126 protein-coding genes (1 of these 126 running past the window's edge) are annotated in these 115343 nt (G+C 32.2%); 19 read left to right on the top strand and 107 right to left on the bottom strand.

Annotated features, from left to right (window positions below):
* Nucleotides 1-313, top strand: partial view of a hypothetical protein gene (locus DB313_RS05170; RefSeq protein WP_120104811.1) — the 3' portion only. 563 nt of this gene lie to the left of the window's left edge; the window shows 313 of its 876 coding nt (coding positions 564-876); its start codon lies beyond the left edge, outside the window; the stop codon is at nucleotides 311-313.
* A gap of 195 nt (nucleotides 314-508) precedes the next feature.
* Here the strand turns inward: DB313_RS05170 and DB313_RS06375 are convergent, their stop codons facing one another.
* On the bottom strand, nucleotides 509-1036 hold the full coding sequence (locus tag DB313_RS06375) for a collagen-like domain-containing protein (RefSeq protein WP_152031116.1): 528 nt from the start codon (nucleotides 1034-1036) through the stop codon (nucleotides 509-511).
* Between the two features lie 309 nt (nucleotides 1037-1345).
* On the opposite strand from DB313_RS06375, the gene guaA reads away from it, so the two are divergent.
* The 3 genes from guaA (at nucleotide 1346) to DB313_RS05150 (ending at nucleotide 4375) form a co-directional block, all read left to right on the top strand.
* Nucleotides 1346-2881, top strand: coding sequence for a glutamine-hydrolyzing GMP synthase (guaA, locus tag DB313_RS05160; protein WP_174220873.1), 1536 nt, complete (start codon nucleotides 1346-1348; stop codon nucleotides 2879-2881).
* A gap of 19 nt (nucleotides 2882-2900) precedes the next feature.
* Complete coding sequence (locus tag DB313_RS05155) at nucleotides 2901-4010, top strand: IMP dehydrogenase (protein WP_120104808.1); 1110 nt, start codon at nucleotides 2901-2903, stop codon at nucleotides 4008-4010.
* A gap of 101 nt (nucleotides 4011-4111) precedes the next feature.
* Nucleotides 4112-4375, top strand: a complete 264-nt coding sequence (locus tag DB313_RS05150; RefSeq protein ID WP_120104807.1) for a hypothetical protein — start codon at nucleotides 4112-4114, stop codon at nucleotides 4373-4375.
* Between the two features lie 100 nt (nucleotides 4376-4475).
* Here the strand turns inward: DB313_RS05150 and DB313_RS06520 are convergent, their stop codons facing one another.
* The 19 genes from DB313_RS06520 to thyX form a co-directional block, all read right to left on the bottom strand.
* Complete coding sequence (locus tag DB313_RS06520; protein ID WP_193927152.1) at nucleotides 4476-5522, bottom strand: hypothetical protein; 1047 nt, start codon at nucleotides 5520-5522, stop codon at nucleotides 4476-4478.
* Between the two features lie 213 nt (nucleotides 5523-5735).
* Nucleotides 5736-6743, bottom strand: coding sequence for a hypothetical protein (locus DB313_RS05140; protein ID WP_120104806.1), 1008 nt, complete (start codon nucleotides 6741-6743; stop codon nucleotides 5736-5738).
* A 261-nt stretch (nucleotides 6744-7004) separates the two neighbouring features.
* A complete protein-coding gene (locus DB313_RS05135) occupies nucleotides 7005-8930 on the bottom strand; it encodes an autotransporter outer membrane beta-barrel domain-containing protein (protein ID WP_120104805.1) in 1926 nt (641 codons plus the stop codon).
* A 297-nt stretch (nucleotides 8931-9227) separates the two neighbouring features.
* The gene (locus tag DB313_RS05130) at nucleotides 9228-10208 is read right to left on the bottom strand and encodes a hypothetical protein (protein ID WP_120104804.1); all 981 of its coding nucleotides are present in this window, start codon (nucleotides 10206-10208) and stop codon (nucleotides 9228-9230) included.
* Nucleotides 10209-10387: 179 nt separating this feature from the next.
* A complete protein-coding gene (locus DB313_RS05125) occupies nucleotides 10388-11230 on the bottom strand; it encodes a hypothetical protein (protein ID WP_120104803.1) in 843 nt (280 codons plus the stop codon).
* Between the two features lie 244 nt (nucleotides 11231-11474).
* A complete protein-coding gene (locus DB313_RS05120; RefSeq protein ID WP_120104802.1) occupies nucleotides 11475-12332 on the bottom strand; it encodes a hypothetical protein in 858 nt (285 codons plus the stop codon).
* Between the two features lie 224 nt (nucleotides 12333-12556).
* Nucleotides 12557-13495: a hypothetical protein gene (locus tag DB313_RS05115; RefSeq protein WP_120104801.1), complete on the bottom strand. Its 939-nt coding sequence runs from the start codon at nucleotides 13493-13495 to the stop codon at nucleotides 12557-12559.
* 248 nt (nucleotides 13496-13743) lie between these two features.
* Entirely contained in the window at nucleotides 13744-14595 is an 852-nt protein-coding gene (locus tag DB313_RS05110) for a hypothetical protein (RefSeq protein ID WP_120104800.1), read from the bottom strand.
* Nucleotides 14596-14871: 276 nt separating this feature from the next.
* Entirely contained in the window at nucleotides 14872-16284 is a 1413-nt protein-coding gene (locus tag DB313_RS05105) for a hypothetical protein (protein WP_161555024.1), read from the bottom strand.
* 129 nt (nucleotides 16285-16413) lie between these two features.
* On the bottom strand, nucleotides 16414-16917 hold the full coding sequence (locus DB313_RS05100; protein WP_120104798.1) for a hypothetical protein: 504 nt from the start codon (nucleotides 16915-16917) through the stop codon (nucleotides 16414-16416).
* A gap of 215 nt (nucleotides 16918-17132) precedes the next feature.
* Nucleotides 17133-17969 (bottom strand): hypothetical protein, encoded by an 837-nt coding sequence (locus DB313_RS05095; RefSeq protein ID WP_120104797.1) that lies wholly within the window; start codon nucleotides 17967-17969, stop codon nucleotides 17133-17135.
* 78 nt (nucleotides 17970-18047) lie between these two features.
* A complete protein-coding gene (locus tag DB313_RS05090) occupies nucleotides 18048-18902 on the bottom strand; it encodes a hypothetical protein (RefSeq protein ID WP_120104796.1) in 855 nt (284 codons plus the stop codon).
* Nucleotides 18903-19092: 190 nt separating this feature from the next.
* Complete coding sequence (locus DB313_RS05085) at nucleotides 19093-19863, bottom strand: hypothetical protein (RefSeq protein WP_120104795.1); 771 nt, start codon at nucleotides 19861-19863, stop codon at nucleotides 19093-19095.
* Between the two features lie 202 nt (nucleotides 19864-20065).
* Entirely contained in the window at nucleotides 20066-20815 is a 750-nt protein-coding gene (locus DB313_RS05080) for a hypothetical protein (protein WP_120104794.1), read from the bottom strand.
* 205 nt (nucleotides 20816-21020) lie between these two features.
* Complete coding sequence (locus DB313_RS05075; RefSeq protein WP_120104793.1) at nucleotides 21021-21782, bottom strand: hypothetical protein; 762 nt, start codon at nucleotides 21780-21782, stop codon at nucleotides 21021-21023.
* A gap of 223 nt (nucleotides 21783-22005) precedes the next feature.
* On the bottom strand, nucleotides 22006-22980 hold the full coding sequence (gene nrdF, locus DB313_RS05070) for a class 1b ribonucleoside-diphosphate reductase subunit beta (RefSeq protein ID WP_120104792.1): 975 nt from the start codon (nucleotides 22978-22980) through the stop codon (nucleotides 22006-22008).
* A 9-nt stretch (nucleotides 22981-22989) separates the two neighbouring features.
* Nucleotides 22990-25065, bottom strand: a complete 2076-nt coding sequence (gene nrdE, locus DB313_RS05065; RefSeq protein ID WP_120104791.1) for a class 1b ribonucleoside-diphosphate reductase subunit alpha — start codon at nucleotides 25063-25065, stop codon at nucleotides 22990-22992.
* A complete protein-coding gene (gene nrdI / locus DB313_RS05060; protein WP_238614540.1) occupies nucleotides 25043-25405 on the bottom strand; it encodes a class Ib ribonucleoside-diphosphate reductase assembly flavoprotein NrdI in 363 nt (120 codons plus the stop codon). Before nrdI ends, nrdE begins: the two co-directional genes overlap by 23 nt.
* Nucleotides 25406-25437: 32 nt before the next feature.
* A complete protein-coding gene (thyX, locus tag DB313_RS05055) occupies nucleotides 25438-26256 on the bottom strand; it encodes an FAD-dependent thymidylate synthase (RefSeq protein WP_120104789.1) in 819 nt (272 codons plus the stop codon).
* Between the two features lie 383 nt (nucleotides 26257-26639).
* On the opposite strand from thyX, the gene DB313_RS05050 reads away from it, so the two are divergent.
* The 6 genes from DB313_RS05050 to DB313_RS05025 all read left to right on the top strand — a co-directional run bounded on the left by DB313_RS05050 (nucleotide 26640) and on the right by DB313_RS05025 (nucleotide 32409).
* Nucleotides 26640-27518 carry a hypothetical protein gene (locus DB313_RS05050; protein ID WP_120104788.1) on the top strand — a complete coding sequence of 293 codons (879 nt, stop codon included), beginning with the start codon at nucleotides 26640-26642 and terminating at the stop codon, nucleotides 27516-27518.
* 198 nt (nucleotides 27519-27716) lie between these two features.
* Nucleotides 27717-28592 carry a hypothetical protein gene (locus DB313_RS05045; protein WP_120104787.1) on the top strand — a complete coding sequence of 292 codons (876 nt, stop codon included), beginning with the start codon at nucleotides 27717-27719 and terminating at the stop codon, nucleotides 28590-28592.
* 181 nt (nucleotides 28593-28773) lie between these two features.
* Nucleotides 28774-29619 carry a hypothetical protein gene (locus DB313_RS05040; protein WP_120104786.1) on the top strand — a complete coding sequence of 282 codons (846 nt, stop codon included), beginning with the start codon at nucleotides 28774-28776 and terminating at the stop codon, nucleotides 29617-29619.
* A 204-nt stretch (nucleotides 29620-29823) separates the two neighbouring features.
* Complete coding sequence (locus DB313_RS05035; protein WP_120104785.1) at nucleotides 29824-30558, top strand: hypothetical protein; 735 nt, start codon at nucleotides 29824-29826, stop codon at nucleotides 30556-30558.
* 189 nt (nucleotides 30559-30747) lie between these two features.
* Entirely contained in the window at nucleotides 30748-31494 is a 747-nt protein-coding gene (locus DB313_RS05030) for a hypothetical protein (protein ID WP_120104784.1), read from the top strand.
* Nucleotides 31495-31746: 252 nt separating this feature from the next.
* Nucleotides 31747-32409: a hypothetical protein gene (locus tag DB313_RS05025; RefSeq protein WP_120104783.1), complete on the top strand. Its 663-nt coding sequence runs from the start codon at nucleotides 31747-31749 to the stop codon at nucleotides 32407-32409.
* Between the two features lie 120 nt (nucleotides 32410-32529).
* On the opposite strand, the gene DB313_RS05020 is transcribed toward DB313_RS05025, so the two are convergent.
* From DB313_RS05020 to DB313_RS04990, 7 genes are all read right to left on the bottom strand, one after another.
* The gene (locus DB313_RS05020; RefSeq protein ID WP_120104782.1) at nucleotides 32530-33528 is read right to left on the bottom strand and encodes a hypothetical protein; all 999 of its coding nucleotides are present in this window, start codon (nucleotides 33526-33528) and stop codon (nucleotides 32530-32532) included.
* 152 nt (nucleotides 33529-33680) lie between these two features.
* Nucleotides 33681-34760, bottom strand: a complete 1080-nt coding sequence (locus DB313_RS05015) for a hypothetical protein (RefSeq protein WP_120104781.1) — start codon at nucleotides 34758-34760, stop codon at nucleotides 33681-33683.
* A 165-nt stretch (nucleotides 34761-34925) separates the two neighbouring features.
* On the bottom strand, nucleotides 34926-36002 hold the full coding sequence (locus DB313_RS05010) for a hypothetical protein (RefSeq protein ID WP_120104780.1): 1077 nt from the start codon (nucleotides 36000-36002) through the stop codon (nucleotides 34926-34928).
* A 213-nt stretch (nucleotides 36003-36215) separates the two neighbouring features.
* Complete coding sequence (locus DB313_RS05005; RefSeq protein WP_120104779.1) at nucleotides 36216-37262, bottom strand: hypothetical protein; 1047 nt, start codon at nucleotides 37260-37262, stop codon at nucleotides 36216-36218.
* A gap of 205 nt (nucleotides 37263-37467) precedes the next feature.
* Nucleotides 37468-38547 (bottom strand): hypothetical protein, encoded by a 1080-nt coding sequence (locus DB313_RS05000; RefSeq protein WP_120104778.1) that lies wholly within the window; start codon nucleotides 38545-38547, stop codon nucleotides 37468-37470.
* A gap of 262 nt (nucleotides 38548-38809) precedes the next feature.
* Nucleotides 38810-39880: a hypothetical protein gene (locus DB313_RS04995; RefSeq protein WP_120104777.1), complete on the bottom strand. Its 1071-nt coding sequence runs from the start codon at nucleotides 39878-39880 to the stop codon at nucleotides 38810-38812.
* Between the two features lie 172 nt (nucleotides 39881-40052).
* Nucleotides 40053-40643 carry a BTA121 domain-containing protein surface lipoprotein gene (locus DB313_RS04990; RefSeq protein WP_120104776.1) on the bottom strand — a complete coding sequence of 197 codons (591 nt, stop codon included), beginning with the start codon at nucleotides 40641-40643 and terminating at the stop codon, nucleotides 40053-40055.
* A 207-nt stretch (nucleotides 40644-40850) separates the two neighbouring features.
* Here DB313_RS04990 and DB313_RS06555 point away from each other — a divergent pair, with 207 nt between their 5' ends.
* On the top strand, nucleotides 40851-40976 hold the full coding sequence (locus DB313_RS06555; protein WP_274542542.1) for a hypothetical protein: 126 nt from the start codon (nucleotides 40851-40853) through the stop codon (nucleotides 40974-40976).
* Nucleotides 40977-41522: 546 nt separating this feature from the next.
* On the opposite strand, the gene DB313_RS04985 is transcribed toward DB313_RS06555, so the two are convergent.
* Nucleotides 41523-42293, bottom strand: coding sequence for a hypothetical protein (locus DB313_RS04985; RefSeq protein ID WP_120104775.1), 771 nt, complete (start codon nucleotides 42291-42293; stop codon nucleotides 41523-41525).
* Nucleotides 42294-42557: 264 nt separating this feature from the next.
* Complete coding sequence (locus DB313_RS06450) at nucleotides 42558-43187, bottom strand: hypothetical protein (protein ID WP_161555023.1); 630 nt, start codon at nucleotides 43185-43187, stop codon at nucleotides 42558-42560.
* On the opposite strand from DB313_RS06450, the gene DB313_RS06445 reads away from it, so the two are divergent.
* Nucleotides 43169-43759, top strand: a complete 591-nt coding sequence (locus DB313_RS06445; protein ID WP_161555022.1) for a hypothetical protein — start codon at nucleotides 43169-43171, stop codon at nucleotides 43757-43759. The genes DB313_RS06450 and DB313_RS06445 overlap by 19 nt on opposite strands.
* Nucleotides 43760-44023: 264 nt before the next feature.
* Here the strand turns inward: DB313_RS06445 and DB313_RS04965 are convergent, their stop codons facing one another.
* The 15 genes from DB313_RS04965 to DB313_RS04895 all read right to left on the bottom strand — a co-directional run bounded on the left by DB313_RS04965 (nucleotide 44024) and on the right by DB313_RS04895 (nucleotide 60570).
* Nucleotides 44024-44779, bottom strand: a complete 756-nt coding sequence (locus DB313_RS04965) for a hypothetical protein (RefSeq protein WP_120104773.1) — start codon at nucleotides 44777-44779, stop codon at nucleotides 44024-44026.
* Nucleotides 44780-45005: 226 nt separating this feature from the next.
* Nucleotides 45006-45968 carry a hypothetical protein gene (locus DB313_RS04960; protein ID WP_120104772.1) on the bottom strand — a complete coding sequence of 321 codons (963 nt, stop codon included), beginning with the start codon at nucleotides 45966-45968 and terminating at the stop codon, nucleotides 45006-45008.
* A gap of 327 nt (nucleotides 45969-46295) precedes the next feature.
* Entirely contained in the window at nucleotides 46296-47252 is a 957-nt protein-coding gene (locus DB313_RS04955) for a hypothetical protein (RefSeq protein WP_152031115.1), read from the bottom strand.
* A gap of 208 nt (nucleotides 47253-47460) precedes the next feature.
* Entirely contained in the window at nucleotides 47461-48444 is a 984-nt protein-coding gene (locus tag DB313_RS04950; RefSeq protein WP_120104770.1) for a hypothetical protein, read from the bottom strand.
* Nucleotides 48445-48660: 216 nt separating this feature from the next.
* Nucleotides 48661-49635 (bottom strand): hypothetical protein, encoded by a 975-nt coding sequence (locus DB313_RS04945; RefSeq protein WP_120104769.1) that lies wholly within the window; start codon nucleotides 49633-49635, stop codon nucleotides 48661-48663.
* 60 nt (nucleotides 49636-49695) lie between these two features.
* On the bottom strand, nucleotides 49696-50712 hold the full coding sequence (locus tag DB313_RS04940) for a hypothetical protein (protein ID WP_120104768.1): 1017 nt from the start codon (nucleotides 50710-50712) through the stop codon (nucleotides 49696-49698).
* A 59-nt stretch (nucleotides 50713-50771) separates the two neighbouring features.
* A complete protein-coding gene (locus tag DB313_RS04935) occupies nucleotides 50772-51677 on the bottom strand; it encodes a hypothetical protein (protein WP_120104767.1) in 906 nt (301 codons plus the stop codon).
* A gap of 56 nt (nucleotides 51678-51733) precedes the next feature.
* Nucleotides 51734-52678 (bottom strand): hypothetical protein, encoded by a 945-nt coding sequence (locus DB313_RS04930; protein ID WP_120104766.1) that lies wholly within the window; start codon nucleotides 52676-52678, stop codon nucleotides 51734-51736.
* A gap of 59 nt (nucleotides 52679-52737) precedes the next feature.
* Nucleotides 52738-53709 carry a hypothetical protein gene (locus DB313_RS04925; RefSeq protein ID WP_120104765.1) on the bottom strand — a complete coding sequence of 324 codons (972 nt, stop codon included), beginning with the start codon at nucleotides 53707-53709 and terminating at the stop codon, nucleotides 52738-52740.
* Between the two features lie 148 nt (nucleotides 53710-53857).
* Nucleotides 53858-54802, bottom strand: coding sequence for a hypothetical protein (locus DB313_RS04920; RefSeq protein ID WP_120104764.1), 945 nt, complete (start codon nucleotides 54800-54802; stop codon nucleotides 53858-53860).
* Nucleotides 54803-55022: 220 nt separating this feature from the next.
* Nucleotides 55023-56069, bottom strand: coding sequence for a hypothetical protein (locus DB313_RS04915; RefSeq protein WP_120104763.1), 1047 nt, complete (start codon nucleotides 56067-56069; stop codon nucleotides 55023-55025).
* 229 nt (nucleotides 56070-56298) lie between these two features.
* Nucleotides 56299-57240, bottom strand: a complete 942-nt coding sequence (locus DB313_RS04910; RefSeq protein WP_120104762.1) for a hypothetical protein — start codon at nucleotides 57238-57240, stop codon at nucleotides 56299-56301.
* Between the two features lie 95 nt (nucleotides 57241-57335).
* The gene (locus DB313_RS04905; RefSeq protein ID WP_120104761.1) at nucleotides 57336-58244 is read right to left on the bottom strand and encodes a hypothetical protein; all 909 of its coding nucleotides are present in this window, start codon (nucleotides 58242-58244) and stop codon (nucleotides 57336-57338) included.
* Between the two features lie 386 nt (nucleotides 58245-58630).
* Nucleotides 58631-59035 carry a hypothetical protein gene (locus DB313_RS04900; protein WP_120104760.1) on the bottom strand — a complete coding sequence of 135 codons (405 nt, stop codon included), beginning with the start codon at nucleotides 59033-59035 and terminating at the stop codon, nucleotides 58631-58633.
* 149 nt (nucleotides 59036-59184) lie between these two features.
* Entirely contained in the window at nucleotides 59185-60570 is a 1386-nt protein-coding gene (locus tag DB313_RS04895; RefSeq protein WP_120104759.1) for a hypothetical protein, read from the bottom strand.
* 373 nt (nucleotides 60571-60943) lie between these two features.
* Between DB313_RS04895 and DB313_RS04890 the strand changes: the two genes are divergently transcribed.
* The 4 genes from DB313_RS04890 to DB313_RS04875 all read left to right on the top strand — a co-directional run bounded on the left by DB313_RS04890 (nucleotide 60944) and on the right by DB313_RS04875 (nucleotide 63159).
* A complete protein-coding gene (locus tag DB313_RS04890) occupies nucleotides 60944-61855 on the top strand; it encodes a hypothetical protein (RefSeq protein WP_120104758.1) in 912 nt (303 codons plus the stop codon).
* Between the two features lie 169 nt (nucleotides 61856-62024).
* On the top strand, nucleotides 62025-62219 hold the full coding sequence (locus DB313_RS04885; protein WP_120104757.1) for a hypothetical protein: 195 nt from the start codon (nucleotides 62025-62027) through the stop codon (nucleotides 62217-62219).
* A 108-nt stretch (nucleotides 62220-62327) separates the two neighbouring features.
* Entirely contained in the window at nucleotides 62328-62636 is a 309-nt protein-coding gene (locus DB313_RS04880; protein WP_120104756.1) for a hypothetical protein, read from the top strand.
* Between the two features lie 148 nt (nucleotides 62637-62784).
* Nucleotides 62785-63159, top strand: coding sequence for a hypothetical protein (locus tag DB313_RS04875; RefSeq protein WP_120104755.1), 375 nt, complete (start codon nucleotides 62785-62787; stop codon nucleotides 63157-63159).
* A 101-nt stretch (nucleotides 63160-63260) separates the two neighbouring features.
* On the opposite strand, the gene DB313_RS04870 is transcribed toward DB313_RS04875, so the two are convergent.
* The 33 genes from DB313_RS04870 to DB313_RS04710 form a co-directional block, all read right to left on the bottom strand.
* Nucleotides 63261-63881, bottom strand: coding sequence for a DUF777 family protein (locus tag DB313_RS04870; protein ID WP_120104754.1), 621 nt, complete (start codon nucleotides 63879-63881; stop codon nucleotides 63261-63263).
* Nucleotides 63874-64806: a DUF693 family protein gene (locus DB313_RS04865; RefSeq protein WP_120104753.1), complete on the bottom strand. Its 933-nt coding sequence runs from the start codon at nucleotides 64804-64806 to the stop codon at nucleotides 63874-63876. Before DB313_RS04865 ends, DB313_RS04870 begins: the two co-directional genes overlap by 8 nt.
* 49 nt (nucleotides 64807-64855) lie before the next feature.
* Nucleotides 64856-66070, bottom strand: a complete 1215-nt coding sequence (locus tag DB313_RS04860; RefSeq protein WP_120104752.1) for a hypothetical protein — start codon at nucleotides 66068-66070, stop codon at nucleotides 64856-64858.
* A 21-nt stretch (nucleotides 66071-66091) separates the two neighbouring features.
* Nucleotides 66092-66661: a DUF792 family protein gene (locus tag DB313_RS04855; protein WP_120104751.1), complete on the bottom strand. Its 570-nt coding sequence runs from the start codon at nucleotides 66659-66661 to the stop codon at nucleotides 66092-66094.
* Nucleotides 66662-66669: 8 nt separating this feature from the next.
* Entirely contained in the window at nucleotides 66670-68079 is a 1410-nt protein-coding gene (locus DB313_RS04850; RefSeq protein WP_120104750.1) for a hypothetical protein, read from the bottom strand.
* A gap of 19 nt (nucleotides 68080-68098) precedes the next feature.
* Nucleotides 68099-68299 (bottom strand): DUF1322 family protein, encoded by a 201-nt coding sequence (locus DB313_RS04845; RefSeq protein ID WP_120104749.1) that lies wholly within the window; start codon nucleotides 68297-68299, stop codon nucleotides 68099-68101.
* A gap of 48 nt (nucleotides 68300-68347) precedes the next feature.
* Nucleotides 68348-68761: a DUF1473 family protein gene (locus DB313_RS04840; RefSeq protein ID WP_120104748.1), complete on the bottom strand. Its 414-nt coding sequence runs from the start codon at nucleotides 68759-68761 to the stop codon at nucleotides 68348-68350.
* Complete coding sequence (locus DB313_RS04835; protein WP_120104747.1) at nucleotides 68762-69181, bottom strand: DUF1463 family protein; 420 nt, start codon at nucleotides 69179-69181, stop codon at nucleotides 68762-68764.
* On the bottom strand, nucleotides 69181-70257 hold the full coding sequence (locus DB313_RS04830) for a DUF787 family protein (protein ID WP_120104746.1): 1077 nt from the start codon (nucleotides 70255-70257) through the stop codon (nucleotides 69181-69183). Before DB313_RS04830 ends, DB313_RS04835 begins: the two co-directional genes overlap by 1 nt.
* A gap of 39 nt (nucleotides 70258-70296) precedes the next feature.
* Entirely contained in the window at nucleotides 70297-70836 is a 540-nt protein-coding gene (locus tag DB313_RS04825) for a DUF764 family protein (protein WP_120104745.1), read from the bottom strand.
* Nucleotides 70837-70868: 32 nt separating this feature from the next.
* Nucleotides 70869-71243, bottom strand: a complete 375-nt coding sequence (locus tag DB313_RS04820) for a DUF1506 family protein (RefSeq protein ID WP_120104744.1) — start codon at nucleotides 71241-71243, stop codon at nucleotides 70869-70871.
* On the bottom strand, nucleotides 71243-71647 hold the full coding sequence (locus DB313_RS04815) for a DUF3890 domain-containing protein (RefSeq protein WP_120104743.1): 405 nt from the start codon (nucleotides 71645-71647) through the stop codon (nucleotides 71243-71245). The genes DB313_RS04820 and DB313_RS04815 overlap by 1 nt, the downstream gene beginning before the upstream one ends.
* A 2-nt stretch (nucleotides 71648-71649) precedes the next feature.
* Entirely contained in the window at nucleotides 71650-72576 is a 927-nt protein-coding gene (locus tag DB313_RS04810) for a hypothetical protein (protein ID WP_120104742.1), read from the bottom strand.
* Nucleotides 72577-72594: 18 nt separating this feature from the next.
* Nucleotides 72595-73206: a DUF228 domain-containing protein gene (locus DB313_RS04805; protein WP_120104741.1), complete on the bottom strand. Its 612-nt coding sequence runs from the start codon at nucleotides 73204-73206 to the stop codon at nucleotides 72595-72597.
* Between the two features lie 55 nt (nucleotides 73207-73261).
* Nucleotides 73262-73771, bottom strand: a complete 510-nt coding sequence (locus DB313_RS04800) for a DUF1357 family protein (protein WP_238614539.1) — start codon at nucleotides 73769-73771, stop codon at nucleotides 73262-73264.
* A gap of 9 nt (nucleotides 73772-73780) precedes the next feature.
* The gene (locus DB313_RS04795) at nucleotides 73781-74977 is read right to left on the bottom strand and encodes an anti-CBASS protein Acb1 family protein (protein WP_120104740.1); all 1197 of its coding nucleotides are present in this window, start codon (nucleotides 74975-74977) and stop codon (nucleotides 73781-73783) included.
* Nucleotides 74978-75615: 638 nt separating this feature from the next.
* Nucleotides 75616-76086, bottom strand: coding sequence for an Mlp family lipoprotein (locus DB313_RS04790; RefSeq protein WP_120104739.1), 471 nt, complete (start codon nucleotides 76084-76086; stop codon nucleotides 75616-75618).
* A 54-nt stretch (nucleotides 76087-76140) separates the two neighbouring features.
* Nucleotides 76141-76593 (bottom strand): Mlp family lipoprotein, encoded by a 453-nt coding sequence (locus tag DB313_RS04785; RefSeq protein WP_120104738.1) that lies wholly within the window; start codon nucleotides 76591-76593, stop codon nucleotides 76141-76143.
* A 58-nt stretch (nucleotides 76594-76651) separates the two neighbouring features.
* Nucleotides 76652-77107 (bottom strand): Mlp family lipoprotein, encoded by a 456-nt coding sequence (locus DB313_RS04780; RefSeq protein WP_238614538.1) that lies wholly within the window; start codon nucleotides 77105-77107, stop codon nucleotides 76652-76654.
* A 39-nt stretch (nucleotides 77108-77146) separates the two neighbouring features.
* Nucleotides 77147-77599, bottom strand: a complete 453-nt coding sequence (locus DB313_RS04775) for an Mlp family lipoprotein (protein WP_161555021.1) — start codon at nucleotides 77597-77599, stop codon at nucleotides 77147-77149.
* Between the two features lie 54 nt (nucleotides 77600-77653).
* Complete coding sequence (locus DB313_RS04770) at nucleotides 77654-78094, bottom strand: Mlp family lipoprotein (RefSeq protein ID WP_238614537.1); 441 nt, start codon at nucleotides 78092-78094, stop codon at nucleotides 77654-77656.
* Between the two features lie 51 nt (nucleotides 78095-78145).
* Nucleotides 78146-78595 (bottom strand): Mlp family lipoprotein, encoded by a 450-nt coding sequence (locus DB313_RS04765; RefSeq protein WP_120104734.1) that lies wholly within the window; start codon nucleotides 78593-78595, stop codon nucleotides 78146-78148.
* A gap of 263 nt (nucleotides 78596-78858) precedes the next feature.
* The gene (locus DB313_RS04760) at nucleotides 78859-79446 is read right to left on the bottom strand and encodes a hypothetical protein (protein ID WP_120104733.1); all 588 of its coding nucleotides are present in this window, start codon (nucleotides 79444-79446) and stop codon (nucleotides 78859-78861) included.
* Between the two features lie 12 nt (nucleotides 79447-79458).
* Nucleotides 79459-79998 carry a hypothetical protein gene (locus DB313_RS04755; RefSeq protein ID WP_120104732.1) on the bottom strand — a complete coding sequence of 180 codons (540 nt, stop codon included), beginning with the start codon at nucleotides 79996-79998 and terminating at the stop codon, nucleotides 79459-79461.
* Between the two features lie 55 nt (nucleotides 79999-80053).
* A complete protein-coding gene (locus DB313_RS04750; RefSeq protein WP_120104731.1) occupies nucleotides 80054-80635 on the bottom strand; it encodes a hypothetical protein in 582 nt (193 codons plus the stop codon).
* 340 nt (nucleotides 80636-80975) lie between these two features.
* The gene (locus tag DB313_RS04745) at nucleotides 80976-81728 is read right to left on the bottom strand and encodes a hypothetical protein (protein WP_120104730.1); all 753 of its coding nucleotides are present in this window, start codon (nucleotides 81726-81728) and stop codon (nucleotides 80976-80978) included.
* Nucleotides 81729-81891: 163 nt separating this feature from the next.
* Nucleotides 81892-82638: an Mlp family lipoprotein gene (locus DB313_RS04740; protein WP_120104729.1), complete on the bottom strand. Its 747-nt coding sequence runs from the start codon at nucleotides 82636-82638 to the stop codon at nucleotides 81892-81894.
* Nucleotides 82639-82876: 238 nt separating this feature from the next.
* On the bottom strand, nucleotides 82877-83674 hold the full coding sequence (locus tag DB313_RS04735; protein WP_120104728.1) for a hypothetical protein: 798 nt from the start codon (nucleotides 83672-83674) through the stop codon (nucleotides 82877-82879).
* A 329-nt stretch (nucleotides 83675-84003) separates the two neighbouring features.
* The gene (locus tag DB313_RS04730; protein ID WP_120104727.1) at nucleotides 84004-84894 is read right to left on the bottom strand and encodes a hypothetical protein; all 891 of its coding nucleotides are present in this window, start codon (nucleotides 84892-84894) and stop codon (nucleotides 84004-84006) included.
* Between the two features lie 191 nt (nucleotides 84895-85085).
* Nucleotides 85086-85991, bottom strand: coding sequence for a hypothetical protein (locus DB313_RS04725; protein WP_120104726.1), 906 nt, complete (start codon nucleotides 85989-85991; stop codon nucleotides 85086-85088).
* A gap of 234 nt (nucleotides 85992-86225) precedes the next feature.
* Nucleotides 86226-86420, bottom strand: coding sequence for a hypothetical protein (locus DB313_RS04720; protein ID WP_120104725.1), 195 nt, complete (start codon nucleotides 86418-86420; stop codon nucleotides 86226-86228).
* A 440-nt stretch (nucleotides 86421-86860) separates the two neighbouring features.
* Entirely contained in the window at nucleotides 86861-87430 is a 570-nt protein-coding gene (locus DB313_RS04715) for a hypothetical protein (RefSeq protein WP_238614536.1), read from the bottom strand.
* A 132-nt stretch (nucleotides 87431-87562) separates the two neighbouring features.
* A complete protein-coding gene (locus tag DB313_RS04710) occupies nucleotides 87563-88165 on the bottom strand; it encodes a hypothetical protein (protein ID WP_120104723.1) in 603 nt (200 codons plus the stop codon).
* A 223-nt stretch (nucleotides 88166-88388) separates the two neighbouring features.
* Here DB313_RS04710 and DB313_RS04705 point away from each other — a divergent pair, with 223 nt between their 5' ends.
* Together DB313_RS04705 and DB313_RS04700 are read left to right on the top strand one after the other, a co-directional pair.
* Complete coding sequence (locus DB313_RS04705; protein ID WP_120104722.1) at nucleotides 88389-89261, top strand: BB0158 famile outer surface lipoprotein; 873 nt, start codon at nucleotides 88389-88391, stop codon at nucleotides 89259-89261.
* A gap of 297 nt (nucleotides 89262-89558) precedes the next feature.
* Nucleotides 89559-89939 carry a hypothetical protein gene (locus DB313_RS04700; RefSeq protein WP_120104721.1) on the top strand — a complete coding sequence of 127 codons (381 nt, stop codon included), beginning with the start codon at nucleotides 89559-89561 and terminating at the stop codon, nucleotides 89937-89939.
* Nucleotides 89940-90247: 308 nt separating this feature from the next.
* Here the strand turns inward: DB313_RS04700 and DB313_RS06440 are convergent, their stop codons facing one another.
* The 29 genes from DB313_RS06440 to DB313_RS04555 all read right to left on the bottom strand — a co-directional run bounded on the left by DB313_RS06440 (nucleotide 90248) and on the right by DB313_RS04555 (nucleotide 113639).
* On the bottom strand, nucleotides 90248-90418 hold the full coding sequence (locus tag DB313_RS06440) for a hypothetical protein (protein ID WP_161555020.1): 171 nt from the start codon (nucleotides 90416-90418) through the stop codon (nucleotides 90248-90250).
* Between the two features lie 218 nt (nucleotides 90419-90636).
* Nucleotides 90637-90855 carry a hypothetical protein gene (locus tag DB313_RS04695; protein WP_120104720.1) on the bottom strand — a complete coding sequence of 73 codons (219 nt, stop codon included), beginning with the start codon at nucleotides 90853-90855 and terminating at the stop codon, nucleotides 90637-90639.
* A gap of 120 nt (nucleotides 90856-90975) precedes the next feature.
* Nucleotides 90976-91173: a hypothetical protein gene (locus tag DB313_RS04690; protein ID WP_120104719.1), complete on the bottom strand. Its 198-nt coding sequence runs from the start codon at nucleotides 91171-91173 to the stop codon at nucleotides 90976-90978.
* Between the two features lie 196 nt (nucleotides 91174-91369).
* Nucleotides 91370-91690: a hypothetical protein gene (locus DB313_RS04685; protein WP_120104718.1), complete on the bottom strand. Its 321-nt coding sequence runs from the start codon at nucleotides 91688-91690 to the stop codon at nucleotides 91370-91372.
* A gap of 179 nt (nucleotides 91691-91869) precedes the next feature.
* Nucleotides 91870-92178 carry a hypothetical protein gene (locus DB313_RS04680; RefSeq protein WP_120104717.1) on the bottom strand — a complete coding sequence of 103 codons (309 nt, stop codon included), beginning with the start codon at nucleotides 92176-92178 and terminating at the stop codon, nucleotides 91870-91872.
* An 84-nt stretch (nucleotides 92179-92262) separates the two neighbouring features.
* Nucleotides 92263-92697, bottom strand: a complete 435-nt coding sequence (locus DB313_RS04675) for a hypothetical protein (protein ID WP_120104716.1) — start codon at nucleotides 92695-92697, stop codon at nucleotides 92263-92265.
* Nucleotides 92698-92840: 143 nt separating this feature from the next.
* Nucleotides 92841-93296 (bottom strand): hypothetical protein, encoded by a 456-nt coding sequence (locus tag DB313_RS04670; RefSeq protein WP_120104715.1) that lies wholly within the window; start codon nucleotides 93294-93296, stop codon nucleotides 92841-92843.
* A gap of 186 nt (nucleotides 93297-93482) precedes the next feature.
* Complete coding sequence (locus DB313_RS04665; RefSeq protein ID WP_120104714.1) at nucleotides 93483-94178, bottom strand: hypothetical protein; 696 nt, start codon at nucleotides 94176-94178, stop codon at nucleotides 93483-93485.
* Nucleotides 94179-94908: 730 nt separating this feature from the next.
* Nucleotides 94909-95214 carry a hypothetical protein gene (locus tag DB313_RS04660; RefSeq protein WP_120104713.1) on the bottom strand — a complete coding sequence of 102 codons (306 nt, stop codon included), beginning with the start codon at nucleotides 95212-95214 and terminating at the stop codon, nucleotides 94909-94911.
* Nucleotides 95215-95346: 132 nt separating this feature from the next.
* Nucleotides 95347-95799 (bottom strand): hypothetical protein, encoded by a 453-nt coding sequence (locus tag DB313_RS04655; RefSeq protein WP_120104712.1) that lies wholly within the window; start codon nucleotides 95797-95799, stop codon nucleotides 95347-95349.
* Nucleotides 95800-96174: 375 nt separating this feature from the next.
* Entirely contained in the window at nucleotides 96175-97527 is a 1353-nt protein-coding gene (locus tag DB313_RS04650; protein ID WP_120104711.1) for a PBSX family phage terminase large subunit, read from the bottom strand.
* 14 nt (nucleotides 97528-97541) lie between these two features.
* Nucleotides 97542-98186 carry a hypothetical protein gene (locus tag DB313_RS04645; protein WP_120104710.1) on the bottom strand — a complete coding sequence of 215 codons (645 nt, stop codon included), beginning with the start codon at nucleotides 98184-98186 and terminating at the stop codon, nucleotides 97542-97544.
* A 1508-nt stretch (nucleotides 98187-99694) separates the two neighbouring features.
* Nucleotides 99695-100240 (bottom strand): chromosome replication/partitioning protein, encoded by a 546-nt coding sequence (locus tag DB313_RS04630; protein ID WP_120104707.1) that lies wholly within the window; start codon nucleotides 100238-100240, stop codon nucleotides 99695-99697.
* A 58-nt stretch (nucleotides 100241-100298) separates the two neighbouring features.
* The gene (locus DB313_RS04625; RefSeq protein ID WP_120104706.1) at nucleotides 100299-101048 is read right to left on the bottom strand and encodes a ParA family protein; all 750 of its coding nucleotides are present in this window, start codon (nucleotides 101046-101048) and stop codon (nucleotides 100299-100301) included.
* Entirely contained in the window at nucleotides 101024-101608 is a 585-nt protein-coding gene (locus DB313_RS04620) for a DUF226 domain-containing protein (protein ID WP_120104705.1), read from the bottom strand. The genes DB313_RS04625 and DB313_RS04620 overlap by 25 nt, the downstream gene beginning before the upstream one ends.
* Before the next feature lie 45 nt (nucleotides 101609-101653).
* Complete coding sequence (locus tag DB313_RS04615; RefSeq protein ID WP_120104704.1) at nucleotides 101654-102757, bottom strand: plasmid maintenance protein; 1104 nt, start codon at nucleotides 102755-102757, stop codon at nucleotides 101654-101656.
* 463 nt (nucleotides 102758-103220) lie between these two features.
* Entirely contained in the window at nucleotides 103221-103586 is a 366-nt protein-coding gene (locus DB313_RS04610; protein ID WP_120104703.1) for a BBA14 family lipoprotein, read from the bottom strand.
* Complete coding sequence (locus DB313_RS04605; protein ID WP_120104702.1) at nucleotides 103579-103947, bottom strand: BlyB family putative holin accessory protein; 369 nt, start codon at nucleotides 103945-103947, stop codon at nucleotides 103579-103581. Before DB313_RS04605 ends, DB313_RS04610 begins: the two co-directional genes overlap by 8 nt.
* A gap of 16 nt (nucleotides 103948-103963) precedes the next feature.
* Nucleotides 103964-104131, bottom strand: coding sequence for a BlyA family holin (locus tag DB313_RS04600; protein WP_120104701.1), 168 nt, complete (start codon nucleotides 104129-104131; stop codon nucleotides 103964-103966).
* Nucleotides 104132-104210: 79 nt separating this feature from the next.
* Nucleotides 104211-105317, bottom strand: a complete 1107-nt coding sequence (locus DB313_RS04595) for a DUF685 domain-containing protein (RefSeq protein ID WP_120104700.1) — start codon at nucleotides 105315-105317, stop codon at nucleotides 104211-104213.
* Between the two features lie 37 nt (nucleotides 105318-105354).
* Nucleotides 105355-105936 carry a DUF735 family protein gene (locus DB313_RS04590; protein ID WP_120104699.1) on the bottom strand — a complete coding sequence of 194 codons (582 nt, stop codon included), beginning with the start codon at nucleotides 105934-105936 and terminating at the stop codon, nucleotides 105355-105357.
* 5 nt (nucleotides 105937-105941) lie between these two features.
* Nucleotides 105942-106802, bottom strand: coding sequence for a DUF276 domain-containing protein (locus DB313_RS04585; RefSeq protein WP_120104698.1), 861 nt, complete (start codon nucleotides 106800-106802; stop codon nucleotides 105942-105944).
* The gene (locus tag DB313_RS04580; RefSeq protein ID WP_120104697.1) at nucleotides 106799-107128 is read right to left on the bottom strand and encodes a contractile injection system sheath initiator; all 330 of its coding nucleotides are present in this window, start codon (nucleotides 107126-107128) and stop codon (nucleotides 106799-106801) included. Before DB313_RS04580 ends, DB313_RS04585 begins: the two co-directional genes overlap by 4 nt.
* 599 nt (nucleotides 107129-107727) lie before the next feature.
* Nucleotides 107728-107964 carry a hypothetical protein gene (locus DB313_RS04575; RefSeq protein ID WP_120104696.1) on the bottom strand — a complete coding sequence of 79 codons (237 nt, stop codon included), beginning with the start codon at nucleotides 107962-107964 and terminating at the stop codon, nucleotides 107728-107730.
* Between the two features lie 171 nt (nucleotides 107965-108135).
* Complete coding sequence (locus tag DB313_RS04570; RefSeq protein WP_120104695.1) at nucleotides 108136-109212, bottom strand: hypothetical protein; 1077 nt, start codon at nucleotides 109210-109212, stop codon at nucleotides 108136-108138.
* Between the two features lie 604 nt (nucleotides 109213-109816).
* Nucleotides 109817-110599 (bottom strand): hypothetical protein, encoded by a 783-nt coding sequence (locus DB313_RS04565; RefSeq protein ID WP_238614535.1) that lies wholly within the window; start codon nucleotides 110597-110599, stop codon nucleotides 109817-109819.
* Between the two features lie 792 nt (nucleotides 110600-111391).
* On the bottom strand, nucleotides 111392-111556 hold the full coding sequence (locus DB313_RS06435) for a hypothetical protein (RefSeq protein ID WP_161555019.1): 165 nt from the start codon (nucleotides 111554-111556) through the stop codon (nucleotides 111392-111394).
* A gap of 254 nt (nucleotides 111557-111810) precedes the next feature.
* Nucleotides 111811-112551, bottom strand: coding sequence for a hypothetical protein (locus tag DB313_RS04560; protein ID WP_120104694.1), 741 nt, complete (start codon nucleotides 112549-112551; stop codon nucleotides 111811-111813).
* A 143-nt stretch (nucleotides 112552-112694) separates the two neighbouring features.
* The gene (locus DB313_RS04555) at nucleotides 112695-113639 is read right to left on the bottom strand and encodes a hypothetical protein (protein WP_120104693.1); all 945 of its coding nucleotides are present in this window, start codon (nucleotides 113637-113639) and stop codon (nucleotides 112695-112697) included.
* Nucleotides 113640-114325: 686 nt separating this feature from the next.
* On the opposite strand from DB313_RS04555, the gene DB313_RS06430 reads away from it, so the two are divergent.
* On the top strand, nucleotides 114326-114478 hold the full coding sequence (locus DB313_RS06430; protein ID WP_161555018.1) for a hypothetical protein: 153 nt from the start codon (nucleotides 114326-114328) through the stop codon (nucleotides 114476-114478).
* 667 nt (nucleotides 114479-115145) lie between these two features.
* Here DB313_RS06430 and DB313_RS06550 read toward each other — a convergent pair.
* On the bottom strand, nucleotides 115146-115280 hold the full coding sequence (locus tag DB313_RS06550; RefSeq protein ID WP_274542541.1) for a hypothetical protein: 135 nt from the start codon (nucleotides 115278-115280) through the stop codon (nucleotides 115146-115148).
* Nucleotides 115281-115343 lie beyond the last annotated feature (63 nt).

Below are 115343 nucleotides of genomic sequence, written 5' to 3'. Positions count from 1 at the left end.
TTTTTACGGCATCAATATTGCTATCACTGACTATATTGATGCCTTTACCTCTGTAGTAAACGTATGCTCTTCCCTTTATTTTACTTATTCCGTTCGAAGTTTTGCTGATATGGCTAAGAAATTTGCTAAAAAAAGGGGAATTAAATCTATTACTGCTATTGCTTGTGCTATTGAAGCTATTGTTTCTAGTGGAAGCATTGAGGAAGCTAAAAAACTTGCTGAAGAATTAGATAGAGAAAGGGAAAATGAGGGAAAAGAATTTGCAAAGGCTATTGATGCATTAAATGTCGCTTATAAGACAGTTACTTTATAAAGGTACTTATTAAATACAAATAATATTAAAATAAGAGGAATAAGGAAATTTAAACAGAAACTTCTTATTCCTCTTGCATTTTATGCCAATAGTTTACATCTCTAATAAAGCATTCCCACCTAACAGATGAGAATGCTATTTCATAATTTCAGATTTTATTAAATCTTGAAACTTATATAGGTATCACGCTCCTTTTTATGGGCCTGTTGGGCCTGTTGGACCTACTGGGCTTGTTGGGCCTGTTGGGCCTGTTGGGCTTATTGGGCTTATTGGGCTTGCTGGACCTGCTGGACCTGTTGGACCTGTTGGACCTGCTGGACCTGCTGGGCCTGCTACTCCTGGGGTTCCTGGCTCTCCCTTCTCTCCCTTAGCACCTGCTGGACCTCTTGGACCTGCTGGACCTGGGACTCCCTGTTCTCCCTTCTCTCCTTTTTCACCTTTCTCTCCTTTCTCTCCTTTTTCTCCCTTTTCTCCCTTTTCTCCCTTTTCTCCTTTTTCTCCTTTTTCTCCCTTTTCTCCTTTTTCTCCTTTTTCTCCTTTTTCTCCTTTTTCTCCTTTTTCTCCCTTTTCTCCTTGCTCTCCCTTCTCACCTTTAGGGCCTGCTACTCCTGCCGGGCCTGCTGGGCCCTCTGGTCCTCTCATTTTATCAGCCAATTCACATGCTGAAAATGCAAAAAGTAGCAAAAAAACTACTATAAGTTTAGAATTAAAAAACTTTCTCATATACAACTCTCCTCTTTTTAATATTTATAATTTTTATATTAGGAATCTTCAATTAATGTGGTTTAAATAAGAACATTAAATAAAATTTAGATTAAATTGACAGTTATTATATTATTAGTAAATAACATTTATAACAAATATTGAAATAAGTCAAGTGTTTTTTAAGAAAAATTTTATAAATATATTAAAAATAAAATAATATTTATAAAAATATGCCTAAATTCACACTTATTCTGCCTTTTATATCATCCTTTTATGCAAGAATACAAAAATGCTATACAATTATTTTTCAATAGATGGGTAATTTATATAATGATTGGTAACATTGTTATCCTAGATTTTGGTTCTCAATATAGCCAGCTTATTGCAAGAAAGGTTAAAGAAATGGGAGTTCACACAAAATTTTTATCCCATTCTTCGCCTTTAGAAGAGATAAAAAATAATGGGGCTATTGGAATAATTCTAAGTGGTGGGCCTTCTTCTGTTTATGATGCAAATTCTCCTACACTTGACCAGAAAATTTTTAAATTAGGTATTCCTATACTAGGCATATGTTATGGTATGCAATTAATAGTTAAGCTGTTTGGGGGTAAGGTAGTAAGGCTTAACGACCAAGAATTTGGCAATGCTGAAGTCTTTATAGAAGAAGAAAACTTGAGTCTATTTTTAGGAATCCCAAATAAATTTCAAGCTGTTATGAGCCATGGGGACACTATTGTAACAATTCCCACAAACTTTAAGAAAACCGCTTACACAAAAGATTGCATTGCCGGTATTGAAAACCAAGAACTACAAATTTATGGCGTACAATTTCATCCCGAAGTAACTCATACAGAATATGGAACACAAATACTTAAAAATTTTGTCTCTAATATTTGCAAAGCTTCATTTAATAGCAACACAGAAGACAAGATAGAAAACATTACTGAAAAGATTAGGCAAGAAGTTTGCGATGCAAAGGTTGTCCTGGGGCTTTCTGGAGGTACAGATTCTTTAATTTGTGCCCTTTTAATACAAAAAGCAATAAAGCACAATTTAATTTGCGTTCTAGTCGACACCGGTCTTTTGCGAAAAGGGGAATTAAAAGAAATACTTAAACGCTATAAAAAATACAATTTAAATATAAGAAGCATAGATTTTTCTGATAATTTTTTATCTAAACTCACAAATGTAAGTGACCCTGAGAAGAAAAGAAAAATTATTGGAAGAGAATTTATTAAGGCTTTTAAAGAAGCTACAAAAGATATTAAAGATATAAAATATTTAGCTCAAGGAACAGTATATTCTGATGTAATAGAATCAAAGCCTGACTCTATTACTTCTTTAAACATAAAATCCCACCATAATGTGGGTGGATTACCTAAGAAAATGAAATTAAAGCTTTTAGAACCCCTAAAAGACCTTTTTAAAGATGAGGTCATAGAGCTGGGGATTAAGCTAAAAGTTCCAGAAAGCGAATTATTTAGGCATCCCTTTCCAGGGCCGGGCTTAGCTATTCGAATAATTGGGAAAATTACTAAGGAAAAGATTAATATCTTACAAGAAGCAGATAGCATTTTAATAGAAGAGCTTCAAGAAAATAATCTATATTATCAAATGCGACAGGCTTTTGTAGTATTACTACCGGTTAAATCTGTTGGAGTCATGGGAGACAATAGGTCTTATGAGTATGTGGCGTGTATTAGATGCATTGAAACGCTAGACTTCATGAGTGCAAATTGGGTCTACTTGCCTTATTACTTCTTAAGTAAGGTTTCATCAAGAATAATTAACGAAGTTAGAGGAATTAACAGAGTTTGTTATGACATCTCTTGCAAACCTCCTGCAACAATTGAATGGGAATGATTTTAAGAAAGGGGGTTAAATGAGTAAGATAATAGGCGAAGCTTTAACTTTTGATGATGTTTTATTAGTTCCTCAAAAATCATCTGTGCTACCAAGAGAGACTTGCCTTAAAACCAATCTGACTCACAATATAACATTAAATGTACCCTTCCTGAGTGCTGCTATGGACACAGTTACAGAAAGCAAAATGGCTATCGCCATGGCTCAAGAAGGCGGAATGGGTATTATTCACAGCAATATGTCTATTGACATGCAGAGAAAAGAAATAGAAAAGGTTAAAGAGAGTCCAATAAATGAGTCTACTCGTGGTCTAGCATGTGTTGATATTAACGCCAGACTACGAGTAGGAGCTGCTATTTGTGTTGATGAAGCCTTTTTGGAACGCGTTGATGAGCTGGTTAAGGCACAAATAGACGCTATAGTAATCGATTCGGCTCATGGGCATTCTGTAAAGGTAATTGAAGTTGCTAGAAAAATTAAAAACAAGTATCCAAACTTAGATGTTATTGCTGGTAATATAGTCACAAAAGACGCTGCCCTTGATTTAATTAATGTGGGAGTAGATTGTTTAAAGGTAGGAATTGGGGCTGGTAGCATTTGCACTACAAGAATAGTTGCGGGAGTAGGAATTCCACAGCTAACAGCAATTTTAAATGTTTATGAGGTTTGTAAAGATAGTAATATTTGCATTATAGCAGACGGTGGGATACGATTTTCTGGAGATATTGTAAAGGCAATAGCAGCGGGGGCAGACAGTGTTATGATAGGCAATCTTTTAGCCGGAGCTCATGAATCACCTTCTAAGGAAATAATACACAATGGAGGAAGATTTAAATCTTACGTAGGCATGGGGTCTCTTTCGGCCATGCAAAGGGGGTCTTTATCAAGATATTTTCATGGCAATGCCAAAAAAACTTTAAAACTAACACCAGAGGGGGTTGAAGGAATGGTTACTTGTAAAGGCACGGTTCAAGACATACTTTTCTCGCTTAAAGGGGGATTAATGTCTGGAATGGGTTATTTGGGCACACCTACAATACCCGATTTAAAGGCAAATGCTCAATTCGTAAAAATCACCAATTCTTCATTAACAGAGTCTCATCCTCATGATATTTTAATCCCTAAATAACATAAAGCTGTTCTTAATAAAATCAAACATATCTCTTGATATTTAATAACACATGTTCTATATTTAATATAGAAAACTAGGGCACTCTATGTGTTTTGTTTATGAAAAAATTTTCAAGTGACGATATTTTAGAAGAATTAATGTTCCGCAATGTTAACACCGACATGATGAATTACATCATGGATACTATGAGCATTCACAGTGCTATTGTAAAGGGGCTTGAGTCAATTTATGTTCAACAAAGCACTTTACTTAAAAAAGTAGACAGCATAGAAAAAAATATGACCAAGCAAAAACATATTACTGTAAAAAAAATTCCTAACAATAAAAAAGATATTGTCAACAATGACCTCATAGATTGTTAGTGATTCTATTGCTTTAAAAACATAATCGGGCTAATATACAAAACAGAGAAATAAAGATTTACTTGGAATCCTTATTTCTCGCAGTTACAATATTTATTGTTTATTTATTTTCTTTTTCAGGTTTAGCTTTTTTATAAGTAGTCTCTAATTTCTCAATAGCAGCAAACAAATTGTCTCCCTCTTGTCCTTCTTTATATTTAGCATATTTCTTTGCTTTATCAAAAGTATCTTTATATTTATCAGAACCCATACCAGCAATAGCACCTACAATAGCATCAATAGATTTGTCTCCTTTATTTCCATTAGCATACTCCCTAGCAGCTTCAGTAAATTCCTTAACAGCTTCAGTAAATTCGTCAGAAGATAGGTTAGATACTATAGAAAGAAATGCCTCAGCATAAGCTACGCTAGCTAATTCTATAGTCTTCTTAGAAACACTAATAATCTCTCTAACAGTTTTTAGATTATCTACATTTTCTTTCTTTTTTGTTTCTTCAAGCTCTTTAGTCTTTTTATCATAATCTTCTTTCTCTATCTTAGCTTCAGCATCTTTAGCTTTTTCCATAGCTTCCTTATACTTCCCAATTGCATCAGTTAAAGTTTTAAGGTTATAACCAGTTGCAGCGGCTTTTAGCTTCTCTTTAAGTTTTTCAAACTCTTTTTCTAGCTTGTTGGCCGCTAATTTGTCAAGAGCTCCACTACGACTTTTGGACGATGCGTCACCAAAACACCCACTAATATAATAATCACAACCAGTATAAGTGCTAATAATACTAGAAGAATCGCTATACTTGCTATAAATAAAATATAATATCCCTTGATATAATTTAGTCCCTTCAAAAAAAGCTTTAAGCTTATCCATATCATCTGTAGTTAATTTAGTAACAGGCTTTTCTTGTTTGCCAACACCAGAAGCAGTTTCATCATTAAGCATATTCTCATTATCATGACCTCCGCCTTGCGCCAAAGAAACTCCATTTCTTACATCACTTAATCCACTACCATCTTGCCCCAATGCAACTTTACCTGTACCGCTAGTCCCACTAGTAGCATTTCCTTTATTTGCATCGTTATCTCCAAGAAATTCACACGATACAATAAACATCATCGTTATTAATACCACAATACACATATTGCCTTTATTCATTCTTCTCTCCTTAATTTATTTATCATTTAAACAAATCAATATTACTAATATAGTATATAGCAATATTTTTCATTTACTCTTTATGTGCATATTCCTTTTTATGTTAAGATATCGGATACATATAAAGTCAATAACGTTTACACAAAATAAGAGAAATAAGGGTTCCCCTATTTCTCCTAATTATTCCATTATTTATTTACTTATTTTCTTTACTTAAGGCTTAACTGTCTTATAAGTATCACTTAGCTTCTCAATAGCAGTAACCAACTTGTTTCCCTCTTCTCCAGTAACCTGTGCAGCATATCCCCTCGCTTCAGTAAAGGCAGCTTCATAATTACCGGAACCCATACCAGCTATAGCGCTCGCAATAGCAAAAATAGATTTGTCTCCTTTCTTCCCATCAGCAAACTTCTTAGCAGCAACAGTAAATTCCGTAACAGCTTCCTTAAATTTGCCAGAAGATAGGGTATCTACTACAGAAAGAAATGCTTCAGCATAAGCTACAACAGCAACATCAACGGCCTTCGCACTAAAGTCACTAGCAGATTTAACAGTTTTTAGACGCTCTACATTTTCTCTCTTTTTGTTCTCGTCAGCCTTTTTAGCCTTTGCATAATCGTCTTCTGTCTCTATCTTAGCTTCAGCCTTTTCAGCCTCTTCTATAGCTTTAGTAAACTTTTCAATTGCATCAGTCAAAATTTTAGGATCATATCCACTTGCAATACCCTTTAACTTTTCTTTAAGTTTTTCAAACTCATCTTTAAGCTTATATTTCTTTAGCTCTTCAAGTCCTGCTTTACGTTCTGCAGTAGGCCCTGAACTAAAGCACTCAATTTCATACACATAACAATCAGAATAAACACCAAGCTTACTATAAGCCCTTTTGTAGAGTTTATAAATATAATGATACAAAGCATCTGTATATCCCATAGTTTTATCAAAAAAAGCTTTAAGCTTTTCCTTGTCATCTTGAGTTAATTTAGCAACAGAATTTTCTTTTTTGCCTTCACTACCATCAGAAGCAGGTTCATCATTAAGTGGATTTTCCACATCATCACTTCCATATTGCCCCAATGCAACTGCACCTATACCGCTAGTCCCACTAGCAGCATCACTCCCTGAAGCATGTTCTTTATTTGCATCGTCGCTTTCAAACAATTTACACGATACAATAAACATCGTCGTTATTAATATCACAATACACATATTGCCTTTACTCATTCTTCTCCCCTTAATTTACTTATATTTAAATAAATCAACATTACTATATATTATATAGCAATATTATAATATTTCAAAAATTATAATAAGTATTAATTAAGATTGTTACTGCATTTTCATTTACTCTTTATGTGCGTATTCTTTTTTATGTTAAGATACCGGATACATATAAAGTCAATAGTGTTTACACAAACACACAAAATAAGAGAAATAAGGTTCCCCTATTTCTCTCTTGTCTTTACCTTAATCATTAATATATATTTATATTCTTGAGACTAGCTTTACATAAGCATCTCTGAGCTTACCCATAGCATCAGTCAATGCTCTCTCCTTACTATTATATAAAAGACTAGCCATTCTCTTAGCCTGTTCATAATCTTTCTCAGAAAACATACCTCTAATACCAAAGATAATAGCGCTAATATCAGTTTTATTAGTATTAGCACACTCTTTAGCAACCGCAACATACTTTTCTACAGCATCAGTAAACTCACTAGAAGCAAGATTAGATGCTACAAATTTAAAGGAATCAACATAAGCTATAATAGCGCTATGTATGGCATTAAGATAAGAATCAGCTGCCTCTCTGGCATCAGAAGCTTCATCACTCTTTAAAGCCTTCTCCACAGCTTTCTTAAAGCTAGCAATAGCAGTAGTTAAACCTTGAGGCTTATAATCCTTTATAATATTCTCTAGTTTTCCAAATTGATTATACAAATTACTATCATTTAATCTATTAAGAGCTTTTTTTCGCTCACTAATATAAGATGAACTACTCCATCTGCTATCTTTATCATTGCTATTGCTAGAAGAATAAGTTCTAATAACGTTAGCCTCACCATTATACTCATAATAAATAAACCCTAGTATCTTTTCATAATCACCAACTTTACTAATGAAAGCAGAAAATTTTCCTAAATTATCTTGATTTAATCTCTCAGCTGGTTTTTTAACATAACTGCTACTAGGACGACTAACACTAGAAACAGATTGTCTATCTTCATTTCTTGTGGTGTCTCCACTATAATTTCTTCTCTCTTGAGTAACCCTACTCTCATTAGCTGTGTCTCTTGAACTAGTATCACCTTCACGTGCTCTCTTACTCTCATCATTTACTCTACTTTCTCTAGTTCTAGTACTACCATCTTGAGTTGATTTATCAACACTAACACCTTGGCTATTAACATTACTGGAGCTTAAACTTCTAGTACTACCCTTTTGAGTTCCTTTATCTCCAATTACAGTACTGGAGCTTAAACTTCTAGTACTATCCTCTTGAGTTCCTTTATCTCCAATTACAGTATTGGAGCCTAAACTTCTAGTACTATCCTCTTGAGTTCTCTTATCATTATCTTTGATTGTATGCTCAACAGTCTTATCACTTTGAACTAGCTTACTATCAACAACAACACCTTGAGTCCCTTTATCTCCATCCACAACATCGCCACTTGCATTTGAAGAACTACCACTTGCAATATTGCCACTCTCAGCTCCTTGAATCTCACCTGCTTTGCTACTACCAGTTTTAGTATTGTCACCTTGAACTAGCTTACTATCACCAACACCTACACCGCTCTTCACAGCACTAACACTTGAAGTTGTCGTACTATCACCCTGAACTACTTGAACACTACCTTGAGTCCCTTTAACTCCACCAGCTTGTGTCTCATCTGATTTAGAACCAGCATCTTGAACGAATTCATTATCCTTATGGTTAGTTCCATCACCGCCACTTGCATTTAAAGAACCACCACTTGCTTTGCCACTTTCTTGAGCTAATTGAACACCACCTGTTTTGTCATCACCAGTACTATCTACTTGAACTGACCCATCATCTGTGTTGCTGTTCTCCAAGTTCTCACCCAAAGGCACAGTACCACCATCCTGAGCTACTTGAACACCATCAACACCGTCAATCCCAGCATTGTCCCCCTGAGATACCTTGGCGCCTGTGTTTCCAGTATCATCGCCTAAACTAACAGCACTACCATCCCGAGCTACTTGAACACCATCAACACCGTCAATCCCAGCATTGTCCCCCTGAAATACCTTGGCGCCTTCATTCGCACTTCTATGTTCACTTGAATCTACCTTATCCTGTTTTGATTCAATAACTGGCCAAAACTTACACGATACAATAAACATCGTCAACAGAAGTATCAAAGCACACTTATTACCCTTACTCATTCTTTTCTCCTATATCCATAAATTAAATAATTAACACTTTTAAAATCAAACTAAATCTATACAGTATAATATATATCAATATTATAACATTACAAAAATTAAAACTAGTCTTATTTAATACTGAGTACTATTGCTCTGTCTTAACCTCTAACAGGCAAATTAGGCCAACAGAACTTGCATTAAAAGTACAAAAGAAATAAAGAGCCCCCCTTATTTTCTTCTATGATTTTAGCAAAAAAAAAAAGATAAGGATACCCTATGGAAACCCTTATCTTCATATAAATATTCAATTGTAGTTTACGGTTTAACTACCTTATAAACAGAATTTAACGCGTCAATAGCCTCAAGTAACGCTTTCCCTTCGCTGGTTTTATCTTTACCTGTTAACTGAATAGCCTTTCTAGCCTTACTAATATCTCCACCCTCAGATACCATACCACTAACAGCATATACAATAGCATCAAGAGCGTATAAGCCATTCTGCATATCAGCAAAATTCTTAGTAGCTTCAGCTAATTTTTTAGCAGCAGCAACAAATTTATTAGAAGAAAAACTAGAAGTTAGGGAAGTAAAGGAATCAATATAAGCCATAATAGCATCTTTAATGGCACTACGATAAGCTTCAGCAGCCTCTCTAGCAGTAGAAGGCTTTTCGGTTGCAGTAGCCGTAGCCTTTTCAAGTGCTGTATTAAGCTTACTAATTGCATCTGTCAACCCTTTGGGAGTATAACTCTTTATCATCTCTTCAAGTTCGCTAAACTTCTTAACAAGTTCACCTTTGTTTTCAAGTTTAGTAATAGCTGATTGCCATTGTACTTTCCAACCTGGACACCAAGAAGCCGTATCATCATCCTTACAAACAGCATAAGTTCTAATATTGTTAGAAGCTGCTATGTAGACATTATAAATAAAGGTTAGCTTGTTTTCATATCCTCTGGTACTCTTAACAAAATCTTTAAGTTTAGAATTATCTTCTTCACTTAATTTAATAACCTGTTTTCCTACTCCATCTACATCGCTAGCTTCGGATTGAATATCGTCACGCTCTTGATTATTATCCTCGTCACCTTGAACTGTCCCTTGAGTCTCTATATTATCCATACTCTGTTTTATATTATCTATACTCTCTTCGATGTTATCTCTACTCTTAGCAACATCACCCCCCACTTGTGAAACCTCAGGGACATCACCTTCTGTGTCGCTATCTTTAAGCAAGCTACATGACACAACAAACATAGAAACTAACAGCAATAAAGTATACATATTAATTTTATTCATTCTTCACTCCTTATTTAATAAATCAATTATTAAAATAATATCCCAATACTATACTTAACATCAAACAGAGACAATTTAGAAGTCAGCAGAGCTTTTACTTTAAGCGCAAAAGAAATAAGGGTTCCCTAAGGTCTCCTTATTTCTTCTTTTACTCATTTGTTTTTTGTTTCATTATATATTTATGGTTTAACTGCCTTGAAAACAGCATTTAACTTATCAATAGCATCAGATAATACTTGTCCCTCTTTAGTTTTACTAGTTGCCTTAGCATCTCTCTTTGCCTCATCAATATCTCCCTTGTCTTCATTTACTATTCCACTAACAGCATAGGTAATAGAATCAATAGCGTATAAGTTAAGACCTCTAGAAAAATCTCTAGTAGCAGTAGCTAACTCTTTAGAAGCATCAATAAACTCACTAGAAGAAAATCTAGACACCACAGAAATAAAGGAATCAATGTATGTGCCAGTAGCAGCATCTATGGCATCAAGATAACATTGACCAGCCTCTCTGGCATCAGAAGGCTTATAACTTTTAGTAGCCGTAGCCTCTTTAAGTTTTTCTTCTAGTCTACTAATTGCATTAGTCAAACTTTGAGGGGCATAACTATTCATCTTTTCTTCAAGTTCTCTAAATCTATTAACAAGATCACCGTCTTTATTAAGTCTAGCAAGAGCTGCCTTCCAATTTTCATCCGAAGGGCTTTCTTTATCATCATATCCGGCATAAGTTTTAATATTGTTAGAAGCTGCAATATAATCCTTATAAATAGAGTTTACCTTGGTTTCATATGAAGCGGCACTCGCAACAAAAGCTTTAAGCCTGTTTACTTCTTCTGTAGTCAATTTAGTAACCGCTTTCTTTAACTGTCCTGCTTCATCACCAGCATCGGATTGAATATCACTTCCCTCTTGTGAAACCTCAGTCCCATCATCTTCTTTGTCACTATCTTTAACCAAACTACACGACATAACAAACATAGAAAATAACAGCAGTAAAGTACATATATTAATTTTATTCATTCTTCTCTCCTCATATAATAAATTAAAGATTTTTAATTTATTATATTAAAATGAAATGATTTTAATTTTAATTATATCTCAATATTGAAACTAGCACTATTTAATACTAAGTATTCTACTTAACATCAAACAGAGACAATTTAGAAGTCAGCAGAGCTTTTACTTTAAGCGCAAAAGAAATAAGGGTTCCCTAAGGTCTCCTTATTTCTTCTTTTACTCATTTGTTTTTTGTTTCATTATATATTTACGGTTTAACTGCCTTGAAAACAGCATTTAACTTGTCAATAGCATCAGACAACGCTTTCCCTTCCCTGTCCTTTTTACTAGTTGTATTAGCATCTCCTTTTGCCTTCTCAATGTCTTTCTCGTCTTCATTTACTATTCCACTAACAGCATAGGTAATAGAATCAATGGAATATAAGTTAAGACCTCTAGAAAAATCTCTAGTAGCAGTAGCTAACTCTTTAGAAGCATCAATAAACTCACTAGAAGAAAATCTAGACACTACAGAAATAAAGGAATCAATGTATGCGCTAATAGCAGCATCTATGGCATCAAGATAACATTGACCAGCCTCTCTGGCATCAGAAGGCTTATAACTTTTAGTAGCCTTTTCAAGTCCTTCCTCTAGCCTCTCAATTGCATCTGTCAAACTTTTAGGGGCATACTTATTCATCTTTTCTTCAAGTTCTCTAAACTTTTTAACAAGCTCATCTTCGTTTAGCTTATCAAGAGCTGACTTCCAGTTTGCCTTCCAGTTTGCAACCGAAGACGCATCCTCATTACCTCTATACTTGGTATAAGTCTTAATATCATTAGAAGCTGCAATATAATCCTCATAAATAGAGTTTACCTTGGTTTCATATGAAGTGGCACTCTCAATAAAATCCTTAAGCTTGTCTACTTCTTCTGTAGTCAATTTAGTAACCGCTTTCTTTAACTGTCCTGCTTCTTCACTAGCATCAGATTGAACATCACTTCCCTCTTGTGAAATCTCAGCCCCTTCACCTTCTTTGTCACTATCTTTATCTTTAACCAAACTACACGACATAACAAACATAGAAAATAACAGCAGTAAAGTACATATATTAATTTTATTCATTCTTCTCTCCTCATATAATAAATTAAAGATTTTTAATTTATTATATTAAAATGAAATGATTTTAATTTTAATTATATCTCAATATTGAAACTAGCACTATTTAATACTAAGTATTTTACTTAACATATAACAAAGACTATTTTGCCCCCAGTAGCGTTTGCAAAAATAAGGGAAATAAGGATTCCTCCTTATTTCCCTTTACTATATTACTCTTTTTTATTACTTTATAGCTTATCCTTGTAGTAGACAGACTGTAAATTGTCAATAGCAGCAAGTAATGCTTGCCCTTCTTCGGTTTCATGTCTATGAATTAACCGAATTGCTCTTTTAGCCATGCTCATATCTCCATCTTCAGATACCAAGCCTCTAACAGCAAAGATAATAACCCTAAAAGCATAAATGTTATCCTGTGTATTAGCAAAATCTCTAGTAGCCAAAGCTAACTTTCGAGCAGCTTCAGTAAATTCACTAGAAGATAGTGTAGATGCTACAGTATCAAAGGTATCAATATAAGCAATAATAGCAGCATGTAAGGCATTAAAATAAGAATCAGCGGCCTCTCTGGCAACAAAAGCATCATTAGTACTTAAAGTCTCTAAAGCCTTCTTTACAGTTTCTTTAAACTTATCAACTTCAGTAGTTAAGCCTTGAGGGTCATAAACACCATTTGTGCTCTTCTTTATAATCTCTTCAAGTTTTTTAAACTTCTCTATTAAATTGTTCTCATTAAGCTTAGTAAGTCTTTCCTTTATTATCTCAAAATATCTTGAACTCTTACTTCTTTCTTCTTCGTCGTCTTTGTTTTTAGGAGAATAAGTTCTAATCTCATTAACTACTCTACCATACTGGTCATCAATAAGTTCAAATGTATCCTTATATGCATTAGTATTATCAATAAAAATTTTAAGCTTTTCAATATCTCCCTGTTCTAATTTAATGACCGGTTTGTCTGGCCTAACTATGCCAACACCAGCATCAAATTTAATATCGCCAATTTTTTGATTATCAGACTCATCATTTTGCACTGACCCCTTATTGTCTATATTATCTCTATTCTCTGTACCATCACTTTCCGCTTTTGAAACCTCAGAAACATCAATAACACATGACACAAAAAAAAGTGAGATTAAGAGCATTAAAATACATATATTGCCTTTATTCATATAATTTTATTCTCCTCTATTTATAAATTAATTTATTTTTATTATTATAATCAAAATAAATTAATACTAATTATAATAGATTTTGTCTATTTTTGAAAATGAACAGTGAATTACTCTTCTATTTTTTGATAACTTCTCTAACTTACTTCTTAATCACATTTAGATATTTACATAGAAAAGGAATAAGAACCCTAAGGTCTCCTTATTCCTCTGCCCTTTAACATATTGTTTTTTGTTTCATTACATATTTACGGTTTAACTGCCTTGAAAACAGCATTTAACTCGTCAATAGCATCAAACAATGCTTGCCCTTCCCTGTTTTTATCAGTTTTTAAAGCATCTGCTTTTGCCTTCTCAATGTCTCCATTGTCTTCATTTACTATTCCACTAACAGCATAGGTAATAGAATCAATCCCATATACGTTAAGACCACTAGCAAAATCTCTAGCAGCTTCAGCTAACTTTTGAGAAGCTTCAATAAATTCACCAGAAGAAAACCTAGACACCACAAAAATAAAGGAATCAGTGTATGAGTAAGTAGCAGCATCTATGGCATCACGATAAGCTTTATCGGCCTCTCTGGCAACAGAAGACTTACCTAATTTAGTAGCATCCTCATTAAGTTTTTCTTCTAGTCTCTTAATTGCATCAGTCAAACTTTGAGGGGCATAATTATTCATCTTTTTTTCAAGTTCTCTAAATTTCTTAACAAGCTCACCGTTGTTTTTAAGTCTAGCAAGAGCTGGTTCCCAGTTTGCCTGACAATTTCCTGCCGAAGACTCATCTTTATCATCATATCCGGCATAAGTTCTAATATCATTAGAAGCTCCTATATAGTCATTATAAATAGAAGTTACTACTTTTTCATATGAAACGGCACTCTTAACAAAAGCTTTAAGCTTGTCTACTTCTTCTTTAGTCAATTTAGTAACCGCTTTTTCTACCTGTCCTGCTTCTTCACTAGCATCGGATTGAATATCACTTCTCGCTTGCGAAACCTCAGCCCCATCATCTTCTGTGTCGCTTTCATCAACCAAACTACATGACACAACAAAACATGTCAATAACAGCAGTAAAGCGCACATATTAATTTTATTCATTCTTCTCTCCTCATATAATAAATTAAAGATTTTTAATTTATTTGTATCTCACTGTCATAGACAAGTAAAAATTTTGAGATGAATAAGGAAACCAATTACAGTCTCTTTTATTCCCCTTGCTTGGATTATTTTTTATCACACGAAGCAAGAAAAATTAATAGAATAAAACATATACATTATTTTTATTCATATCCTCTCCTATTTATTAAGTAAATATAATTACTACCTTATACCTAAACTAAGAGAATACAATATTAAAACAAAAATCTTATTAATTTAACTTAAGGGTTTGTGAGCATATTTTATTCTGTAATCATTATTTTTAAATTCTTTTATTGCTTGATTCATCATATCTTCAAGAGTTTCATACATTTTGCCTGCATTTAAATTCATACTCATTAAATGTTGAAATACATGACTCAACCTGTCTCCCAAAGCATCCAATTTCTTCTTATCATCCTCATTTAAAGACTCTAATCGTTGTAAAATTTTTTCCTCTGTAAACTTTTCAGAAGAAACACTACCAATACCTTTAATTAATGCACTTGATATCAATTCATTCAATTTCTTTAAAGTTTTATGCGTAATATCCTTACCCAACAAGATAAATTTATCATCAATGCTCTCTAAAGAGATATCCTTACCCTTTAAAAGAATTTGACATATCTTTAATGTATGCATTTCCGGTTCTGTTAAGTATTCCCTAAACTTCTCACTCCAAATCCTCTCATGCGTGTCTCCCAATGCTTTCTTATTTATTAAGACAAATTCATTATTAATGTTTTTGATAAAAGATTTTGAAAAAGTTTTAATCTCATTTAAAACTTCAATACTAGGTTTTTTCTTATAAATTTTGGTTTGATAAAATGCATATGATAAATCGGACTCTAAATCATAACGAATATCTTCTCTATCGCCAGCTCCGCTATATTGCTCAACAGCTTCTCTTGCACGCTGTATTTCAGTAAGCATGTCCTTTGTGTTCTTCTCGCCTATACTTGCCAAAAACTTCAACATAAGCTCTTCACTATAAGCATATTTTTTCATATTATCTTCATATCTATCCATATGAATTCCGCCAAGTCTTGACTTATAGCGCTCATCCTGCAATACACCCTTAAAATACTCCAAGGTTTTTTTATAACCAGAAGTTAGAGCATCAAGCCATTTGATTTCAATCTTTTCAGTAGTCCTCTTGTGGTCATCCTTTTTAGCAAGCTCCAAAGAATTATTATCGCCTTCTACCGATACTTCTTCATTCTTTAGCAATATATCATTAGCTACAGGATTAACAGTTCCTTCCTCCACAACTAGCAAAGCATCACCACTTACAGGAAGCAAAGAGCCACTACTTACAGGAATAGCCTCTATTACCGAAGGAACAGAGGCTATTTTATCATCAGAATCTAATTTATTAATATCAGATTGAATCTTAGAAGGATTATCCTCACCCTTCTTGTCAGTCTTTTCGGATGTCTTAAGGTTGTCAATTTTTGCACTAGCAAGGTTTGTCTTAGCAACAGGCACAGAAACTTTATCATTCGGTTGCTTGTCCACAATCTCACCACTAGCCTCATTCTTGCCTAAATCTAGTAAGTCTTTTTTAAGTCCTACATCAAAATTATAGTTATCGCAAGAGAGTAGCGTAAACAAAACAATAGTAAAGAAAACCTTAATCCATATCATCATAAACTCCAAGAAGCTAAACACATAACCATTGTAGTACCCATCTCTATCAACTTCTATTAAAAATAGATTATACTACATCTTTATGTTTAAATCTAGCTCCAGTATTTGAGCTTTGTCTTTTATGAAGTTTTAATTAGCTAATGCTCCTTGTTCAAACACATGTGAATCATCGTTAACCTTTAAAACTTCATACATAGTATTAGGGTCTTGAGCATGTTTACAAGCCTCTTTGAGCACTGTAAGACATTTTTCTTCTATCACTTTCAATTGATCACTTTCTATATTTTGACCATTGCTATACTTTGCTTTCTTTAGTGAATTAACTGTTTGAACTATATTTTTAACCGCTTCTTTAATTTTATCCGAATCCAAAGTCATCAACAATTCAAATTTATCTAAATTATCCTTTAAAGCTTTTTTCAAAAAATCTAATGCCTCACCTTCTTCTACGCTTAAACTTTGCCTTATTTTAGCTTCAGCCGTAATCTCCTCTTTAACTTCATCAACCTTCTCTTTATTTGAGTTGCTATTAGGTGAGGCAACACTACCTTGTTCTTTGTCTTTTATATCTTGTACATTGACCCCACAATTAGCTAATAATAAACATGCACATATACTTAATAAATTCTTCATATTTTATCTCCTAAAACAAAAATTTACTGCATTAATCTAATTTTTCACCATCTTTTCCAGCTATTTCACTTGATTTGAATTTTCATAAAACACAAAATAACTTATACATAAGGAATTTATAAATAGATTTTGGGTTTATTTAAGGGCCAAAAACAGTGAAGAGTATCTTACGATACTCCTCACTATGACTCCTTCAATATTAATCAACCCTTATTTTATTGGAATGAAACGGAAATTATACATGCTGTATCACTTAAAGATTTAGCAGCACCACCTAGTTCCTCTAATGACTTCTTAAACTTTTCTTGAGCTGTACTTGAACTATCTGTTAACGCTTTTGCAATCTCTTCAAAAAGTTTCTTCTCATCACCCATAAACTTATTCATGCATTTTTGAATGCAATACTGTAATGTACCGCAAGTATATTCAGATGACTTAAACCCCGAATAAGACTTAGTACACTCATCTAATTTTTTCTTTATTTCATCTCTCTTCTTTTTGTCGTTATCCTCTAGTTTGCCATCTCGAAACCCTATGCTTACTACCTTATCCAATAAAGACAACCTCTCTTTTGCCTCTTCTAGTTTGCTACTTACTTTACCTGACTCACTATCACTGTATCCTGCGCCTAATAATGCCTTAAATGCTTCCTCAAACTTTTCTGTTGAACTTAAAATTGATTTAACAAGCTCTGGCGCTTTCTTCACCCTTTCTTCTATTGTAGGCGACCCATTTTTACTATAAGTAAACCCTACCCCATTTTTCCTACTACCAGAAGCAAATCCAGTACTCAATGACCCATTTTTAGCCTTCTCAGATTCACTCTTTACCTCACCTGCTAGCTTTTCAAGGTCTTCCTTGCTTAAAGCCTTATTCTCTTCCGCTCCCAGTCCTGTAACCTTACTTACTACCCCTACTACAGCTTGTGTCACTGCTGCTATAGATTTCTCTGCTACTTTAGTGTCATCCTCTGCTTCAGCCTCAAATTCATATTGTCTACAACCTACTAAAAACACTAACACTAAAACGCTCAAAATATTTATATTTCTCATATTAACCCCTCCACTTAAAATAAACATACTTCATAACTTGCAATAAACACTTAGTAATACTTAAAATTACTACTCTCTTTAAGCAGAAGCAATTAATATAGCAACTAGCCTTGATGCTTCACCTAATGACTTAGCTGCTTCACTTAAGGATTTTAATGCCTTACTAAACTTATCTTGAGCCTGATCAGTATTTTCTTTTATCAACGCTTTTTCAATCTCATCAAAAAGTTTCTTCTCTTCGCCCATAAGTTTATTTACACATTTTTGCATAACACTCGTTAATGGCCCACTCGTTCCATTTATACAGTCAGATGTCTTAAACCCTGAATTAGCTGCTGCAAAGCCTTCTAATTCCTTCTTTATTTCTTCTCTTTTCTTATTATTGTCATTATTTTCTAAGCCACCACCATTATGTGCGATGTCTGACACCTTACTTAATAAAGCTAACTTTTTTACTGCCTCTTCTAGCTTGCTACTTACTGTACCTGACGCGCCACCACTGTATCCTGCGCTTACTAATGCCTTAAATGCCTTTTCAAACTTTTCTGCTGAGTCTTTAACTGCTTTAATAAGGGCCGGTGTTTTCTTGATTCTTTCTTCTAATGGACTTCTTTTGTATCCATTACTATTAAACCCTTTAGACACTGTAGTGCTTACACCACTACTAAATGCACCATCCTTAGCTTCTTGCTCAGACTTCTCAGAATCATTCTTTGCGTCACCCGAAAGTTTTTCAAGATCCTCCTGACTTAAAGCCTTCATCTCTTCTGCTCCAAGTCCCATAAGCTTACTTACTTCCCCTGCTATAGCTTCTGCTACTCCAGCTGCTTCTTCTGCTACCCTAATCTCATCTTCCTCTGTCTCAAACTCATATTGTTTGCAACCTACTACAAACACTAACACTAATATACTAACTATACTTACATATCTCATTTCTCATCTCCTCTTTAGCAAACGTACTCCATAACTCGCAATAAACACTGTGTCAATAAAACCTCATTACCTTACAAAAACACAAAACTTACAGATTAAGTAGTAATTTATACAACTAGCTTAACTACAAAAATAGTGAAGAATACCTAACCTACTCTTCACTATTCATACTTCATAATATTTAAATTTATTAGTTAAATAAAGCCGCTATTAATCCTGCTGCACTGCTTATATCGCGAGCTGCTTGTACAAGCGATTGCAATGATGATTTAAACTTTTCTGACGCTGTGCTTAATTGTCCTCTTAACTCCTCACAAACACCACTATTAAAAGAACTACCCACATTATTTAAAAGATTTTTCATACATTTATTACTTCCATTATTTGAGGAATTATTACTACTAATATCATTCATACATGAGCCTACATTATCACTTCCAAAGTCTGTTAATGCCTTCTTCATAGCATCTTTGTTATTATTTGAATCACTACCATTTGATATTCCCATTAACTTATCCACTAAACCTAACTTTTTTAATCCCATATCCATATTACCTGTTACGGCCTCTGCTACTCCATTATCACTACCATACCCTTCACTTACCAATGTCTTAAATGCTTTCTCAAACTTTTCTGCTGTACTTTTAATCTCCTTAATAAGCTCTGCTTTCTTTGCATTGTTAGTGCTTTCATTATGATCTCTAGCACTCACTAAAAACCGATCAGAATCTTCCTTTACTTTCTCTGCTAACTTTTCAAGTTCCTCTTGACTTAAAGCTTTAATCTCTTCTACTCCCTTTCCCGTAACCTTACTTACTGCCTCTGCCACCTTTTGTGCTACAACTTCTGCAGCTGCCTCTGCTACCTTAGCTTCATCCTCCGCTTCTGTCTCAAATTCATACTGTTTACAACCTACTAAAATCACTAACACTAAAATACTAACTATACTTATATATCTCATATTACTCCCCTCCTATTTAAAGTAAACATACTCCATAACTCGCAATAAACACTGTGTCAATAAAACCTCATTACCTTACAAAAATACAAAACTTATAGATTAAGTAGTAATTTATACAACTAGCTTAACTACAAAAATAGTGAAGAATACCTAACCTACTCTTCACTATTCATACTTCATAATATTTAAATTTATTAATCTTTTAAGAAAATAAAGCTGAAATTAATCCTGCTGCACTGCTTATATCGCTAGCTGCCTGCACCAGCGATTGCAATGATGATTTGAACTTAGCTGACGCTGTTTCTAAATTGTCTCTTATATTATTCTCAACACCACTAAAAGAACTTCTTACATTTCCCATAAGATTTTTCATACATTTATTACTTCCATTATTTGGTGGACGTATACCATTAATATCACTCTTACAGGAACCTGTATCACCACCAAACTCCTCTACTGCCTTCTTCATAGCCTCTTTTTTCCCACTACCATTTGCTATGCCTACTAACTTCTCCACTAAACCTAATTTTTTTAATCCCATATCCATATTGCCTTTTACGGCATCTGCTACCGGACCACCATACCCTTCACTTACCAACGTCTTAAATGCTTTCTCAAACTTTTCTGCTGTACTTTTAATTTCCTTAATAAGCTCTGCTTTCTTTGCATTTTCAGCACTTCCATTAACACCTCTAGCACTCGCTCTAGATTTTTCAGAATCTTTTTTTACTTCCTCTGACAGCCTCTCAAGGTCCTCTTTACTTAAAGCCTTTATCTCCTCGACTCCCAATCCCGTAACCTTGCTTACTTCCTCTGCCGCCTTTTGTGCTGCAACAGCTGCATCTGCCTCTGCTACCTTAGCCTCACCCTCCGCTTCACTCTCAAATTCATATTGTTTACAACCTACTAAAAACACTAACACTAAAATACTCAACATATTTACATATCTCATATCTCATCTCCTATCTACAGCAAAGATACTTCATAACACGCAATAAACACTGTGTCAATAAAACCTCATTAACTTACAAAAATACAAAACTAAATATAAGAATTCATATTAGGTACATAGCCTTAAGGCTACAAAAGATAGCCATAAAAATAGTGAAGAATATCTCATTACTCTTCACTATTCATACTTTATAATATTTAAATTTTTAGTTAAATAAAGCCGCAATCAATCCTGCTGCATCACTTAAATCTTTAGCTGCCTTTACCAGTGATTGCAATGATAATTTAAACTTTTCTGGCGCCTCCTCTAAATTGTCTCTTATGTTTTTATCAACACCTTTATTAAAAGAGTTTTCCACACTTTTTAAAAGATTGTTCATACATCTATTTCCATTATTTAGTGGGTTACCTCCATTAATATCACTTGAACAGGTATCTAAATCAGAAACACCAGACTCTTTTAATGCCTTCTTCATAGCCTCTTTGTTACTATTTGAATCACTTCCATTTGCTATTCCTACTAACTTCTCCACTAAACCTAACTTTTCTAGCGCTGGTTTCATACTTTCTATTACTACCCCTGATATATTACTATCATAGCCAGCCTTTGATAATGTCTTAAATGCTTTCTCAAACTTTTCTGCTGAACTTTTAACAACTTTAATAAGCTCTGCTTTCTTTGCATTGTTATTGTTACTACTACCACCTCTAGCACTCACTAAAAACTTCTCAGAATCTTCCTCCACTTCCTTCGCTAACTTCTCAAGGTCTTCTTGACTTAAAGCCTTTATCTCCTCTACTCCCTTTCCCGTAAGCTTGCTTATTTCCTCTGCTGCCTTTTGTGCTACAACTCCAGCATCTGCCTCTGCTACCCTAGCCTCATCCTCCGCGTCACTCTCAAATTCATATTGTTTACAACACACTAAAAACATTAATACTAAAATGTTTACCATATTTATATATCTCATTTCTCATCTCCTCTTTAGTAAAGATAGTACACAACACGAAATAAACAGGTTACAAATAGCTACATAGAAAAGAATTGAAATTAAATGACAAACTTCTAGCGCCCAGAGCTAGCTTTAAAGACTTTTTAAGCACTTTAAAAAACTTAAAGTGCTTAAGGCAATTAAAAAAACAATACTTAAATATCATTTTTAATTTATAAAAGCAAATGTTTACTAACAAATTTCAAGCAAAATCATCATCCTGTAAAACTTCAACCTTCATAGGTTTAATGTACCCATTACCCTTAGTAGAGAAAAAGTCATGCGTTTTTGTGTGAGTCCGCAAACCATTTAAAACCAAAGGATTAACATCAACATCTTTAATGTTAAAAATAGGGTCAAAGCCTAAATTCATCAAGGCCTTATCAGCATTGTAGCGAACAAAAACATCAACAGGCACTTCAAGCCCAATAGAAGAATATAATTCCTTAGTATATGCCCTCTCCAATCCATAAAGCCTCTCTAGGATAGACAGAACCTCCTTTTGCGCAATTTCTTGCTCTCGAGTAGTCATTTTGTCAAACTCCTCCTGCGCCAGAAGACCAACAAATACACCATGTACAGATTCATCTCTTAATATTAAATTAATAATCTCACCACTATTTATCATCTTACCCTGACCCGCAAGATAGAGAGGATAAAAAAAACCTGAATAAAACAAAAATGTTTCAAGAAATACAGAAGTACACAAAGCCTTATATAAACTCATCCTATCGTGGATATTGTTATATTTGCCTAAAATCAAATCTAGCTTATCTTGAAAATTTCTATAATTCTTAACCCAACTGAATATATTATCTATTCTGTCTATGTTTGATAAACTTGAAAATATGCTACTATAGCTCTTTGCATGCATGTGTTCCATAGCACCCATAAACCCAAGAACCGGCTTGTAATCCAGATTATCTATTGCTAAAGCTATTCTAGGCATGCCAACAGAACCCTGCTCTGTATCAAGTAAAGTAAGCCCCCCTAATACCTTCTCATAAACATCCCTTTCCTCTGGCGATAAGGTTTTCCAAACAAGTTTATCACCAGAAATTGGAATCTCTTCATCCACCCAAAATTGCCTTATGTTTTGGTCCCAAAACATCTTAGTATACCCATTATTAAGCCTATTCCAATTTATGGCCTCTCGATTACCATCACTACCACTCATAAATACCTCCTATATTGCGCAAAGAATACACTCCTCTACGGATAGATTTTTATTCCTTGTATAATATAAGCTTTTAAGGCCTTTATTCTTAGCATAAATATAAAGCTTTACAAGATCCCTAGTACTAGCTTCATTTGTAACATAAAGAAGAGTACTAATCCCCTGGTCAACATGTCGCTGTGCTTCGCTTATGAGGTCTATTAATTTTGTCATGTCCATATAATAAGCTGATTTGAAAAGAGTAGCATTCTCCCTGGTAAGATAAGGCATTGGATAATATGTTGTAGAATTACCATAAACTCTAGCCTCAACTAGTTCAACAATAGGCATAAGAGATGTTGTTGCATTTTGTATATAAGATATGCTTTGAGTTGGTGCTACAGCTAGCCTATAAGAATGATAAAGACCATGCTTTCTAACCTCTTCTTTAAGCGCTTCCCAATCACTCTTAACAGGAATTTTTAAACCACTAAAGATTTTTTCAACCGCTTCTGTTCTGGGTGTAAAATCTTCACTCAAATACATATTAAAATAATTTCCATTGTAATATTCACTTTTCTTAAAATCTTTAAAAGTCTCACCTCGCTCCTTTGCAATATTCATGCTACTTTTTAAAGAATAAAAATTTAACATCATAAAAAAGGTACGAACAAAATCACAAGCCTCAGGGCTCTCATAAGAGATTTTATTTTTAATTAAAAATCCATGCAAATTCATTACACCAAGGCCAACCGAATGATAATCTTCATTTGCCTTCCTGACACTAGGAGCATTCTTAATATCCACAATACCAACAACAGCCGTTAATGCTCTCATGGCAACATCTACCGTATGCTCAAAATCACTATTTACAACATTAACAATATTTAGAGAACCCAAAATACAACTAATGTCATAGCCTATCTGGTCCCCATCACCATAATCAGCAATAATGGATGGGGTCTGAATTTGAAAAATCTCTGTACAAAGATTAGACATCTTAATTCTGCCCAATCCTTTAAGTGGATTATTTAAATTACATGCAGTTGAATACATTATATAAGGATATCCAGATTCAAACTGTAATCTAGCAATACGAACAAGCATGTCTCTAGCAGAAATTTCTTTCTTTACAATATTTGGGTTATTTGCCAACGAATCATAATCCTTATCAAAATCAATGTCGCTTAAATGCTGGCCAGTCTCTTTGAAAAGCGAATGGGGTGCAAATGCATAAAAATTACCACCATCACGAGCAATATCAAAAAACTTATCCGGAATTATGACACCCAATGATAATGTCTGAATACGACTTTTCTCATCGGCATTTATTTTCTTTGTGTCCAAGAATTCCTCTATATTATAATGAAAAATACTTAAGTAAACAGCACCAGCTCCATTTCTTTGCCCCATTTGATCCGCATAGTTAAATCCATCTTCTAAAAGCTTCATAACAGGAATTACACCCTTTGCAACATTTTGAATGCCTCTTATATCCTCACCCACAGCCCTAATATTTGAAAGATTTAAAGCAATCCCCCCACCAATCTTTGAAAGTTGCATAGCAGATGAGATATTAAATGTAATACTATTAAGAGAATCCTCTACTTCAAGCAAGAAACAAGATACAAGCTCACCCCTAACCTTTTTACCCGCATTTAAAAATGTAGGTGTTGCGGGCTGATATCTCTGTTTAATCATTTCCACGGCAAGGGATTTAGCAAAATTAAAGTCTCCACCTGCAAGAGAGAGGCTAACTGCAATTATTCTATCCTCATATTCTTCCAAATAAATACTACGGTCATTATTCTTAAGAGCATAGTCCTTGTAAAACTTAGAAGCACTCATATAAGACTTGAAGCTAAAATTCTCTAGCCCAACAAGTTCATATATCTCAAGTATTTCTTCTCTAGAATATTTTTCATAAAAATCTTCATAATAATTATTGTCAATTAAATATTGCATCCTCTCATTTGGGTCACTAAATTGTAAAGACTTACTCTTAACTTCTTCCAAGAAAACACTTAAAGCCTCAAGGTCTTTCTCTAGTCTGTAAAATCCGTCTTTTAAAACCATAATTTCATTATTTAATTCTAAGTGTTTCATCGCAAATCCTTTCCTTAAAATCATTAACATCGTGCACATTCCCTGCAAGCTCAAACTTCAATATCTCTGGAACATCATATTTGCGTCTTATTAAATTAACAGCATTGCAAAAAGAATCGCCCCAATTCTTATTCCCACTACCAGCAATCCCCACCATCAATTTCCAGTTGTGCTCCAAAAACTTTTCTACCTCAGGTGGAATATTGCCAAAAGAAGCCGTATAAGTAAGTAAAACATAAGGCTCACTTACAGTCTCACAGCCTGTCTCTATGCGAAAAACATTTTTTAAACCAGTTTTAGCAATAAAGCGATTTATGTTTCCTGTTTTTGATGCATACACTACTAAAATACACCTAACCCTCTTTTAAGTTTTTACAAATCAAGTTTTTCTTTTAATCTCTTTAAATCAATTTCTGATAAATGTAGCTTAGATAGATTTAACACTCTCTTAATCTCACGCAATTCGTCCCTTGAAAGCATAACTCCATCTAAAATATGTTTCTTAAAGCTCGTAGTAGCTAAAGGAACCACCAATTCTGCAAGCTTTAATACCAAAATAGCATATTCTCTTATTTCCCATTGAGCATGAGATGAGATTCTAAGCTTAACAAAGTGAAATAAATTGTTCAAATCAATTTGCCAATACCATTCCGTGTATAAACTTAAAGGCAAGGCTATTCTTGCTATTTCTCTTGAAATATCTTTCTCTACCATATCATGGTAAACCTTGTAAGATTTTCTATGATGCTCCTCTAAATCATTAATCAAGGACAGAGCAACCTTATCATCAACTTTCATACTAGAACGGCCCTGTTTATTAGTAGCACTTTGTTTGTTAAGAGAACATCTAGAGGGCACATAAAATTCTTCCCTCATAACACTGTAACGCCCCGAGACTTCATTAATTCTTGATGTCCTATGCCTCATCCACTGTCTTGCAACAAATATTGGCGCTTTTACATGAAAAGTAAAAACTACTTGTTCAAGCGGACTTGTATGCTCATTTCGTATAAGATAATCAATAAGACCCGCACTATCTCGCTTTGCCTTAGTATCTCTGTAAGAAACTCTAGCAGCACTAACTATCCGCTCATCACTACCCATATAGTCAATAAGCCTCAAGAACCCCTTATCTAAAACCTTGTATTCCTTATCTAATATTTCTTCTGCTGTTTGCACATATTCATGCATAAACTACTTCCTCATACCTAATCTATTATTTTTGTAATCCAATTACTAATATGTTTGCTTGCTAAGCTTTAACCAATTCCCAATTGCAAAGCTTAAGTAGCATTAGTTTCAATTCTAAATAATAATTTTAACTAAATCGCCCTATAAGCCATCTTAAATCAATATCAAGCACCATGAGTTTAATAACATTCACCTTTTTTCTAATTTAATATTTCACGGATGAAAATTAATAGGTAAATGTTAACACAAAATTTTGCAATGTTAAACAATATTTAGTGTGCATTTTTGCAGACTTTTTTTGTATATGAACTCTTATTAAAGGGAAAAAATAATGCAATGCTTACAAATAGTAGTATATTTATTGTTTGTGAGGAGTTTGATTTATGAATAAAGATATTTTTAATTCTATTAAAACAAAAAATAAAATTATTTTTCAAGCAATAGCAATAATGCTACTTATAGCATTCATTTGTTGTAACGTTTATGACGACGCTAGGATGCAGGAAGATTACAAGGATATTAAAGATGAAATATTGCAAAAACATTTAAAGCAACCTACCGATGTAACTAGCAATGCTAAGCCAAAGGGTCTTAGTCCTGAGCTTAAGAAAAAACTATTTGATACAGGTATAGGTTACTTAGAGAAAGATACTACTGTAGAGAAACTAAAAGCAAAAATACTAACAAAAGCTCATGACAACAACTTTTCAAAAGAAGCTCTTGAACATACAGCACTACTTAACAAGCTTAAGGGCGCTTACAAAGAAGACTTTATACATGGCAACTTTAAATTAGAAAAGATTAAGCTAGAGGCAGAAGAGGCTATTAAAGCCATACCAGAAGACAAACTTGTTTATGGAGTCGAACCACCACTTCTTCCTCAAGCAGAAAGACCAGGAGACCTTAAAGTACAAAAAGAAACATTTACAAAAGAACTTCAAGAAGCATATGATAGTTATTTCGAATTACTAACTTTGTGTATGTATTCCAAACCCTATCATGATGACAATAAAGTTGCTGAAGGGCGTATTGTTGATTTCTTTAAGGGAACACCTGACAACAATGGGGATAGCATTGTTTCTGTCCTAGAGCACATAGAGGCTGTAAAGAACAGAGCTCTTGATTTTAAAACTTGCCTAAGCACTCCTAAGGCTAGTGATAACAATGGTGGGGCTAACCAAGTTCCACAGTGTACTATCGAAGTAGAAAAAAAGCATCCATATCCACAACAAAAAAGACAAAATCAACAGGGGCGCGAGTAGCCTTAGTAGCTCGCTAACAAGAATATATTGACATTTAAAATATTATTATTTACACAAAAAAGCTTGAGTCACAGCAGACTCAAGCTTTTTTTATTTTTTTAAACTCTCAAAAACTTGACCTACAAGAGACTACTGGGCATTTAAAATGCAATAAGCAATAAATGGTACTATAGTTATTTCTTATGAGGAGCTTGATTTATGAGTAAAGACATTTTTAATTTTTTTAAAACAAAAGGTAAAATTATTTTTCACGCAATAGCAATAACGCTACTTATAGCATTCATTTGTTGTAACGTTTATGACGATGCTAGGATGAAAGAAGATTACGAGGATATTAAAAAGGAAATATTGCAAAAACATTCAAAGCAACCTACCGATGTAGCTAGCAACGCCAAGCCAACGGGTCTTAGTCCTGAGCTTAAGAAAAAGCTATTTGATACAGGTATGGGTTACTTCGAGAAAGAGGATACTATAGCGAAACTAAAAAAGGTAATAGAAGAGAAAGCTAATGACAAGAGTTTTTCAAAAGAAGCTGGAGAATTTCCAGCACTACTTAATAAGCTTAAGGGACCTTACAAAGAAGAATTTATACACGGCAATTTTAAATTAGAAAAAATTAAAATAGAGGCAGAAGAGGCTATTAAAGCTATACCTGACACACTTGGCTCTGTAGTCGAACCACAACCTCAACTAGCAGGAGGAGCAGGTAGCATTAAGCAAGAAAAAGAAAAATTTACAGAAGAACTTCAAGAAGCATATGACAGTTATTTTGAACTACTAACTTTGTGTATGTATGAGACACATCATAAAGGCGACAAAAAAGTTGTTGCAGAGCGTATTGTTGATTTCTTTAAGGGAACACCTGACGACCATGGAGACAGTATTATTTCTGTCCTAGAGCATATAGAGACAATAAAAAACATGGCTATTGAATTTAAAACTTGCATAAGTACTCCTAAGGCTAGTGATAACAATAATGGGTATGACCAAGTTCCAGAATGTTCTAACAAGGCACAACAAAACATAAAACAAAGAAAACAAAATCAAGAAAGACAAGCAGTCGTAGCTCGATAACAAGAGTAGATTTACATTTAAAATATTATTATTTACACAAGAAAGCTTGAGTCAGACTTAAGCTTTCCTTTTGTATGTCTTAAACTTCCCAAAACTTAACTTATAAGAATACTGGACATTTAAAATGAAATAACAATAAACAGCACTATACTTACTTAGGGATAAGAAGGAGTCTAAATTTATGTACAAAGCTTGTTTTAAATTTAAAACAAACAATAAGCTTGTGTTTAAAATAACATCAACAACACTACTTATAGCATTCATTTGTTGTAATGTTTATGACGATGATAGGATGCAAGAAGATTACAAGGAAATTAAAGAAGAAATATTGCAAAAACATTCCAAAGAACCTATTAACATAGATAGTCACACAAAGCCAACGGGTCTTAGTCCTGAGCTTAAACAAAAGCTATTTGATGTGGGCATGCATACACTAGAATTAGATGCTACTATAGATAAACTTATAGAAAAAATAAAACCACACACAGTTTCCTACAACAATAACTTTAAAACAGACTTTACACAAGCTGGAGAATTTCCAGCATTGCTCAATAAGCTTAGAGGTGATTTTAAAGAAGAATTCATACATGGCAATTTTAAATTAGAAAAAATTAAACTAGAAGCAGAAGAAGCTATTAAAGACATACTTCCTACCGGAGGCAAACTATTTCAAGAAAGTGGTCTTAAGCAAGAAAAAGAAAGGTTTATAACAGAGCTCAAAGAAGCATACGATGATTATTTCATATTCTTAACTCTGTGTATGTATGTCGAATACCACGCTGACAATAAAGTTGTTGGGGAGAGACTTATTGATTTCTTTAAGGGAACACCTGACAAAAATGGGGATAGCATTGACTCTGTTTTAAAAGAAATCGAGGCAATAAAGAACAGAGCTGTTCATTTTAAAGCTTGTATGAGTAAATCTAATTCTTCTGGTGAAGAGATTCAAAAAGTTCAAAAGTGTTCTAGCGAAGCAGAACAAAAGTACCCATATCCAAGGAGACAACAAGCAAGGAGCAACAGTTAGACTAGACATGTAACTTAAAGTAGATGACATTATCAACTATCATTTACATACTTAAAGCTTGAGCCTAAGGCTCAAGCTTTTTTTTGTATTCTGCCTCTCAAACATTTAATCCCAAAAAACCACTAGCATTTAACCAATAGCATTAAAATGAAATAAAGCTAAATAGCAATATACTTGCTTATTAATAAGTAAGGAGTCCAATTTATGTACAAAACTCATTTTCAACCTAAAATAAAAGGTAAAATTATTCAAACAATGCTCACTATTCTCATTCTAGCTTTAATTTGTTGTAGCACAGATGCTCAAAAAAAATCATCAGAAGACATGAACTCAAAATTAAGCCCATGGCTTAGGAGTGATTTACTTGATTTAGGCCTTAAGGCTCTACAATCAGAAGATATTGCTAAGAAGGTAAGAAGTAATATTCCTACCTTTACAACAGAAGATGACGAACTTAAAGCATTACTCGATAGACTAAATGGTGATTATAAAGAAGATTTCATAGATGCCATGGCTAAGATAGTAAATAGCAAACTAGACGCAGAAGATGCTATTGATGAATTATCTGAATTAATACTTGAAGTAGAAAAATCCGGTAAAGACCTTAAAGAAGTAAAAGAAGATCTAGAAGAAACCCTTAAGAATATATATGAAAATTACTTTGTACTATTAATTTTATGTATGTACAAAAATGCCTATGAATCCCCCGAAAATCCTCTTCGTCTCCTTAATTTCTTTGAAGGAAACCCCAACGAATATGGGGTAAGTATTGACTTAATAATACAGAACATGAATGCAATAACAAACAGAGCCATGCACATAATATCTTGCATACACAGTCCTACTGCTCAAAGTGAAAACTCTACTGAACCTTCACTAGATTGTGTATCTGAAGCTGAGAGTATGTACCCATATCCAAAAGGACATAAAATTCATTAGGCTATATTAATTATCACAAAACAATACAAAATTCTACCAGTACTCGTTTAAACACTAAAAAGCTTGGGTCTAGGCTCAAGTTTTTTATTAATCGGTACCTATCTTTTAAAAATGTAAATAATAATTAAATAAATGTAATATAACTAAATAGCACTATACTTACTTAAGTAATAAGTAAGGAGTCATTTTATGAACAACATTCGTTTTAAACCTAAATTAAACATTAAAACTATATTATCACCATTGCTAACTACTCTCATTCTAGCTTTAATTTGTTGTAGTGTAGCTGATGATACTACAATACAAGAAAGCTACAATGATATTAAAGACGATTCATTAAAAATTATGCAATATTCTAGTTCAGAAGAACTAAGTGAAGAGTTTAAGCAAAAATTATTTGACTCAGGTATTAGTTTTCTGGGGTCAGATAATATTGTAAGCTCAATAAAGAACACTCATCCTAAGTTCACAACAGAGGATAGTGAGTTTAAAAGTCTATTTGATAAACTTAATGGCGAATTTAAAGAAGAGTTTATAGACAAAAAATTTAAGATAGAAAAGATTAAGCTAGAGGCAGAAGAGGCTATAAAGCAAATACCAGACACTCAGATTATTAAAGAAGAGCTTGAACACTACCTTGGAAAAGCATATAGAGGTTTCTACTTAAGTTTAGCTGATTGCATGTATGATTCCGTTTTCACAAAGAAAACTTCCAAAGAGAAACTTGATGATTTCTTTAAGGGAATACCTGACGTCAATGGCTTTAGTTTTAGTTTTTTCTTAAAACATATGAATGCTACAAAAAAGAGAGCTATTCTTATTAAAAAATGCATGGCAAAGGGTATTTTTAGATCCCCTATAGGATCTTGTGATCAAAGAGCAGAAAAAAGATACCCATATCCAATCTTAGAACCTGCAGTAAAAATGGAACCTTAACCAGTGGATATTAATTATCCATAGCACACTTATAAGCTTGAGCTATAAGCTCAAGCTTATTTTATTACTACACCTATTTTGAAAATTTTTACTTTATTTTCTATTCTTATATAGTTGTATCTAGTAACAGAAAACAAACTAGCATAACTTCAAGATAATCTAGTATCTATAATTAAAATTTCATTGAGTCTTATAATTTATTTAAAATGCTATATAGTAATTTAGTATATACAAAAATGAGAGGTAAAAAGTATGATTTTTAAGAATTTGGCAATAAAAACAATTCTTTTGTCTGTGCTACTTGCAAGTCCACTATGTTTATTCTCTTTAAATGAAGAGGGTGATTTAAGAAGTGAAGTAAGAGTATATAAGTGGCGTACTAATTTTAACAACTTATCAATCCTTGATAGTTATTTTCTTGCAACGATTAATGATTTTAAATCAATGTCCGGTGAAGATTTATTACATAAATTAAAATTATGTTTAATGGTTACAAGAAATGAAAAAGGTGATTCTGCTGTTACTGATCGTAAGGCATTACTTAAAAGAACAGCTTTGTTTTTAACTAAACTTAAGGATAAAAACGCAGATAAGGCTGCTTATTTGCTCTATGAACTTGATTCATTAAGTTTACTTCTGCTTGATACAATAGAGCTTGCAAACATGTTGACTCACGAGGAATCAGTGGGAGTACAAAAACACTATCATGAATACAAGGAATCATTGGAAAAGCGATTGCCCTTGATTGATAAATACAAGAAAGAATTTTTATCTAGCGTAAGTATTCTTGACCATAATAAACTTGATAAAAGTTTTCAAAAATTTATGCCCAAATTTGCAGACCTTTACAACTCGACTGAAAAAGTATACTCTAAGCTACACAAGCATTATACACAATTTATTATAAGGTACTAGGATTTTTCCTACCGATGGGAAATGATTAATCTAAAACTTACAAAACTTACATAGATTAATTTTCTTATGAACAAGTAGTTTAAATAAAACCTCACTTTAAAGTGAGGTTTTATTTTTATTTTAATAATTATAATAATTTTTATTTGCTCTTCTTACTGTTCTTTGCTTCTTTTTTCCATGAGCATTACTTCCCTTTCTAGAGTACCATGTTGAGTATTCAAATTCAACATCTTCTTCTTTAAATTCCTTAAGTTTCTCTTCTGCATACTTAATACAGCCTGCTAGTATACGAGTCTCTTGTTGAAGGGCCACTGCATTAGACAATACAGCCTCTCCTTTCTCTACAAATTGATCCCAAAGCCTTCTAATTTTATCATCTTTTATATTATAGTCCAAAGCTTTAAGTAAAGCTTCTCTTTTGACTTTTACTAGATCACTGTCTGAACCTGCATTGTGCAACAATTGTTCACCATCGTCATAGCTAACTGATCTCATTTCCTTGTCTAGTTCTTTATAAATTTCGTCAATCTTTTTTTGTGCTTCTATGGTTCTTCTGCTTTGATTTCTATTTCGTACCTTTCCAATTTTATGCAACAACTCCTTGGCCTTATCACTTTGCTCCTTGAATTTTGGTTGAAATTCTTTTGCTTTTTGTAAAGAATATTCAGTTCCCTCTATAATTCTTTTTATGCTATCTCGCATCTCATCTTTTCGACTCTCTGGAATAGTCTCTTCATCGTACTTGCTTTTATCTTCTTTCTCAGGCTTAGAAATTACTGGTTTTAAAGCAGGCATTTCTGGTCTGTTATATAAACCACCACTTAAAACAATGCCATCTTGATGATTCTCAAGCGAACTTGCAACTTCTCTTCCATGTTCATGGTTACCAGAAGAACCAGCACTCTTTGCTTGAACATTCAATTTAACAGTAGACTCTTTTGTTACTGTCTTAGTAATGCTTTTCTCTACAGTGCCAGTAGTCCCATTCTCAACAGCATCGCTTTCTAACATATCACGCACTTCTCCCAACGCTTCCTTAGACTTATCCGCTACCGACAAACCACAGCTTAAGAAGCTTAAAAGAATGCTTGCGCATATATATTTTCTTTTTATTCTCATATTAAATCTCCTTTAAGGAATAATTATAGACCAATACCATTTATTTACCTCAAATTAATTAATAAGAATTTAAGCAAACAATATTTTTACTTAAATAAAATAGGCTACCTAAGTAGCCTATTTCTGCTTTTAATTAAATTAAATTTAAAAGCTTAATTGCCAATGTTGCTTCCGCTATTAAGTAAGTCTTTTACTGTATTTAAAGTACCTATCATTTTTGAGAGCTGACCTTGGCGAGTTCCTGTCCTATCATATGCACTACCATCTGTTTCAACTTCCGCAATAAACTTCTCTACTTCTGTTTGAAGCTCACTTAACTTATTCTTTGCACTAATATCGCTCTTATAAACACCTTTAGCAGATTCTAGTGAACTTTGACCTTCTTTAAGGTATCCTAAAAGCTCATTCAAATCTTTCTCTAATTGTTCTTTTGTATATTTATCCAACTCTTTTTTATCATTGGCTTTTTCAGAAGTCTCTCCAAGATTCAATGGACTATAGTACTTAGTTGTATAGAGATTCACTGAATCATAGTCACCTATTATTTTTTTAACTAGCCCAAGTGAATTGTAAACATTCCCTTTAGTTTTCTTCAAGTAGAAATCATATATATTACTATCTCTCTTTTCTTTCCTGTCTGTATCATCATCGTCCCCATCAAATTCATCTTCAACTTCCGTCATTGAATTGGACATTAACCCATATGAACCTGTCATACCAAACCCGTATGAATCATATTCTTCTACAGTTATCATCTCTCCAGAGTATGAACCTGAAGTAAAGCTTGACGAAGAATTTTCTGTTATATCCACTGCACTACTGTAACCTGACAAGCCAGTTTCGTAAGTACTACCACCTACAACATCACTTACTGCTACGCCTGATACTGAACTAGCTACACTTGTTGTAGTTGCATTTTGTTCTGTAAAATCACCTGTTGCAATAGAATTTGTTGTTCCTACTGTATTATCTTTCTTTCCTGTCTCTACTGGTGGCATAGATACACCCACAACATCTTCTGTTCCTTCTGGCACCAAACTAGTTACACTTGTCTTTGTTTCACTTACAACCGTAAATCCTGCTTTCCCTGAAGCCACATCTTTAACAGCATCGCTCTCTAAAATACCTCGTACTTCTGACAACACATCCTTAGTCTTATCTAGTACTGATAAATCACAACTTACGAAACTTAAAAGAATGCTTGCACACACATATTTTCTTTTTATTCCCATATTTTATCTCCTCTAAAAATAATAATAATCAATACATTATACTTCAACAAAATTAAAATTCTTAAATTACTTTGTAATTAGCATAAGAAAAGATTATAAATACCAAAATAGGCTACCTAAGTAGCCTATTCTTCTTTTAATTAATTTAATTTTACTTTATAGCTTTTATCTAGCAATACTGTATCCGTAATTAAGCATATTCTGTATTCTAGATACAGAACTACTTATCTTTGCGATTATATGGCTCTTTCTTGATACCTTTCTATAAGCTTCATGATTTGTCTCAGTAACAGACTTAACGTCTTTAATTAAATCCTCTAATGATTTTTTAAGATTACTCAATTCATTCTTTGCTCGCAAATCATTTTGACTGTAATCATTCTCAGAAGCCTTTTCTATACTAGCTATACCTCCTACAATTTGATCCAATAATCCTTGCAAGTCTTTTTCTAGTTGTTCTTTTGTATACTCAGCTAACTTTTTTGTAGCAATTGCGTAATTTGATCTGCTATTCTCAAGATCACGTGAATCATATTTCTTAGTTAAACAAAGATCAACTGTCTTATATCCGTCTTTTAATCTACTAGTGTAAGTATATATACCCTGTACATAGTCTTTAGCTTTCTTTATATGTTTGTCATATTTTTTACTTGCTTCCTTTTCTGCTAAGTCAATCAAATGATTCTTATAATCCTCATCTGTATCCTCGTCGATAGTCACAGCACTAGCACCACCAGAAATAAACCCTGACATACCTGATGAGTAACTATCTTCAATAACTTCTGTTGTACCACCTGAAGTTGTACTACCGTAGTGTAATATCTGTGGTCTTTCAATAGGATTAGAACCTGACACACCAAACTCTGGTGCATATCTACCTGAGTAAGTATCATATTCTACAAAACCAATACCTGTAACATTTCCTGCCTCGTCCTCTTCTACAACACTACCTACACCTGCTGGGTTTGCATAACCTGCGCTACCTGCTACTCTAGTACCTGAAGAATCTACTGTAGATCTATCAAATCCAACCTCTCCTTGTGTCTTAGATACGCCCACACTACCTGTCTTTGTTTCACTTACAATCGTAAATCCTGCTTTCCCTGAAGCCACATCTTTAACAGCATCTGTCTCTAAAATAGCACGTACTTCTGACAACACATCTTTAGTCTTATCTAAGACAGATAAATCACAGCTTACGAAACTTAAAAGAACACTTGTTATTAAATAACTTTTTCTCATTTTTTTTCACTCCTTTGAAAATAATCATAATTAACACATTATACTTCAACAAAATTAAAATTCTTAAATTACTTTGTAATTAAGGGATTTAGACAACAATTGTAGTCCTAAACTACTTGTTAGACTTAAAGATTAATGCTTTACTATAAAAGAAAAGACAATACAAAATAGGCTACCTAAGTAGCCTATTCTTCTTTTAATTTAAATTATAGTTTATGCAGGTATATCTCTGTAATTGGTGTCAAGTGAAACACTTATTCTCTTCATAGAATTTATTATGTTAGAGAACAAATAGCTCCTAGTTGATACCTTTCCATACGCTATTTTTATATCATTCTCACCTTTAACTATAGAAAGTAACTCTTCTATTTTCACACGCAACTCATCCAACTCTTTCACTGCTCGGCCTTCGTTACCATAGTTAATAACATCTCTTGCAGCTGCTGCTGCTTTTTTAGATTCTACAATTTGATCCAATAATCCTTGCAAGTCTTTTTCTAGTTGTACTTTTGTAAACTCAGCTAACTTCTTTGCTGCAATTTCTCTGACTCTAGTCTCTCCAAGGTTTTGTGTGCCATAGCCTTTTGTGTTATACAGGTTAAATAAACTATAGCTTTTTGTTATTTTACTAGCCAAAACACGTGCATATTCCATATGAGATTTAGTTTTGTATATATGGCTATTATATTTTTTACTTTCTTCCTTTTCTGCTTTGGTAGTTAAATAATCTAAGTAATCAGCCTTTGTGTCCTCTTCTATGATCACAGCACTATTTCCACCAAAAATAACTCCTGATGTTCCTGATGAGTAACTATCTTCAACAACTTCTGATTCACCACCATAAGTTACACTAACATCACCTGAATTATAGTCTACTTGTTGAATGCCACCAGAACCAGATTCTACAAAACTCATACCTTTATCATTTCCTGTCTCGTCTTCTACAACACTACCCTCACCTGCTGTATTTGCGGAACCTTGTGAACTACCTGTTGCAATAGAACTAGAACCCTCTCCTACTACTGTAGAATTATCAAATCCAGCCTCTCCTTGTGTCTTAGATACGCCCACACTACCTGTCTTTGTTTCACTTACAACCGTAAATCCAGCCTTCCCTGAAGCCACATCTTTAACAGCATCTGTTTCTAAAATAGCTCGCATCTCTGACAGCACATCTTTAGTCTTGTCTAACACTGATAAATCACAGCTTACGAAACTTAAAAGAACACTTGTTATTAAATAACTTTTTTTTATTCTCATTTTTCTCACTCCTTTGAAAGTAATTATACTTCAATAAAATTAAAATTCTTTATTTACTTTGTAATTAGGGGATTTATACAAACAAATGCAGTCCTAAACTACTTATTAGACTTAAAGATTAATGCTTGATTATAAAAAAAAGACAATACTAAAGTAGGCTACCTAAGTAGCCTATTCTTCTTTTAATTAAATTTTAATTTATAGCTTATTCTCCGTACTTGTCTCTGCCTCCAAGTAACCACTGTAGTCTAGGTACAGCACCACTTATCTTTTCGATTAAATATCTCTTTGATATCAACTTTCTATAAGCTTCATGATTTGTCTCAGCTACAGATTTAACTTCTTTAATCAAAGCCTCTAATGGTTTTTTAAGCTCACTTAATGTTGTTATTGCATAGCTGTCAAAATAATAATCACTATCAGAAGCTTGCGCATGTAATATACCTTCTACAATTTGATCCAATAATCCTTGCAAGTCTTTTTCTAGTCTTTCTTTTGTATACTCAGCTAACTTCTTTTTAGCAATTTCTCTGTTTTGTCTAAGATTTTGAAGATCCATTGTATCATTGGATTTAGTTTCACAAAGCTCAACTACCCTAGCACCCTCTTTTAATCTACTAGTGTAAGTATATATACCCTGTACATGTCTTTTAGCTGTTGTTATATGGTTGTTATATTTTTTCTCTGCTTCCTTAGCCGCTAGATCATCCAAATAATCCTGATAGTCTTCATTTGTATCCTCTTCTATGGTCATAGCACCAGACCCACCAGAAATAGAACCTGACATGCCTGAATAACTCTCTTCAATAACTTCTGATACACCACCATAAGTTACACCAGTATCACCTGAAGCATAATCTACTTGTTGAATGCCACCAGAATTAGAACCTGACACACCAAACTCTGGTGCATATCTAGCTGAGTAAGTGTCATATTCTACAAAACCCATACCTGTAAGTTTGCCTGTCTCGTCTTCTACAACACTACTTACACCTGTTGCACTTGCATAATCTGCGCCACCTGCTACTCTAGTACCTGAAGAATCTACTGCAGTATTACCAAAGCCAGCCTCTCCTTGTGTCTTAGACACGCCCACAGTACTTGTCTTCGTTTCACTTACAACCGTAAATCTAGCTTTCCCTGAAGCCACATCTTTAACAGCATCTGTTTCTAAAATACCTCGCATCTCTGACAACACATCTTTAGTCTTATCTAAGACCGATAAATCACAGCTTACGAAACTTAAAAGAACACTTGTTATTAAATAACTTTTTTTCATTCTCATATTTCCCCACTCCTTTGAAAATAATTATATTACAATGTTATTAAAAATCTCAATAATCATGTTGAATTAGATATATTAACCGTTTTTAGAAAAATATTATCAATGTAAAACTTAATTTTGCTAACTAAGATTATTGCTTGCCTTTCTGTTTTTCTTGATTAACTTATCACAATTTACATCACCAAGATACAAAGAAGGAATAGGTTGCTAAAGCCTATTCCTTCTTATTTAAAATCACTTTCAACATTATTTATTATGAAGTTTAATTGCTTATATTGTCCTTATTGTAAAGAGACCTCTTTACTGTCTTCAAAGAATCTTCCATTTTTGACAGCTTATGTCTGTTTGAAGACACTTCTTTATATGCATCACTTGTACTGGATTTATTCTTAACTTCTGCAATAAACTTCTCCAAATCTTCCCGAACCTCCCCTAACTTATTCTTTGCCCTAATCTCATTACTATAAACATCAGCAGATTTTAGTGCAATCTCGCCCTCTTTTATCCAATTCAAGAGTTCATACAAGTTTTCTTCTAATTTTTCTTTACTAAACTCATTATATTTCTCTCTAGCATTCTCGCGATAATTAGGATTTCCAAGATGCCTTGAACTATTCATTGCGGTTGCATAGTAATCAAATAGTTTAGAGTCCTTGGCTATTGCCTTAATGAGTGTGAGTGCATTAAACACATCTCTTTTAGCTTCCTTTAAGCCAGCATTATATTTTCTATTTTCTCTGCGCTCATCTTCTTCTTCTAAAGATTCATCATCTTCACCCGCAGAGCTAAAGGTAGCAACTCTTGGGATTGTGTCTTCTTCCTCTTCAATAACAGTAGCACCACCCCCATATGTACCAGAAACTCCTCCTGATGAGTACTCTACTGCATCCACCAAGTCACTAGACCCTCTTTTTAGGAAGTCCTCAATTACTGTTTGTGATTTGCCATTAAAATTATCCCCTGAAGTAACTTCTCCGTATGAGTGAGTTTCAAACTCTACAGCACCTCCCTCCAAAGTACCTCCAGGAATTCCAGAGCCACTTGTTAAATTAACACCGCCTGTATCCACTTTAGTATCTGATATAGGTGAGGATTCTCCTTCAACTACATCAAGTGAACTCTGAAGACTAGCGCCTGTACCCGCTGCTACTGCACTAACACCCTTGTCCGATGATACTGCACTAACAGCAACGCTACTTGGTTGAGCATTAATTTCTCCCAAATCATCATTAGCCTTATCCAGCACAGATAAGCCACAACTTAGGAAGCTTAACAAAATACTCGTAAATAAACATTTTCCTTTCTTAATTATTATCATATTTCTATCTTTCAAATCACCTCTCCTTTAGATTAATAAGATTTAAAATATTATAATTCAATAAAAATAAAAGACTTAAAACTTATTTCAATTTTAAGTAGTTTTTATACATGGAAAACAATATGGACTGTATAACAGGATTAAATCCAAATAAGGCAACAAAGATTATTCCTTGTTGCCTTTATGCTTAATTCTCATTCAAAGCATCATCTATTTGACCCTTGATTGCTTTAAACATAAATGAATCACTAGTAGCTCTTAAAGCTATATATGCGCCCTCATATCCCTCGTCACTACTACAAGAAATTTTTAAATCCTTAAAATATTCCTCTTCCTTTTCATTAAATTGGCTCTCAAAATTTTGTTTTTGCGGATTTTCGTCTGGTATGTCATATATGGCATTTCTTACCTCATCCCGCGCTTTCATGGTTACAACTATATCTGCAATAGCTTCCTTAGTTTTACTAGCGCCCAACATTACTAAAAATTCACGAAATTCCTCTTCTGTGTAATTCTTGACACCCACTACATCCTTTGCAATAAGAGGATTAGTTAAAACACCCTTTAAAAATTGAACTGCAAGTCTTTCTTCGGAAGAGAGTTTATATTTTGCAATTAAACCTTCTAAAGTATTCTCATCGGCAAAATCAACATCCTCAGTATCCTCCTCCTCATAATCATTTACCTCACTTACATCCTGGACATCTTTTATATCCTTACAACTAAATAATATAAATATTAAAATTAAAATTGAACTATTAAAAATTCGAATATTCATGACTTAATGTCTCCTTCTATCAACAATATATACCATTTAATTAATTAATTAAGAAAATTTTCATAGGAAAACAATGATAAATTAAACTAGTATGCACACATGCAAAAGTTAAAAGGAAAGAAAATAAAAAAAGTCAATAATACTTCTTTGTTATTCAAGAAATATATACTATACTTATTTAGACTTCTAATACATAAAGGAGCTAGTATGTTTAGAATCAAAAATTTAAAGAGAAATAATATCTTGTCTAGTTGCTATTGTAATTCTTTTATCTACATTTATGGCATGCAACCAAATGAACACAATGCTAAGGAAAGCATTTATCTCGTTTAAGTGATTCTGCAAGAATAAAATTACAAAGCAATATAAAGGCAGTCAATATATTATTCTAATCAAGCATCAATATTACGAATGACATAAGCTTTGCGAGGCAAGTAACTGGGAAAGGATTCTAGCAACAGCAGGTTTATTGATTTATGTGAGGCAATAATACCAAAAAATTAGTGGCAAAAGTTTTGATTGAGATTACAAGTCACATCAATTTACTAGTAAGTTAACAATTGGGGCGACGTTTAGCACTTATTTGTCTTTAAATTCATTGAGCCACATGCAATCAATATGGTACTAAGCCTCTTCATAAATTTTCCTCCTAAATAAAACAAACATAGCTATTCCTAGTTACATTATGAATAATAAACACCAATCATATAACTCAGGCACATAATATCAACATTTATAATTGAATGTTTTGACTTAAGAGGCGTAAGTAAGCAAAAAACAGAAGACCATCTTTCTATGGCCTTCTTGCTTTTAATCTGTATAATATTTATTTAACTAAAGTAGCATTATCTACTACTAGCGTCATTGCGCCTATTACTATTACCCGCCCCAATCAAACACAGCTCCCTCTACTTCTATTTCTTCGTCTCCGGTTATTCTATCTGAGGATTCTTCTGTCTCCCCACTTGTTCCTCCCGCAGATGCTCCTGTTGTTGATGACTTTTCTTCGCTTTTAGTTTTCACCCCTGTTGCCTCATTCAATGCTTTATGTATTTCACTAGGTATCCAAACTCTTTTTGGTAGTTGATCTCGTATACTATTTCCTGTTGCTGGTGGGTTTTGACCTTGGCCTTTACTTCCTGTTACTACAGGTTTTTTTGGTTTCTCTTTTCCTTCTGTTGGTTGTCCTGTCTTATTTTCGACTACTGGTGGTTGTTTACCCTTCTCACCTTGTTCTTCACTTCCCTCTACTGCTGTTTTTGGTGCTGGTGGGTTTTGCCCTTGGCCTCCACTTCCTGTTACTGCTGGTGTTTTTGGTTTCTCTTTTCCTTCTGCTGGTTGCCCTGTCTTATTTCCGACTACTGGTGGTTTACCTTTCTCACCTTGTTCTTCACTTCCCTCTACTGCTGTTTTTGGTGCTGGCGGGTTTTGCCCTTGGCCTCCACTTCCTGTTACTACAGGTGTTTTTGCTTTCTCTTTTCCTTCTGCTGGTTGCCCTATCCTATTTTCGACTACTGGTGGCTTACCCTTCTCACCTTGTCCTTCAAATCCTTTCTCTGGTTCTTTTTGCCTATCTCCGAACCATGGGTTATACTCACAGCCCATCATTAACATAGTAAATAATATAAGCATTATGTTATATCTTTTCATACAATCTTCTCCTCCAGATAATTACTACCACATAATCATCTGTATCACTTAAGTTAGAATACTTATTAATATAAATTCTAACTTTATACTAGACTTATATTATACTGATTTTAATTTGTATTGTCAAATTTATTTATTTAACAGTTTTAATTAAAACTTATGTTATTTAAATTTATTTGTTATATGTGTCTGTATATAAATAAAGACCATGCTTCCATGGCCTTTGCTTTTATTTAATAATATTTATTTAAAAAAAATTGAATATTATTTATTTAAAAAATTAGCTATCTCTTTTTGCTTTTCAGGAAGAGATAAATATACTTTCTTAGCAATATCTGTCATGTTACTAACAACATTAATCTTTTTCAATTCTGTTATTAAATTTGCGGTATCATTTTTCTTTGTTACTGCTACTTTTAACTGAGCTTTAACCTCTCCTATTACTTCATCTCTTAGCTTCATAAAGTCATATAGCTTAGTACCAATTTCTTTTGGTTTATCTATATAATTCATAAACCTAGATAAGTTTGTGTCTCTTAATTGGTCATTTAAAACTTCTTGAGTGTAATTTCCAATATCATACAATAATCGTAATAAGTCAAAAGCAACATTTTTATGAGCGTTTGCTACATCCAATTTAGCAAATACTTCTTCTAATTCCTTAATAGCATCTACATCATAATCTAGCCCTGAGTAAATTTTATTTAATCTTTCTGTGGCACTGTAGTCTACCTTGTTTGATAAATTGCCTGACATCTCTTTGATTTTATTCTTAAGATCACTAAATTCATTTTTTAATTCGGTATCTTTAGATTCAATCCATGTCTTGTATTCATTTATCTTATTTTTTAATTCAGTGTACCCTGTTATTTGTGTTGTTGTTGGTTTTTCCACTGGTGTTGCTACTGGTGTTGCTACTGGTGTTGCTACTGGTGTTGCTACTGGTGCTGCTGATGCTCCTGGTGTTGTTGATGCTCCTGGTGTTGTTGATGCTCCTGGTGCTGTTGATGCTCCTGGTGTTGATGTTCCTGGTGTTGATGTTCCTGGTGCTGATGTTCCTGGTGCTGATGTTCCTGGTGCGGGTGGTGTTCCTGGTGCTGTTGGTGCTCCTGGTGCGGGTGTTCCTGGTGCTGTTGGTGCTCCTGGTGCGGGTGTTCCTGGTGCTGTTGGTGCTCCTGGTGCGGGTGGTGCTCCTGGTGCGGGTGTTCCTGGTGCTGTTGGTGCTCCTGGTGCGGGTGTTCCTGGTGCTGTTGGTGCTCCTGGTGCGGGTGCTCCTGGTGCTGTTGATGTTCCTGGTGCTGTTGATGTTCCTGGTGCTGTTGATGTTCCTGGTGCTGTTGGTGCTCCTGGTGCTCCTGGTGTTCCTGGTGCTCCTGGTGTTCCTGGTGCGGGTGCTGGTGGATTTGGTTGACTTGTTTGGTCTTCTGGTTTTGTTTCATTCCCACAGCTCATCATTAATGCAGTAAATAATATAAGCATTATTATGCTAATTCTTTTCATACAATCTCCTCCTAGAATAATTACTTTTCAGAATTACCTTTTATTTTAATTTAGAATACTTTTTAATAACTATTCTAGTTTTATACTAGTTGAATATTCTACTAGTTTTATTTTGTATTGTCAACTTCTTATTTATTTAAACTTTTTAATTTAAATCTTAATTTTTTGTCTGGTGGTCTTAGATTAAGTAAAGGCCAAGGAAATAAGGCCTTTACTTTATTTAATTCTATTTATTTAACTAGTTTTTCAAACTCTTTTTGTATGTCAAGAAGAGAGTTTGACTTTCCATATACTCTATTATAAATGACTGCATTACTTCTGGTCATCTTACTCAATTCGGCTAACATCCTCTGTTTAGAATTCTTTTGTGTTGCAGCTACCTTGATTTGTTCCGCAACTCTTTCTAGTACTTCCTCTCTTAACGTAATAAATTCATTTAACATATCTTTAATATCTATTATGTTGCTGTTATCTTTAAGTTTAGCTAAGTTTGCCTCTCCTAAAAGCTCATTAACGATTTGGTAAGTAGAGTTCCCAATGCCATATAATAAGTTTAATAGTTTATAAGCAGCATCTCTATCGGAACCGGATACGTATAATTTATCTAGTATTTCTTCTACCCTTTTAATATCATCTGCATCATAATCCAGACCTGCATAAATTTTGTCCAGCCTTAAAGAATCACTATCGCCCTTCCCTAATTGCATGTTTTTTGGCAACTCTTTTATTTTAGTATCAAGAGTAGTAAATGAATCTGTCAACTCATTTTTTGATTCTGTAAGCTCTTCTTTAAGTTCATTTAAGTTTTTCTCTAGTTCAGAGTAAGCCTTTTCCTTAGCTTCCATATCAGCTTCTATTTCTTCCGGTGATTTAGTTGCAACTTTTGAAGCCTTACCTCGAGCTACACTTACTGTTTGAGCATAAGCTCCATTTACTATTGTTAATAGCGCAAATAATACAAGCATTATTATGCTTATTCTTTTCATATAATATCCTCCTAGAATAATTACTATTCAATAATTAATACTTCAATGTAACATACTATATCTGTATGCTATACTAATATATAATTATTATTATAAAATAACAATAATTATTGATTTATAATAATAACTTCTCTTGGAAATACTTAAAGTGTTATTTAAATGCCTTTAAACTCATTTGAGTTTTATATTTTTGTATCTCGGGTCATTTTGTGCTTTGCAAAAGACCTTACGAGGCCTTTTTTTTCGCAAATAAGCATTCTGCAATGTCAACAAATATTTTCTTAAGTTTGTTAGATATTGCAAGAATTTCTGAACGAGGTTCATACACAAGACTCAAGTCCTTTTTCATTTGTTCCATATCATTCTTATTTATTTGTGCCATTAATATCTGATCCTGAACAGCCTTTACTAAATCTTTTCTTAATAAAATAAATTGATCTACGAGTCCATTAAGTAAAAACAAGTTTGTTTCTCTGTTCTTAAGTTTATCTAGTTCCTCATCGCTAAACCATCCTACAAGTCTACTAGTATGATCGCCTAAATCACGCAAAAAACTCAACAACATCTTGCAAGTATCTGCCAAACCCCATCCGTCCCATTTTGTATCACTAAACCATAATATAGACAACATTTCTTCTAATCTTTCAAGAGTACTCACATCATATCCAAGTGTTTTATAAATATGATCCATTGTGGAGCTATTTGTATAAATAACTTCTTTGATTTCCCAGAGTACCTCTGCAAGTTTAGGAAATGAGTGTCCTCCATCATTAAATTTACGCTTTTCTCTCTCCAGCTCTTCCCTAAATGACTTTACTTTAATCACTAGAATATTGTAGAGGGGTTCCTGCTCTCTTGCTACCCTTTCCAATTCTAATTCTTCCATTATATTTTCTATCTTGTCTTTTACTTCTTCTAAACTATCCTCCGGATTTTCTTTTAAAGTTTGTGCTACCCTTGACTTTCTCTCTGTTTTCACTTTACCGTCTTTTATCTTCCTTCCCCTCTTTCCCTTCTTTCCTTTAACTCCTACCTTCTCTCTTTTTCTTACATCACTATCGTCCTCTTCCTCGTCTACTTCCTCTAGTTCCTCTAGTTCCTCTATATTCTCTTCCAAGTTATCACTAGCCTGCTTGCAACCAAGTAACACAAATAGTACTAAAAAAAATACCAACATACACTTTTTCATGTTATCCTCCTTTGCTTTTATTATTATGTCAATTATATATTAACACTTAAAATAAAGCCCTTTTAATATAGTCTTTTAACTAACTACCTATTAATCTTAACTATTAATCTCTAGCAATCACAAAGGCCAATACATATTCATAATTTCTTTCTAAAGATTAGTTGCCTTGTAAAACTAACTCCTTATACTTCTGTTCTTTATAATAAACGCTCTACTGCATTTATGCATACGAATAATTAAAATTAATATAAGCTCAACAATAAAGCCCCTGTCCTATTGTTATTAAATAGTAAGTCTATTCAATCTGAGCTTTTAAAAAAACACCAACTAATTATTCAACTTCGAACAAAATTCTTCAATATTTTCACTACTCTTTTCCAAGGCACTATGTGCATCTGTAATTTCTTTTCGTCTAGGCTCCATAAACTCACTAAAGAAATCGTTTCTTTGTTTCTGGTTTTCTACTGCTTTGATTTGTTCTTTAAACAACGCTAATAAATCTGCCTTTTTCTTCATAAACTCATCTAAAAGTTTATTGGCCTTTTCAATAGCCTCTTCATTACCACTCTTAAGCTTAGCCAGTGTTGCATCACTGAAATGCTCATATAAAACTTTGCGGTTAAATTCTCCAGCTACACCTATTCTAAATAAGAAGTAGTGATAAAACAAGGATGGTTCACTATCTTGACTCCCATAGTTGAATTCCTCATGGTTTAATTTAGTAATTATTTTATCTACCCCTGTAAGAAGACCAGCGTCATATTCTAGGCCTGCATAAATGTCACTCATACTATCTTGGTACCTATCACTGTCTTGTTGCACCATCAATTTTATAATGTTCAAAAATGAATAATCCTTCGCAAGAGATACTTTTGTAGTCCTTTCTTCAGGCTCTTGACTGTCAGGAAATAAACGACTCAGTTCTTCTTCGCTAGGAAATGGATGCTTTTTCTCGAATTTATTCTTAGCTCTCTTATGTTTCTCCCTTAATTCCTTGACCTTTTTCTCTAACATAGCGTAAAGTGCATCTCCCCCAACGTCGCCCATCTCCTCTTCCTCACCACCATCATTATCACTTATCTCATCTTCCTCATCATCATCATTATCACTTATCTCATCATCTACTGGCTTTTCATCTAATTTCTTCTTCTTAATACCTTTTTGCTTTCTCTTCTTCCCTGTTTTTGTTATCCCCGGCTTTTTCCCAGCTTTACCTTTAGATGTTTGCTGGCTACAACCCATTAATATAACTAGCAATACCAACAATACTCTATATAATCTCATATCATTCTCCTTTTTCTTACTAACATTTTTAATAAACATTAATTTAATTTATACTAAACCTACTTTAATTATTTATATGAAAAGCAAAGCAGGAAGTAGAACAGAAACATAGAGGAGTAGGGAAGACTTCGTAGCACATATCTATATAAGCTTAACAATAAACCCTAAGAATTTTAAGTAAGTCTAGTCAATATGAGCTTTTAAAAAATCACCAACTAATTATCCAAATCCGAACAAAATTCTTTATATTGTCCCTACTCTTTTCCAATTTACCATTTGCACCTTTAATTTCGTCTAGTCTAGGCTTTATAAACTCACTAAAGAAATCGTCTCTTTTTTCCTTGTTTTCTACTGCTTTGATTTGTTCTTTAAACAACTCTACTGAATCTTCCTTTTTCTTCATAAACTCATCTAAAAGTTCATTGGCCTTTGCAATATCTGCTTCACTACCACTCTTAAGCTTAGTAAGTGTTGCATCACTGAAATACTCATATAAAACTTCGCGGTTAAATTCTCCAACTTCACCTATGTAAAATAAGAAGAAGTAATAAAACCAGGTTGGTTCTTTAGATTGACCCTTATGGTTTAATTTAGTAATTATTTTATCTACCCCTGCAAGAAGACCAGCGTCATATTCTAGGCCTGCATAAATGTCATCCATCTCATCTGGGGACTTATAACTGGGTTGTTGCATCATCAATTTTACAATGTTAAAAAATGGATAATCCTTTGAAAGAGATGATCCTGCAGTCCTATCTCCAGGCTCTTGAATTTTAGGAAATAAACGATTCAGCTCTTCTTCGCTAGGAAATGGATACTTTTTCTCGAATTTATTCTTAGCTATCTCATGTTTTCCCCTTAATTCCTTGACCTTTTTCTCTAACGTAGCATAAAGTGTCGCTCCCCCAATGTCGCCCAAATTATCTTCCTTACCAGTATCATTATCACTTATCTCATCTTCCTCACCATCATCATTATCACTTGTCTCATCTTCCTCACCATCATCATTATCATTTATCTCATCATCTACTGGCTTTTCATCTAGCTTCTTCTGCTTAATGCCTTTTTGCTTTCTCTTCTTATTCCCTGTTTTTGTTATCCCCGGCTTTTTCCCGGCTTTCTCTTTAGATGCTTGCTGGCTACAACCCATCAATATAACTAGCAATATCAACAATACTCTATATATTTTCATATTATTCTCCTTTTTCTTACTAACATTTATAATCAACATTAATTTAATTTATACTAAACCTACTTGTGCTACGGATTCTTTCTACTCACTTTCTATGTTTCTGTTCTACATCCTCCTTTGTTTTCATATTAATAATTAACGTCTATATAAGCTTAACAATAAACCCTAAGAATTTTATGCAAGTCTAGTCAATATGAGCTTTTAAAAAAGCACCAACTAATTATTCAAATCCGAACAAAATTCTTCAATATTTTCACTACTCTCTTCCAAGGCATAATATGCATCTCCAGTTTCTTTTCGTCTAGGCTCTATAAACTTACTATAGAAATCGCTTCTTTTTTTCTTGTTTTCTACTTCTTTGATTTGCGCTTTAAACAACCCTAATAAATATGCCTTTTTATTTATAAACTCATCTAAAAGTTTATTGGCCTTTTCAATAGCCGCATCATTACCACTCTTAAGCTTAGCAAGTGTTTCATCACTTAAATACTCATATAAAACTTTGCGGTTAAATTTTCCAGCTGCACCTACTCTAAATAATAATTGGTGATAAAACAAGGATGGTTCATCAACTTGACTCCCATGGTTTAATTTAGTAATTATTTTATCTAACCCTGTAAGAAGACCAGCGTCATATTCTAGGCCTGCATAAAAGTCATCCATACTTTCTTGTAAACCTCTAACGAATCGGGGCTTCATCAATTTTATAATGTTCAAAAATGGATAATCCTTCGCAAGAGATGCTCCTGCAGTCCTATCTCCAGGCTCTTGAATTTTAGGAAATAAACGATTAAGCTCTTCTTCGCTAGGAAATGGATGCTTTTTCTCTAATTTATTCTTAGCTCTCTTATGTTTCTCCCTTAATTTATTGACCTTTTTCTCTAACGTAGCATAAAGTGTCGCTCCCCCAACGTCGCCCAAATCCTCTTCCTCGCCAGTGTTATTATCACTTATCTCCTCTTCCTCACCATCATCATTATCATTTATCCCATCTTCCTCTCCAGTATTATTATCACTTATCTCCTCCTCTACTGGCTTTTCATCTAATTTCTTCTGCTTAATGCCTTTTTGCTTTCTCTTCTTCCCTGGTTTTGTTATCCCCGGCTTTTTCCCGGCTTTATCTTTAGATGCTTGCTGGCTACAACCCATCAATATAACTAGCAATATCAACAATACTCTATATAACTTCATATAATTCTCCTTTTTTCTTACTAACATTTATAATAAACATTACTTTAATTTATACTAAACCTACTTATTCAACTTCGAACAAAATTCTTTAATATTTTCACTACTCTCTTTCAAGTCATAATATGCCTCTCCCGTTTCTTTTAGTCTAGCCTCTATAACCTTCATATAGAAATCGCTTCTGTGTTTCTGTTTTCCTCCTACTCTGATTTGCGCTTTAATCAACGCTAATAAATCTGTCTTTTTATTTATAAAATCATCTAAAAGTTCATTGGCCTTTTCAATATCCGCATCACTACCTCTCTTAAGCTTAGCAAGTGTTGCATCACTGAAATACTCATATAAAACTTTGCGGTTAAATTCTCCAACTTCACCTATTCTAAATAAGAATAAGTGATAAAACGAGGATGGTCCATTATCTTGACTCTCATGGTTTAATTTAGTAATCATTTTATCTAACCCTGCAAGAAGACCAGCGTTATATTCTAGGCCTGCATAAATGTCATCCATCCTATCTGGGTACCTATCACTGCCTTGTTGCACCATCAATTTCACAATGTTCAAAAATGAATACTGCTCCGCAAGAAATGCTCTTGTAGCCCTTTTAGACTCTTGAATGCTAGAGAATAAACGACTACGCTCTTCTTTGTTAGGAAATGGACGCTCTGTCTCATTAAATTTATTCTTAGCTCTCTCAAGCTTCCCCCTTAATTTATTGACCTTTTTCTCTAACACAGAGTAAAGTGTCTCTTCCACTCGCCCACCGTCGCCCGAATTAGCTTCCTTACCAGTATTATTATCTCTTATCTCAGCTTCCTTACCAGTATTATTATTACTTATCTCAGCTTCCTTACCAGTATCATTATCATTTATCTCCTCTTCCTCACCATCATCATTATCATTTATCTCATCATCTACTGGCTTTTCATATAGTTTCTTATGCTTAACGCCTTTTTGCTTTCTCTTCTTCTTCCCTGTTTTTGTTATCCTCGGCTTTTCTTCGTCTTTCTCTTTAGATGCTTGCTGACTACAACCCATCAACATAACTAGCAATGCCAACAATACTCTATATAACCTCATATCATCCTCCTTTTTCTTACTAACATTTATAATCAATATTAATTTAATTTACACTAAACCTACTTGTTTAACTTCGAACAAAATTCTTCAATATTTTCACTACTCTCTTTCAAGGCATAATATGCATCTCCAGTTTCTTTTCGTCTAGGCTCTATAAACTCACTCAAGAAATAGCTTCTTTTTTTATTGTTTTCTACTGCTTTGATTTGTGCTTTAAATAACTCTACTAAATCTGCCTTTTTCTTCATAAACTCATCTAAAAGTCTATTGGCCTTTTCAATATCCGCATCATTACCACCCTTAAGCTTAGCAAGGGTTGCGTCATTTAAATACTCATATAAAACTTTGCGGTTAAATTCTCCAGCTTCTCCTATTTTATTTAAGAATAAGAGATAAAACCAGTATAATTTATTAACTTTACCCTCATAGTTTAATTTAGGAATTATTTTATCTAACTCTGTAAGAAGACCAGCGTCATATTCTAGGCCTGCATAAAAGTCATCCATCCTACCTGGGAACTTTCTTGTTGTTTGACTTATTAATTTTGCAATGTTAGCAAATGAATACTGCTTCTCAAGAAATATTTTTTCAGTCCTTTCAGGCTCTCGAATGTTAGGAAATAAATGTCTAAGCTCTTCTTCGCGAGGAAATGAATACCCTGCCTCTTTTAATTTATTCTTAGCTCTCTCATGTTTCTCCCTTAATTCCTTGACCTTTTTCTCTAACACAGAGTAACGTGCCTCTCCCCCAACGTCGCCCAAATCTTCTTCCTTACCAGTATCATTATCTTTTGTCTCCTCTTCTACTGACTTTTCATCTAGTTTATTCTGCTTAATGCCTTTTTGCTTTCTCTTCTTCCCTGGTTTTGTTGTCTCCGGCTTTTCTTCGTCTTTATCTTTAGATGATTGCTGGCTACAACTCATCAATATAACTAGCAGTATCAACAATACTCTATATAACTTCATACCATTCTCCTTTTTCTTACTAACATTCATAATCAACATCTAAATTTATACTAAACCTACTTATTCAACCTCAAACAAAATTCTTCAATATTTTTCCTACTCTCTTTCAATTCTTCATATACATATTCCATTTCTGTTTGTCTAGGCTTCATAAACTTCACATAGAAATCGCTTCTTTTTTCCTTGTTTTCTACTGCTTTGATTTGTGATTTAATCAACTCTACTAAATCTGCCTTTTTCTTCATAAACTTATCTAAAAGTTTATTGGCTTTTTCAATATCCGCATCATTACCACTCTTAAGCTTAGCCAGAGTTGCATCACTTAAATACCCATATAAAACTCTTCGGTTAAATTCTCCAACTGCACCTATTCTATTTAAGAAGTAGTTATAAAACCAGTATGGGTCACCCCCTTGATTCTCATGGTTTAATTTAGTAATCATTTTATCTACCTCTGTAAGAAGACCAGTGTCATATTCTAGGCCTGCATAAGTGTCATCCATCAAATCTGGGAAATCATTGTAAAATTGTTGCCTCATCATTTTTACAATGTTAACAAATGAATACTTCTCTGAAAGAAACACTTTTTCAGTCCTTTCTTTAGGATCTTGAATGTTAGGAAATAAACTACTACGCTCTTCTTTGTTAGGAAATGAATGCCCTTCCTCATTAAATTTATTCTTAGCTCTCTCATATTTCCCCCTTAATTCCTTGACCTTTTTCTCTAACATAGCGTAAAGTGTCTCTTCCTTAATGTCGCCCGAATTATCTTCCTTACCAGCATTATTATCTTTTATCTCGCCTTCCTTACCAGCATTATTATCACTTGTCTCATCATCCACTGACTTTTCATCTAGTTTATTATACTTAATGCCTTTCTGTTTTCTCTTATTCCCTGTTTTTGTTGCCCCCGGCTTTTCTTTGTCTTTATCTTTAGATGATTGCTGGCTACAACTCATCAATATAACTAGCAATATCAACAATATTCTATACAACTTCATATCATTCTCCTTTTTCTAGCTAACATTTTTAATCAACATTAACTAAATTTATACTAAGCCTACTTATTCAACTCCAAACAAAATTCTTTAATATTTTCACTACTCTTTTTCAAGTCATGATATGCATCTACAATTTCTTCTCGTCTAGCCTCTATAACCTTAATATAGAAATCGTTTCTTTGTTTCTGTTTTTCTACTTCTTTGATTTGTGCTTTAAATAACCCTACTAAATCTGCCTTTTTCTTCATAAACTCATCTAAAAGTTTATTGGCCTTTGCAATATCCTCAGCACTACCACTCTTAAGCTTAGCCAGGGTTGCATCATTTAAATACTCATATAAAACTTTACGGTTAAATTCTCCAGCTGCACCTATTCTATTTAAGAAGTAGTCATAAAACGCGTATGGTTCATTAATTTGACCCTTATGGTTTAATTTAGGAATTATTTTATCTAACTCTGTAAGAAGACCAGCGTCATATTCTAGCCCTGCATAAGTGTCATCCATCCTACCTGGGAACTTTCTTGTTGCTTGACTTATTAATTTTACAATGTTAGCAAATGAATACTGTTTCTCAAGAAATATTTTTTTAGTCCTTTCTTCAGGATCTTGAATGTTAGGAAATAAATTACTCAGTTCTTCTTCGTTAGGAAATGGATGCCCTGCCTCTTTGAATTTATTCTTAGCTCTCTCATGTTTCCCCCTTAATTTATTGACCTTTTTCTCTAACGTAGAGTAACATGTCTCATCCACTCCGTCGCCCGAATTATCTTCCTCACCATCATCATTATCTTTTGTCTCACCTTCCTTACCAGTATTATTATCCTTTATCTCGCCTTCCTTACCAGCATTATTATCTTTTATCTCACCTTCCTTACCAGCATTATTATCTTTTGTCTCGCCTTCCTTACCAGTATTATTATCTTTTATCTTATCTTCTACTGGCTTTTCATCTAGTTCCTCATTAGATGTTTGCTGGCTACAACCCATCAATATAACTAGCAATATCAACAATACTCCATATATCTTCATATCATTCTCCTTTTTATTACTAACATTTATAATCAACACCTAAATTTATACTAAACCTACTCTGTGCTACGAAGTCTTCACTACTCCTTCTATGTTTCTGTTCTACTGCCTACTTTGCTTTTCATATGAATAAGCACCTACTACTTATTCAACTTCGAACAAAATTCTTTATATTTTCACTACTCTCTTCCAAGTCATCATATACATCTCTCATTGCTTCTAGTCTAGGCCTTATCAAATTCATAAAGAAATCGCTTCTTTTTTCCTTGTTTTCTACTGCTTTGATTTGTGTTTTAATCAACCCTAATAAATCTGCCTTTTTCTTCATAAACTCACCTAAAAGTTTATTGGCCTTTTCAATATCCGCTTCATTACCACTCTTAAGCTTAGCAAGTGTTGCATCGCTTAAATATTCATATAAAACTTTGCGGTTATATTCTCCAACTTCACATATTCTATTTAAGAATAAGAGATAAAACCATTTTGGTTCACTAGATTGACCCTCATGGTTTAATTTAGTAATTATTTTATCTACCTCTGCAAGAAGACTAGCGTCATATTCTAGGCCTGCATAAATGTCGTCCATAAAATCTGGGTACCTATCACTGTCTTGTTGCCTCATCAATTTTACAATGTTAAAAAATGAATACTGTTTCGCAAGAAATGCTCTTGTAGCCCTACTATACCCATGAATATTAGGTTGACTGTCAGGGAATAAACGACTACGCTCTTCTTCGTTAGGAAATGGATGCCCTGCCTCTTTGAATTTATTCTTAGCTCTCTCATGTTTCTCCCTTAATTCCTTGACCTTTTTCTCTAGCACAGCGTAGCGTGCCTTTCCTCCACCGTCGCCCGAATTACCTTCCTCACCAGTAGTATTATCTTTTATATCGCCTTCCTCACCATCATCATTATCATTTATCTCATCATCTACTGGCTTTTCATCTAGTTTCTTCTGATTAACGCCTTTTTGCTTTCTCTTATTCCCTGTTTTTGTTGTACCCGTCTTTTCTCCTGTTTTCTCTTTAGATGTTTGCTGGCTACAACCCATCAATATAACTAGCAATACCAGCAATACTCCATACAACCTCATATCATTCTCCTTTTTATTACTAACATTTTTAATCAACATTAACTAAATTTATACTAAACCTACTCTGTGCTACGAAGTCTTCCTAGTCCTACTATGTTTCTGTTCTACATCTTCCTGCTTTGCTTTTCATATGAATAATTAACATCTATATAAGCTCAACAATAAATCCCTAAGAATTTTATGTAAGTCTAGTCAATATGAGCTTTTAAAAAAGCACCAACTAAATATTCAACTTCGAACAAAATTCTTTAATATTTCTCCTACTCTTTTCCCAGTCATGATATGCATCTACAATTTCGTCTCGTCTAGCCTCTATAACCTTAATATAGAAATCGTTTCTTTTTTTATAGTTTTCTACTTCTTTGATTTGTGTTTTAATCAACCCTAATAAATCTGCCTTTTTCTTCATAAACTCATCTAAAAGTTCATTGGCCTTTTCAATATCCGCATCATTACCTCTCTTAAGCTTAGCCAGTTTTTCATCACTTAAATACTCATATAAAACTTTGCGGTTATATTCTCCAACTTCACCTATTCTATTTAAGAAGTGGTGATAAAACGAGGATGCTTCACTACTCCCATAGTTTAATTCCTCATGGTTTAATTTAGGAATTATTTTATCTAACTCTGTAAGAAAACCAGCGTCATATTCTAGGCCTGCATAAAAGTCATCCATCCTATCTGGGTACCTATGATTGCCTTGAGACCTTATATCTGGGTACTTATAACTGCCTTGAGACCTCATCAAGTTTACAATGTTAAAAAATGAATACTGCTTCGCCATAAATGCTCTTTCAGCCCTTTTAGACTCTTGACTGTTAGGAAATAAACGACTACGCTCTTCTTTGTTAGGAAATGGATGCCCTGCCTCTTTAAATTTATTCTTAGCTCTCTCATGTTCCTCCCTTAATTCCTTGACCTTTTTCTCTAACGTAGCGTAAAGTGTAGCTTCCCCGCCGTCACCCAAATTAGCTTCCTCACCAGTAGTATTATCTTTTGTCTCATCTGCCTTTCCTCCACCGTCGCCTGAATTACCTTCCTCACCAGTATTATTATCTTTTATCTCTCCTGCAACACCAGTATTATTATCACTTGTCTCATCATCTACTGGCTTTTCATCTAGTTTATTCTGCTTAATGCCTTTTTGCTTTCTCTTATTCCCTGTTTTTGTTGTACCCGTCTTTTTCCCGGCTTTCTCTTTAGATGCTTGCTGGCTACAACCCATCAATATAACTAACAATATCAACAATACTCTATATAACCTCATATCATTCTCCTTTTTATTACTAACATTTTTAATCAACATTAACTAAACTTACACTAAACCTACTCTGTGCTACGTAGTACTTCCTACTCCTCCATGTTTCTGCTCTACATCTTCCTACTTTGCTTTTCATATGAATAATTAACGTCTATATAAGCTTAACAATAAACCACCATGCCCTATTGTTATTAAATGTAAGTCTAGTCAATCTGAGCTTTTAAAAAAGCTCCAGCTAATTATTCAACTTCGAACAAAATTCTTCAATATTTTTCCTACTCTTTCGCAATTTATCATATGCATCTGTAATTTCGTCTACTCTAGGATTTATAAACTTCATATAGAAATCGTCTCTTTTTTTCTTGTTTTCTACTGCTTTAATTTGTGCTTTAATCAACTCTAATAAATATGCCTTTTTCTTCATAAACTCATCTAAAAGTTCATTGGCCTTTACAATATCCGCTTCACTACCACTCTTAAGCTTAGCCAGTTTTGCATCACTTAAATACTCATATAAAACTTCTCGGTTAAATTCTCCAACTTCACCTACTACAAATAAGAAGTGGTGATAAAACGAGAATGGTTCACTAGATTGACCCTTATGGTTTAATTTAGGAATCATTTTATCTACCTCTGTAAGAAGACCAGCGTCATATTCTAGGCCTGCATAAATGTCATCCACCTCATCTGGGTACTTATGACTGTTTTGAGACTTCATCAATTTTACAATGTTAAAAAATGAATACTCCTTCTCAATATATGCTCTTAAAGCCCTTTTAGACTCTTGAACGTTAGGGAATAAACGACTACGTTCTTCTTCGTTAGGAAATGGACGCTCTTCCTCTTTAAATTTATTCTTAGCTCTCTCTAGTTTCTCCCTTAATTCCTTGACCTTTTTCTCTAAAGTAGAGTAAAGTGTCTCTTCCTCGCCATCGCCCGAATTAGCTTCCTCACCAGTATCATTATCACTTATCTCCTCTTCCTCTCCACTATTATTATCACTTGTCTCATCATCTACTGGCTTTTCATCTAGTTTATTCTTCTTAATGCCCTTTTGCTTTCTCTTCTTCCCTGTTTTTGTTATCCCCGTCTTTTCTCCTGCTTTCTCTTTAGGTGCTTGCTGGCTACAACCCATCAATATAACTAGCAATATCAACAATACTCTATATATTTTCATATCATTCTCCTTTTTCTTACTAACATTTTTAATCAACATTAACTAAATTTATACTAAACCTACTTGTGCTACGTAGTCTTCCCTACTAGTCCTTTCTAACTATTTATCAATTGTCCTATTTCTTTCTCCATTTCAAAAAGGCTATCATATGATTTCTTAAACTCTGGGTCTTTTTCATCTGCTATCTTATCTAACTCAATTTCCATTAAGTCTCGTCTGTTCTTTTTCGCTGCTTCTGCAATTCGTGCTCTAATCTGCCCTATGCAATTTGACCTTGCCTTAATAAAATCATCTAAAAGTTTATTAACCGCCCGTATTTTTACTGAATCTTTACTTTTAATAAGCTTAGATAGGTTTTCGCCTGATAAATGCTTGTATAAAACATTGTATTTGAGTTCTGTTATTCTATATAACGCGAGCACGAAAGAATTGCAACTAGGGTCTTGTGTATAATTATGTAGTACTTTGTTCAATACTTCGTCTACCTGCTTTATATAAGCTACATCATATTCCAGACTTGCAAATACATAATCTACTCTATCCAAAGCAGCATACATTGTGTTATATTTGTAGAATTTATCTGCAAACTGTTTAAAATGCCCACTCGCAACGAAACCTTTCTTAGCTTTCTTAAGCTTTTCCCTTAATGACTTTACTTTCTTCCCTAAGGGAGAGGACAGTACTTTAGCATCTGTTATTTCGTCCTCATACTCATCTTCATCTTCATCGGTCTCATCATTATCTTTATTGGTCTTCTTGTTATCTTCATCGGTCTCATCGTTATCTTCATTGGTCTCATCATTATCTTCATCGGGCTTCTCGTTATCTTCGTCGTCCTCTACAGTCTTTTTATCTAGTTTATTCTTCTTAACGCCTTTTTGCTTTATCTTATTCTTCCCTGTTTTTGTTATCCCCGTCTTTTCTCCGGCTTTCTCTTTAGGTGCTTGCTGGCTACAACTCATCAATATAACTAGCAATATCAACAATACTCTATGCAACTTCATGTAATCCTCCTTTTTCTATTTTGACTAATTATCATTTACATTTATTTCAATTATAAATAGGTATTTTAAATTCATCTACTCTGTGTCATAAGAGCCATCTGCTCCTTTTTAATGATTAAACGAATTTATTTCTATGATTATTGAATTTAAAAATTATCAATATATTCTTTACTTTTTTACAAAATAAGATCATTCACACTACAAGTAACATAAATAATATTATTTATCTCCTCATGTAATGCTCCTTCAATATAATATCATTACCTTTTTATTTCTATATCAATTATATAGCAATTATCAAGTTAAACTTGATATCATTACATATTAAGTTTAACATAAACATTGCTAAAATTACTCTATAAAATAAGATATAAAAGATGCTCTTTTTACTGAGCTTTATTTAATCTTTCAACATCCTCTGAGATTTTTTTGAGCCTTTGAAGTATTCCTTGTAAATTTAAATTGCTGTTTGTCATCTTTTGCATCTCTTTATTAATAAATGCTTTAATTTGCTTTTTTACCTCTATTTCTGACAAGTTTGCTTTAATCTCTGCTAGGTAATCATTTACTTTCTTTTCAAGGTTAGCATAAAGAAACTCTTTTACTCTACGTTTGTCTTTTACTTCACCTTCTTCGTCGTCTTCTTCGTCTTCTTCCTCTTCTTCATCTTTCTCTATCTCGTCCTCGTAGACTTTCTCTATCACTGATTTACTTATTTCCTTTCCTGCCTCTTGGCTACAACTCATCAAAACTGCAAGTAACATAAAAAACACTATTACATATTTTCTCATGTAATCTCTCCTTTAATACATACTATGCATTATTTACTTATATATTAATTATCATGTTAGACTTAATACCATTATATATTAAGCCTAACATGATTTTCCAATTATAAATATATATATATAAAAAGAGAAGACCAGTACTCTGGCCTCCTTTATTTAACTATCTTTCTAATATTTTTTCTTATATTATCAAGATTCTTGTTTTCTTTATTAATATCTGAGTTTTTGTCTGTTATTTTAAGCAATTCTGCTCTCATCAATGCTTCATTATTCTTCTGAGCGCCTGCTCTTGACAACTGTTTTTGGATATTATTTATTAATTCTTCTCTCTTAGAAATAAATTCATTTAAAAGCTTTAGAGCTGTAGGAATAGCTGTTGCGTCTTGACTGTTCTTAAGTTTTGCTAGGCCTGCATCCTTAAAACTCTCATTTATCACCCCATTAGTTAAATTCCCAATGCTATTTAGCAACGTTACCAACAATCTGGCAATATACTTATTGTCACTCCCGCCTAAGTCAACTCTATTAAGTGGTAGCTTAACAAATATTTCTTCAAACTGTTTTATATCAAGAGCATCATACTTTAAAGATGAATATATATTATGCTGTACCTTTGGAGTACTATAATGCCCATACCTAATTGTAATACCCCCTATCTTACTGAGTCTGTCTACAAGAGCAGTAAATGAATGGCCTTGCGATACAAATGTACTCTTAGCATCATCAAGCTCGCTCTTAAATGACTTTACTCTTCTCTCTAGTTCAAGGTAAGGGTCTTGTTTTGGCTCTTCAGCCTTCTTTATTGAGTCAACACTATCCTGCTGTATTGAGTCTTGGACTGCATTTTTTTTATCTTCCTGCTCTTTTGTTTTATTTTCTGCATCATCTGTTGGTTTTACTTCTGGTGCTGGGGCACTTGTTGGCGCTGGGGAACTTGCTGGTGCTGGTGCGCTTGCCGGTACTGGTTCACTTGCTGGCACTGTTGCACTTGCTGGTTCTGGCGCCCTTGCTGGCTCTGGTGCATTTGCTGGTTCTGGTGCATTTGCTGGTTCTGGTGCATTTGCTGGTTCTGGTGCATTTGCTGGTTCTGGTGCACTTGTTGGAACTGCTACACTTGTTTCAGTTGTAGCTGTTGCTACACTTGCTCCACTCCCTGTATTTCCTTTATCTTTTACTACTTCTTCTTCTTTTTTTGCTTCACCTGCTGGGTTTGCTCCTGCTAATTTATCTTCTTTTTTTGTATCACCCGTTACACCTACTTCTGCTACTTTATCTTTTTCTTTTGTATCATCTGTTGGTTTTACTTCCGACTCTTCTTCCTTTGTTGTATCATCTGCTGTGTTTGATTCTTCTTTCCCTGCTTCATCTTTCTTTCCTGCGTTTGTTTCTGTTCCTACGCCTGTATTTATTCCGCTTTTTGCCTCTGTCTTTTTTTCTGTTTTAGAAAATCTCTTCCATCCAACAAGACTGACCCCTTCTTGACGACATCCCATTAACACAGTAAGTAAAATAAACAATATTATACTAATTCTTTTCATTAAATCTCCTTTTGATAATTAACAAATAGCAATTATATTATTATATATTAATTATTAAATTAGTATGATTTAATATCATAATGATAACAATTATATACTAATTTTATTTTGTAACGCCAATCTCTTTCTAAAAATGCTAATTTAACCTTTTAATTAACCTGGGGCTTTTATTGTCTTTACTCATGTATTACTTAAAAAGATTAAACTCTATATAAAATTAGAAAATATGTTTTAATTATTATTAACATTAAAAATGTAGTAAAAAATTTATGCATTTTATTTGAAATGAGATAAATTGCGTTAAATTAACAATTGTATGCTTAAATATGTTTATTTATATCTTTAAAATAAAAGCATATGCAGGAGAAGAATTATGAAAAAATTAATAACAATAACTTTAGTGCTACTATTATCAAGTTGTCACTTTGATAAAGAATTATCATCACTAGGTGGTAGCGGTGAAGATTTACAAGAAAAATTATTGCAAACAACAACAGACCTTTTAAATAATAAAGATGTTCTTAAACTAGCAGATGAAGCTTTGGATATATATAAAGATTATGTGGCACAGAACAATGATGAAGCGGGCAAGCAGCCTGAGGTGGGTAAACAGGAAGAGCCAAAACAGGAAGAAGAAGCCGTGGTGAAGCAGGATGAAGAGCAACCAAAAGCTGAAGAAGTGGCAGTGGGGCAAGAAGAAGAAGTGGCAAAACAGGATGAGCTAGATAAACAGGCTGAAGTGGCAGAAGAAAAGGCTAAGGCTGAGGCTACAAGAAAAGCTGAGGAAGAAAAGCAGGCTGAGCTAGCAAGACAAGCTAAAGAAGCAGCAGAAAAGGCTGAGGCTGAGGCTACAAGAAAAGCTAAAGAGGCAGCTGCAAAACAGGCTGAGAGAGAATTAATAGATGAAAAGCTATTATTTATTAAAGATTCTCTATTGAAAGGAGCACAACTATCAAGTTCTATAAACAGAGATAATGAACTTGTCGACTCAATTAATACTTTCTTTAAGAAGCTTAATGAGTCCCAAGAAAAAGACTTAGTTAATTATGAACACATAACAAAAATGTTTAATGTTTATAAAAATTTAAATAGCATCCAAAACAACGAAGGATTGAAAAATAACCTAGAAATGGGATACCCAACTAATTTAGCAGCACGCTTTTACTATATTCAATACAACGATGTTGACACTCAAATACAAACTATTACAACTTTCACCAAAGACTTCTGGGACAACACATTATTCAAACACATACAAGCAGCTAAAATTAATTTTAAAATCTAATTATTTAAATCACCTCATTTAAAACATAAAAAAGCAAGGTCATGTGGCCTTGCTTTTTCTTTTATTTGAACCACAACAACGGTATGACTAATAATTGGCAAGCATAAACATGTAATTAGCTTATTATAGTTAATACTGCGCTACTTTTATGCATACGGAGGGGATATTAATGAACAAAATTTTCATTCAAATAATAATACTTTTACTTTGCGTCATCTCTTGTAAGAGCACTTCCACAGAAGATAGCTCAGGTTACCACGGTGACAGTAAGGACAAGAAAGGTTACAACAAATGGTACTATGACAATTACAAGAAACATGGAATAAAAAGAGGAAGAAGTGGCGGACGGGGAAGAAGACGCTAGCCACAGCCTAACTACTATATTCCCTAGACTATAGGCAGTATAATAGTTATTTTCTTCTTTCTATCTTCTTTAGAGTAATGTTGATAATAACTAATTTTGAGCTAGCTTATGACAAACTTTTTAATTAAAACAGTATTTTTACTTTTTATGATGTCTTGTGGTCTGATTTCCGATTTTCATGAAAAATTAACGAAAACAACCAAAAAACCAGAATCAGAATTAAACAAAATCAAGGATGATACTAATTCTCTTACAACAAAAGCTCTTGATGATAAAACACAAGAATATGACTATGGAGGAGGTTACTACGGGGGTAGCAAGGACAAGAAAGCTTACAACAAGTGGTACTATGACAATTACAAGAAGCATGGGAAAAAAATAGGAGGAAGTGGCAGGCGAGGACGAAGACGATACTAAAAGCCTAGCTACTATATTCCCTATGCTAAATAGGTTGTAGTGTTCATTTTTCTCTTCCACGAGCCTACATAATCACTCAGATAAATTTTTACATTTATTTTATTAAATAAAACTATCAATTTAATGTAATAGGTATTAGAATAATGACATGGATTACTTAAGTGAAAAAATAGAATATTTACATGAAAATATGGATTCCTTGATAAAACTAATAATACAAGATATCAAAATCGATATAAACCTTACTATAAGGAACGGGGTCAGGAAAGCGGTGGAGCAAGGTATTGCTAGTGATGTCAATAAAGACATAAAAGAAAAAGTTAAGCAAGGGATGATGAAAGACATAAGAGAAAAGATACGAGAAAGTGTAATGCAAGATATAAAGCAAGAAATAAATCAAGAAATAAAAAGAGGCGTATTAGAAGCAGTAAAGGAAGAAATAAAAAGAGAAATATTACAGGAAATAAAGCCAGATATAAACGGAGAAATGAACAAGATAATTAATCATATGTTCTCAACATAGCATATTTGAATAAAGAACTTTATAAAAGACAAAATAACTAAATCACTTGACTAATATTTAGGCTTTATTTTAATGGATTCTAAATATTAGTCCCCCCAGACTTAAGAAACACCTGAAGTATTGCCCGTTACAAGAGTAGGGGTTCCTGTTGCATTAACATACATTATGCTACCCCCGCCATGCGTATGACTTTCAAATAATTTACCATTAATATATACTTTTCCTTTAAATGAAATGCTGTCCGCTTCAATGACTAAAGACTTAACAGAAACCTTAATGCTCTCGCCCTCAAGGCTTGCATTCTTAGCATCAAGTCCTAACTTGTCGCTTTTAATGCCCAGTTCCTTTGAAGATATATTAAATTTATCTATCTTAATGCTTGCACACTTAGGGTCTATGGCATTTAAGATATAAAAATAGTTTTTGTCAAAATAATTATTATCCGATTCATTGAAAATATTGATACTACTTTGAAGCAATATTACCTTATCGCCTTCTTTAAGAGAAAGCCTTAGGCTTGAAATATTACGAGTTGAGATACCCAAATCATCATATTCTTCAATTAAAACAACCCCTTCCTGAGTTTTAAAATCAAACTGTTTAATAACACCAATCCTGCAAATAAACACATTCTTGTGCAAATATTGCCTAGCATCCTCAAGTGCCAGAGAGTCATTGCTTAAACTGCCTAAACTTCTGCAAACATCATAATTTTTATTCATATACTACCTTACCTAGTTCATTAGATTCATCGTAAAGCTTTAATTTTAATGTGCAATCACCTATGTTGCTTAAATGAGCACTTGTCTCTTGTACAATAGCCTTTACAACTTCTCCATATCGATTTATAAACTTAACTCTGTCCCCTACCTTAATCTTGTCTGTGAAAAGAAGTGTGGCGTTCCAAAAATTAAAAGTAAACTGCCCCAATGCCCTTACTTCCTTTTGAGGAATAAATAAGAGTGCATAGTCTTGTAAATTCTTATAAGACCTCCCAACACCACCTAACGCATTAAAATTTATAAAAATAAACCTAGTATCAACCTCACTAGTCAAATCCCCAGAATCAACAAATATTGAATGAACATATTTACCCAAAAGCTTTTCTATAAACTCTTTAAAGGTTGATACATAAAAACTCTCATCTATTGTGCGCTCTCTGTCTTCTCTGCCAATATGAATAACGGCCTTGTCTTTAAATACTTCCCTTATTGCGTCTTCTAATGATTGACCATGAAAATTCTTAACAGGAAGTTTTTTATTTAAAAATGTATCTTTTGTTATAAGGTAAACATCATACTCACAAATAAAATCGCCATTTTCAAAATCAAAATCAATAGGTGCTCCCAAGTATCCAGCCATAATGAACTTATAGTCTATATTCGCTTCATAAGAAAACTTTCCGTAATATATCTTAACAACATCTCCAATTTTTAAAGACTTATTAAAATTCAAAGGCATATTAAACAACTGCAACCGTGCCTTTTTGCATTGCATCAAGCTTGAAGTTAAATATTCATTACTAATTAAAATATTAACAAGAGGAGCACCATCCTTTGTCTTTATTACAAGCTTAGGCCTAAGGCTAATGGCACCCCTGTTCACACTATAAAACTCTATTTTAAAGTTATATTGAAACAACAACATAAACAATTCCTTTATTAACTAGTGAATAAAACATGATTGTTGTCACAAGTTATTCAAAGTTATAAAGATCTTTTCTGTCAGCTAGTCTAGTACTACCATCAAGGCTCATACTGCCAGCAGGTCTCATACTTCCAGCTGGTCTCACACTTCTAGCTGGTCTCATACTTCCAGCTGGTCTCACACTTCTAGCTGGTCTCATACTTCTAGCTGGTCTCATACTTCTAGCTGGTCTCGCACTTCCAGCAGGTCTCGCACTTCCACTGGGTCTCATACTTCCACTAGGTCTCGCACTTCCAGCAGGTCTCGCACTTCCACTGGGTCTCATACTTCCACTAGGTCTCGCACTTCCAGCAGGTCTCACACTTCCAGCTAGTCTCGCACTTCCAACAGGTCTCGCACTTCCAACAGGTCTCACACTTCCAACAGGTCTCGCACTTCCATTAACTGGTCTCACATTTCCATCAACAGGTTTCACATTTCCATCAACAGGTTTCACATTTCCATCAACTGGTCTCACATTTCCATCAACTGGTCTCATATTTCCATTGGCTGGTCTCACATTTCCATCAACTGGTCTTACATTTCCATTAGCTGGTCTTGCATTTCCATTAGCTGGTCTCACATTTCCATTAGCTGGTCTCATATTTCCATTAGCTGGTCTCATATTTCCATTAGCTGGTCTCATATTTCCATTAGCTGGTCTTGCTTTAACTGAATTGTCGTGTGGGGAATCTAACTTTATACCAAGCCTACGCGTAATATAATCTTCTAAAAACTCAATCTCTCGCATCTGTATGCTAATAAATAATTTGGTATAATCGGGATTTTCAATCAAGTTCTTATTACTAAAATTAAAAAGCCTATGCTTATCTTTTCCAAGACGCCTTTCCATAGGAATTTCTATGATATCTTGAATTCTGTGGTCAACTTCCAAGAAAATATCATCATCACTATGATTGTTACCTTTCCTTAAAAACTCAGTCTCTACTTTTAAAAAAAAATCATCTCTTATTAAATTTAAAAGAGCATCATAATAGTTCTCAAATTCTGTTATTCTTTTTAAAATTCGGTCAGCCTTAAGATGCCTAATTGAATCAGTGGCCTTAATTAGCATTCCTTCCCTGTATTCATAGCTTAAATCATATGCATCCTCAATATCTTGTTCAAAATTCCAATTATTGAAATTAAAAGGCCTTGAGGGTACCTTAGCTGTAAGATTTAAACTTAACAACAATAAAAATAATATATAAATAACCTTAACCATAAATATTCTCCTAAACCTATTTTAACCTTTATAGCTTGAAAAATTAAAAGTTTTGACTATTTTAATTTGCAAGCTAATGTCCAATTCATCAATGAATGGAGTACTTTTCATTTTTAAGGAATTAATAATAGCCGTCTCATAAAATCCTATAGAAGGGCCATAAATGGTATAATAAACGCCCGCCTTAAATCTTTCTCTAAACTGCATCTTTACAAAATTAGAATTAAACTCCAATGCGCTGTTTGCAAAAGGGGTTACTCTTAAATTGTCAAGCAAAACCTTTTCATAAAGAGATGAGAGTACTGCGTTATTTAGCGTAATTACTTCAGGATTTGCGGTAACATTATAATTTACAAATTCAGAATGCCTGTTTGCAATATTAATAACTGCCCTCTGGCTACTAATGCTACTTAAATGCTCTTCTACAGACCCTTTTTTTGGGAATACAAAAAAAACTTGAGGAAGATATGCTAAACCTTTAAAATCAGGGCGTGGAAAAAGCGCAATAAAGTTAGATGCACTTGAAAGACTTAAAACTTGACTCACAATTTCCCGAATAAGTAGTGTTGTTTTCTCTAGTATACTAAACATATAAGCTCCTAAGGCATGCGAGAGAACTCACTGCCCTTCTTATACTCACTCATGTTGCTGTTAAAGTGGTTTGATTGCATACCTATCTTAAATGAATCTGCTAAGGTATTAATGGCATTTTCCATATTGAAAAAAGCATCGCTTAAGGGCTCTGCAATATTTTTTGTAAAGTCTAGGTTACGCATATAACTTAAAAGTTCTCTAATCTGCTCGTTAACCAACTGCATGTCTTCTTTATACCCCAATGGACTTGCGATAACACTAGAATTTAAACCTTGACTTGAATCTAGGCTACCAAAACTTGTAAGTGCACTATTAAGTCTACTTTTCACCAAATCGCCACTTGAGCATGCATCATTTGCAAAGTTGATACTAAAATTATCACCCAAACCATAAGAGCCACATTTATTGTGTTCTCTATTATTAACAATCGAAGACAAACGACTATTATCACCTTTAAATAAATCATATATAACAGACACAGCCTCATCATTATCCTGCAAGTGCTCGCTCGTCTTTAAATAACTTGCAAGTTTAACCGCATCAAACAGTGTCCCACCATTATTACCAGGCAGAGCACTAGATAGCAGAGATTTAAACCCACAGGTCTTTAAAATAAAATCATTCATGTCTACTTGAGTTTCAAACTTACCCGTGTCCGTAAGCATGTCTTTTATTTCTTTATTTTCAAAATTACTATAAGTAATATCTCTAATGCCCACTCGATTAGTGGGTTGTCTTAATTCTATGTTTAATTTTTGCTTACTAGTATCGCTAACATCATCAACTAGTTTATGCCAATTAAATTCTTTAAGATTTTTGTTTGTGCCTAATTTAAATTTATCTTGAGCGTTTGTAGAAGAAAGAGGAGAATCTAGCCTGTCTTTTAAATCATATTCACTGTTTTCTCTATTTAAATTAGCAATAGGAATACCAATGTGATTACCAGAAACACTTCCTAAAGCAAAATCTAGGGTATTTCCCGTCCCTCTAGGAACTAAATTTGCTAAACGAATTAAGCTTGATAAAAGATTTTGACTCAAATTGCTAGGTAAAGTTTCCCTATCGTCACTAGAATTGCCTTCCTGACTCTCTAGTCTACTCTCTAGTCTTAAGGAATCAAACAAATCCTGCAAAGAACTTGAACCACTAATTTCTGTTTCTAGTCCTAAAGCATTAATACAAGGCAAGCCACTCTTTAAACTAGCATTGACTTCTTTAAATAAATTTTCCTGTGTATCTAAACACAAGAGAACAGATTCAATCTGTTCTCTTAAGTGTTCATAATTTGTCATTTTTAAGCCAATATGGTTAAAAAACCCACTGGTTAATAAAGGAGTGTTGGGTGCAAACAAATCCTTCTCTAGTTCCCCGACAAAAGATTTATTTCCACACTGTTTCAATAAATTATATCTCATAAAATTTCCTATACCTTATTTAGCAAAATTTTTCATAAATTTCTTTCTTAAGCTTTAAATTAGCAATTTTATTGATTTCTACAAGCTCCCTGTATTTAAATTGTCTAACCTCATCATAAGTACAAACGCCCATTAACACAGGAAAATAATACTTACAAGACTCACTCCTTAAGTATTTCAAATATGAAAAATAATCATTTAAAGTAGCATTATGATTCATGCATTGCACCTTTTTTAAATTTTTTTTAAATTAATACAAATAGAATAGTTACAAAGAAACTAAGCTCTCATAATTCCACTTGTCATCAATATGAGAATACTTAATAAAATTTCCATTAGCGTCTTGATGACTCTCAACATAAACCAAACTAGGTTCTCTAAGCCCTTCAACTTTTTCTAGTAAAGAATACTGGACAGCAAAAAGAATTGTGGGAAGAGCATATTTATACAAAAATGAATGCCTTCTATTGGCGTTAATAATCTCGTAAAATTCATCAAAAAAGGCAGGAGATATCATTAAAGTACTTATTTTCTTAAGAACAGACAGGTTATTAAGCTCACGCCTTAGGGTTTCCTGATTAACATCAAATCCCAAAATAGAATCCCATTCATACATGGGTATGTCTCTTAATACATATTCATAAGTCTTGTGTTTATCTAAAATTTTTAACTTGTAACGCACCTAACTCCTCTCAACTTCACAATTAATCGCATGTATTACAAATTTAACGGTCTCATTATCATTTGCATAACTCCTACTTGGCACTTCGGCAAAAAATGCACTATTAGATACAACCTTAAGCCCTATTTGGTCATTGAATACCAATGGTTTAAGTTTTTCTAATTTTGAAGAGTTAGAGTAAAATTGCTCATTACTAAGTTTAGTTAAAACCTTATAGTCAAATGAGCCCTTAGTAACCTCTAAATTGAATATATGCGTAACCGTACGCGGATCCCTGAAACTAGGAATTGGAACATTTCTGTCCTCCGTGCTTGCGGTAGCCATGGTAGAAGGAGAAGTTGAATATTGTATCTTCCCTCTATCTATTAGAACACCTGCAAAGCTAAAAAATACTAAATCTAGTGAATAGTATTCCTTCATTAAACAGCCTCCTTTTTTAAATAATCATTAATATCATCACTACTTATGTTTAAAATGACACTTTTAAAACTGTCATTATATTTAACACGAATTGATAAATCTAGCGCCAATCCACTACTTGCCTTAAGCTCAAGTTTAATGTCGGAAAAAGACACAATAAGACCTGCGTCCCTGAATCCTTTAAATAAACACTCAAGGCCTGCCGTGTATGCATTGTTGCCTTCTTTAACTTTTAACTGGCTAAGTTTGCTGTTTTGTCTATTGTTACGGCTCCAAATACGAATAAGCTCACGAGTGGCTTCCGTTTTTAAGAGATGGTATGTAAAGGCCTCGTCAATTGGATTGCCGGCAACATCCACCCCTTCCTTGAATGCCAAAACACCATCCCTTCCCGTTTCATTAAGTAGAGAATAAAAATTAATATTGTTTTTTCTCAAAGAACTAATTAAAGTTGCATCATAAATTGGATTTGCTTTTAATGTAATCCCATAAGGATTTACAGAGTGAAAAATGGATGCTTGATGCAAATACTTGGACACAAACTTAAGATGTAGATGCTCATTATCACCCACATAAACAAGAATAACGCCATCAAGTTCGCTAGCATTCTTATCCTTTAACTCCTTGGGCAAATCCTTGCTCTTAGTTGACAGTACCATAAATTTAGATAAACCCTCTAGCGCCTCAAAGTCACTCTTTAAAGCATCGTCCGCTACCTCATCTACAAATACCACAAAGGTGTGTACATGCTCCCTTAAGTATTTAGCTACTTCTTTAATATCTTTATAGATATAAAAATCAACAGACTTAAGGCCTTCTGATGCAAATAGGGCAGAAAAACTCTTCGCTAAAAGAGTTCGCTGTGTCTCGGCCGTCTTCTTTCGAGACTCATCACTGCTAATTTCCTGCCTTAGCTTTAAAGACGCTATACTGTCTTTAAAGCCTGAAACATTTAAAACAAAATGCCCTTCACTTAAACAATCGCTCTTGTAAATAAGTAAAGGATTATAGTATCCAACATCATTTAGCTTAACTTTATTTTCAATTAAATTAACATTAATTGTATCTTGTGGCATATATTCTCCTTTTTTAAATCTAATTTTTAATTTCTAGTATTAATTTTTAGTCTCAATAGCCTGTATATTTGCCCTGTAAGCTTGACTTAACCCCAAAACTGCTCTGTTCCCACTCCCTGTAACCCTTACAAACCCATTATTATTTAAATTACTTGTTGCATTTATGTAATAATTTAAAGATAAGCTATATGAACTCTTAAGTTTTTTCCTAAACTCAAATTTATGAGAACTTGCATGCAAAAAGTCTAAAAAGTGTTCATAAATGCCGTGCAAATTGCAATAAATCTCTAGTTCACTCAAATCCCTAACAAATCCCATAAAATGCAGAGTAAAATTTAAACCAAACTCATTAACATTCTCATAAAACCCGCCACTTCTTAACTCGCGCGGGTCAAGACCCTCATACCCTTCTGGTTTAATAACAAGTAAATCGGGGTGATTTTCTTGTAAATCACTTAAATAAAGATTACTACGTAGGTTTAGAAGCTCTACTTCTAAAGAATGCTTCTTTAAATACTCCTTAAAGTTAAGGAGTATTTTTATTAAGAATTCCTGAGATTCATATAAACCTAGTAACATACATTTTCCTACTAACAACTGCCTATACGCAATTAAAGCCCCTGAAGAATCAACATGGTATATCCAATTTCATTTTGAGCAAACCCACTTATGCTAACAATTTCCAAAAAACTTTTATCAACCAAAACCTGTTCTTCCGGTCTAAAATCAAGATAGTCTAGTGTATAAACTTTAGCGAAAAATTCATTAGCAATAATTTTTGTATCAAAAAGGTCAATTTTCTCTTCTTTTGTAAGTGGTAAAAAAACACCACTAAATTTAGTAAAGTTCTTTCTACTAATTTTCTTCTCATAGGAAGCATTTTCCTCATTTTTAACTAACGTCTTTTTAAATAAAAACATAGGTTGTGCATATCTTTTAATACTATTTTTTATAGATAAATTTACTTTCTCAAGCGCACCACTCATCATACAACTCCTATCAATGCTTTATTTTTGTACCCACTAATCTCATTCAAGAGGCTTTTAAACGCAATACAAAAATCTTTGCTTAAAGCCTCTTCTCTTAGAACACAATCCGAATACTCTACAGCTATCTCATTAAATTTCTCTGACTTCACTTTACTAAAGTCAAAATGTACAAGCCTACCTCTCTTCTTAAGTTCACACCCTAGAAAATAATAAATAAGTAAAAACACCTTGCTTTCATTTAAGTCACCTACGCCTATGCCCCTGCTAAGTAAAACATCCTCAAGCAACTTCAAATACATATTAAATTCATCAATACTAAGCTCCTCTGCCTTAAGCATAAGCAAGCTTAATACTCGAGAATATGTTTCTCCTACCAAGTCCAGAAAACCTCTACAGTTCATCATCAATTCCAAGTTACTTTAAGCCTAAGAATCGAATTCTCACTTGCAAGAATACTACCAATAGAAAAATCTAGGAAACTAGTTCTGAAATTACTACTTGATATTTGTGTATATGCATTAAGCACAATCGGATGCCCATCTTTTAACAAAACAAGCTTAGGGCTTCTTGGATAAATTAACATCTCGTCGTCTAGTAAATTTGTAGTTTCAAGCTCAATATCGGCATCATTATTGATTGCTCTTAAAGAGTCAAATAACATATCCTTATATGAATAATTATTATTAGGCAATCTCTCAAGTAACAGTCCTTTAATCCTAGGGGTAGTTAAAACCTTAAAAGGAACACTTCTGTTATCTTCTAAATTAATCTCTCCAATAACAGCATTGCAAGCCTTAACCAAATCCACAGCCGACCCTATCTTTACTGTTTTATCTATTTGCCCTGGAAGATTAAGTAGTCCATACATAGTCTCTCGATTAGATTCATCAACAAGAAGAGTCCTCTTCTTCTCGTCACCTGAAAAGCACAATCCACCCCTTAAGTAATGAGCACTTACCAGTTTATGTATTTCAGCAATTGAATACTTAAGCCCTTCACTCATATTAATATTACTTACAGCCTGTATATCTAACTTCCCATCGGGGGCATAATATGTAAATGCATATTGGAACGGTAAATAGTTTAGTGAAACTACCTGTCTTTTAAACTTAATAGTAGCAACAGTACTAAAATCATTAACCTTAAGTGTTGGAAGGCCTGTTAAATTTGAATGCCACTTTACTACTCTCTCACTTGCAAGTGATACATCACTAATCTCTATTTGCTCATTATCGAAAAAATGATAATATTCCGGTATTGGTCTTTCTACAGATAAAGACTCTCTTACGGTGTTTATAAATTCTTCATTATTAAATAGACTTTCACTCAATTTTTTAATTCTCCTTTTTTAACTAGCTTTCTTAATAGGCTTGCTTATAAGCATAACCCTTGCACCATAACACCCAACTTTATCTTTAAACTGTAAAGCATCGCTTAAAGCTATTGCGTGCATGTAGGTATTTTTATTATCAACCCTCTTAAGAACTCCCAACTCATCAAAAACTAACCTATCTCCAGCTTTAACATCATCACTAGCAAGTAAAACGCACTCAAAACTACTAGCAATAGATACAACTGTAGCAGTCCGGCTAAACTCATCATAGTCTATGCAAACCCCATAAAGATCACCCTCACCACCGCGTGCAACTCTAGCATCAAGTCCATCATCAACAACAAGCTTGACTCCACTTTTATAACAAAAATCAACAGCTTGGTAATTTTCAAACTTATCCGCCACACAGGATTTAAGTCCACCTTTATGTGCAAAATATAAGTCACGAGACCCAAATTTATCTGGCTTATCAAAAACAGATGGGTATGTGTTACAACTCACACTCTTAAGTTTTTCTAAAACTAATGTTTGCTTGTTTTGTTTAAGAGACGCAAGTTCACTCTCTAACTTACTCTTTTCTTGCTGTAATTTAGTTAAATTTGCCTCTAGGTTATTTTTGTCCTGCATAAAATATTCTCCTTAAAACTATTTTTAAAATTAAAAAATTTTAAATTAAAATAAACTAAGACTTAGCGCTATAAAATTCACGCTTAATTTGTCCCCACTCATTAAGCATAGCCTGCCTTAAGTCCTTATAATTCTTTATCTCAACTTCCCTGTCTCGTAAGTTTAACTCCCCCCTTAAGCTCGCCTTACCAAAAGACATCAAGCCGTATGAATTATTACTGTTCCTACGAGCATCAATATTTACATTAGCAAGTCTTGTAAGCATATCCTTAGTCTTAAAGCTTACATTAGCAATATCAAGAGTACCCGCAATCGCTAATATTTGATTATTATCAACATATTTCCTTACAAGTTCAATAGATTGCATGTCTATCACCTCAACCAATGAATGCCCTGCATTTAAAAGCGCCTGCGTGTTGTATCCCGAGCTTAAATTGTCATCTGCAAGTCTAGTTATCCAAACAGCTCTACTAAATAATTCATCACCCGTAGGTACACTACTCTCAAGCTCATCACTAACCTCACCCAAAGGGTCAGTCTTTACCATCTCTTCCAATTCCTTCACCAAACCTCCTTAAAATGAAAAATTTAATTTACTCTTCAAAGCCACAACTTCATCATCACTTAAAGAATTTTGCCTTACAATCTCTAAATACTTAGAACATGCATCTAACATCTTTAAGTCTCTCTCTAATCTCTGCTCATCACTTAATACCAACAAGTCATTAAATCTCATGTTCAGCCTGTAGTACTTATTGAGCTTAAGATTAACCGCAAGTCCAGCCGATTCTTGTACAGTGCACAAAAAATCAATATAGTTAGTTCGGTCTCCCTTGCCATCACTCCCTAACCCCTTGACTTGTTCATTAAAGCTTCTAGTCAATGGTTCCTTAGTATCAGCACCAATTTTTGCTTTAACCAAATCAAATGCATCCTTTAAAAAAGCAAGGTCATATTTTATTACTTCTAAATTTGCATTCTCATCCGCACTGTAAAATATTCCATCATTACTCAAACCTCCCTTAAGCTTTTCAAAAACACGCCCAAGTCCAGATTCAATCCCATCAACATCACGAAGCTCATTCTGTTTAGTACCACTAAAAAATGTAGCAAATAATCCCCCACTCTTACCAATCCTATTAACCTGAGACCTAGCATCATGCAAAGCTTCCATAAGTCCAACAAGCTGTTCATCCTTATAAAACAAAAAATTATACTGCTCAATTCTCTTCTCTATCTCTATATATATCTGTTCCAACAGGCAAATATCTAAAAGTAAACTTTCTGTATAAACGGGTGCATGAGCTTTTAAAATGTAATCAAAGTTTTCATATATTATGACTCTGCTCTTGTGTATCAAAATGCCAACACCATCATCCCGCAAGTATTCAACAAAATCACTATCACGGTTATCCCGCAGTCGCCCATAGTCTAAATATTTAAACCCAACAGGAACCTCATCATTAACACCCCTACTTAAATCCTCATCTAAAGACTTAGGTTTAACCAAAATATACCCAGCCCCATTAAACCGATAACTTATCATAGCCTCAAGAAGAGCTTCTCTCAGTTCTAATTCTAAAGAGCGTAAATCAAAATCAAATCCAGTGCTTAGGAATTCTAACTTAATACCAGGACGTAAGGCATCCTCTGCTGTTGTTTCTATATAATTTCTAAAAAATACCGAATACCTATAAAGCTCCAAAGGATTTATCTTCTCCCTAGAACCTAAAATATTTACAAATCTATTTACATCTTTTTTAAATATCACATTATAAATATACCAAAAAAATCTTATTTTGTATACATTTTAACTTAATATCTTTTATTAAATTAATATGTTATTAAATAATTCTTATTCCTGATGGGCATCTTTTTGGGATATCTTTGTCTCTTTGATGCACACAAGCAAGAGCTCATGAGTAGAAACATCTATTCATGAACTCTTATGAGAAGAATGTAGAATAAAATAACATAAGGCAATAAGCGTCCTTGCTTACCGCTCATGGCATTTAAAAATATTTTCGGGGTCTGCCTCTCCCTCTAGGAATTATTGAAACTAATATCATTACTAAAAGAAAATAGCTAACCTTAATGAACAATATAAAAAATAGCTTAATAAGCTTCATGTGTAATATTAAAATGAATTTAATAATTTTCATGGACACAATTAAGGCAAATTTTATGGTTCTTATGCAGATAAGAAGAGTAGACTTACTAATTCTTTTGAGCAACTCCTTACTCTTCAAAAAGAAAACCTCTTATTTCAAAAATGTGAAACATTTTTTCCCTCTCCGATTTTAAATATATCTCAATATTGAAGATATTAAAGTTTTTTAAAAACAATAATTGAATTTTTATAGGTTGGTTTGAAATACTATTTTTAAATCCTTTTCTTAATTCCCCACATCAAGAACCATTAGCATCGCAAGTGCTAACTACATTTGTTTTAACGTTGTCTAAAGTAGCACTGTCACCATCAAAATAAGCTTTTATAAGTGTTTTAAAAGTATCCTGGGGAGAACTTTGTCCTTCTTGAACATGATTTTTACTTGCACAGCTATCCAATTGTTTTTGTATGTGTTCAAGAGCTTCTATGACCTTTGACTCTTCTAAACCCAAAAGCTTATTAAGTTTAGCCTCATCTCCTAAAGCCTCTTTAAGAAAATTTAAGCCCTTCTTTTGTTTATCATTTAACTTCTCTCTTAAAGTCTCTTCTGCTGTTTTCTTTACTTCATCTTTTCCTTCTCCCTCTTCGATTACCCCATCACCAATCTTAGCCTTAAGGCCTTCACTTTTATTCTCAACTTCACCATTGTATTGCTTACAACCAACCACTAATAGTAGTAAAAATACTACAACATATTTCACTCTTCCCATCATTAACCTCCTTCATTTACACTCTCATTCTCTTTAATTTATTTGCTTAGTTACTTAACTACCAGAACCATTAGCATCGCAAGTACTCTCTGCTTGACTTTTAAAGCTGTCTAAATCAGTATTACCATTTTCAAAATAACCTTTTACAAGGGCTTTAAAAGTTTCTTTACCATTGCTGGCATTATCCCCCGTACAACTTCCCAATTGCTTTTGTATATGTTCAAGTGCTGTTTTCACCTTTCCTTCTTCTAATCTCAAAAGATTATTAAGTTTACCCTCATCTCCTAAAGCTTCTTTAAGAAAATCTAAGCCCTTCTTTTGTTTCTCATTTAACTTCTCTCTTAAAGTCTCTTCTGGTGTCTTATTTGTCTCTACCTTTTCTCCTAATCCCTCTTCTACACTTTTATTCTTAATACTTTTCTCATTCTTCTCAACAACTTCTTCATCATATTGCTTGCAGCTCATCAACAGTAGTAAAAATACTACAACATATTTCATTCTTTTCATCATTAGTCTCCAACATTTAAATTCTCATTATCTTTTAATCTACCTGCTTACTTATTATTTACTCACCATCAGAACCACTAGAATCGCAAGTACTAACTACGCTTGTCTTAAAACTATCTAAATCAGTGCTACCACCTTCATAATAACCTTTTACAGATTGTTTAAAGCTTTCTCGCCCACCTGCTTTATCTACCGTACAACTCTCCAATTGTTTATGTATGTGTTCAAGAGCTGCTTTTACCTTCCCTTCATCCATTCCCAAAAGATTATTAAGTTTCCCTTCATCTCCTAAAGCCTCTTTAAGAAAATCTAAGCCCACTTTCTGTTTCTCATTTAATTTCTCCCTTAACGCCTCTTCTGGCGTTTGCTTTGTCTCTACCTTTTCTCCTAATCCCTCTTCTACACTTGTATTCTTAAGACTTTTCTCATTCTTCTCAACAACTTCTTCATCGTATTGCTTACAACTCACTATTAGCAGTAAAAACAATACAACATACTCTACTCTTCCCATCATTAACCTCCTTCATTTTCTTCTATTGACTGCTTATTTAACTTAACCACCAACTTCACCAGCATCGCAATTACTCTCTGTTTTTATAAGTTGTTCCAGATTAGTATCGTTCCCTCCCAAAGAAGCTTTTACATGTGCTTTAAATTCGTTTTTTTGCCCTTGATTTTTATCTTTGCATTTTTCCAACTGCTTATGTATGTTCTCTAACGCCTTTATAACATTTGCTCCATCTAATCCCAAAAGTTTATTTAATTTCCCTTCATCCCCTAAAGCCTCTTTAAGAAAATCCAAACTCGCCTTCTGTTCATCACTTAACTTCTCTCTTAAAGCCTCTTCCACTGTTTTCTTGTCTTCCTCTTTTCCTTCTTCGCTTACTTCACTTACACTCTTATCTTGACGATTATTTTCACCCTTTTTAGAAATTTCTTCATCGTATTGCTTGCAACTCACTATTAGTATTAAAAGCACTACAAAATACTTCACCCTTCCCATCATTAACCTCCTTCATTTACGTTCTAATTCTCTTTACTACATTTTCAACTTGCCCCATCAAGAAGTGCTACAAGTAGTAACTGCTTCTGTAAGCTGATTTAAGTTGGTACCCTCTGCTCCCAAAGCTCCTTTTACAACTTCTTTAAAAGTTTCTTTCCCCTCACTCGCATTATCTCCCTTACAGCTATCCAATTGTTGTTGTATGTGCTCTAACGCCCCTTTAACCTTTCCTTCACCTAACCCCAAAAGTTTATTAAGTTCAGCTTCATCTCCTAAAGCTTCTTTAAGAAAATCTAAGCCCTTCTTCTGGTTCTCACTTAACTTTTCTCTTAAACTCTCCTCTGGCGTTTTCTTGACTTCCTCTTTCCCTTCTTCGCTTACTTCACTTTCACTTTTATCTTTAAGGCTTTTTTCCTCTTTCTCAATAACATCACTGTATTGCTTGCAACTAACTAGCAGCAGTAAAAACACTACAAAATACTTAATTCTTCCCATCATTAATCTCCTTCACTTACACTATCATCCTCTTTTATTTATTCGCCTATTTACTTAACCACCACCATTAGCATCGCAACCACTAACTGCTTGATTTTTAAAACTATTTAAATCAATGCTAGAACCCAAAGCTCCTTCTACAACTTTTTTAAAAGTTTCTTTTCCACTACTGACATTTTCCCCCGTACAACTTTCCAATTCTTGTTGTATATGATCGAGTGCTCCTTTTACCTTCCCTTCATCCATTCCCAAAAGCTTATTAAATTTACCCTCGTCATTTAAAGCCTCTTTAAGAAAATCCAAACTCGCCTTCTGTGTATCACTTAACTTCTCTCTTAAAGCCTCTTCTACTGTCTTCTTGACTTCCTCTTGCCCCTCTTCGCTTACTTCACTTTCACTTTTATCTTGAGGATTATCTTTACCCTTATCGCCAATTTCTTCACTGTATTGCTTACAACTCACTAATAGCAGTAAAAACACTACAATATATTTCATTCTTCCCATCATTAATCTCCAACACTTAAACATTTAGTACAAAAATATGTGCAAACAAGTATATCTCAACATTTAAAAAAATAAGTTTAAAATAAGTTTATAAAACAGAATTACTTTACAGATTATTTTATTAATTTAGCTAAAGACTAGTTCAAGCTATAAGAGACCTTGATTAACAATTATTAACAAATTACTAATAAAGGAACGCCCTCACTAATTTAGGCATTCCTTTATAAATTTTATTTAATTCTTGACGATTTTATTAAATTCAACTAAAAATCATATTCTTTTAAGATATTAGACATCTCAACTACATATTCCGAATCATCATGAGCTATTAAAGTAATCTTAAGCTTATCTTTTTGTTTAAGTTTATCAACAAACTCACGTCTAAGATAAACAACTAAATTATTTCGTACCTCTACTGGGAAAAGTAAACCCAAAAGCTTTTTATTATTTTCAACAGGTTCTATATGAAAATCCTTAATGCGTGCAAGCTGCACACTAGGCTCTGTTATATCAAACATTGACATTTCTGCCTCTACGCCATCAAAAATAACATTTTTAAAATTAAGCATTCTCTTCTCACCAAGTATTGTAAACTTAAAATGATAATAAGGAAAAGATTCATCTAGCGCCTTTCTATAAGACTCCTCGCTACTTAAATACCCCTCACTATCCTTCTTTAAGATTTCCCTCTGGAAAAGGACGCTTCTTATTCTACTATCATCCCCAAATTTTTGTTCATAAGTCTTAGAGCAAACATACTCACCACAAGATTCCAAAACACCTGCTGATAGCAAAGACAAACTTGACGCACAAAGTAACAACATACGAAAAATTATTGAAACAAATCTCATAAACACACCTCACTAACTAACATTACTAGAAAATCCATCAGGATTTACAAGTTCAACAGATTCAATAAAACTAATCAAATTTTTTGGACTAACCTTAAAGGAATAATTTTTCTCTACACCACTTCCTTTATTAACGGCAACAATAGAAAAAAATAAATCTTTCTCACCAGCCTTACTTGCCATCTCTTTCCATCCCCCCATGCAACGCTCCAAGTCAACGCCAACACTCACTGCCCATAATTCATCAAGCTTATATACTGTCATATCAGAATCAGGTAAAATACAAACTTCACTTCCATTAAATCTTATATCCTTGACTAAAAGCTCATCGCCCTTAAATTGTGCTTCTATGCTAGAATATTCTGCAAAAAGATCATATTTTAATGAAAAAGAATCGTAATCATTCTCCAAATTCAAGTTAACCGAGCCTGCATAACCACTATTGCTAGCATATTCAATTACAACCTTTTCTATTTCCTTATGTGAACTTTTACAAGATATAAACAAACTTGACACAAATAACGAGATTAACAAAATATTTCCTATTCTCATAAATTAAGTACCTCCTAAATATCATCAATATTTTTTAACTTATACTTAATAATTATTAATCTTTAATAACACTATCAATTTTTCGAATAGCAAGCTCCCCTGTAGCTCTAATTGACATATGAATTATGTTCATCAAAGCCTTATCTGCCGATAAAGTTGCCTTTAAAACCTCAAGCACAACTCTTAAAATCTTAGCCCTTTCTGCATCCCCAGTCTCTCTAATTTCCTCCTCAGCATCCTCTATAAGTTCAAGTTCATTATATGTATGGCTCAACCCTTGGTTAATTCGTCTTTCAATATCATCCATAGTATGAAAATCCATCCTAATCCAATAAAATAAGTCTAATATATTATCTGCAACCTGAATCACAAGTGAAGAATCAATTTCTTGTGCAAACTTATCTCTTACAAGTAAAAGATGTTTATTGAGCTTAGAAGTAACAGAAGCAACAATTTCAACCTTCTCCTTTATTCTATCATTCTCATATCTAACTTCTCTTAAAGACGGCGTAACATAAATCTTGTCTAGCTTAGTCATAACAGTGGACACAGTATCCAATGCAATCTTCTCTAGTCTCCTAGCCACATTAACATCTTCACTCATACTTAAGTAATTAGAAATTTCTTCCCTATCCATCACACTCATCTTTAATACAACTAATTTTATTCGAAATAACACTTTTATATTATTTCGAATAAAAAATCAATCCTGATTATACAATAATAAACTATAATATAATTTAAATTTTTAACCAAATAAATATTGTCTATTCATTATATTATCTATTCTTGAAAATTGCTAGAACACAATACTTTAACTCTTTAATTAAGGGCACAACAATACTCTTAACAGGTGATGCGGTTTTTTAGCTAGATAGCTAGATATAGTCTGAAAGTTTTAGGCCAAAAAATTAACCCTAAAACTTTCACAAAGCTTTAGGGTTAACTGCATAAATTATTATTCTTTTACTTAATATTTAATTATTCTTCAAGGCCTGCTTCAAGGCATCTTTCAAAATATCAAATGGACCATCAGAATCTTCAGAGAATACTTTCTTAAGGTCTTCAAAAACCTTATCATGTCCCCGTTTTTGTCCCTTCTTGTCAGTCATAACATCATTAAGATCATCATCAAAAACCTCTGCTAATGTTCCGAAAAATGCCTTTATGCTACTACTTCCACTCTCCAAGTCCAAATCATCTCCAGTCCCAGTAACAAACTTAACTAAAGCATCTACTTGCTCATCTGTCTTAATGTCGTCAGCAGTCTTAATTCCAGCCTTAATAATACCCGCATCACTCTGTCCTTTTGCAATTATTTCTTTAATTTCTGTGGAACTAGAAGCACTGTCTTTAATTAAGCTAAACACCTTATCCATAGACTCCTCTAATTGCTTCCTCTTGGAATAATCAGAATCGTTTTCTTCTAGCCATTTAAAGAATTCTTCCTGTCTAGTCTTAGTTGGACTACTACTTTCATAGAGAACATTACTAGAATTTTCCAGAGTTTCTTTTAAAGAACTAACCTTCTTCTCTTTTTTATCAAGCTTACTTAAACCTGTAGAAGTATCTTTTAAACCTGTAGAAGCATCTTTTAAACCTGTAGAAGCAGCTTCTTGCTGGTCAGCCAGTAAATCAGCCACAGCATCAATATTCCCAATATCTTCATATAATGTGCAGCTAAATGTAAAAATAATTAAGCATGCAAATAAAATACCAATATATTTCATTTTTCCCCTCCTTAAAAATGTATTTTATGTATTGATGAGTACAACTATATCTCAATAACCCAAATAAACATATAAATTTGTCCTTAAAAAGCTTTATGGCAAAAAATTAACCCTAAAGCTCTTCATGAGAGCTTTAGGGTCACGCCTTAATATTATGTATTACTCAAGACTGTACTTTTTCTTCTATCTTTAAATCTTCTTTTAATTTTTTAATCTCATCAGAGCTTTCACATACTCTCTTAAGCTCTTCTAAAATTTTTTCATTGCTTTTTTGCGACTCACCATCTTCAGTCCCAAAAGCATCGCCTAATTTTTGGAAGAATAAACTTAAATTAGTTCCACTCTCTTCACTATGACCAAGAACAGCTTTAATTAAAGCCTCTACTTGCTCATCAGTCTTAATGTCTCTAGCAGAAGTAACTCCAATTTTTTTAACATTCTCATCCTTTGGAGTGCCCTCAACAAAGCTCTTAATTTGTTCTGAATTTTGAGCATGCTCTTTTAATAAGCCGTATACCTTCTTCATAAGCTCTGCTAATTCTTTTCTCTTAGAAAGATCAGGATCATTTTTATCTAGCCAATCAAAAAACTCTTTTTGTCTCTCTTCGTTTTCTTTTCGTTTTTCCTCGCCTTTTCCATTAACCTTAATAGCATCACCTAAAGACCCTTTCAAATGTTCAAATTTCTTACTCTCCTCGCCTTCTAAACCTACGGATGCTACAATTTGCTCAGGCGTACCATCTGCTTGAACAGCCGGAACAGTCTCTTTATCTAGGCTACTTATTTTAGCTTCATCTAAAGGCATAGCTTCGCTTTCTATGCTTGCCTCCTCTTCAGCTAAAGCTTCATATAACTTACAACTGAAAACAAAAGTGCTCATTAAAACAAGCAACATACTTATACATTTCATAATCCTCTCCTTAATTTTGATCGATAGACAATAAATATACAGCAAAAATAGTAAACCAAAATCCCCCACGCTTTTATTTAAAAATAAAGATGACTATGAAATTAAAAGATAGTTTTCTTGTGTTTTTTAATATTTAAATGTGAAATGTTAAGTCTTTGTGTTTGTATCTGTTTTTGAAATAAAAAGAGGCCATAAAACTTATGGCCTGCTTATTTCTTGCTTATAGCCTATTTATTTCTTATTGAACTAGATTCTTAATTACTGTTTCTTTTTTGACAAGTTCCTTGTACTCTTTCCAATACTCACCGTTAACATCAGCAATCTTTTGTAATTCTGCTGTTGCTTTTTCCTTGTCGTTATTACTATTGTGTGATGCCACTACTTTGAGTTGCTCTTTAATCTTGGCTACTAAATCACTTTTAGCTTGCATATATTCTTCTAATAGAGCATCAAGACCAGTTATATCACTCATTGTCTTGTTTTGATTAAGTCCAGATATCTTTGTACTGTTTAAATATTTCTCTAGCATAACTTCTTGGTCAAGACCAATGTTATAGAGCAATACCAAAACATTTTGTGCAAGAAGTGAATTTGAATCTTTTAAATCATCCTTAATTTCACCTAACCCCTTTAATGCCTCGTTTAAGTCTTGTAGTAGACCAACATCATGTCCTAGTCCTGCATAAACTCTTTCCTCTAATTTTTTAGGTTGGAAAGTAGTACTTACTTGTGTAAAAGGAATTTTATCTTTCTGACTATTTTCTGGCTTAAATTCGCTCTTTTTCTTTGCAATCTCTGCCTTGTGGTGACTTACTGTCTCATTTAATACAGTTATAGCCTCTTCTTTTGTTTTTGGTTCAATTTTTACTCTCTTTACTACAACTGTCTCTGTTTGCGCATTGTTTAAGTCTTTGCTTCCCTGAACTGTTTCTGTTTGCTCATTGTCAACTTGACTCTTAATCTCCTTTACTCCGTTTTGCTTACAAGCAAGCATAGCCACAGCTAAAATACAAGTTATAATACTAAACTTTTTCATTCTTACCTCTCCTCGGTTTGTATTTATTATTAGATAATACTTAATCCTATCCAATTAGTAGAATAATGTACTACAATTATTAAACAATAACAATACTAATTTGTAATATTTTAATTTAAAAATATAATATTCTTCTTGTCTACTGCATTAATTTAATATGAAATAAGTAATTACAAGATATTAATCAAAGCTTCTTTAATTTAATATTTTTGTTCAGGTTTTTTTGTTGTTGTTTCTTATACGCTAATTTAAAGCAGAGCTTTTGCAAAAAAGCCTAAAACAACAAAAAGGCCACAAAGGGCCTTCTGTTTAGTTTTAATAGCTAGTTATTACTTAAATAGGTTTTCAATCTCTTCTACCTTTGCTTTAAGAGCTTCAACTGTAGTAAAATAATATCCGGCCTCACCAGGTGTAGTAACATTAGCCGTTGTTTTACCAATTTTCTCCAATTCTGTTTTAAGATCTGCGGTATTACTTTTCTTTACTGCTGCTTTTTCTATCTGCTTTTTAAGCTCATCCATTAATGTCTTTCTCTTGTCAATAAATGCCTGTAATGCTGTGGTAGCGCTAGAGATTTTCTGACTGTCGCTCTTAATTTTTTCCAAGTTTTCGTCACTTAAATGCGTATCTACTAATTTGTTAGTAATCTCATCAAGGGAAACTAAAATAATGAACATGTCGTCAACCACTTTTATTTCGTCTACCTTAGTACCATCACCAAGTTTCAATGCCTTAATTGAATCGTCTAATTTTTTATTTAAATCACTATTATAACCTAAGCTTGCATGTATTTTAGGTTGGTCTTCTGTTGGTTTAACAGTAGTTACTTGTGTAGGAATGTCTACTTTATTGAGTGATGTTAGTCCATCAAATGCTGTTTTTCGGTCACTAAGCTCTTTTTTGTATGCATCTCTTTTGGCTTTTAATGCTTCAAATGGTGATACTTGGGGTGCTGGTGGCGTTTGGGGTGTTCCTTCTGTTCCTGTGCCTGTAGATGCTGGTGGAGGTGTTACTCCTGCTCCTGTTCCTCCCGTTGCTGGTGTTCCTGTTCCTGCCGTTTCTGGTGTTCCTGTTTTTGTTGCCCCTGTTTGTCCCGCTCCTGTTTGTTCTGTTCCTGTCGGTGTTTTCTTACTATCATCACTACCCGACTTACTGTCTGGGTTACAAGCCACTATAGCCACGGATAATACTAGGAAAAACATAATATTAATTTTTTTCACTTTATTCTCCTTGTTTAGTTTTATTATAATTTAATGATATTACTTATTTAGAATAATATTATTTAATAAATATTATAAATTAAACTTCTAATAAAAGTCCATAAATGATGTTTATTAATTTGAGTGTAGCAAGGACTGTAAATAAAAAAAAGGCCACAAAGGGCCTTCTGTTTAATTTTAATATCTAGTTATTACTTAACTAAGTCTGCAATTTCTTTTGCCTTAGCTTGAATACTTTTCTTATATGTAGTCCAGTAGTATCCTTTCTGACCAGATGTAGTAACGTCAGTAGAAGGATTGTCAGAAATCTTCTCTAAGTCTGTCTTCATAGTGTCAAGAGTACCTTTGTTTCCTTGCGCAGTTCCTATTTGATTATTAATAGCAGTTATTAATGAATCTCTACTGTCAGTAAATGCCTTTAAAGCAGTTTTAGCTTTCTCGATTTGCTTCTTGTCATTTTTAATTTTCTCCAAGCCAGCATCGCCCAAATACTCATTCAATACTTTGTTAGTATCTTCCCCAAGAGATTTTAACAACTCCAGTGCTCCAGAAGCAAATTTTATTTCCTCGGCCTTAGCGCTTTGATTACTGCTAGTAATACCTAATGTAGTAATTACCTCCTGCAATTTTCCAATAGTAGAATTGTCATAACCTAAACCAGAATAAATGCTGTCCAGATCTGTCTCTTTAACAGCAGTTACATGTTCAGGAATAGTTATTGCCTTTTTTTGTCCTGATGCTGTACCATCATATGTTTTTTTTGTGGTAGAAAGTTTTGTTTTGTAATCATCTCTTTCTTTTTTTAATGCATTAAGAGCAACTTCATTTTCTCTTCTTGTTAATTCATTGCCTACTCTTTCCTGAAAAGCTTTAGTTTCTGCCTCTTCTCTTTTTGCCTTTTCCTCATCTGTTTCAGGCTTTGGCTTTGTTGCTTCTGCTACTTGGTCTTTTACTAATTCTTTCATTTTTTCGAGTTGTTCAGCCTCTTTCTGTTCCCTAGCTGTTTTTTGCTCTGGTGTTTCACCATCCGTATCTTGTTTACAAGCCATTACAGCCATAGCTAATATTAGAAAAAATATTATATTAATTTTTTTCACTTTATTCTCCTTGTTTAGTTTGTTGATATCATTCAATACTATTACTTATTTAGAATGATATTCATTAATAAAGATTATAAATTAAACCTCTAATAAAAGTCTAGTATTTTTAAAAAGATTAATATAATTTTGTATATTAATTTGAGTGTAGCAAGGACTGCAAAAAAAAGAAGGCCATGTTTGGCCTTCTTTTTTAGCGTTTAAAGCTAGTTATTACTTAACTAAGTTCCCAATTTATATCGCCTTAGCTTCAATATTACTTCTATATGTAGACCAGTAATATCCTTTCTCACCCTCTTTAGTAGTTGAAGTTTTTTTGTCAGAAATCTTTTCTACTTCCGTCTTCAACTCTATTTCATTACTTTTCTTTGATTCTGTAGCTACTACTTGAGTTTTAAGTTTACTTATTAAGTCAGTTCTCTTGTTCATAAATGCCTGCATGCATGGTTACAATTTGTTTAGACTAAAATTACCAACATTATTGACATTTCTTTTTAGTTTGATTATTATTTAATAATATTACTTATTTATAATGATATTTTTTAATAAAGATTACAAATTAAACCTATAACAAAAGTCTAAATCTTGTCTTTCTTTTTAAAAATTGACTCTTATATTGATTCTAATTTTGCATAAGAAAAGCGTTTAAGTAAACGATACACTGGAAATGATTATTTTTAAAAAAAAGATAACTATATAAGGAAACTTAGGGACTATTAGAAAATTAAAATTTCCTAATAGTTTCCTCATACCTTTAAATAAGCATATATCAAAATAAAGATATTCAAATTAAAACCTATAATTTTATATAAAATCAGATTAATAAAAACATTTTTAATTTAAAGATAATTGCCATACGCTAATAAGATTTATTGCCTACTTGGTGTTTGAAAATCATACTTGGATAAAAAATTATCAACTATTAAATTATACTCTTTATTATCATGAGCAATTAAAGTAAATTTTAATATCTTCTGTTTCATTAAAGAGTTAAACAAAGCATCATTAAATGTAATTTTGAAAACATTAACTACCCGTACTGGATATTGCCCCAAATTCTTAGCACCTGCATCATCATTACCTATTTGAAAATAGGCCACGATTGGAGACCCAAAATCTGGTTCAACCATATGGTGTTGCTTGTATATCTTAGCGTCTATTTCATTAAAAATTACATTTTTAAAATTCATTAAAAACCCATTATCAAGTACAACAAACTCTAAATGGTAAGATGGATAAGAATCTAGCAAATTTCGCTTGCCTTCCTCGTCTAGTCCCTTAAAGCTTTCAGAGCCAATATTAACATCTAATTTCTTAAAAAAAATACTCTTGATATTGCCAGACTCAAATTCTTTAAAATAAGATTTGCTCATAATAACATCATTTATTGGGTTAACGGAATAGTAACGCCCCTCCTTCTCACCATTGGAGGTACTCATAAAAATGTTAAGTAGCCCTATGAAGACTACAAGGCAAGTTATAAATAACACAATAAGTATTATCAATAAAATATACCTAATATACCTATACCTAATAAAGCTCATTTGCTCTCCACCAAATAATCTTATAAATCAACCCATAAATCCTTTAACATTCTTGCCGTATTCCTCAATAAGGTCAAAGAATTTCTTGCCTTTCTCTAAACTTAATTTAAAAGAAATATTGCGAACAACACCTGTTCTTCTCTCTATGCATTTGACGCAAAATTTAATACCATCGCCCCTTGCAAACTCCGCTAGCTTTAAATATTCATCCCGAGAGTCAAGGTCAACAAAAAAACCTGTCTTTGGTATTGAGTCGTCAAAACTCAAAATATATTGTCCATCTTCAAATTTGAGTTGGCTAGACGTAAGTAAAACTTCCTGCTCAATATCAACGCCATTAAGGGAAACGCCTACAAGATTAAGAGGTTCATTGTCTGTTATAATCTCAAAATCTAAATAAAACCTTTTATCGGCGCCCTTGTAATCGTAAACAATAGCAACAGAGCCCAACTGATTTATTAAAGCAATCTTAAACTTAACTGCATCTGTATTACTCTGATTAATAATTTCAATCTCTTCTGAAGGGGTTGAAGAAGGCCTCTCCGCATAGACATTAACTATAACCAAAGCAAAACTTAAGGCAATAATAAGCATTATAGCTAAACTTAAACTTAAGAATATGATTCTCATTTTTTAATTATAGTACACAAAATAGCACACGAAAACTCTTTATACGATTATTTTTACTTGTCAAATTTTCTTTTTTGTTAATTTATTTAGGCACAAAATAAAAGAATTAACTAATCAAAATTATTTAATTTCATTGAAATACTTTTAACTTGAATTACTTTTAAACAAATATGGGCTTAAGAAAAGCCTAAAATAAAAACTAAAAGGTAAGAGGGAGGAAGATATGAAAACCACAAAAAATTTATCATTAATTTTCATTTCAGTATTTTTTATTACATGTAATTTAGGAAAAAGCACAGAATTTTCTCAAGATACTAGCCAAGCACAAGCAAAATTACTTGAACTAAACAGGTCTGTGGGGAAAGCTAAGAATACTGGACAATCTAAATTGACACAAAACTCCCCAAGCAAAGAAGAAGAAGAAAAATACGAGACAATAGAGGGTACTAAAAATGTTAAAGCTTTTCTTGTTTTTTCAAGCGATGTAACATGGATTAAAACTAAAGCAATAGCTATTAGAGACCATAAAGGAAACGTTATACCAGAACTTGAAGGAAAAGTTAGATATTCATACTCAATAAGTCCTGTTAAATTGGATAATGAATTTACTAAATACACTATGCCACTTGTGTTGTTTGAGACAACTAAGGGCAATGAAAACCTTGAAGTTGAAAGTTTCACGCTAGAGAATGATTCTGGCCTAGATTTTAATATAAGAGAATATCCAGTGGGGCTGTGGTCTTGGTCTTTTACTACTATATCTATTCCGAAAACAGAAGCTTCATCTGAGAAAGGGTATGCTAACACAAATCCATTTGGGATAATAAAGGGGAACGGCAAGGCAATACCTGCACTTACCAAAAGTAAAACTGTAAAAGCTAAAATAAGAGTTAGAGATAAAAAAGACAATATAACTAATGCAGGTAACACAGGCAATAAAAGTAAAACAGACAATATCGACAGTAGCGTTAAGGAATACAGCATTTTACTTGATTCTAGCTATCTGGTTCGATTAATAAAAGAAACACTTGAAAAAAATCAGGGAATAGAGAATACAGCAAATGATTTCAAGCTTGAACAACCGGCAGTCAAATAAAAAATAACCATCACACCTTATAAACTATTTAGATATAATTAAAAGAGAGAGGTTTATTATTTAACTTCTCTCTTCTGATTTTCTTTTAATCTCATATATATGAGTTTTAAAATGTACATTGGGCCCTATTATATAGATTAATTTCATTAATGCTTTGGATAACTATTAAATTTATCAAAATAATTGTTATGTATAAAATTTGAAATATATTTGCACTTTTGAAATAAACCTGTTATTATTAATAAAAAATATGTAAACTATTATATCTATACGGATATAATAAAAGGAGAATGTTTAATGAAAAAAATTATCTTAACAGCTTTATTAGCTTTATTTGCTTTGGTAGCTTGCAAGAATGATGGTGTTGACGTGAGCAAAACAGCAGCAGCATCAATCGATGAGGTTGTGAATTACCTTACAACTACTTATTCTCTTGCAGACAAGACAAAAGTGTACGACAATACTGCAATTAAGACAGTAATTGATGGTTTAGGAGATAAGAAAACCAGTTTCTTGAAGGCTATTACTTTAAAGAAAAATAACACAGAAGAGAAGAAGTTTAAAGATGCTCTTAAAGAAATGAACTTAGCAGAAACTGGTGAAGGTAGCTTTGAAGCAATACTTAATACACTTAAGGGAAAAACAACAGCTATAGCAGCTAAAGCAGCTCAACAGTAATAAGCTAATATTAGCTTTTTGTCTTAAGACGGACAAAAACACCTTTGAAGATGTTATTTATAAAATCTTAAGTCTTGGGTACACACTAGTGTACCCTTTTTTTTAGCTCTTGGTACGCATCAAGAATTAACAAATGTAGCTTTATGTTCCTTGCAACTTAATCTAGGTTAAGGCTCTACTTTCCTTAAAAACAAAACCTTCACAAGGAATACCCTTTGTGAAGATTTGATTTTTTAAAACTTGTATTCATCCATTAAAATATGAATAAACTAATTAATCATCTTTTACCAAATGACTTGTTGCAAAGATTACTTACTTTTCGCTTCTGGTGTATCTGCTTTCTTCTCTGTTTTTACATTTTCATTTCCTGCTACATTTGCCTCTGCTTTTCCAACATCAACTTTATTATTTCCTTGATTACATCCAATAACAAACATTGAAATTGCAAATACAAGTAACATTCTTTTTCTTATTGTCATAAGATGACTCCTTGAAAAAATTTTACTATATTAAAAGATATTACATTTTTTAATTTTTACAAATAATTTTGTTAAAAATATTAATTTTAATTCTTAATTAAAAGTTATTGGTCATACATGTCTCACAAACACAAAAATAAGACCTTAAGGGAATCCTTAAAGTCTCTGATACATAATCAATTATAGTAACAATTTCTAAAAACACTTCATTATTACATCTAATCTTCCCTTAAAGTAGTAGAATTATCACTCTTATCCGTGATTTTATAATCTACCTTAAGGTCTTTTCTAAGTTTATCCAAAACATCAGCTAAAACTTTTCTGTTAGCTTCTTCATCTCTTTTTGCAGCAATATCGTCAAGATAATTAGGTACTACAGTATGAGAATACACATAAGTTTTTATTAATTGCATTGATATCAAATTTACTAAATTCATATACCTCTCTACTATTGTTATCTACAGTTAGCACTTGAGGCTGTTTATTTAGTATCGTGCTATTATCTACAGATTTTGATGATGCATTATTATCTAAACTAACTTCAGTTTCCTTTTTTATTAGAGACTGCTTGTCTGTCTCCTTATCTCCACCTCTATTTCCTGCTCTTTTTTTTCATATCTTATTTCCTCTTGTTTATCTATTATTGCCTTTCTAGTCTCATCAAACTTAAAACTAAGTTGACTATTTCCTTGATTGCAAGAAATGAAGGCTAAAGACATCAATACGAGAAACAAAAAGTAATTTTTATTTTTCATATTACTCCTTTAAAAATTTATAATTTAAATATACTAGATTAACTTCTCTCACACTCCAATACAAAAAAATGAGACTTCAAGTTTTAACTCAAAGTCTTTTATACTCTTTTTACAAATAAATACTACAATCATCTATTTTTAAGATTGTTTTTAAGCTTATCTAAAATTTCACTAAGATACATCTCTATCTCATTATCTAACCTCTTAAGTCTTTATTAGTCAGATGTACAGGAGGATTCGCCTCCGACTGATGATTCTTCTTATCCTCTCTTTTACCTCCCTCTGGACTATCACTTTGCTCAGTGCCACCTACTCCTTCACTTGAAGAAGACATTTCTTCTGTATCATCCTCTTTATCATCTTCACTATTATCGCCTTTCTGACTATGCTTTTGCCCTCCACTAGATACTGCTCCTCCCTTTGCCTTCATTTTAATATCATTATTTCCTTGATTACATCCAATCATCAACACTGATATCATAATCAAGATTAACAACTTCTTAATTTCATTTCTCATTAAGTCTCCTCTCCTCTATAAAAAAAATGAAACTTCAAGTCTTAACTCAAAGCCTCTTATACGCTTTTTACAAATAAACACTACAATCATCTATTCTTAAGATTGTTTTTAAGCTCATCTAAACTCTCTCTAAGATATATCTCTACCTTATTATCTAACCTCTCTTAAGTCTTTATTAATCAAAGAATAGGTTGAGGAGGAGGACTCGAAGACGCCGGCTGCTTATTCTTATCCTCTTTTTTACCTCCCTCTGGGTTATCACTTTGCTCAGTGCCACCTACTCCTTCACTTGAAGAAGACATTTCTTCTGTATCGTCTTCATTGTCTTCTTCACTACTATTGTCGCCTTTCTGACTATGCTTTTGCCCTCCATTAGACACAGCACCTCCTTTAGCCTTCATTTTAATATCATTATTACCTTGATTACATCCAACGAAAAACATTGATATCATAATCAAGATTAACAACTTACTAAGTTCATTTTTCATTTAAATTCCTCTCCTCACACAAAAAAATGAAACTTCAAGTCTTAACTCAAAGTCTCTTTTAATCAACTTACAAATAAATACTCATCATTTATTCTTAAGATTAGTTCTAAGTTTTTCTAAAAGCTCTAAAATCTTCATTAAATCCTGATTAGTTTTATCATTCCTTCTTATCCTTTCCATATAAAGCTCAATAAGATACCTCTCAATCCTATTGTCTAACTCTTTCAAGTCTTTTTCAATTAATAACTTAAACTGCCCAAAACTCAAAGCCTCCCTTTTAACTCTACCTGCTTCATCGCTTAACATAGAGCCGTCTACACCTTCACTTGATGAAGATATTTCATCTGAATCTAAATCATCGTCGCCACTATTGTCGCCTTTCTGACTATGCTTTTGTCCGCCACTAGATACTGCTCCTCCCTTTGACTTCATTTTAATATCATTATTACCTTGATTACATCCAACAAAAAACATTGATATCATAATCAAGATTAACAACTTACTAAGTTCATTTCTCATTTAAACTCCTCTCCTGACTCAAAAAAAAGAGACTTCAAGTTTTAACTCAAAGTCTCTTTTAATCAACTTTCAAATAAATAATAAAGTCTTCTATTCAAGCTATTTATTACACCTAAGTTTTTCATAAAAATATCACAAAACACTCAATCTATGTTAAGGTCTCTTTTAAGCTTAGCTAAAGCCTTAATTAAAGGCTCACGACTTTTATCCCTATTCTTTCCTAGTTCACTTTTCTTCTCCCCTTGTGCATAAAAGGATGCAGAAAAATCAGAAAGATATTGATATGTTTTATCATTTAATTCTGTTAAATCTTCCTTAATTAATCTCTCAAACTGATCAGAGTTAAAAGTTTCTCTTTTAACTCTACCTGGTTCATCGCTTAACATAGAGCCATCAACGCCACCACCAAGTGAAGACATTTCATCTGAACCCGAATCATCGTCGCCACTATTGTCGCCTTTCTGACTATGCTTTTGCCTACCACTAGATACTGCTCCTCCCTTTGACTTCATTTTAATATCATTATTTCCTTGATTACATCCAATGAAAAACATTGATATCATAATCAAGATTAAAAACTTCTTAAGTTCATTTCTCATTTAAATCCCTCTATTTTATTAAATAAGATAAATTAACTTATAATATATTCCAAAAAAAAACGAAACTTCAAGATATACCTCAAAGTCTCTTATAACTCTTTATCCATTTATGTGCAAAACACAAAACTACTCTAGCCCTTAACTAGAATAGCTCATTTTTGTCAATTAATCCTGATTTTTTTATCTTTAGTTCAGAATTTTATTAAGCTCATTGTTCTTATTTACAAGCATTATATGAAGATCGTTCATATTAATTATTTTCAAACTAAGCTCATCATTAGCAACAGTAGATGTTACTTTGTTGCCAATCTTACCCAACATTTCATCTATTTTCTTCTCCATTTCTACAAACATTGTCTTGTCTGACTGTCCCAAAAGGTATGCCTTACTCTTAAGTCTGTCTGACTTGCTCTTAAGTGCATCTGAAAGATTATTTACAGCTGTAATGAAGGCTTCTTTATTAACTCCATTAATATTCATTAAATAAAAAGATCCTTGTATACCATTATCTATTTCTGATAATCGCTTTTCAACTGAATTGAAAACAATTTTATTACTGTGACTCATAGAAGCTACTACTGGACTCTCATTAGTAACTGTCTTCTCTGCCGGCTGTACCAAACTCTCTGGTGCATCACTTACTGCAACCTTTTCTTGCTTAACTGTCTCTACTGTATGATTGCTAGTCCCTTCTCCTGTATCAACAGTAACTACCTCTAGCTCATTTGACCCCTTATCTGTTGATTCTACTAGCGTATTTTCCAGGTCTCCTAAATTATTTAACTCTCTAGTCTTCTCTGACAAATCACCACTGTGATTACACCCAACGAAAACCATTGTCATGGTAAATAAAACTAATATTCCTTTTGTATTAAATCTCATATTTATTAATCTCCTTATCACTTTTTTAGTATTAAATTGTACTAATACTAAATTAGTTTAATACTATATTATATCTTTTCATTTTTGTAAATAGTTTTTGTTAAAAATAATATTAATTTGTTATAAACCCCTTTTGTGCTTATCTTTAACTACCTTAAACTTGACTACTACTTGTAGTGGTACTAGACTATCTATGATGACGCCAGCAATATAACTCTTGTATTTTAATTCCCCTACACATAAATTATGTTTTCCCCCTACTTAATGGCTTTTTAAATACTAAAAACACAAATAATAAAATATTAATTAATTTTTAAAAAAAACTTAAACTAACTTTGATATTTATTAAATTGAGATATAGTTTTATTTAGGTATGTTATAAAATGTTATTTCGTTTTATAACCGATTTAATGGGAAGAGAAGTGTTATGAAAAAAATTAAATATACTGTATTTCTTAAGTTTGCTATGAATAAGTTTTTAAGCTCATTTAAGTTTTATTCTATATCTTTGACATTTCAATTAATTTAAGAAAACAGTATATAAATTTTACCCCTAACAAACATATTTAAAATTGTGTTCATATTTAAAACATGTAAATACTCAACAAGACCCCTTAGGGGTCTTTTGAATATTTACTTACTAAGCTTTTTTTTGCCAAATTTTTACTAACTTATAAATCTTAATGATTTTATCCTACTTTGTACTTCCACTCTCATTTCTTCTAGTTAACTACGCTTTATAAAAGACTAATATTGTCAAAACACCATCTCCAATAATATGGTCTATGCTTACTACATTGTCAGCTCCAACCTTGTAAATAAAATCCTTAATAACTGTTGATAAGTCATTATGCATAATATTTCCTAGCTTAGTCCCATCTACAGTTAAGATATCCCCCATAGTTGCCTCATCCTTTTGAGTTAAATCCATAGTTATTACTTCTATTTTCACTTTCTCATTTTTTTGCTCGCTCTCGGCAAATACATTAAGATTTAAGCAAAATAAAAGCATAAAAATAAAATTACGCCTTCTCATCTTTCTCTCCTTAAGTTTTCATTTAAACTTACACCACTATTCTTTATAAGGCACTCAATTTAACATTTAGGAAAACTTAAAAAATGAATGTAAAATGAGCTAATGATTGTTAAAAATACTCAAATGAGCTAGCTAAACAAAGGGATAATCTTTAACTTCATTCCCACCCACAAAACATTTAGGTTCTCTTCCAAGTCTACCCCTAACATTAATATAACTCATATTACTTCCAGTATAACCATCAATATAAACATCTAACATATATTGTTTTTCTGAAAGACCTCTTTCCTTGCAAGTTACCCACAACTCAATAGGAGAAACGCTTCCAAAGCTATCTACATGAGCCTGCTCTAGTTTCATCCAATCATCAAGACGTAATTCAATTGAAAAATAGGTCTTAAGTTTTCCTCTCGCGTATCCACTAAATTTCCCAGCAACAGCAGGATTCCCAATTCCATATGGTACAGGTTTCTTTTCCTGTTCTGCGCTAAAATAAATATCTTTAACCTTAATAGGTGACTTTACTTTATCTGTATGTATTGTTATTGATTCGTAAGAAGAATTTCTTCCACTAAATTCTATCATTTAATACCTCCTTTTTTTTATCTACTAGTCTCCACTCTTTTGGATACGCAAATTACATTTTGCATTTCCTTGCTTCATGAAGCCACTAGTAAACATTTTTTTATTATTATCAATATCTCTGGCCATTTTACATCCTTTCTTCATTTAATACAAACCTAAAATGAACACTCAAAAATAAATGTTCAATTTTATTTAAAAATACATGAAGAATAAAAAAAATGAACTATTTTTTATATAAGAGTACATTTACGATGACTCCTTCATTACAAATGGGCTCGAAGAATTACAAAAGCCACAGTTCTAATGGTAAGCTGTGGCTTTAACTTTTATTGAGTTTAAAACAAAATTAACTTAATGATTTTAAGAATATGTTGCCTAAATGTATTTTATTTTAGTGAAGTGCTTAAGCTTTTCTTGATATTCAAGACTTAAGAGTAGATAAGAGGCACTTAAAGCATCAAGACAATCATCCTTACCCTTAGAATCACCGCTATATGAATAAATATCATTAATAACGCTTTTGTCTGTAATTTTTAAAAATTCTATCCTGCGCGCATTAAAAAGCGGAATTAGGGTACATATTCGTGCAAATTTATTGCTTGTCGGTTTTACGGCTGATATTTTAAAATAATGATCCATGTCGTTGCGAATAGAGGTCATAATTTTAGTCAAAAACCCATGCCCATGGGTATTGTCACGGTCTTCAACATAAAGAATATTAATATTAAAATTCTCTGCCAATACACTAATTGCATTAAGAATAGAACTGTCCGTTATTGGCTTTCTGTCTTGATAAATATATGTATAATACTTATCTCCTACTCTCTCAAGCACACAAATGGCAGTGTTATCCATGCCAATGGAAAATGCAGGATCAACATACATTATTGGACTTTTAAATGCATAATCGTCATTTAAAATAACCTCATTAAAGCAAGCATCCGCACTTGTAGTCCACTCGCCAAGCAGTACGCGTGCCTTGTAAGCATATAGATTTTTGTAAATCATTTCCTGAGTTTCAATGAAACTGTTAGAATTTAAAGGATTATCATAAATACTAAAATTATATGTCCTATATACATCCTCTTTATCGATATAATCCGTCTTGAAAAAATGCGCTGGATGATCGGGATTTGTGTCAAAAATAATAATAGCCGGTTCGGTTCTGAGTCGCTTCATTACCTCTAGTAAGGTCTCTTTATGCATTAAAGTTGCCTCATTAACATACACCAAACCAGAATTCCCACCCCTAATCTTTGAAAAAGCATCGCTGTTCTTTCCCCCATAAACATTAATCGTCAACCCTGCAATACTACATGAAACAGTTCTAGCAGTTTTAAGGACATACTCCACATTTAAAAGCTCACATATTTTCTCTATTTGTTTAAGCGTATTAGTAAGCAGTGAGCCTATTGAGTTTCCTACGATAAAATTATTAGTATCTCTCTTATAACGATTTTTGTTTTGAATCAAAAACTTAATAAGTAAATATGATGCTAGGAATGTCTTTCCACTAGATATCCCGCCATTAAAGATTAATTTAGAACAAAAATTTTGTTCTATGTCATCCAAGACTGCCTTTTGCTTAGCAGTTAAATATTTTTCCTCAAAAAGCTTAAAATCAACCTCATCGTCCTTATTTCTTAAAAATTTGGCAATATCAATATTAAATTTTTGCTTAAATTTTTTCTGTAATTTAACAAAAACAGATGAATCATTTAATCTCAAAGACTCCCTCAACTTTAAGTTTTGCCTAACTTTAAATCCCTAGATTTAAAAATTTCCTTAAGCTTAACCAGACAATCATAATCTTCCTTCATATCATTTAAAATAAGTTTTTTGGCAAGTCGATTCCTTTTATAAATCTTAAATTTTAAATCTAGCTTAAGTTTTCTACATAAATTTGAATCATCTACGCTAATTATTTCCCTTATGCCTACTTCTTTTATTTCTCTTTCTAAATTTAAAATTTGATTATTAAGACCAACAAGCTTTTTAAAAGCAGCGCCCAATTTAATTTCTTTATATTTAAAATGAGAATTGATATATGAGTTTGCAATTTTATAAAAAAACTTATAAAAACTGTCCCTTTCGCCTTCAAGTTTATATGCCTCACAAATGGCATTTCTAGTAAGACTATCTAAGTCATCCTTACCCAAATCAGATTCATTTCCTAAATTGGATTTGCCATTTAATTCAATCTTATTTAAAGAATGAGCGTACTGTTTCTCAGCCTTGTTATTAACACCAACAACATCACCCACAAGTTTCATCCTAGCCTTCAAGACAGTAGACTCACTAACATCTAAAATTTTTGCAATATCAGGTACGGTTAAGTTTGATTTAAACAAAATATTATATTTTTCTAATCTATTTTTAAATATCATTTACTTAAATTGTAAACAAGTTCTTGCAAAAATACAAGATTTAAAACTTATAAAAATATGATTTAACATATCTAAGACTCACTAAAATCCTATATGAATTTCTTTATAAGTAAATTCAATCTCTACAGTTTCATCTTAGCCATGTTGGTGCAATAAAATGACAAATGGCATTTCAATAAAACTTAAAGCATTAAAAATTTAAAAGTTTGTTTTTGTCAAAAATAAATATAGATATCAGATAATTTAAACAAAATCTAAACACCTAATATCTACCCAAAGAGAAAAATATGATAAAAATTATACTTAACTTTAATTATCTTTTTAAAATTCACAAAAAACATATCCTATATGCTTAAAACATTTTTATCAAAATACAGACATATTCAATAAAACCACATGCTCTATTTCATTATCAGAAACAAATAACTGCATCAATTTACAAATACCTTTACAAATACACACTGTCCTAAATACTCTCCTGTAAATTGAACTAGCAAAATACTTATTTTCGTTGTTGCATACGCTTTAAATAAGCGTCAAAATCATCCAAAGCTCTTCTTCTCTCACTTTTGCTCATATAAGAACACTTTAGCTTTGATGTAACTCTAGTTAGCCTATTTTTAATAAAAATAAGTACCTTAAAAGATAAACAAATTAATAATAAAATAAAACCTAAAGATAATAAGCTTCTTATATACACAATATCCTACCTACACTAGCGTTGTTAATTTATCTTAAAAGCCCCTGCGAGCTAGTAATTATAACTTTAAGATATTATTAGAATAATGTCAAATTAAAACTGTTTACAATATTAAACTAATTCTTTTTTGTCTTTTACTTCTCTTTTGAACAAGCTGAGTTTTAAATTTCAAGATTCAATTCGTTCAAAAATGTAATATAAGATTATTAATATTTTCTAAGCTAATACTTAAAATTAAAGGATAATTAAAGTTACTTAAAGGTTTTTTGAAGAAACAGTTGCTTTTAGACACTAAAATCAACAAAAGTAAGAAAAAATTATTTAAATCAAGGGCTTGCGCCCTTACAAAGGGAATTTATGAAAAAAATAATGTTGCTTATAAAACCAAAGGGTTTATTAGAAACTCAGTTGCCAAAGTTCCTAATAAACCCTTTGAGGTAACAGGTCCTTATATTAAGAGTGACACATTGCATGTCAATCTGTACTTACTATAATATATACCAATTTTTCATATTTTGCAACAAATTTTTTAACTTTTTTTAAAAAAAATTAAAAAATAAACACAAAAATTTAACAAATATATACATCTTTTTGTTAAATTAAAGCTAGTTTAACAAAACATAAAGATTTCTTAAACTAGATTAGCAAAAATAGTTTCTACTTTTGCTAACTTTTAAATTTATACTTGCATAAATAAATATGTCATGTATTGGTTTCTTAGTTTATTTTTGTTAAGCTTACTTCTAACATTTTTCTGCAAAATTATTTTTCACAAAAATTTCAGGAATAGTCCTAGCATTAAATCAATCTATCTCCTCTTCTTCTTTAGAAGCTCATAATCATTTTCAATTTTTGTTAAAAACTCTTTTTCCTCTGAAAAAATCCTCTCAAGCAAGTAGCTTGTAAATTTTGCCTTCTGCTTATAATAAGAATACGCCTCAGGACATTTAAGTTGAAATCTTAAAGGTTTTAAAGGGTTTTGCTTAGACTTCTTTATAGTCTGTCCTTCTTTATCTCTTAATAAAAACATAGTTCCATTGATTCCATTATTTATTACATACTTTTCCTCAACAATACCCTCCTCTATCGCAGTAGCTATCTTTAAATACTTATAAGTTTGAGTCCTTGCAAGTCTATAATCTTTAGCAAAGTCATCAAAAGTAGTATAATTATCAAGTTTATAATATTCATTATCTTTAATCTCTTTTAAAACCTTCATTGCCTCTAGCTTACAAAAAATCTCTCTCTGGAAATTAACTTTCAGCTTCTCCTTCAGTTTATTATAATGAATATATACTTGCTCTTCTTCTGTCAGCTCCTTAGCCAAATTTCTCTTATTGACCTCTATTTTCATTTATAAACCTCCTTTCTTCGCTACGTACACTTAGTGTACGTAGCCTTAAATATTCAACCTAGTCTACTTTGATCTTTTTCATTAAAGTTAAAAGCGTCTGTTGATACTCCTGTATATAATCTTTACTCAAATCAAAAACATCATTCTTGGCTATCTTCCTATTTAAATCCTCTCTCTCAGATATTGTACCTAAGAAATTTTCATTTTCCTTTAAAATGTTTAGCAACTCTTTATGTGTATTATTCTTTTTAAATTTAGTATTAATAAGATAAATTGGAGCTTTTATGGTTAACTTCTCTATAAAAAAATTAAATAAATCTAGGCTCTCTACTGCCCACTTTTCTGCAGTGATTGGCACTATTATATAATCACTGCATACTAAAGCATTAGTTAAAGTAAAATCTAGGCTAGGATTTGTATCAATAATAATGTAGTCATAATGAAAGCTTAATAACTTTAACTGTTCCTTAAGTCTAAATTCCTTATATGGAATTGCCTCTGAATTAAATTTATGTAGGGTCAAATAACTAGGTATTAAATCCAGATTTTTATTGACATTTACAATAGAATTATCAATGTGTAAATTCGATATTAAAACTTCATATACATTCCTATTAAATAGATCTACTTCCTTTTCTTTTATTACCTTAAAATAATAACTCGTTGTCGATGCTTGAGTATCTATGTCTATTATTAAAACTTTGTGTTCTTGTGCTAAGAGGGTTGCATATATTAAACTTGTAGTACTCTTCCCAACACCCCCTTTAATTGACGCAACTGTGATTATTTTTGTCTCTTTTTTATCCATTTTGGAATAATACCTCCTTCGGGTAACACTTTGCCGTAAAACGCATAAAGTTCTCTTTCTAGTTCCTTAACTATGTTTAATAAAGTTTGATAATAAGAACTCTCAATTTTATCTGCCTTTAATAAGTTATGAAGTCCACTCAAATAACAAAAAACCCCTCCTTTTTTAAATCTAAATTCTATGTATTCGCATTTTCTAAGAGTGTAAGTTTCTCTTTTATTAAAATTTTTCACTAAAAATGCCTTTTCTAATTTTTTAATTCCATAATAAATGCCCAAGAATGCATCGTCTTCTCTTGTGGAAAAGAGATGAAACATACTTATTTGTTCTATATTAAAAATTCCTCTAAGAGATATGAAAAACTTAGTTGGCTCATTTTTACTGATGCCAAATGTATAAAAATCATTAAATATTTTAGTATGATATATCTTACGACCATTAATTTCTTCTACTTTTGAGAAAACATTCTTCTTCCCCCTTTCTTTATTGCTAGTTTCTTTTTCTTTGTTTAATTTTAATTCCTTTTGCTTTTGCTTTAATAATTCTAATAAAGCTGTCATATTTCCTTTTTCCTTGGTGACTAATCATTTAATCTTATTATCTCATCATTGTATCATTTCTAGCAATTCGTAATAATACGTGTTGTCAATTACTTTGCTATACTTTAATTCATCTTCAGAGTTAATAAACCTCTTTAAGGCTGGTATTAATATGTCAATGCCTACCTTATATCTTAGCTGTTCTAATAGTATACTAAAAACATTATTTTTTATATCATCTGCGCTCTCTTGTTTTGCGTAAATTGGAATTTTACTTTTGATCTTGCTTATTATTTTTTCTAAATCTTTATATTTATCCTGTTCTATTATGAAGTGAGGCTTTTCTTTGTACATTTCGTATACTTCTTCTATTTCTTTTCTTAGATGCTCCTTACTATAATTCTTTTCTCCTAATTCTGTCTCAACCCTGTCCAATATTTCTATTAGTTTTATTCTCTTTTTTTGCTGTTTTGTTATTTTTCGTGTTTTTTTACAAAGGTAACCTCCTTTCTCTAAGAATTCTTTAATACATCCCTTTGTATTTCCATTTTCTTCAATAGCTCTTTTTAATAAGTCTATGTCTTCTTTCTCAAGCAGTTTTATGATTCTTTCATGTTTTTTTATGTCTTTTATGTGTTCTATTTTTAAAGATTTATCTATTTTTAAATTTAATAGAAAGAAAGGAAGTTTTATTTTGAATTTGCATTTGTTTATGTATTTCAATAGTACTTCTTCTTCTCTTTTATTATTTTTATTATTAATACACTCCCATTTTAGACTCCCATTTTCTTTTTCATAAATCTTAACTCTTTCCTTAAATTTTTTTATCTTTTCTCTCTCAAGATTCTTAAAGTGAGAGTTTATCTTAAAATGGCATTCTTTTTTAGAGTATTGAAGAGTATAGTAAACTTCACTTCCACATTGCTTACCCAAGTGCTTGCAGTAGTTAATAGTGACTTTAAACTTTTTCTCAAGTTTGTATAAATAATTTTGTAATGTTTTCATTTTAATCGTTTTTTGATTATTTCTCTTTAGATTTCCATTGAAAAAATACAGAATGTTGTTTTGTGTGTATTTATTGAGTTTTAAATTCATGAAGTTAAGTGTAGATATAAGTACAACCAAATTGGATTGATATCTGTTAGTACTGCTCTTGATTTTGTTTTTCATCTTTTTACTCCTAATATAAGTATTTCTAACTATAGGTTAATTAATAGTACAATTTATCTGAAAAGTAAATACTTGTTCTAGCAAATATGAAAATAAATATTAATTTTTTTCATAGGCTTAAATATTTGATATGGGTTATTTCTTTTAAGTTTTTTTACAAAATACTTTACAAGTTTATGTTTTTGCTATATAATAAATTTGTAAATAACTTGTATTAAGAGAATCAAAAGTACTGGTAATTTTTATTTAAAATAATTAATAAGGACTGGCCTAAGTGAGGCAAGTCTATGAAACTTTGATTTTGTCAGTATGTGCAACTGTTGCTAAGGAACTACTTTAATATCCTTTTTTGTCTTTAAGTTTTACGTTTAAATAGTTTTTTAGAAAAACTAGGGGTTTTTTAGAAAAAGTCCCTAGTTGGGACTTTTTGTGGAAAAAGGAAAGAAATTAACAATTTTTAAATTTACTTTTTTAATTTGCTATACTTTTTGTAAATAGAATTGACAATAGGTTTTGTAATGCTTATGTAATGCTTTAAGTGTTCTATGTTTTGTTTTACTGCGTCTATTGTATGAGTTTTCTTTAAAAGAGTGGCATCGAAAAAACTGAACTGTGGATAATCTTTGTCTCTAAATTTTTCTTTAGTTTTAACTAGAAATGTTTGCAAATACATAACATAACTTGAAAGATGAGCTTCATATATGCTTAAACTTTGAAGAGTATTGCTTACAGGTGTAGCGGGTTCTTGTGGTAGAGAGGCTATGGAAGTACAACTAGAGAGTAAAATAAAGCTAAATAGGAGACATATAGTAAGTCTTTTTTTATTCATTGTCTTTGTCCTGTTTTTCTAGTTCTTCTTTAAGTAATTTTGTTTTAATTTCCATAACCTTATTTCGTTCAAGTCTTAGGGTTTCAATTAAACTAACCTCATCATCAGAATTAATTGCGTCAACAAGACGAGTAATTTTGTTATTTACTGTTTCAAGATCATCTAATATACGCTTGCATTCTTGTAGTTCCATTTCTTGAATTGAATCTAGGTAAAGTGTGTTTATGTAGCTATAAAGGTCAACAACCTTATTAATACCCTTTTCTACAACAGAACTCTCAATAAAGCCACTGTACCCAAATAAATTTATTAGGCTTTGAATTGAATTTATTCCTAAATTAATATTTTCTGTATTTATCATAAACTATCCTTAAATTTTAATTTTTGTGATTTTTATCAAGTAAATGCCTTATTATTTTGATTGTTTCTCTTATAGCAGGTCTTAAAAGTATTACTAAAGGAATTATTGTAAGTAATGTAAGTCCTCCAATTATTATAAGTTTTGTCTCATCAATGCTTGTCAAAAATTCAAGTAATCTATTCATAATGCCTCCATTTTAAATATATTTTTTAACTTATGACTATATTTTAACATAAATTAAATAAAGATTAAATATGCAAAAACTATATTTTCATCAGATGCGGAATAGATTGATTCGGATCGTCATTGTACATTGAAGATTTGACTAAATACCATCCCTCAAGAAGAGTGAGGGTTAGATTATGTTTTGATCCACTGTAGAAGAATATACTTGAATATTGTGATGCGTTAGTATTTTCTATAAATCTGGCATTTACTTCTTTTGTCATACCTTCATTTCTATTTGGGTTTTTTGAAAGATTAAGGATTACGCGTAAGTAAATAGTCTTGCCTGTAAGGCTTTGTGGAAACCTTAATTCTACTGATTGGTTTATAATTTCAATTTTTAATGTTTTGGTTTTAAATTCATGGTAAAAATAAAAGGAATCAGATGATGTCTTTATGCCCCAATATTGGAAGTTTTCGGGAACTCCTTGAAGATGAGTAGGAAACTCTAATTTATATGTCAAGTTTTGAGTTTTGTTAAACACAATCAGTTCTAAGTTGTCCTTATTATATGTATGTTGGGTGGTTTTAAACAGATGGTTTATCTCTTTAGATAAATCCTTTTTGTGTAAAAAGGTATCCATGAAAGAACTTCTTGTTTGATTAAAAGTACTTTTTTGAACAAAATTATTATTTGTATTTTGTCTTAATTGTTCTATGTCTTTATTTTCGGCAAAAATTTCTTTTAAATTATTGATAAAACTTTTAAATTCAATCAGCTCAAAATCTTTCCTATTTGGGTTATATATAGATATTTTGCCTAATTTAGCATCATATCCGGAATGGGTTAATCTTTCAATCAATGTTTCCTTAATTTTGTTAAATAAAATATTAAAATCAATGCTACTTGGTTCTGTTTTAAGTCCCATTAGCTTTGAGATTATTTTTAAATACATCTTTTCAGTGTACGAGTTATCTTCGAGTAGTTCTCTAGATATTATTTCTCTTATTACTTTTTTAAAGTAATCAAGTCCTTCATAAAAAGTGTCTTTTTTAATTTGCTCAAGTAAGTTTTTGTATGTAATTGCGTATGTTTCCTCAACAATATCGTCAATGGGAATAAGGTCATTTTCATTAACTTTGATTTTTCTGTTAAAATCCTTTATTTGTACACTGTCTTCTATGCTTGAATTGTCATGGCTCATGTTTTCTCCTTTTTTAAATAAAAGATATTTTATTTAATTATTTTATTTCCTTGTTATGGGTATCAAAAATTTTAATAGTTCGTCCAGCAGGAATTAGGCTTTTAATAAAACCATAAATCGAATTAGTAAAGTCTTTTGGGATGTAGTTAGATTCAAGGTTTTTTATTAAACCTTTGTGTTTGACATTGATTTTTTTTACCCTACCATTAATTTTACCGGTTATTTTAAATTTAATTGGTGACTTAATATTTTCAAGTAATTTGATAATAATTGTCCCAGGGGTGTTAGGGTCAACATTAACTTCAACTCTTGCACGCAAGAATGCTTTAAAGAGTACATGAAAACTTTCATCTGTTCCTATTGATTTTATTGCAAATATTAATGCATTAAGGGAATTGATAAGATCTTTGGTAAGTCCTTTTTTTAAATGGGATGCATTAAACAATGTTAGCATTATTAGTGTAATATATCTTGAATTAATACTCTCTTTAACATTAATTGTTCTGAAATTTTCTAGTAACTTTTTAAGTTCTTCTAGTATTTGCTTCTTGAAATTAAGTTCAGTTTGTATTATTTTTTCAATCTGTGTATTTTGTAAAAATTGTGGTATGTCTGCCATAGACTTTATTCTCTTTCTATTATTAGTCTTGAATTTTCGTCAAAAGCAATAAGTTCGTTATCTTTAATTTCTAAATCTTTGTTGAATTGAAATTCAGAATCTTTAATTTCTGTTATTTTAGTGTCCAAATTATCTTTTATGCAAATACCTATTCGTATGCATTTCATTTCCCACATTAGGCTTACAGGACTTAAGAAATCTTGATTTCTAAATGAGATACCCATGTCTTTATATTTTTTTTCAATTGTTTTTTTGTAAATTTGTTTTATTTGCTCACTTATTTCTTTATATATTGTCTCTTGTGCTTCAGTTTTGTAAAAAACTTTAAGATATGCATATTTAACCACACCTAAGCTGTATTTATATGTTTTTTTTTGTCCATCTTTGTTTAAAAATTCAACTTCCTTGTCTCCTTTAAATACAGTGCCACTTGGAGCGGTATAGTAAATCGCTTCCCAAATGTTTTTTTGTGTTTCCAGGTCAATGACATTGTCCTTAGATTCGGGTTTAAGTATGATATGTATTTCAATAGTACCTGCGGTACTTATTAAATTAGCATATTTAATGCTACCAGTCATTAAAAGTGCTTGTTTTATGGCCTCATGAGTTGAACTTTTTGGTACACTTAAAGATTTTTGTAAATTTTTAAAGTAAGTACCTCCTTCTTTGAGTGACAAAAATAATTCGTTTAGTGCTTGGATTATTTCCAAATCTATTGCAGAACTTGGATAATTTATTATGTCAAAAAGTGAATTATTCTTTATTGAAATGTTATATTCTTTTTTAAGAATTTCTTTTTTTGCACTTTGTATCTCGTCTATTGATTTTGTAAGAATTCCAATTTCTTTGTCAAAAAATATGCTCATAAGTTATATTCCATATTGAGTGTATCGCCGGACAAGAAAAATTGTAGTATTATTTTTTTGCCTATTTGTTTTGCTTTGATATTTAATATGTCAATTTCAAGGTCTTTTAAGGTATTTGCAAAAAAAGTTGTAATATCTTGTGTTCTTTGTACTTTTAGTAGTTTTAAGAAAAAACTATAATCAAATCCATAAATCTTGTTGTAAATGCTACCCACAGGTGTTTTTAGGTATAAAAATAATCTCTGTTTTTGCTCTTCTTGACCATCTACTATTTTTAAATCATCATCAAAAATTATGTTAAATTCATTATCTACTTTAATATCCATTTTTAATTGCCTTGAATTTAATTATAACATATTTAGCAAAAATTATATATTTTAAACAAAAATTTAAAATAAAAGAGACGGATTAAATTAAATAAAGGAAATTGAAACTTCAATTTCCTTTAAGTTAAAGTAGTGTTTTAAAATCTTTAGCTAAATGTATATTCTATTACTCAATAGTAATTGTTGGATTGTAAGGCTAGAAGATAGATATTCGAGTATTTCGATAATGTAATGGATTGTTCTGTCTTAAGATTTTTTACTTCTTGTTGGGGTTGTCCCTTTGTTATTTCTACAGGCTGTTGAGGTTTTTCTTTTTTCTCTACTTTCCTTTTATTCCTGTTCTCTTAATTTGTTTCAGGATTTTGGTTTTCTTGAAGTGTATCCTCATGAGTTGCGTTTTTGGTTGTTGATTGTGGTGAACAGCATAATAGTGACATGAGTAATAAAATTTTCTACCATTGTATTCATTTATACACTCTCTGGATTTAATATTTTACATATTTAAATATCTATTTGAAATCTATTTTGTATAGAATTAATTTTAGTTGAAAATAAAATGTTTAATGATAAAGAGTTGCGAACTTAGCTTTTATCCTCTATTAGTTAGATACGTCCTCGTCCTCACTCTCATCATCCTCATTCTCGCTCTCATAATCCTCATCTTCTTCCACAGGCATTACAGTTTTCTTTTCTCTTACCTTTTGTTCTATATCGCTCTCATTCTTATGATAATATTTATCCATTATTTCTAGTGCATGGCGCAGTACAGCAACGGGCCCTAGACTACAAGATACTGTTAGAAGACAAACTAAAACATAAAATGTTATTTTAAACATTTTAAAACTCCTTTAACCTTTATATTTACTTTGCTTTAGATACTTAAAATTTTATCATTTTTTCTTGTATTTTATCAATTAAAAATAGTAAAAATATTTAATTGAATTGTTTATCAAAAAATAAGAGTTTCATTTATATAATGAAACTCTCTTAGTATTTTTAAGTATTGATTAGTCTGTTAATAATTTTTTTAGGTTTTCAATAGTGGTTATTTTTTTTAATAATGTTAGAATAGAACCATCAAGTTTTAGTTCATGTATAGATGAATGGTGAACTTGATCTGTTAGTATTGATATTTTTATTGAGCCTGCAATATTTGTGGAGTTGAATTGTGAAAAAGTTAACTTTGTGTAAATATCATCATGACCCAATCGAAGATCAATCATATGTTTTGAATTAAGAGATCCCCCTGAGCGAGTAGCTTGATGTATGATTTCTAAGTCTTTTACGTATTGTTGATTTAGAGGTAATATTATGTTTTCTTTATTATTACTATGAGAAAATAACATTACTTTTAAAATGTCACTTTTGTTCTTAATTGAGTTTGTAAGAAAGGGGGAGTTCCCTAAACTGTGCAAGTCCTTAATATGCATGCTATCTAGTTCTTGTTTGGATGCAAGTATTCTTATGTGAGGAAGATCTGCATCTTTTATGATAGGGTATGTAATATTCCTAGATAACAGGGAAATACTAGCTTTTATGTAGTGTAATGATGGAATTATATCCTTAATTAAGTATTCTTTAAAATAATATGTTGTTGGTTGGTCATTAGCAAATTTTAGTTGTACTGTCTCACTTTTGTGTACCTTAGATTGATTAAGAGTGTCTTGCTGTGTAGTTCCTTGCTGTCCTTTTGGAGTAGTAACTTGCTGTCCTTTTGGAGTAGTTCCTTGTTGTTCTTGTGGAGTAGTTACTTGCTGTTCTTTTGGAGTAGTTCCTTGTTGTACTTTATCGGCAACAGCAATTGAGGCAATCCCATCGTTATCTTGTTCATCATCGTCATCGTCGATGCCATTCTCATCTTTTTTTGTGATTGCAATATTATCTTGCTTTTTTGTTTTGTCGTCGTGTTGCTTTTTTTTAGTCATTATATCTTTGGGCTTCTTTTTGTGTTTTCTCTTGAGTTTATTATTGCCAGACGCCATTTCTTTTTTTGTATTATTGTTGTTATTCTTTTTGTTGTCATGTCTACATGTAAGTAAGCAAATACAAAACAAAGCGAGTATTAACAGTAATTTTTTACCCATGTGTGCTCCTTGTATTAAAAGATAGTTTGCTACTTAAGATTAATTTATGATTAATATATTACAAATTTATAATTCTTATGATATTATATTAACATTTTAAGTAGCTTTATTCAATAAGAATTGCAATTGTATATGTCTGCAGGTTTTAAGTTTAATTTGCTTTAGTGAAGGATGTTTGTCTTTATGATTTACATATGAATATGCCTTTAAATGAGATAAATTTAGCTTAAAGCTTTTTTATTTAAAAAAAGGAGGTTCCATTAAAAGAACCCCCAAGGTGAGAAGAAGATAAAATGAGAATTATTGATATCTTCTTTTAATCCATTCTATGGTTAGTTTGACTTTAATTGTTAAGTTAAACTAACCATTAAACTACTAAATAAGTAGTGGTTTGTCTTACAAGAACAATAAAAACTCTAAAAGAGATTTATTTACAAAAAAATAACATAATCAGATTCTCTTGTAGACATTATAACCTTTAACATTTATATTTATGTAATATTACATTTTTATATTATATATTTTTAAAGGATTATCTTCAATAATAAATATGTAAAAATTATAAAAATTTATATTATTTTTACATATGCAAATAATCCTTCTATCATTTAATAAATTCTTTTAATTCTCTGGTGTTAATTAGAGTTTTTAGTAACTCATTAATGTTTTTACTCATTGATAAATAGTAAAAATACTTTGTCTCAGGTGAGTGAATAAGTTTTATTTTGGTTAATTTTTTTTCAAACTCAAGAAAATTGAGAAAAGTCCATTTATAATCAATAGCTACATAAAATGAACTTTCGAATAACAAAGTACCCGATTTGAGATCTTCGTTAATAGCATTGTATATGCTTAAAAGACCATGATAATTAAGATGTGGAACTAGGTTGATTGTTCTTTTCTTCTTATCTTTAAAATTTAAGCTGTATTTTATATTGTTTCTATCGTAGAAAAGATTAAAATCGGCGTGTTTTTTAAGTTTGATTAAGTTTTGCATTCCCTTACGATTCATGCTTCTCTTGTGAGCAAGAATGCTTACAGATTTTAGGTTTGCCTTAGTAAGTAAAATGTGATTTTGATTCCCCAAAACACTAGTTTCTACTTTAAGCTCCATATTTGTCTTTAAATCTAAGTCATATGTTCTAATGTAATATTGAGATTGCATGAATGGATTAAAGTTATCCTTAAGATTTCCCATGTCAATAAGGTTATCTTGAATAAAGGCATGGTCAATGAGTTTATTCTTAGGCTTATCATCTTCATTGTGCTTCTTTTTAAGATTAACCATTGAAATTTTAGTTTGGAAAGAATCGTTATATAGATTTACGTTTTCTTTTCTGTTAGGTGGGTCGTATATGTTGTCTTTTGTTTTAGTAGGTTCTGTCATTTTGATTATCCTAAAAATAAATTTGCTTATATCTAATTGCTTTATTGAATGAGTTTAATTTTATTTAAATTTAATAAAGAATTTACACCTCCAATTGCATATTTTTGCCCCCAGAGAAAGTAAATAAAAAAAACTTCCTGTCAAAAATTTTATTTAAAACTTTATTTATTTATAATATATCATTATACTCTTTTCAATTGATTTTATCAACAAATAATAATTTAAATTTAAATTATTATTTGTTGATAAGGATAATTATTATTTTTGTGAAATTAATCTAATAAAGGAGGTTTAAATTTTTATTTTTGTAGATTTAAATTTATTTTTTATAGAATAGGTGAAATGTTTTATTTGTGGTATACATTTCAAGGTATACCCCCTAAATATAATTAATAGGATTGGTGTTTAATTTTATTTATTCATAAATAAAACCTCCCTAACTTAAGTAAGCTAGGTTATCTTAAAAAGATAATCTAATTTGCTTATTATTAATTTTAATTTAAAGGTAAAGTTTTAAGAGTATGCTTCTGCTTAATTTTTAAGAGTTTGTTGAACTTGCTGAGAATGGGTGAGCTGTGTTAGTAATAACAATAATATGTTTGAAGGTTTTACTATAAATCAATCTTTTTATTTGGCTATGTAGTACTTAATACTTAATTTAAACCCAAAAGCTACCCTAATAAAGAATTAGTGGTAGCTTTTTCCAACAAGGAATAGGTAATAATTTAAAGATTTATTGCTTTAAACCTTTCTTAAAAACTGTTCATCAATGTTAGTCTTTAAACTTAAATTTTATTTCATTCTTCTATTGCTTTGCTTCTTCTCGTCTACTCCCTTTATCATCTCTTTTTTAGTTTTCTCTTCGCTATCTTGACCATCTTCCATCATATCTTTACTTTCTGGCAAAGACTTACATGAAAACAAAGCAATTAAAAATAGAAATATGAGTTTTTTCATATCTTCCTCCTTTATATTTAGTATTAAAATGTTATTGGTATCATTTAATATTAAATATAAGGTGATACTAACAGAATTTGTAATAAAAGTCTAGATTTTTAAAGTTTAATTTGATGAAATAATGTGTAATTGATATAAAAATTTAGTAGGTCATTTCTTGCAACAAAGAGAGCCTAGAGGCTTTCTTCTTTTTATTAATATGTAGATACTGTTCTAGTTTTGTAGAATTTGTACTCTACTGGAAACTGTGCAGTTTATTTTCCCATTTGAAGCAGTTTTTCAATGTCAAATGAGATTGTGTCTGTTCTAGTTTTACCTGTAGAGTTAGTCCATTTAACAGTTGCAATTTTGTTGTTCTTGTTGACAATAACTTCCTTATTGATAATTACTTGGTTGCTTCCTTTCTTATTTTCCTTCTTTTCTCCCTTTAAGATTACCATATGGTCTCCAGAATCAAATCCTTTTAAAATAGTACCATTCATTTCAGTTAGTGTTATGATATTTCTTCCAGCAGTTTTAACGGACTCTAAAGTTTTTATGTTAAGAACAACATTTCCGGAATCATTTTTGATTTCTTTACCTTGAGAGAAGGTTTGTTTATCATTTGTAACGCCGCTATTGTATATTTTAGTTTCTTGTATATTTCCATCGGCTGTTTTTGTGATTGTGTGTACTCTATCTGCACTTGTAATTTCTTTGTGAATTGTTCCGTTAGGCAATTTTGTTTCAATTTCTACAGGTTTCTTAGTCACAGGGTCAATTGTTTTTTTGATTATAGTCCCGTCTTTTTTTGTTTCTCCTTCTATAGTAGCTCCGTGTTTATCAGTTCCTGTAAAGGAAGAAGAACCATCAGCATATGTAGTAGTAGTAATTTTACTATCATCAGTCTTTACAGTTTCAGTAACTTTACTTGTTGCATCTTTATTTGTATCATCGCTATTATTACAGCTAATAAGAACTGCTAATATTATTAAATAGTACAATACTTTTTTCATACTAAATATCTTTTTATATTGATATCAAGTTGTACACTATCTAAAAGTATAATTCAAGTTTAAGTTATGTTAATTTCTATGAGATTGATTTAGTAGTGATTTTGCTTTTTAAAAGCAAAAGAGAGCTTATAGCTCCCTTGTGTTTAGTGTGCTTGCATAGGTTCTTCGTTATATTCATGTGATATAGGTTTTTCGTTGTGTTTATGTGATAATATTTTTTGTCTTGGAGTACTTTTAAATAGGTCAAATGATATTGTGTCTGTTTTAGTTTCTCCTTTGGAATTAGTTACTTTAACAATTGCAATTTTCTTACTATGGTTGAAGGAAAATTCTTTTTTATTTCCCTTAAGGGTATCAATACTCTTCAGTACCGTGTACTTTCCAGGAAGAGCACTTAATCCTTTTAAAATAGTACCATCCATTTCAGTTATTATAGTATCGAATTTTAGATTTCCTTGTACTTTAGTTTGAGAATATTCAAAACTTTTTATCTCGATAATAGGATTTCCGAAATTGTTTTTAAATTTTAAACCGTTAGGAAAAATTAATTTTTGACTACCTGCTTTTTCTTCATAAGTGATGCCATTAGGCCACTTAATTTTGCTTTCATGTGTTCCATTAGCATTTGTTCGTCCTGTTTGAATAAGTCCATCGGGATGTTCTATTCTAGTTTCAATAGGTTTTTTAGTGGTAGCATCAATTGTTTTTCTGATAATAATACCATCTGCTCTTAGCTCCCCTTCTATGTCGTTACCGTCTTTGTCTTTACTTATCAATTTATCAGAAGAGCCGTCAGCCTTTATATTCCCAGACATAGAAATACCATTGGCTTCTTTTATTGTTACAGTACCGGTATTGTCTTGTTTAAGATTCATTTCTATTGTAGTGCCAACATGGGTTTTCTTTAAAATCAAACGAGAACCATCAGGGTTTACGGTTTCAGTAATTAAGGGCTCTCCAGGGTTTATGTGGTTATTCTCTGTGTCTTTACTATTATTAGAGACATCACCGCCTTTGCTGCCAGTTCCACTATTGTTACAACTAATAAGAAGTACCAGTATTAAGAAATAGAATAATACTTTTTTCATCTATAATCTCCTTTTTTATAATCATAATAATATTATACTAATTTAATAATGTAATAGAAATTATTTTCATATAGATTTATGAGAGTGATTTAGTAGTGTAAAGAAGGTAAGGTTAAATTTGAAAATGGAAATAAAGTTATCACAGAAGGAGATGGGACAAGAGTTTTGAAATTCAATGAAGGCTTTAAAGAGTGGGGAGGCGGATACGTAGGTAGAATAGGCTAGAAATTGTGTTGGATATATTTGTAGCTTCTCTAGGTTGCTATAAATATTGGTATTAAACGAATATATTTATATAAGAAAACTCCCGAGTGAATGGGAGTTTAATATTAAGTTACAATATAGATATAAAATCATATTGTAACTTCGTTGTTGTTGTTTGTGTTGTTGTTTGTGTTGTTGTTTGTTCTTGATGTGGTGAATTTATTTTTCTTTTAAAGGCATGATTTATTAAATCATTTTGTATTAGTAGGAATATTTAATTTTAATTTATGTAGGGTTTTTATAGTGTGTATTGTTTGATAACTAGAGAGTCGAAATGTGTGTGATTTAACATAAAGAGGCACTTAGTGGGGGATAAAAAATAGGCATTGTTATTATGCTAAAGAGCAAAATTGAAAGCGAAATCAAGGAAAAAAAATTCGTTAAAAGAAGATGTTAATTTTAAAAAAATAGAATGACGATTTGTGAGTGATAGATTAAATTTAACAGCTATGTATGGGAAAGCGGGGTATAAGAAAGCAGATGTAGTGTACCCTGCTATTATTGCGGATCTAAGAGTAATTAATATTTGCGGGCCTATTAGTATGCTAAAGAAGAGAGAGTTGATATGTGTTTGATATTTTAATATGTAAAGAGTTAGAGATGATGTGAAGTATACGCCTAGGATAAAATTTGTGTGTAAGGGATAGAGGATGAAGTTGATAGGGATGAAGTTCAATTCAAGCCATTCATTGTAAGATAAAGTTATTCCAATGAATGCAGCATATTTGTAATGTTCATTATAAAAGTTTAAATTTATATAATTATGTTGAATTATGCCTATTTGTAAGGGTTGAGATTGGAAGTTTGTGGTGTCACCAGCTAGCCCCCAGTGCGAGTAGTTAGTCTTAGTATTTAACTCATCACAAAATGAGTGAATATATAAGAGTGAAATGAGGCATGTAAGAATTAGTTTTTTCATGTCTTTGCTTATGTATAAAATTTTAACATGTTATTGCTAAATAATAAATTAACATTAAGTATAGGCAAAATTTGTAAATGACAATTAAGATAATTTTGTGATTTAGTGAAAAATATGTTCTATTTATAGGTTATGGATTTTAGAACCATCTTTATTAAAATATTTACATGAAACAATAGTTAGTGCAGGTATAATGAAGTTTTAATGTTAAGAAAATTTAATCAATAAAGGTGAAATCTTCTGCTCTACTTTTATTGATTAAATATATTTTATAGTTTAATTAGCTTATAGGAAGTATTGAATGCATCAGATAATTCTTTACCTTATTTTCCAAAATTTTCAGCATCTTTTTTGATGCTGTCAATACTTCCTTGATAAAAGAGAGATTTAATAACATTAGTAATAATAAAAATAGTCTCAATATCAATTGCTTCAACAAGATTCTTTGTGTATGGCAATCTTATACTAATTACTTATTAATGAATTAATAAGTAATTAGTATAAGATTGCCATACACAAAG

Origin of the sequence: Borrelia turcica IST7, from assembly GCF_003606285.1 — a bacterium.
Classification (GTDB): domain Bacteria; phylum Spirochaetota; class Spirochaetia; order Borreliales; family Borreliaceae; genus Borrelia; species Borrelia turcica.
The sequence above is the reverse complement of the archived record's forward strand: the minus strand, read 5'-3'. Positions and strand labels throughout refer to the sequence as shown.

Excerpts from the sequence above, each read along its gene's own strand:
- DB313_RS04960 (WP_120104772.1), bottom strand. The coding sequence starts at position 45,968 with ATGAAAAAGTGTATGTTGGTATTTTTTTTAGTACTATTTGTGTTACTT.
- DB313_RS04665 (WP_120104714.1), bottom strand. The coding sequence starts at position 94,178 with ATGAGATTTAATACAAAAGGAATATTAGTTTTATTTACCATGACAATG.
- DB313_RS05095 (WP_120104797.1), bottom strand. The coding sequence starts at position 17,969 with ATGAGAAATATAAATATTTTGAGCGTTTTAGTGTTAGTGTTTTTAGTA.
- DB313_RS05155 (WP_120104808.1), top strand. The coding sequence starts at position 2,901 with ATGAGTAAGATAATAGGCGAAGCTTTAACTTTTGATGATGTTTTATTA.
- DB313_RS04910 (WP_120104762.1), bottom strand. The coding sequence starts at position 57,240 with ATGAAAATATATAGAGTATTGTTGATATTGCTAGTTATATTGATGGGT.
- DB313_RS04715 (WP_238614536.1), bottom strand. The coding sequence starts at position 87,430 with ATGAGTACCTCCAATGGTGAGAAGGAGGGGCGTTACTATTCCGTTAAC.
- DB313_RS04625 (WP_120104706.1), bottom strand. The coding sequence starts at position 101,048 with ATGGATAAAAAAGAGACAAAAATAATCACAGTTGCGTCAATTAAAGGG.
- DB313_RS05035 (WP_120104785.1), top strand. The coding sequence starts at position 29,824 with ATGTACAAAACTCATTTTCAACCTAAAATAAAAGGTAAAATTATTCAA.
- DB313_RS05020 (WP_120104782.1), bottom strand. The coding sequence starts at position 33,528 with ATGAGAATAAAAAGAAAATATATATGCGCAAGCATTCTTTTAAGCTTC.
- DB313_RS05040 (WP_120104786.1), top strand. The coding sequence starts at position 28,774 with ATGTACAAAGCTTGTTTTAAATTTAAAACAAACAATAAGCTTGTGTTT.
- DB313_RS06520 (WP_193927152.1), bottom strand. The coding sequence starts at position 5,522 with ATGAATAAAGGCAATATGTGTATTGTGGTATTAATAACGATGATGTTT.
- DB313_RS04590 (WP_120104699.1), bottom strand. The coding sequence starts at position 105,936 with ATGGCAGACATACCACAATTTTTACAAAATACACAGATTGAAAAAATA.
- DB313_RS05015 (WP_120104781.1), bottom strand. The coding sequence starts at position 34,760 with ATGGGAATAAAAAGAAAATATGTGTGTGCAAGCATTCTTTTAAGTTTC.
- DB313_RS04585 (WP_120104698.1), bottom strand. The coding sequence starts at position 106,802 with ATGAGCATATTTTTTGACAAAGAAATTGGAATTCTTACAAAATCAATA.
- DB313_RS04615 (WP_120104704.1), bottom strand. The coding sequence starts at position 102,757 with ATGAAAAACAAAATCAAGAGCAGTACTAACAGATATCAATCCAATTTG.
- DB313_RS05135 (WP_120104805.1), bottom strand. The coding sequence starts at position 8,930 with ATGAGTAAGGGTAATAAGTGTGCTTTGATACTTCTGTTGACGATGTTT.
- DB313_RS04690 (WP_120104719.1), bottom strand. The coding sequence starts at position 91,173 with ATGAAAAATAAAAATTACTTTTTGTTTCTCGTATTGATGTCTTTAGCC.
- DB313_RS06375 (WP_152031116.1), bottom strand. The coding sequence starts at position 1,036 with ATGAGAAAGTTTTTTAATTCTAAACTTATAGTAGTTTTTTTGCTACTT.
- DB313_RS04850 (WP_120104750.1), bottom strand. The coding sequence starts at position 68,079 with ATGAGATATAATTTATTGAAACAGTGTGGAAATAAATCTTTTGTCGGG.
- DB313_RS04675 (WP_120104716.1), bottom strand. The coding sequence starts at position 92,697 with ATGAGAAATGAACTTAGTAAGTTGTTAATCTTGATTATGATATCAATG.
- DB313_RS05085 (WP_120104795.1), bottom strand. The coding sequence starts at position 19,863 with ATGAGATATATAAGTATAGTTAGTATTTTAGTGTTAGTGATTTTAGTA.
- DB313_RS04695 (WP_120104720.1), bottom strand. The coding sequence starts at position 90,855 with ATGAATTTAGTAAATTTGATATCAATGCAATTAATAAAAACTTATGTG.
- DB313_RS04685 (WP_120104718.1), bottom strand. The coding sequence starts at position 91,690 with ATGAGAAATGAAATTAAGAAGTTGTTAATCTTGATTATGATATCAGTG.
- DB313_RS04940 (WP_120104768.1), bottom strand. The coding sequence starts at position 50,712 with ATGAGGTTATATAGAGTATTGTTGGCATTGCTAGTTATGTTGATGGGT.
- DB313_RS04620 (WP_120104705.1), bottom strand. The coding sequence starts at position 101,608 with ATGACAGCTTTATTAGAATTATTAAAGCAAAAGCAAAAGGAATTAAAA.
- DB313_RS04750 (WP_120104731.1), bottom strand. The coding sequence starts at position 80,635 with ATGGATAGGGAAGAAATTTCTAATTACTTAAGTATGAGTGAAGATGTT.
- DB313_RS04950 (WP_120104770.1), bottom strand. The coding sequence starts at position 48,444 with ATGAAAATATATAGAGTATTGTTGATATTGCTAGTTATATTGATGGGT.
- DB313_RS04610 (WP_120104703.1), bottom strand. The coding sequence starts at position 103,586 with ATGAATAAAAAAAGACTTACTATATGTCTCCTATTTAGCTTTATTTTA.
- DB313_RS04755 (WP_120104732.1), bottom strand. The coding sequence starts at position 79,998 with ATGAGAATAGGAAATATTTTGTTAATCTCGTTATTTGTGTCAAGTTTG.
- DB313_RS05125 (WP_120104803.1), bottom strand. The coding sequence starts at position 11,230 with ATGAATAAAATTAATATATGTACTTTACTGCTGTTATTTTCTATGTTT.
- DB313_RS04820 (WP_120104744.1), bottom strand. The coding sequence starts at position 71,243 with ATGAGTGGTGCGCTTGAGAAAGTAAATTTATCTATAAAAAATAGTATT.
- DB313_RS04790 (WP_120104739.1), bottom strand. The coding sequence starts at position 76,086 with ATGGGAAGAGTGAAATATGTTGTAGTATTTTTACTACTATTAGTGGTT.
- DB313_RS04680 (WP_120104717.1), bottom strand. The coding sequence starts at position 92,178 with ATGAAAAATGAACTTAGTAAGTTGTTAATCTTGATTATGATATCAATG.
- DB313_RS05080 (WP_120104794.1), bottom strand. The coding sequence starts at position 20,815 with ATGAGATATGTAAATATGTTGAGTATTTTAGTGTTAGTGTTTTTAGTA.
- DB313_RS04905 (WP_120104761.1), bottom strand. The coding sequence starts at position 58,244 with ATGAAGTTGCATAGAGTATTGTTGATATTGCTAGTTATATTGATGAGT.
- DB313_RS04570 (WP_120104695.1), bottom strand. The coding sequence starts at position 109,212 with ATGGGTAAAAAATTACTGTTAATACTCGCTTTGTTTTGTATTTGCTTA.
- DB313_RS04805 (WP_120104741.1), bottom strand. The coding sequence starts at position 73,206 with ATGCAGGACAAAAATAACCTAGAGGCAAATTTAACTAAATTACAGCAA.
- DB313_RS06555 (WP_274542542.1), top strand. The coding sequence starts at position 40,851 with ATGTTTAGAATCAAAAATTTAAAGAGAAATAATATCTTGTCTAGTTGC.
- DB313_RS04985 (WP_120104775.1), bottom strand. The coding sequence starts at position 42,293 with ATGAAAAGATATAACATAATGCTTATATTATTTACTATGTTAATGATG.
- DB313_RS05110 (WP_120104800.1), bottom strand. The coding sequence starts at position 14,595 with ATGAATAAAATTAATATGTGCGCTTTACTGCTGTTATTGACATGTTTT.
- DB313_RS06440 (WP_161555020.1), bottom strand. The coding sequence starts at position 90,418 with ATGACAATAAGAAAAAGAATGTTACTTGTATTTGCAATTTCAATGTTT.
- DB313_RS04660 (WP_120104713.1), bottom strand. The coding sequence starts at position 95,214 with ATGAGAAGGCGTAATTTTATTTTTATGCTTTTATTTTGCTTAAATCTT.
- DB313_RS04860 (WP_120104752.1), bottom strand. The coding sequence starts at position 66,070 with ATGGTTAAGGTTATTTATATATTATTTTTATTGTTGTTAAGTTTAAAT.
- DB313_RS06435 (WP_161555019.1), bottom strand. The coding sequence starts at position 111,556 with ATGAAAAAACTCATATTTCTATTTTTAATTGCTTTGTTTTCATGTAAG.
- DB313_RS04785 (WP_120104738.1), bottom strand. The coding sequence starts at position 76,593 with ATGAAAAGAATGAAATATGTTGTAGTATTTTTACTACTGTTGATGAGC.
- DB313_RS04920 (WP_120104764.1), bottom strand. The coding sequence starts at position 54,802 with ATGAGGTTGTATGGAGTATTGCTGGTATTGCTAGTTATATTGATGGGT.
- DB313_RS04600 (WP_120104701.1), bottom strand. The coding sequence starts at position 104,131 with ATGAATAGATTACTTGAATTTTTGACAAGCATTGATGAGACAAAACTT.
- DB313_RS04990 (WP_120104776.1), bottom strand. The coding sequence starts at position 40,643 with ATGAATATTCGAATTTTTAATAGTTCAATTTTAATTTTAATATTTATA.
- nrdF (WP_120104792.1), bottom strand. The coding sequence starts at position 22,980 with ATGAGTGGTAGTGATGGTAATCGAGAGGCCATAAATTGGAATAGGCTT.
- DB313_RS04880 (WP_120104756.1), top strand. The coding sequence starts at position 62,328 with ATGACAAACTTTTTAATTAAAACAGTATTTTTACTTTTTATGATGTCT.
- DB313_RS05130 (WP_120104804.1), bottom strand. The coding sequence starts at position 10,208 with ATGAATAAAATTAATATGTATACTTTATTGCTGTTAGTTTCTATGTTT.
- DB313_RS04655 (WP_120104712.1), bottom strand. The coding sequence starts at position 95,799 with ATGATAGAATTTAGTGGAAGAAATTCTTCTTACGAATCAATAACAATA.
- DB313_RS05005 (WP_120104779.1), bottom strand. The coding sequence starts at position 37,262 with ATGAGAATAAAAAAAAGTTATTTAATAACAAGTGTTCTTTTAAGTTTC.
- DB313_RS04855 (WP_120104751.1), bottom strand. The coding sequence starts at position 66,661 with ATGTTTAGTATACTAGAGAAAACAACACTACTTATTCGGGAAATTGTG.
- DB313_RS05120 (WP_120104802.1), bottom strand. The coding sequence starts at position 12,332 with ATGAATAAAATTAATATATGTACTTTACTGCTGTTATTTTCTATGTTT.
- DB313_RS05115 (WP_120104801.1), bottom strand. The coding sequence starts at position 13,495 with ATGAATAAAGGCAATATATGTATTTTAATGCTCTTAATCTCACTTTTT.
- DB313_RS04565 (WP_238614535.1), bottom strand. The coding sequence starts at position 110,599 with ATGACAGAACCTACTAAAACAAAAGACAACATATACGACCCACCTAAC.
- DB313_RS04780 (WP_238614538.1), bottom strand. The coding sequence starts at position 77,107 with ATGATGGGAAGAGTAGAGTATGTTGTATTGTTTTTACTGCTAATAGTG.
- DB313_RS05010 (WP_120104780.1), bottom strand. The coding sequence starts at position 36,002 with ATGAGAAAAAGTTATTTAATAACAAGTGTTCTTTTAAGTTTCGTAAGC.
- DB313_RS04740 (WP_120104729.1), bottom strand. The coding sequence starts at position 82,638 with ATGAAATGTATAAGTATGTTGCTTGTTTTAATGAGCACTTTTGTTTTC.
- DB313_RS04945 (WP_120104769.1), bottom strand. The coding sequence starts at position 49,635 with ATGAAGTTATATAGAGTATTGTTGATATTGCTAGTTATATTGATGGGT.
- DB313_RS04865 (WP_120104753.1), bottom strand. The coding sequence starts at position 64,806 with ATGTTGTTGTTTCAATATAACTTTAAAATAGAGTTTTATAGTGTGAAC.
- DB313_RS04710 (WP_120104723.1), bottom strand. The coding sequence starts at position 88,165 with ATGAGAATCATATTCTTAAGTTTAAGTTTAGCTATAATGCTTATTATT.
- DB313_RS04705 (WP_120104722.1), top strand. The coding sequence starts at position 88,389 with ATGAAAACCACAAAAAATTTATCATTAATTTTCATTTCAGTATTTTTT.
- DB313_RS05150 (WP_120104807.1), top strand. The coding sequence starts at position 4,112 with ATGAAAAAATTTTCAAGTGACGATATTTTAGAAGAATTAATGTTCCGC.
- nrdE (WP_120104791.1), bottom strand. The coding sequence starts at position 25,065 with ATGAAACACTTAGAATTAAATAATGAAATTATGGTTTTAAAAGACGGA.
- DB313_RS04890 (WP_120104758.1), top strand. The coding sequence starts at position 60,944 with ATGAAAAAATTAATAACAATAACTTTAGTGCTACTATTATCAAGTTGT.
- DB313_RS04875 (WP_120104755.1), top strand. The coding sequence starts at position 62,785 with ATGGATTACTTAAGTGAAAAAATAGAATATTTACATGAAAATATGGAT.
- DB313_RS04670 (WP_120104715.1), bottom strand. The coding sequence starts at position 93,296 with ATGAGAAATGAACTTAAGAAGTTTTTAATCTTGATTATGATATCAATG.
- DB313_RS04935 (WP_120104767.1), bottom strand. The coding sequence starts at position 51,677 with ATGAAGTTATATAGAGTATTGTTGATACTGCTAGTTATATTGATGAGT.
- DB313_RS05050 (WP_120104788.1), top strand. The coding sequence starts at position 26,640 with ATGAATAAAGATATTTTTAATTCTATTAAAACAAAAAATAAAATTATT.
- DB313_RS04605 (WP_120104702.1), bottom strand. The coding sequence starts at position 103,947 with ATGATAAATACAGAAAATATTAATTTAGGAATAAATTCAATTCAAAGC.
- DB313_RS04955 (WP_152031115.1), bottom strand. The coding sequence starts at position 47,252 with ATGAGATTATATAGAGTATTGTTGGTATTGCTAGTTATATTAATGGGT.
- DB313_RS04895 (WP_120104759.1), bottom strand. The coding sequence starts at position 60,570 with ATGAAAAGAATTAGTATAATATTGTTTATTTTACTTACTGTGTTAATG.
- DB313_RS04575 (WP_120104696.1), bottom strand. The coding sequence starts at position 107,964 with ATGTTTAAAATAACATTTTATGTTTTAGTTTGTCTTCTAACAGTATCT.
- DB313_RS04580 (WP_120104697.1), bottom strand. The coding sequence starts at position 107,128 with ATGGATATTAAAGTAGATAATGAATTTAACATAATTTTTGATGATGAT.
- DB313_RS05090 (WP_120104796.1), bottom strand. The coding sequence starts at position 18,902 with ATGAGATATGTAAGTATAGTTAGTATATTAGTGTTAGTGTTTGTAGTA.
- DB313_RS04885 (WP_120104757.1), top strand. The coding sequence starts at position 62,025 with ATGAACAAAATTTTCATTCAAATAATAATACTTTTACTTTGCGTCATC.
- DB313_RS04595 (WP_120104700.1), bottom strand. The coding sequence starts at position 105,317 with ATGAGCCATGACAATTCAAGCATAGAAGACAGTGTACAAATAAAGGAT.
- DB313_RS04720 (WP_120104725.1), bottom strand. The coding sequence starts at position 86,420 with ATGAACAAGAGAACTGACTTAATAAGTAAACTTAAAACTCAAGTAGTA.
- DB313_RS04835 (WP_120104747.1), bottom strand. The coding sequence starts at position 69,181 with ATGAAGGAATACTATTCACTAGATTTAGTATTTTTTAGCTTTGCAGGT.
- DB313_RS04630 (WP_120104707.1), bottom strand. The coding sequence starts at position 100,240 with ATGAAAATAGAGGTCAATAAGAGAAATTTGGCTAAGGAGCTGACAGAA.
- DB313_RS04735 (WP_120104728.1), bottom strand. The coding sequence starts at position 83,674 with ATGAAAAAGTTTAGTATTATAACTTGTATTTTAGCTGTGGCTATGCTT.
- DB313_RS04845 (WP_120104749.1), bottom strand. The coding sequence starts at position 68,299 with ATGAATCATAATGCTACTTTAAATGATTATTTTTCATATTTGAAATAC.
- DB313_RS05105 (WP_161555024.1), bottom strand. The coding sequence starts at position 16,284 with ATGATGATATGGATTAAGGTTTTCTTTACTATTGTTTTGTTTACGCTA.
- DB313_RS05100 (WP_120104798.1), bottom strand. The coding sequence starts at position 16,917 with ATGAAGAATTTATTAAGTATATGTGCATGTTTATTATTAGCTAATTGT.
- DB313_RS04770 (WP_238614537.1), bottom strand. The coding sequence starts at position 78,094 with ATGATGGGAAGAATTAAGTATTTTGTAGTGTTTTTACTGCTGCTAGTT.
- DB313_RS04745 (WP_120104730.1), bottom strand. The coding sequence starts at position 81,728 with ATGAAATATATTGGTATTTTATTTGCATGCTTAATTATTTTTACATTT.
- DB313_RS04645 (WP_120104710.1), bottom strand. The coding sequence starts at position 98,186 with ATGATATTTAAAAATAGATTAGAAAAATATAATATTTTGTTTAAATCA.
- DB313_RS04915 (WP_120104763.1), bottom strand. The coding sequence starts at position 56,069 with ATGAGGTTATATAGAGTATTGTTGATATTGTTAGTTATATTGATGGGT.
- DB313_RS04930 (WP_120104766.1), bottom strand. The coding sequence starts at position 52,678 with ATGAAGTTGTATAGAATATTGTTGATATTGCTAGTTATATTGATGAGT.
- thyX (WP_120104789.1), bottom strand. The coding sequence starts at position 26,256 with ATGCATGAATATGTGCAAACAGCAGAAGAAATATTAGATAAGGAATAC.
- DB313_RS04825 (WP_120104745.1), bottom strand. The coding sequence starts at position 70,836 with ATGTTACTAGGTTTATATGAATCTCAGGAATTCTTAATAAAAATACTC.
- DB313_RS04560 (WP_120104694.1), bottom strand. The coding sequence starts at position 112,551 with ATGAAAAAAGTATTGTACTATTTAATAATATTAGCAGTTCTTATTAGC.
- DB313_RS04870 (WP_120104754.1), bottom strand. The coding sequence starts at position 63,881 with ATGAATAAAAATTATGATGTTTGCAGAAGTTTAGGCAGTTTAAGCAAT.
- DB313_RS04760 (WP_120104733.1), bottom strand. The coding sequence starts at position 79,446 with ATGAGATTTGTTTCAATAATTTTTCGTATGTTGTTACTTTGTGCGTCA.
- DB313_RS04815 (WP_120104743.1), bottom strand. The coding sequence starts at position 71,647 with ATGAACTGTAGAGGTTTTCTGGACTTGGTAGGAGAAACATATTCTCGA.
- DB313_RS04555 (WP_120104693.1), bottom strand. The coding sequence starts at position 113,639 with ATGAAAAAAGTATTATTCTATTTCTTAATACTGGTACTTCTTATTAGT.
- DB313_RS04965 (WP_120104773.1), bottom strand. The coding sequence starts at position 44,779 with ATGAAAAGAATAAGCATAATAATGCTTGTATTATTTGCGCTATTAACA.
- DB313_RS05000 (WP_120104778.1), bottom strand. The coding sequence starts at position 38,547 with ATGAGAATGAAAAAAAGTTATTTAATAACAAGTGTTCTTTTAAGTTTC.
- DB313_RS04925 (WP_120104765.1), bottom strand. The coding sequence starts at position 53,709 with ATGAAGATATATGGAGTATTGTTGATATTGCTAGTTATATTGATGGGT.
- DB313_RS05140 (WP_120104806.1), bottom strand. The coding sequence starts at position 6,743 with ATGAGTAAAGGCAATATGTGTATTGTGATATTAATAACGACGATGTTT.
- DB313_RS05075 (WP_120104793.1), bottom strand. The coding sequence starts at position 21,782 with ATGAGATATATAAATATGGTAAACATTTTAGTATTAATGTTTTTAGTG.
- DB313_RS04900 (WP_120104760.1), bottom strand. The coding sequence starts at position 59,035 with ATGAGAAAATATGTAATAGTGTTTTTTATGTTACTTGCAGTTTTGATG.
- DB313_RS04830 (WP_120104746.1), bottom strand. The coding sequence starts at position 70,257 with ATGCCACAAGATACAATTAATGTTAATTTAATTGAAAATAAAGTTAAG.
- DB313_RS05030 (WP_120104784.1), top strand. The coding sequence starts at position 30,748 with ATGAACAACATTCGTTTTAAACCTAAATTAAACATTAAAACTATATTA.
- DB313_RS05045 (WP_120104787.1), top strand. The coding sequence starts at position 27,717 with ATGAGTAAAGACATTTTTAATTTTTTTAAAACAAAAGGTAAAATTATT.
- DB313_RS04765 (WP_120104734.1), bottom strand. The coding sequence starts at position 78,595 with ATGGGAAGAATGAAATATATTGTAGTGTTTTTACTGCTATTAGTGAGT.
- DB313_RS05025 (WP_120104783.1), top strand. The coding sequence starts at position 31,747 with ATGATTTTTAAGAATTTGGCAATAAAAACAATTCTTTTGTCTGTGCTA.
- DB313_RS04700 (WP_120104721.1), top strand. The coding sequence starts at position 89,559 with ATGAAAAAAATTATCTTAACAGCTTTATTAGCTTTATTTGCTTTGGTA.
- DB313_RS04775 (WP_161555021.1), bottom strand. The coding sequence starts at position 77,599 with ATGATGGGAAGGGTGAAGTATTTTGTAGTGCTTTTAATACTAATAGTG.